At 40.0% G+C, this 83,433-nt stretch carries 83 protein-coding genes and 1 pseudogene (1 of these 84 running past the window's edge); 75 read left to right on the top strand and 9 right to left on the bottom strand.

Features of this window, described 5'->3' with window-relative positions; all coding sequences use genetic code 11:
* Nucleotides 1-256 precede the first annotated feature (256 nt).
* The 17 genes from TSYNT_RS03140 (at nt 257) to TSYNT_RS03060 (ending at nt 17,926) form a co-directional block, all read left to right on the top strand.
* Nucleotides 257-445: a ferredoxin gene (locus TSYNT_RS03140; RefSeq protein ID WP_059031674.1), complete on the top strand. Its 189-nt coding sequence runs from the start codon at nt 257-259 to the stop codon at nt 443-445.
* Nucleotides 446-617: 172 nt separating this feature from the next.
* Entirely contained in the window at nt 618-1,259 is a 642-nt protein-coding gene (locus TSYNT_RS03135) for a bifunctional 2-keto-4-hydroxyglutarate aldolase/2-keto-3-deoxy-6-phosphogluconate aldolase (protein ID WP_059031673.1), read from the top strand.
* A gap of 26 nt (nt 1,260-1,285) precedes the next feature.
* Nucleotides 1,286-2,311, top strand: coding sequence for a sugar kinase (locus TSYNT_RS03130; protein ID WP_059031672.1), 1,026 nt, complete (start codon nt 1,286-1,288; stop codon nt 2,309-2,311).
* 356 nt (nt 2,312-2,667) lie between these two features.
* Nucleotides 2,668-3,672, top strand: coding sequence for a LacI family DNA-binding transcriptional regulator (locus TSYNT_RS03125; protein ID WP_083497624.1), 1,005 nt, complete (start codon nt 2,668-2,670; stop codon nt 3,670-3,672).
* Between the two features lie 80 nt (nt 3,673-3,752).
* On the top strand, nt 3,753-4,955 hold the full coding sequence (locus tag TSYNT_RS03120) for an ABC transporter substrate-binding protein (protein WP_059031671.1): 1,203 nt from the start codon (nt 3,753-3,755) through the stop codon (nt 4,953-4,955).
* A 76-nt stretch (nt 4,956-5,031) separates the two neighbouring features.
* A complete protein-coding gene (locus TSYNT_RS03115) occupies nt 5,032-5,904 on the top strand; it encodes a branched-chain amino acid ABC transporter permease (protein WP_059031670.1) in 873 nt (290 codons plus the stop codon).
* Nucleotides 5,905-5,915: 11 nt separating this feature from the next.
* Nucleotides 5,916-6,773 carry a branched-chain amino acid ABC transporter permease gene (locus TSYNT_RS03110; RefSeq protein WP_059031669.1) on the top strand — a complete coding sequence of 286 codons (858 nt, stop codon included), beginning with the start codon at nt 5,916-5,918 and terminating at the stop codon, nt 6,771-6,773.
* Entirely contained in the window at nt 6,763-7,533 is a 771-nt protein-coding gene (locus tag TSYNT_RS03105; protein ID WP_059031668.1) for an ABC transporter ATP-binding protein, read from the top strand. Before TSYNT_RS03110 ends, TSYNT_RS03105 begins: the two co-directional genes overlap by 11 nt.
* The gene (locus tag TSYNT_RS03100) at nt 7,527-8,225 is read left to right on the top strand and encodes an ABC transporter ATP-binding protein (protein WP_059031667.1); all 699 of its coding nucleotides are present in this window, start codon (nt 7,527-7,529) and stop codon (nt 8,223-8,225) included. Before TSYNT_RS03105 ends, TSYNT_RS03100 begins: the two co-directional genes overlap by 7 nt.
* 25 nt (nt 8,226-8,250) lie before the next feature.
* A complete protein-coding gene (gene ilvD, locus TSYNT_RS03095; RefSeq protein ID WP_059031666.1) occupies nt 8,251-9,906 on the top strand; it encodes a dihydroxy-acid dehydratase in 1,656 nt (551 codons plus the stop codon).
* 12 nt (nt 9,907-9,918) lie between these two features.
* Nucleotides 9,919-11,277 (top strand): oxidoreductase, encoded by a 1,359-nt coding sequence (locus TSYNT_RS03090; RefSeq protein WP_059031665.1) that lies wholly within the window; start codon nt 9,919-9,921, stop codon nt 11,275-11,277.
* Between the two features lie 13 nt (nt 11,278-11,290).
* A complete protein-coding gene (locus tag TSYNT_RS03085) occupies nt 11,291-12,319 on the top strand; it encodes a zinc-dependent alcohol dehydrogenase (protein WP_059031664.1) in 1,029 nt (342 codons plus the stop codon).
* A 23-nt stretch (nt 12,320-12,342) separates the two neighbouring features.
* On the top strand, nt 12,343-13,110 hold the full coding sequence (locus TSYNT_RS03080; RefSeq protein WP_059031663.1) for a 3-ketoacyl-ACP reductase: 768 nt from the start codon (nt 12,343-12,345) through the stop codon (nt 13,108-13,110).
* Between the two features lie 32 nt (nt 13,111-13,142).
* Complete coding sequence (locus TSYNT_RS03075; RefSeq protein ID WP_059031662.1) at nt 13,143-15,104, top strand: FAD-dependent oxidoreductase; 1,962 nt, start codon at nt 13,143-13,145, stop codon at nt 15,102-15,104.
* 20 nt (nt 15,105-15,124) lie between these two features.
* Nucleotides 15,125-16,450, top strand: a complete 1,326-nt coding sequence (locus tag TSYNT_RS03070) for a hypothetical protein (protein WP_059031661.1) — start codon at nt 15,125-15,127, stop codon at nt 16,448-16,450.
* A gap of 18 nt (nt 16,451-16,468) precedes the next feature.
* Nucleotides 16,469-16,840 (top strand): cupin domain-containing protein, encoded by a 372-nt coding sequence (locus TSYNT_RS03065; RefSeq protein ID WP_059031660.1) that lies wholly within the window; start codon nt 16,469-16,471, stop codon nt 16,838-16,840.
* A 72-nt stretch (nt 16,841-16,912) separates the two neighbouring features.
* Nucleotides 16,913-17,926 (top strand): alpha-hydroxy-acid oxidizing protein, encoded by a 1,014-nt coding sequence (locus tag TSYNT_RS03060; protein WP_059031659.1) that lies wholly within the window; start codon nt 16,913-16,915, stop codon nt 17,924-17,926.
* A 64-nt stretch (nt 17,927-17,990) separates the two neighbouring features.
* Here the strand turns inward: TSYNT_RS03060 and TSYNT_RS03055 are convergent, their stop codons facing one another.
* Together TSYNT_RS03055 and TSYNT_RS03050 are read right to left on the bottom strand one after the other, a co-directional pair.
* Complete coding sequence (locus TSYNT_RS03055; RefSeq protein WP_059031658.1) at nt 17,991-18,716, bottom strand: pseudouridine synthase; 726 nt, start codon at nt 18,714-18,716, stop codon at nt 17,991-17,993.
* A gap of 10 nt (nt 18,717-18,726) precedes the next feature.
* On the bottom strand, nt 18,727-19,902 hold the full coding sequence (locus TSYNT_RS03050) for a polysaccharide deacetylase family protein (RefSeq protein WP_059031657.1): 1,176 nt from the start codon (nt 19,900-19,902) through the stop codon (nt 18,727-18,729).
* Nucleotides 19,903-20,044: 142 nt separating this feature from the next.
* On the opposite strand from TSYNT_RS03050, the gene TSYNT_RS03045 reads away from it, so the two are divergent.
* From TSYNT_RS03045 to TSYNT_RS11825, 22 genes and pseudogenes are all read left to right on the top strand, one after another.
* Nucleotides 20,045-20,728, top strand: a complete 684-nt coding sequence (locus tag TSYNT_RS03045; protein ID WP_059031656.1) for a nitrilase-related carbon-nitrogen hydrolase — start codon at nt 20,045-20,047, stop codon at nt 20,726-20,728.
* Between the two features lie 22 nt (nt 20,729-20,750).
* On the top strand, nt 20,751-22,091 hold the full coding sequence (locus tag TSYNT_RS03040) for an ATP-binding protein (protein WP_059031655.1): 1,341 nt from the start codon (nt 20,751-20,753) through the stop codon (nt 22,089-22,091).
* Between the two features lie 96 nt (nt 22,092-22,187).
* Nucleotides 22,188-23,876: an efflux RND transporter periplasmic adaptor subunit gene (locus TSYNT_RS03035; RefSeq protein ID WP_059031654.1), complete on the top strand. Its 1,689-nt coding sequence runs from the start codon at nt 22,188-22,190 to the stop codon at nt 23,874-23,876.
* A gap of 7 nt (nt 23,877-23,883) precedes the next feature.
* On the top strand, nt 23,884-24,564 hold the full coding sequence (locus TSYNT_RS03030; RefSeq protein ID WP_174221077.1) for an ABC transporter ATP-binding protein: 681 nt from the start codon (nt 23,884-23,886) through the stop codon (nt 24,562-24,564).
* Nucleotides 24,565-25,746: an ABC transporter permease gene (locus tag TSYNT_RS03025; protein ID WP_059031652.1), complete on the top strand. Its 1,182-nt coding sequence runs from the start codon at nt 24,565-24,567 to the stop codon at nt 25,744-25,746.
* A 26-nt stretch (nt 25,747-25,772) separates the two neighbouring features.
* A complete protein-coding gene (locus TSYNT_RS03020; protein ID WP_059031651.1) occupies nt 25,773-26,435 on the top strand; it encodes a response regulator transcription factor in 663 nt (220 codons plus the stop codon).
* Nucleotides 26,432-27,841 (top strand): sensor histidine kinase, encoded by a 1,410-nt coding sequence (locus tag TSYNT_RS03015; protein WP_059031650.1) that lies wholly within the window; start codon nt 26,432-26,434, stop codon nt 27,839-27,841. The genes TSYNT_RS03020 and TSYNT_RS03015 overlap by 4 nt, the downstream gene beginning before the upstream one ends.
* Before the next feature lie 361 nt (nt 27,842-28,202).
* Nucleotides 28,203-29,048 (top strand): diaminopimelate epimerase, encoded by an 846-nt coding sequence (gene dapF, locus TSYNT_RS03010; protein WP_059031649.1) that lies wholly within the window; start codon nt 28,203-28,205, stop codon nt 29,046-29,048.
* 28 nt (nt 29,049-29,076) lie between these two features.
* A complete protein-coding gene (locus TSYNT_RS03005) occupies nt 29,077-30,237 on the top strand; it encodes an LL-diaminopimelate aminotransferase (protein WP_083497623.1) in 1,161 nt (386 codons plus the stop codon).
* 38 nt (nt 30,238-30,275) lie between these two features.
* Nucleotides 30,276-30,581: pseudogene (locus tag TSYNT_RS12105) on the top strand (ABC transporter ATP-binding protein C-terminal domain-containing protein); the annotation flags it as partial.
* A 59-nt stretch (nt 30,582-30,640) separates the two neighbouring features.
* The gene (locus TSYNT_RS02995; RefSeq protein WP_059031648.1) at nt 30,641-31,633 is read left to right on the top strand and encodes a D-cysteine desulfhydrase family protein; all 993 of its coding nucleotides are present in this window, start codon (nt 30,641-30,643) and stop codon (nt 31,631-31,633) included.
* A 71-nt stretch (nt 31,634-31,704) separates the two neighbouring features.
* Nucleotides 31,705-33,075 (top strand): aspartate aminotransferase family protein, encoded by a 1,371-nt coding sequence (locus tag TSYNT_RS02990; protein WP_083497620.1) that lies wholly within the window; start codon nt 31,705-31,707, stop codon nt 33,073-33,075.
* A 134-nt stretch (nt 33,076-33,209) separates the two neighbouring features.
* Nucleotides 33,210-33,446: a hypothetical protein gene (locus tag TSYNT_RS02985; protein ID WP_162780983.1), complete on the top strand. Its 237-nt coding sequence runs from the start codon at nt 33,210-33,212 to the stop codon at nt 33,444-33,446.
* 144 nt (nt 33,447-33,590) lie between these two features.
* Entirely contained in the window at nt 33,591-35,147 is a 1,557-nt protein-coding gene (locus TSYNT_RS02980; protein WP_059031707.1) for an ABC transporter substrate-binding protein, read from the top strand.
* Between the two features lie 30 nt (nt 35,148-35,177).
* Nucleotides 35,178-36,149: an ABC transporter permease gene (locus tag TSYNT_RS02975; RefSeq protein ID WP_059031645.1), complete on the top strand. Its 972-nt coding sequence runs from the start codon at nt 35,178-35,180 to the stop codon at nt 36,147-36,149.
* A gap of 2 nt (nt 36,150-36,151) precedes the next feature.
* A complete protein-coding gene (locus TSYNT_RS02970) occupies nt 36,152-37,027 on the top strand; it encodes an ABC transporter permease (protein ID WP_059031644.1) in 876 nt (291 codons plus the stop codon).
* Nucleotides 37,028-37,051: 24 nt separating this feature from the next.
* Complete coding sequence (locus TSYNT_RS02965) at nt 37,052-38,062, top strand: ABC transporter ATP-binding protein (protein WP_059031643.1); 1,011 nt, start codon at nt 37,052-37,054, stop codon at nt 38,060-38,062.
* Entirely contained in the window at nt 38,055-39,023 is a 969-nt protein-coding gene (locus tag TSYNT_RS02960) for an ABC transporter ATP-binding protein (protein ID WP_059031642.1), read from the top strand. The genes TSYNT_RS02965 and TSYNT_RS02960 overlap by 8 nt, the downstream gene beginning before the upstream one ends.
* Nucleotides 39,024-39,065: 42 nt before the next feature.
* Nucleotides 39,066-40,325 (top strand): M20 family metallopeptidase, encoded by a 1,260-nt coding sequence (locus TSYNT_RS02955; protein WP_059031641.1) that lies wholly within the window; start codon nt 39,066-39,068, stop codon nt 40,323-40,325.
* A 110-nt stretch (nt 40,326-40,435) separates the two neighbouring features.
* Nucleotides 40,436-41,263: an SDH family Clp fold serine proteinase gene (locus TSYNT_RS02950; protein WP_059031640.1), complete on the top strand. Its 828-nt coding sequence runs from the start codon at nt 40,436-40,438 to the stop codon at nt 41,261-41,263.
* A gap of 23 nt (nt 41,264-41,286) precedes the next feature.
* Nucleotides 41,287-41,688 (top strand): methylglyoxal synthase, encoded by a 402-nt coding sequence (mgsA, locus tag TSYNT_RS02945; protein WP_059031639.1) that lies wholly within the window; start codon nt 41,287-41,289, stop codon nt 41,686-41,688.
* Complete coding sequence (locus tag TSYNT_RS11825) at nt 41,685-41,837, top strand: hypothetical protein (protein ID WP_162780982.1); 153 nt, start codon at nt 41,685-41,687, stop codon at nt 41,835-41,837. The genes mgsA and TSYNT_RS11825 overlap by 4 nt, the downstream gene beginning before the upstream one ends.
* A gap of 86 nt (nt 41,838-41,923) precedes the next feature.
* Here TSYNT_RS11825 and TSYNT_RS02940 read toward each other — a convergent pair whose 3' ends face one another.
* The 7 genes from TSYNT_RS02940 to TSYNT_RS02910 form a co-directional block, all read right to left on the bottom strand.
* On the bottom strand, nt 41,924-43,180 hold the full coding sequence (locus TSYNT_RS02940) for an IS110 family RNA-guided transposase (RefSeq protein WP_162780981.1): 1,257 nt from the start codon (nt 43,178-43,180) through the stop codon (nt 41,924-41,926).
* A gap of 417 nt (nt 43,181-43,597) precedes the next feature.
* Nucleotides 43,598-46,189 (bottom strand): ATP-dependent chaperone ClpB, encoded by a 2,592-nt coding sequence (clpB, locus tag TSYNT_RS02935; RefSeq protein ID WP_059031637.1) that lies wholly within the window; start codon nt 46,187-46,189, stop codon nt 43,598-43,600.
* Between the two features lie 93 nt (nt 46,190-46,282).
* Complete coding sequence (locus tag TSYNT_RS02930) at nt 46,283-46,885, bottom strand: competence protein ComK (RefSeq protein WP_059031636.1); 603 nt, start codon at nt 46,883-46,885, stop codon at nt 46,283-46,285.
* Between the two features lie 86 nt (nt 46,886-46,971).
* The gene (locus TSYNT_RS02925; protein WP_059031635.1) at nt 46,972-47,502 is read right to left on the bottom strand and encodes a peptidoglycan recognition protein family protein; all 531 of its coding nucleotides are present in this window, start codon (nt 47,500-47,502) and stop codon (nt 46,972-46,974) included.
* Between the two features lie 19 nt (nt 47,503-47,521).
* Nucleotides 47,522-47,668, bottom strand: a complete 147-nt coding sequence (locus TSYNT_RS02920; RefSeq protein ID WP_083497619.1) for a YvrJ family protein — start codon at nt 47,666-47,668, stop codon at nt 47,522-47,524.
* Between the two features lie 74 nt (nt 47,669-47,742).
* Entirely contained in the window at nt 47,743-47,958 is a 216-nt protein-coding gene (locus TSYNT_RS02915; RefSeq protein ID WP_059031634.1) for a DUF2922 domain-containing protein, read from the bottom strand.
* 34 nt (nt 47,959-47,992) lie between these two features.
* Entirely contained in the window at nt 47,993-48,223 is a 231-nt protein-coding gene (locus tag TSYNT_RS02910; RefSeq protein WP_059031633.1) for a DUF1659 domain-containing protein, read from the bottom strand.
* 357 nt (nt 48,224-48,580) lie between these two features.
* Between TSYNT_RS02910 and TSYNT_RS02905 the strand changes: the two genes are divergently transcribed.
* The 36 genes from TSYNT_RS02905 to TSYNT_RS02730 form a co-directional block, all read left to right on the top strand.
* Nucleotides 48,581-49,363: a tyrosine-protein phosphatase gene (locus TSYNT_RS02905; RefSeq protein ID WP_059031632.1), complete on the top strand. Its 783-nt coding sequence runs from the start codon at nt 48,581-48,583 to the stop codon at nt 49,361-49,363.
* 19 nt (nt 49,364-49,382) lie between these two features.
* A complete protein-coding gene (locus tag TSYNT_RS02900; RefSeq protein ID WP_059031631.1) occupies nt 49,383-50,492 on the top strand; it encodes an S-layer homology domain-containing protein in 1,110 nt (369 codons plus the stop codon).
* Between the two features lie 26 nt (nt 50,493-50,518).
* Complete coding sequence (locus tag TSYNT_RS02895) at nt 50,519-52,579, top strand: S-layer homology domain-containing protein (protein ID WP_059031630.1); 2,061 nt, start codon at nt 50,519-50,521, stop codon at nt 52,577-52,579.
* A gap of 58 nt (nt 52,580-52,637) precedes the next feature.
* The gene (locus TSYNT_RS02890; RefSeq protein ID WP_059031629.1) at nt 52,638-53,147 is read left to right on the top strand and encodes a hypothetical protein; all 510 of its coding nucleotides are present in this window, start codon (nt 52,638-52,640) and stop codon (nt 53,145-53,147) included.
* Nucleotides 53,148-53,161: 14 nt separating this feature from the next.
* Entirely contained in the window at nt 53,162-53,887 is a 726-nt protein-coding gene (locus TSYNT_RS02885) for a YveK family protein (RefSeq protein WP_083497617.1), read from the top strand.
* The gene (locus TSYNT_RS02880; protein ID WP_114272586.1) at nt 53,884-54,618 is read left to right on the top strand and encodes a CpsD/CapB family tyrosine-protein kinase; all 735 of its coding nucleotides are present in this window, start codon (nt 53,884-53,886) and stop codon (nt 54,616-54,618) included. Before TSYNT_RS02885 ends, TSYNT_RS02880 begins: the two co-directional genes overlap by 4 nt.
* Nucleotides 54,619-54,651: 33 nt before the next feature.
* Nucleotides 54,652-56,523: a polysaccharide biosynthesis protein gene (locus TSYNT_RS02875; RefSeq protein WP_174221070.1), complete on the top strand. Its 1,872-nt coding sequence runs from the start codon at nt 54,652-54,654 to the stop codon at nt 56,521-56,523.
* Nucleotides 56,524-56,714: 191 nt separating this feature from the next.
* Nucleotides 56,715-57,314 carry a sugar transferase gene (locus TSYNT_RS02870; protein WP_059031628.1) on the top strand — a complete coding sequence of 200 codons (600 nt, stop codon included), beginning with the start codon at nt 56,715-56,717 and terminating at the stop codon, nt 57,312-57,314.
* A gap of 35 nt (nt 57,315-57,349) precedes the next feature.
* Nucleotides 57,350-58,249 carry a methionyl-tRNA formyltransferase gene (locus tag TSYNT_RS02865; RefSeq protein ID WP_059031627.1) on the top strand — a complete coding sequence of 300 codons (900 nt, stop codon included), beginning with the start codon at nt 57,350-57,352 and terminating at the stop codon, nt 58,247-58,249.
* A 13-nt stretch (nt 58,250-58,262) separates the two neighbouring features.
* Complete coding sequence (locus TSYNT_RS02860; RefSeq protein WP_059031626.1) at nt 58,263-58,913, top strand: PIG-L deacetylase family protein; 651 nt, start codon at nt 58,263-58,265, stop codon at nt 58,911-58,913.
* Nucleotides 58,914-58,976: 63 nt separating this feature from the next.
* Complete coding sequence (locus TSYNT_RS02855; protein WP_059031625.1) at nt 58,977-59,999, top strand: 3-oxoacyl-ACP synthase III family protein; 1,023 nt, start codon at nt 58,977-58,979, stop codon at nt 59,997-59,999.
* Nucleotides 60,000-60,023: 24 nt separating this feature from the next.
* Nucleotides 60,024-60,254 carry an acyl carrier protein gene (locus tag TSYNT_RS02850; protein WP_059031624.1) on the top strand — a complete coding sequence of 77 codons (231 nt, stop codon included), beginning with the start codon at nt 60,024-60,026 and terminating at the stop codon, nt 60,252-60,254.
* A 3-nt stretch (nt 60,255-60,257) separates the two neighbouring features.
* Complete coding sequence (locus tag TSYNT_RS02845; protein ID WP_059031623.1) at nt 60,258-61,316, top strand: 3-oxoacyl-ACP synthase III family protein; 1,059 nt, start codon at nt 60,258-60,260, stop codon at nt 61,314-61,316.
* A 2-nt stretch (nt 61,317-61,318) separates the two neighbouring features.
* Nucleotides 61,319-62,086: an SDR family NAD(P)-dependent oxidoreductase gene (locus TSYNT_RS02840; protein ID WP_059031622.1), complete on the top strand. Its 768-nt coding sequence runs from the start codon at nt 61,319-61,321 to the stop codon at nt 62,084-62,086.
* 39 nt (nt 62,087-62,125) lie between these two features.
* Entirely contained in the window at nt 62,126-62,758 is a 633-nt protein-coding gene (locus TSYNT_RS02835) for an acetyltransferase (protein ID WP_059031621.1), read from the top strand.
* A 17-nt stretch (nt 62,759-62,775) separates the two neighbouring features.
* Nucleotides 62,776-63,159: a holo-ACP synthase gene (locus TSYNT_RS02830; protein ID WP_059031620.1), complete on the top strand. Its 384-nt coding sequence runs from the start codon at nt 62,776-62,778 to the stop codon at nt 63,157-63,159.
* A gap of 157 nt (nt 63,160-63,316) precedes the next feature.
* Complete coding sequence (locus TSYNT_RS02825) at nt 63,317-64,489, top strand: LegC family aminotransferase (protein WP_059031619.1); 1,173 nt, start codon at nt 63,317-63,319, stop codon at nt 64,487-64,489.
* Nucleotides 64,490-64,522: 33 nt separating this feature from the next.
* Nucleotides 64,523-65,743, top strand: a complete 1,221-nt coding sequence (locus TSYNT_RS02820; RefSeq protein ID WP_059031618.1) for a glycosyltransferase family 4 protein — start codon at nt 64,523-64,525, stop codon at nt 65,741-65,743.
* 21 nt (nt 65,744-65,764) lie between these two features.
* The gene (locus TSYNT_RS02815) at nt 65,765-66,955 is read left to right on the top strand and encodes a DegT/DnrJ/EryC1/StrS family aminotransferase (protein WP_059031617.1); all 1,191 of its coding nucleotides are present in this window, start codon (nt 65,765-65,767) and stop codon (nt 66,953-66,955) included.
* On the top strand, nt 66,956-67,531 hold the full coding sequence (locus TSYNT_RS02810) for an acyltransferase (protein ID WP_059031616.1): 576 nt from the start codon (nt 66,956-66,958) through the stop codon (nt 67,529-67,531).
* A 5-nt stretch (nt 67,532-67,536) separates the two neighbouring features.
* Nucleotides 67,537-68,865 (top strand): nucleotide sugar dehydrogenase, encoded by a 1,329-nt coding sequence (locus TSYNT_RS02805; protein WP_059031615.1) that lies wholly within the window; start codon nt 67,537-67,539, stop codon nt 68,863-68,865.
* An 11-nt stretch (nt 68,866-68,876) separates the two neighbouring features.
* Nucleotides 68,877-69,938, top strand: coding sequence for a non-hydrolyzing UDP-N-acetylglucosamine 2-epimerase (gene wecB / locus TSYNT_RS02800; RefSeq protein ID WP_059031614.1), 1,062 nt, complete (start codon nt 68,877-68,879; stop codon nt 69,936-69,938).
* Between the two features lie 12 nt (nt 69,939-69,950).
* Nucleotides 69,951-70,643, top strand: coding sequence for a hypothetical protein (locus TSYNT_RS02795; protein WP_059031613.1), 693 nt, complete (start codon nt 69,951-69,953; stop codon nt 70,641-70,643).
* Nucleotides 70,644-70,647: 4 nt separating this feature from the next.
* Nucleotides 70,648-71,436 carry a polysaccharide deacetylase family protein gene (locus tag TSYNT_RS02790; RefSeq protein WP_083497616.1) on the top strand — a complete coding sequence of 263 codons (789 nt, stop codon included), beginning with the start codon at nt 70,648-70,650 and terminating at the stop codon, nt 71,434-71,436.
* Between the two features lie 27 nt (nt 71,437-71,463).
* Nucleotides 71,464-72,453, top strand: coding sequence for a Gfo/Idh/MocA family protein (locus tag TSYNT_RS02785; protein ID WP_083497615.1), 990 nt, complete (start codon nt 71,464-71,466; stop codon nt 72,451-72,453).
* Between the two features lie 8 nt (nt 72,454-72,461).
* Nucleotides 72,462-73,565 (top strand): glycosyltransferase family 4 protein, encoded by a 1,104-nt coding sequence (locus TSYNT_RS02780; RefSeq protein WP_059031612.1) that lies wholly within the window; start codon nt 72,462-72,464, stop codon nt 73,563-73,565.
* 790 nt (nt 73,566-74,355) lie between these two features.
* A complete protein-coding gene (locus TSYNT_RS02775) occupies nt 74,356-75,276 on the top strand; it encodes a hypothetical protein (protein WP_162780980.1) in 921 nt (306 codons plus the stop codon).
* A 59-nt stretch (nt 75,277-75,335) separates the two neighbouring features.
* Entirely contained in the window at nt 75,336-76,247 is a 912-nt protein-coding gene (locus tag TSYNT_RS02770) for a glycosyltransferase (protein ID WP_059031610.1), read from the top strand.
* A gap of 12 nt (nt 76,248-76,259) precedes the next feature.
* The gene (gene rfbA / locus TSYNT_RS02765; RefSeq protein WP_059031609.1) at nt 76,260-77,138 is read left to right on the top strand and encodes a glucose-1-phosphate thymidylyltransferase RfbA; all 879 of its coding nucleotides are present in this window, start codon (nt 76,260-76,262) and stop codon (nt 77,136-77,138) included.
* 27 nt (nt 77,139-77,165) lie between these two features.
* Nucleotides 77,166-77,717, top strand: coding sequence for a dTDP-4-dehydrorhamnose 3,5-epimerase (gene rfbC, locus TSYNT_RS02760; RefSeq protein ID WP_059031608.1), 552 nt, complete (start codon nt 77,166-77,168; stop codon nt 77,715-77,717).
* Nucleotides 77,718-77,734: 17 nt separating this feature from the next.
* Complete coding sequence (gene rfbB / locus TSYNT_RS02755) at nt 77,735-78,757, top strand: dTDP-glucose 4,6-dehydratase (protein WP_059031607.1); 1,023 nt, start codon at nt 77,735-77,737, stop codon at nt 78,755-78,757.
* A 12-nt stretch (nt 78,758-78,769) separates the two neighbouring features.
* On the top strand, nt 78,770-79,612 hold the full coding sequence (rfbD, locus tag TSYNT_RS02750; protein WP_059031606.1) for a dTDP-4-dehydrorhamnose reductase: 843 nt from the start codon (nt 78,770-78,772) through the stop codon (nt 79,610-79,612).
* A 43-nt stretch (nt 79,613-79,655) separates the two neighbouring features.
* On the top strand, nt 79,656-80,927 hold the full coding sequence (locus tag TSYNT_RS02745) for an HD domain-containing protein (RefSeq protein WP_059031605.1): 1,272 nt from the start codon (nt 79,656-79,658) through the stop codon (nt 80,925-80,927).
* A gap of 1 nt (nt 80,928) precedes the next feature.
* The gene (locus TSYNT_RS02740) at nt 80,929-81,474 is read left to right on the top strand and encodes a YwgA family protein (protein ID WP_059031604.1); all 546 of its coding nucleotides are present in this window, start codon (nt 80,929-80,931) and stop codon (nt 81,472-81,474) included.
* Nucleotides 81,475-81,507: 33 nt separating this feature from the next.
* Nucleotides 81,508-83,049 (top strand): murein biosynthesis integral membrane protein MurJ, encoded by a 1,542-nt coding sequence (gene murJ / locus TSYNT_RS02735; protein ID WP_059031603.1) that lies wholly within the window; start codon nt 81,508-81,510, stop codon nt 83,047-83,049.
* Nucleotides 83,046-83,433, top strand: partial view of a glucose-6-phosphate isomerase gene (locus tag TSYNT_RS02730; protein WP_059031602.1) — the 5' portion only. Its footprint extends 917 nt past the window's final position; only the first 388 of its 1,305 coding nucleotides appear in the window; its start codon is at nt 83,046-83,048; its stop codon lies beyond the right edge, outside the window. Before murJ ends, TSYNT_RS02730 begins: the two co-directional genes overlap by 4 nt.

The raw sequence follows: 83,433 nt of genomic DNA, 5'->3' as shown, positions 1-83,433 counted from the left end.
TAGCAGCAATAGTATCCTCTTTTTTTATTTTGTTTTTTAAAAAACCTATATTTTCCAGAGCAAATCTTGGTTTTTGATATTTTTTGATGAAACCAGGATAAAAAAGGCTAGTTTTTCAGTGGTCTCGAACCGTCCCTCTGTGCTGTTTGTGCTGTGTTCTGCTGTTTTATCACCTCATTTATATAAAAATGTATTTGCATTAACTGTGATTTGTGATAGAATAAACAAAGAAAATATTGCAGAGGAGGTCTTTCCATTGAAACTAACTGTTGATCAAGATCTTTGCATTGGTTGTGGATTATGTATTGATACCTGCCCATCGGTGTTTGATTGGAATGATGATGGAAAAGCACAGGTAATAGTAGACGAAGTGCCTGAAGATGTAGAAGACGATGCAAGAGAAGCTATGGAAAACTGTGCAGCGGAAGCAATAAAAGAGGAATAAGATTCTCTAAATTAAAAAACAAAAGGGATTCTGACACTGAAAGATTATAGTGTCGGAGTCCCTTTTTCTTTTTTAAATTTTATTTTTATAGAAAGAAGGATTTTGACTTTTTATGTAGAATACATAATATAATGAAACAGTATACCGAATCATGAAACAAGGAGGATCTTTTATGAAAAAATTAGATGTTATAAAACGCATTATTGACTGCGGCGTTGTTGCCGTAGTAAGAGCCGAGTCTCCGGACCAGGCGCTAAAAATTGCCGAAGCGGTAAAGGCCGGCGGAGTAGAGTCTATTGAAATTACCATGACTGTGCCCGGCGCCATGGATGTAATCCGTGAGCTTGCCAAGGCATATCCAAACAAGGAAATCTTGATAGGAGCAGGGACTGTCTTGGATACAGAGACAGCAAGATCAGCTATGTTAGCAGGCGCTGAATTTATAGTAAGTCCCTATTTTAACCCCGATGTAGTAAAGATGTGCAACAGGTATCAAGTGGTATCTATGCCTGGTGCCATGTCAGTGAAAGAAGTGGTAGAAGTTATGGAATCAGGCGCGGACTTTGTAAAATTCTTCCCCGGCAATGCATTTGGCCCTTCTATGATTAAAGCTCTGTTAGGCCCCTTGCCTTACGCTCCATTTATCCCAACAGGCGGCGTAAGTCTAGAAAACGCAGGCGAATGGATTAAAGCAGGCTGCCAGGCTGTTGGTGTCGGCGGAGAACTTACTAAAGGCGCCAAAAAAGGCGACTACGCAGAAGTTGAAGATACAGCCCGCAAGTTTGTAGAAGCCGTAAAGGCTGCAAGAAAATAACTAAAATATTTTAGGAGGGTATTCAAATGGCTAATAAAGTTGTAACTTTTGGCGAAATAATGCTGCGACTCACACCGCCTAACTATCTGAGATTTGTTCAAGCTGATTCCTTTGATGTAACTTACGGAGGTGGTGAAGCTAATGTTGCCACATCCCTTGCAAACTACGGAGAAGACGCTTATTTTGTGACAAAAGTTCCGGACAATCCCATCGGCCAGGCTGCTATAAATCATCTCAGAAGGTATGGAGTGCATACTGACTATATAGTAAAGGGCGGAGAACGCCTTGGGATTTATTTCAACGAGATAGGCGCATCCCAGCGGCCATCTCTTGTGGTCTACGACCGCAGCCATTCTTCCATATCTGAAGCAAAGGCCGGAGATTTTGACTGGGAGAAAATTCTCGATGGCGCAAAATGGTTTCACTTTACAGGGATAACCCCCGCTCTCGGAGATGACGTAGCAGCGGCATGTTTGGAGGCAGTAAAAACCGCAAACAAAATGGGAATTACCGTCAGCTGCGACCTAAACTATAGAAAGAAACTATGGTCAAGAGAGAAAGCGCGCATAGTCATGTCTGAACTTATGCAGTATGTAGATATTTCCATAGGCAATGAAGAAGATGCTGCCGATGTCTTCGGAATCCAGGCAGCTGAATCTGATATTACCAAAGGACAGCTGAGTATGGAAGGTTATAAAGATGTGGCGCAGAAGCTTATGGAGAAATTCTCACTGAAAGGTGTAGCAATAACCCTGAGAGAAAGCTACTCCGCATCAGACAACGGTTGGTCCGCTCTTTATTACGACGGAAAAGAACTTTATGCTTCAAGAAAATACAAAGTGCACATAGTTGACAGAGTGGGCGGAGGCGATTCTTTCGGCGGCGGCTTGATTTATGCTTTACTTAATGGCTACAATCCCCAGGATGCAGTAGAATTTGCCGTAGCGGCTTCTTGCTTGAAACACACCATCGTAGGGGATTTCAATCACGTGACAGTAAAGGAAGTTGAAAACCTGGCAAAGGGAGACGCCTCAGGAAGGGTTCAAAGATAACGACAGACGACACTAAAATAACATTAAAGGAATGCTGCTTTAAAAATATAGCATTCCTTTTTTTATACCAAAAATTTTTTTGCTCATTTTAAAAAAACAAGCAGGAATTTCTAATAACATGTCGAAATATGTACATAAATACAAACGTTTTCATAAGATAATTCATTTACAGCAAAATTCTTGAACTCTATTAATCCCTTGATATATAAGTAAATACTCGAATTCATCTACTTCGAACACAATGCCTAAGCTTCAGAATCCTGGATATTATTGGCTACAATTTGGAAACGTTTTCAATCCTATAAAAGCAAATATTTGCTGTAAATTGATTACAGGTCTTAAGAAAGGGAGTTCAGATGGTAACAATAAAAGAAGTTGCAAAAAAAGCGGGAGTTTCACCCAGCACTGTTTCTAGAGTTCTAAACGGCAGCGACGTGGTTGCTGAAGATACAAAAGAAAAGGTAATGGCAGCGGTAAAAAGTTTAAATTACCGCCCGAACTTTCTTGCTCAAGGCCTCAAGGACGGAAAAACAAAAACCATAGGGCTTATTATACCAAACATAAGAAACCCGATATATCCTGTTATAGCAAGAGGCGTGGAAGATGTGGCAAGAAAATACGGATATACAGTAATATTGTGTAATACCGACGAAGATACAGAAATCGAAAAAGAATCCATACAAAAACTTCGCAAAAGATGGGTGGACGGTCTTATAATCGCTCCTGCGGCAAAAAAGGTCGAGCACTTAGAAGAGCTGGAGCAAGAAGGCTTTCCTATGGTAGTTATAGTCAGAAAACTTGACATAAAAGCCAACATGATAGTAATAGACAATTTTCAAGCGGCATATGATGCAGTTTCGTTCCTTATAAAGACCGGCCACAGGCGAATCGCCATTGTAAAAGGAAACCAGCAGCTGGCTCTTTACCGGGACAGGTTTAGCGGATACAAACAGGCACTGCTTGATGCAGGCATACCTATTGAATACGAACTTATAACAGGCGATGACTCTGATAGTATTCAATGGAGTCTTGACGGCTATAATGCAGTAAACAGCTTACTTAATAGAAACATTGAGTTTGATGCGGTATTTGCAACTACTGACCTTAGGGCAATTGGGGCTATAAGAGCTATAAAAGACCACAATCTCAGAGTTCCTGACGACATTTCGGTTATCGGCTTTGATAACTTAGAATTCAGTTCTCTGATAGACCCGCCCCTTTCCACCGTATCTCAACCTTTCTACGATATAGGAGCCAGAGCGGCAAGCAAGGTGCTTCAGCTCTGCAGCAAAGACAATCCCTCAGGTGCAATGGTGGAGATTATGCCTTCAGAACTTATAATACGCAAATCCACAAGATAAACAATTTATGCTTATTAGTCAGCCATCTTGAAGGGGCTGATTGATAATAAAAAATAAATTTTTAGGAGGAAAAAGAGAAAATGAAAAAAATAGTAGCACTTTTGTTGGCAGTTTTATTGCTCTTTAGTGTGACTGCCTGCGGTGGCGGCTCAAAAACCGAAGCTCCGTCGGGAACAACCGGCGAAAACGGAACTTCGGAAACTGAAGAAGCCAAAGGCGACATTGTCATAGGCTGTCTGCAAGACATTACAGGGGTAACTTCTACTCTCGGAAAAATGGTGGAGGAAGGAGCAAAATGGGCAGCTGACGAAATTAATGCCAATGGCGGCGTAAACGGACGCCAAATAAAAGTAGTAACATATGACACCAAAGCTGATGTCCAGGAAGCTATCAATGCATTTAAACGTATGTGCACTACCGATAAAGTCTCTGCCGTAATCGGACCTCCGGTTGCAAATATCGGCATAGCCATAGCGCCAATATCTGAACAGTACAACATTCCGGTGCTTCATTTTGCAATTGATGACAGGGCGACAATAAAAGACGACGGCACACCTTACAAAAACATGTTCTTGTTCCAGCCTTCTGCAAAGCAGCAGGCAGCTATCATGGCACAGTTTGCAGTAAAAGAAAAAGGCTTAAAGAAAATAGGTATCATCTACAATCAGTCAAATGCTTATTCAGTATCACTGGTTGAACCCTTTAAGAAAGTTGCAGTTGAAAACGGAGGACAAATCGTTGGCGAAGTAACTTACCAGCCAAACGACAAAGACTTTAAAACCATGCTGAATAAACTGGTATCCGCAGGTGCTGAAGCGATATATGCACCAAACTATACTCAGGAACTTATACTGATTGTTCAGCAGGCTCGCGCAATAGGATTTAACGGCCCGCTAATCTGCGGCCTTGACGCTTGCCCGCCCTTCCCGAAGCTTTGCGGACCAGAAGCAGATGGAGTTATCTATATTAACAACATTACTGAGACCGAACCTCAAATTCAAGATATTATCACAGCTTACAAGGAAAAAACCGGCAATGATGCAACAAACAAATTCTTCTTAGGATATGATGTTATGAAAATCATTGCCTCTACAATCGAAAAAGTCGGAGACGATCCTGCAGCAATCAGGGATGCGATTGAGAACCTTACAAATTATGAAGGCTTAACCGGAACCATAACAATTGATCCGGCAACTCATCAGCCAAAGGGTCTTGAAATGGTTATGCATGAAATCAAAAACCAAGCTCCTGTTATGCTCAAACGCTATTCGGCATCTGAATAATTATAAAGCTTTAAAATGAAACTTCAATACCCCCCTGCTTTATAGGGGGGTATTGAGCAATCGGGAGGAAAGATCCATGTCCTTACAGATTATAATCAACGGACTGGCGCTGGGATCGGTTTATGCAATTATCGCTACGGGATTTTCACTTATATTCAATATCTTAAAGTTTTCCAACTTTTCCCATGGCGCCCTAATGACCCTCAGCGCCTTCATCGGCTACTTTTTTGCTGTAACAGTGAACTCTTCACTGCTGCTGGTGGTAGCAATTTCAATGCTGGCAGGCGGCTTAGTATCCTGCCTTGGCGAACTCGTTGCCTTTCGTAAAATAACGCTTAGCAATACTTCGCCGATTTATTTCTTCGTATCTTCTATAACACTGGGCACCTTATATGAAGGTATTGTAACAATTTGGGTAGGTCCTAACTTCTACAATTACCCCAGATTTTTTGAAACAACTGTTGTAAAACTAGGCTCTATAGTTATATCGAAATCAGATTTAATAATGTTTATTTCATCTTGTGCAGCTTTAGCGCTTCTAATGCTTTTTATCCAAAAGACAAAATTCGGGCGCGCTCTCCGCTCCGTCTCTTTTGACAGGGAAACAGCAGGTCTGATGGGTATAGATGTGATAAGAATTATACAACTTGCTTTTTTCCTTTCAGGTGCTCTAGCCGGCCTTGCAGGTGTGTTTTTGGGAATTAACTATACCCTGTATCCTCAGCTTGGAAATTTAGTTGTAAAAGGATTTATAGCATCGGTTATCGGCGGACTGGGCAGCGTCTTTGGAGCAGTTGCAGGCGCCCTGCTTTTAGGGCTTACTGAAACCCTCCTTATAAACTTCGCAGGTTCAGGATATGCTCCGGTATTTTCATTCTTGATAATGTTGGTATTCCTACTCGTAAGGCCCCAGGGCATTGCCGGATCCAACGTGCAGGAAAAGGCTTAGGAGGTGGATATATGGAATTTTATCTTTCAGTAATGACTTTCACATTAATATCTGTTATAGCTGTTACAGGCGTTTATGTTCTAACAGGCCTTACCGGCATGTTTTCCTTGGGCCAAGCGGCATTTATGGCGATTGGCGCCTATATTTCCGGTGTTCTTGTGGTAAAAGTAGGACTTCCTTTTGCGCTGGCGGCAATAATAGCAATTGCGCTTAGTGTCCTTGTGGGATATATTGTGGGGCTGCCTACCGTTCGCCTTCGCCGCGACTATATATCTCTTGTCACGTTAGGCTTTGGCGAAGCCATAACAGCACTTTTGAATCAAATGCAGTCTATAACCGGTGGAGCCTTAGGATTTTCCGGAATTCCTCAAAAGACCACATTTACTCTGGCAGTGGCCTCTGCAGCAGTATGCATCGCCCTTGTAGCCTATTTTAAAGCATCAAAATATGGTAGACAGTGCATAGCCGCAAAAAGCGACGAACTTGCCGCAAAAGCCATGGGTATAGATGTGGCGAGAATAAAGATGATAGCATTTTTGTTTTCCGTTGCAGTTACCGCTTATGCCGGTGTTTTGTATGCTTTTTATACAACATATGTAGATCCCGGAATTTTCGGGTGGAAGAAAAGCGCCGAATGGGTCATCATGGTATTTTTTGGAGGAGTCAACAGTCTTACCGGCTCCATAATCGGCACAGCAATTCTTACAGCCCTGCCTGAAATGCTCAGGTTTGCGGCAGAATACAGAACTGTGTTCTATTCTATCTTAGTGCTGCTCATAATCAACTTTAAGCCTGCAGGCCTGTTCGGCGAGTACGAACTTTCATTAAAAAGCCTTGGAATAGGGAGGGAGAAGAAAAATGCTGCTTGAGGTACAAAATATCAGCAAAAGTTTTGGCGGAGTTAAAGCTATCCAAGACTTCTCCCTAACTGCGGATAAAGGAGATATCGTAGGAATAATCGGTCCCAATGGCGCAGGCAAGACAACCACCTTTAATGTCATATCCGGCATTTACCGGGCAGATCAAGGCAAAGTTTTTTTAGATGGAAAAGATATAACGAATATGGAGCAGCACCAGATAACAAGAGAAGGTATTTCTCGGACATTTCAGAACATCCGGCTTTTTAAAGGGCTAAATGTTATGGAAAATGTGATGTGTGCCTTTGATCCAAGAGCCAATTACTCGATTTTTGATGGCTTGCTGCCTACTCCCAGGCGCTTTGCCGAAGAAAAGCGCGGCCGCAAAATCTGCGAGCATAATCTTGAGGTAGTAGGACTTAAAAAATATGCCAATGAAAAACCGGAAAGCCTGCCATATGGCTTGCAAAGGCGCCTGGAAATCGCTCGCGCTCTTACCTGCCAGCCGAAAGTCCTGCTTTTAGACGAACCGGCAGCCGGCCTTAACCCTACAGAAGTCAAAGAGCTGACCGAACTTATTGGCAGACTGTGCTCTGAGCTGGGTTTTGCGGTTTTACTCATTGAGCACAGATTGGAACTTGTTATGGGGATTTCCCATAAAATCTATGTTTTAAACTTTGGCAAGACCATTGCGGTAGGCACGCCGGATGAAGTCAGATCAAATCCGGAAGTTATTGAGGCGTATCTGGGAGAGGAGGATGCGGAATGCTAAAAGTCGAAAACTTAAGCGCAAGTTACGGATACATTGAAGCATTAAAAGATGTTACCGTTGAAGCGCAGCAGGGGCAGATAGTAAGCATCATAGGATCCAACGGAGCAGGAAAGACTACCCTTTTGCGCTGCATCAGCGGTCAGTTAAAGCCTGTTTCCGGAAAAATAATGTTTTTAGGCGAGCCTCTTCCTTCTGTGCCTCATAAAGTAGTAAAAAAAGGTGTTGTCCATGTTCCTGAAGGACGCCGAGTTTTTTCAGGGCTTACCGTAGAAGAAAACTTACTGGTAGGAGGCTACTTGCTCAGCGGAAAAGAGCTTCAGGAAAACTTAAGAAAGAACTATGAACTTTTTCCTATCTTAAAAGACCGAAAAAACCAATTCGCCGGCACACTTTCCGGCGGTGAGCAGCAAATGCTGGCAATTGCCCGAGGTCTTATGTCAAATCCAAAGCTGATACTTCTTGATGAGCCGTCCCTCGGACTTGCGCCTCTTGTGGTAAATCAAGTTTATAATCTCATCGAGCAAATTCGCGAAAGCGGAGTTACAGTCCTACTAGTTGAACAAAATGCACGAAAAGCGTTGAATATATGCGATAGAGCCTATGTTATAGAAAACGGGAGGATAAAACTTACAGGCACTGGCTGCGAACTGCTAAATTCTGAGGAGGTTAAAAAGGCATATCTTGGAGGTTAACGCAAAATTTTGGAGGTAATGATGAATGATTCGTAAATGGAACAGAGAATCCCTGGATCACCGAAATGCACTGCTTTTTGCTATGGGCGTATCCGAGGAAGATGTAAGACGGCCGATAATCGGCATCATCAATGCATGGAATGAAATGAATCCGGGGCATTACCCCTTCAAGGAGATAGTGCCTGAAATTAAAAAAGAAATTTATGCGGCAGGCGGCTTAGGACTTGAGCTTCCCATAAGCGGAATATGTGACGGCATTTGTTCAAACACACCGGGAGACCGATACACCCTTCCTGCAAGGGACCTTGTTTCATCGGAAGTTGAAACAGTTGCAGAAGTGAATATGCTGGAAGGGATGATACTCCTAGGAAGCTGCGACAAAGTGGTGCCGGGTATGATTATGGGTGCGCTTAGGGTGAATATCCCTACAGTTATGTTCACCGGCGGTTTTATGGAGCCCGGTTGTTATAACGGAAAGATGATAACTCTTACACATACCAAGCAGGCTTATGCGGCATATGTGGCAGGAGATATTGAAGAAAAAGACTATAGAGAAATAGTAAAAAACGCATGCCCCACTCCGGGCGTTTGCCCCTTTATGGGAACTGCCAATACCATGTGCGCTACTGCTGAAATCTTAGGCCTTTCTCCCCACGGCAATGCCAGCGTGAAATCTCAGACAGAGGAATGGCGCGCAATGGGGCTTGCCGCTGCCCACAGAATCGTAGAACTTGTAAAAGATGAAATAAGGCCTCTTGATATCATAAAACAGGAAAACTTTGAAAATGTGGTAAGATACATGATGGCAACAGGAGGGTCTACCAATTCAATCCTCCATATACCTGCCATGGCGCGACAGGCCCATATAGATATAACTCCTGAGCTTTTTGATAAGATAAGCCGCAAGGTTCCTGTTATCAGCGCTATTTATCCAAATCATCCCACCTACACTATGGCAGATTTTTCTGCTGCCGGAGGACTTGGCGCCGTTCTTGCAGAGCTTGCGGAAAGCGGTTTGATAAATACCGATGCAAAGGGCATGTTCGGCACTATAGCCGATAAGATAAAGCTTTCGAAAAATCTAAATAAGGATGTAATAAAATCTGTCAAAAGCCCAATATATGAGCAGGGCGGCCTTGCAGTGCTTTCCGGCAATATAGCAACTGAAAGCGCTATCGTGAAGTTTTCAGCAGTAGATAAAGCCGCATGGGAATTTACCGGTCCTGCTAAGGTATATAATTCCCAGGATGAAGCCTGGGAGGCGATTTTAAAAGATGAAATTGTTCCGGGAAATGTAGTAATCATACGCTACGAAGGGCCAAAGGGATCGCCGGGAATGCCTCATATGGAGACATTTATGGCAGCAGTGCTGGGAAAGGGTCTTGGTACCAAGATAGCCCTTGTAACTGACGGCAGATTTTCAGGAGCGACAGGCGGCCTTGCCATAGGCCATGTGTCTCCAGAAGCCTATGACGGCGGGAATATTGCGCTAATACATGATGGCGACATCATTCATATAGACATAACAAAGCGAATTTTGACAGCCGAAATAACCGATGAGGAATTCACAAAAAGAAAGAGTCTTTGGAAGCCTGTTCAAAAACCTGCCTCAGGTTGGCTGAAGCTTTACAGAGAAAACACTACATCGGCCCATAAAGGCGCAACGATGTTTTGGGATTAGAGGAGGAATACTATGGCATCTTTTGAAAGATTTAATTTCAAGACAATAGATGACTTAAAAAGAAAGATTGAAGAACTCGAAGTTAATATAAAACTTAGCGAAGACCTGTCGCCCCTGGCAAAACCCGTTAAAGTCGGGCATCTTACTGCGCCAAACTCTATTGCAATATTACCTATGGAAGGCTGTGACAGCAATAGAGACGGCAGCCCATCGGATTTGGTAAGGCGGCGGTACAGGCGCTTTGCCTCTGGAGGGGCGGGACTTATCTGGTTCGAAGCCTGTGCGGTAGTCCATGAAGGCAGAGCGAATCCCCTTCAGATGTTTCTTACAAAAGATAATGTTAAAGAATTTGCCGAACTTGTAAAAGAAACCGATAGAGCAGCAGCAGAAGGAAATGGCGCAGGCCACAGACCGGTCAAAATTCTCCAACTTACCCATTCGGGAAGATACTCAAGACCTGATGATCTTCCGGCGCCTATGATCCCTCAGCACGATCCTATGCTGGACCCTACGGTAGGCCTATCGCCTGATGCGCCGGTTCTATCTGATGAGTACTTTGACAATCTTACCCAAAAATATGTAGAATCCGCCCTCCTTGCAAAAGAGGCAGGATTTGACGGTGTTGATATAAAATCCTGCCACAGATACTTACTATCGGAACTTGCCGCAAGCCATATGCGAGAGGGCAAATACGGAGGCTCCTTCGAAAACCGCACCCGATTTATCCTAAACACAATAAAAGCCGTTCGAGAAAAGGTTGGCGATGATTTTATAGTGGCTTCCAGGTTCAATGTATTTGACGCCCATCCTTATCCTTATGGTTTTGGCGTAGACAGGGAAAATTACATGAAACCTGACTTGACAGAGCCTTTAAAATTGGTTCGAAAGATGATCGAAAGCGGTGTAAATCTTTTAGGAAGCTCAGCAGGGAACCCTTACTACAAAGCAGTTTATGTAACAAGGCCCTTTGATACCCCTGTCATAGGAGGAGAAATGCCGGAAGAGCATCCCCTTGAAAGCGTTGCCCGGTTATTTGAGCTTACCCGCCAAGTGCAAAGAGAGGCAAAAGATATTCCGGTTATCGGCAGCGGCTATACTTGGCTTCGCTGGTTTTTACCCTATGCAGGCGCCGCAAATCTTCTAGAGGGAGCCTGCGGTATGATGGGGTTAGGGCGCCAAGCTATTGCGTATCCTGATGCGCCGAGGGATATCCTTACAAAAGGCAGGATGGAGCCTAATAAGTGCTGTATTACCTGCAGCAAATGCACCCAGATAATGCGGGACCATGGCCGCACCGGTTGCGTTATGCGCGACAGCCAGGTTTATTTGCCGCTATATAATGAGGCAAGAAAAAACGCCTCAAAAAAATAGAGAGGGATGCACTATGGAGCAACTAATAAATAAGATCGGAAGAGTAGTAGAACCCGGCAAGGTTGATTTTATAACACGCAGCGTCGAAGAGCCTAAAGGAGACAAGGTGCTGATAAAAATCGTCTCAAGCGCTATTTGCGGCAGCGACCTGCATATATTTAAAGGCAAACACCCTACTGTGCCGCTGCCTGTTACTATAGGGCACGAGTTTTCAGGAGATGTAATAGCCGTAGGGGAAGATGTGGAAAATATTAAAGTTGGAGACAAAGTAACAGTAGAACCTGTAGTTGTATGTGGAAAGTGCGCTGCCTGCAGAACGGGAAATTACGGCTACTGCGAAAACCTCAGCTTTACCTACCGCATGGGAGACGGAGCCATGGCAAACTATATTACGGTTCGGGAACCCTTCGTCTACAAATTGCCTCCAAATCTTTCCTATGACGAAGGAGCATTGATAGAGCCATTATCCGTTGCAGTTCACGCAGTGCGCAGGGCGGATATAAAGCTGGGCGAAAAGGTGCTTGTAATCGGTGCCGGAGCCATAGGATTGATGGTTGCGGCCCTTTGCAGGAAAAACGGAGCTACCGGCGTGACAGTTGCCGATCTTTCCAAAAGCCGTTTGGAAATGGCTCTAAAACTTGGAGCGACAAATGTCATAAATTCAGGCAGGGAAGATGTATTAGAGGCCGTGAAGGATTTAACATCGGGAATCGGGATAGATAAGGCCTTTGAATGTGTAGGTCTTGAAACAACATTTAATCAAGCCCTTATGTCTCTTAGGAAAAACGGTCTTGCAACAGTTGTCGGCATATTTGAAAACCCAAACATAACCATTCCTGCATCCCGCTTCATAACTCACGAAATAAAAGTCCAGGGGTCTCAAGGCTATTGCTGGGATTTCCCGGTAGCTCTTGAAATGTCGCAGCAAATTGACCTTAAAAGCCTCATAACACATAAATTCAAGTTGGAAGACTTACAGCAGGCCCTTGAAACAGCACTGGACAGAAACTCAAATTCAATAAAGATTGTTTTAAATCCATAAATTTATTCAAAAGGAGTATGCGTATGGCAAAAACAGCGATTGTTACAGGCGGAGGCCGTGGAATAGGTTTTGCAATAGCCCATCAGCTGGGCAAAGACGGATATGATGTTGTGATACTGGGCAGAAGCCCCAAAGAGGCATATAAGTCAAATCTTGACATTCTTTTAGCGGAAGGCATTAACTATCTTTATATTCAAGGCGGAATTGACAGCCCCCAAGACAGGCAAAGATGTGTAGAGGAAACCGTTTCAAAATTTGGAAGGATAGATGTGTTGGTAAACAATGCCGGCGTGGCTCCTGCTGTGCGCCGAGATCTTCTTGAGATGACTGAAGAAAGCTTTGACAGGGTTGTGGGAATAAATACAAAGGGCACTATGTTTATGACACAGCTTGTGGCAAAACAGATGATAAAGCAAGACATAGTAGAATCCAAAAGAGGCATAATTGTAAATATATCTTCCTGCTCTGCGACGGTTTCTTCTACAAATAGAGGAGAATACTGCATTTCTAAAGCGGGAGTTTCAATGCTTACAAAACTATATGCCGATCGACTGGCAGATGAGGCTGTATTTGTATATGAAGTAAGGCCCGGCGTTATAGCTACGGAAATGACTGCTCAGGCAAAAGAAAAATACGATAAGCTTATTGAACAGGGACTTTTTCCGATTAAACGCTGGGGCTTGCCGGAAGATGTGGCACAGGCGGTTTCGGCCTTTTGCTCCGGCAAGTTTTTATACACAACCGGCAGCTATATTGATGTGGATGGCGGATTTCATATCCAGAGGCTGTAAAAAAGTAAAGCGTGAAAAAGCGAGGGAATGTTATGAAGGAATCGTCTATTAGGGCAAACGGCCATGGTATCAGAATTTATTCGCTTAATACAGCGGTGGTCGGCACAGGGGCTGCAGGTCTTAATGCGGCAGACAGGCTGTTTTCTTTGGGCCAGACCGATATTGCGATAATTACAGAAAACTTAAAAGCAGGCACATCGCGCAATACAGGTTCTGACAAACAAACCTATTACAAGCTGACCCTTGCAGGCAGTGAGCCGGATTCGGTATATGACCTTGCAAAAACCCTATTTAACGGCCAATGCGTAGATGGAGATATAGCCCTTTGTGAGGCAGCGCTTTCCGCAAGGTGCTTTTTGAAACTGGCGGAGCTGGGGGTTCCTTTTCCTCACAACAGATATGGGGAATATATCGGCTACAAAACAGATCATGACCCAAAGAGGCGAGCCACATCAGCAGGTCCTTATACCTCAAAATATATGACAGAGTGCCTTGAAAAGGCAGTAAAGCAAAAAAATATCAGGATTTTTGACAAGATGCAAGTAATTAAAATCCTTACTGACAAAAATAAGTTGTTAGGCCTTTTATGCCTGGACCTTCAGAACCTTCACGACCCCGATAAAAGATACGTGCTTTTTAATTGTAAAAATGTTATTTATGCCACAGGAGGTCCTGCCGGCATGTATGCAGATGCGGTTTATCCCTTCAGCCAAAAAGGAGCATCAGGCATTGCCTTTGAAGCAGGCATCATGGGGAAAAACCTTACGGAGTGGCAGTATGGCATATCATCAGTAAAGCCCAGGTGGAATGTATCAGGCACTTATATGCAGGCACTGCCGCGATTTATCTCACAAGATAAAAATGGCGGCGATGAAAGAGAATTTTTGCTTGACTTTTTTGCAGATAAAGCAGACATGCTATCAAAGGTGTTTCTAAAAGGCTATCAATGGCCTTTTGATGTAAGGAAGGTAGAAGACGGTTCATCTATTATAGATATTTTAGTGTATATAGAAACTTGCATTAAAGGGCGAAGGGTTTTTCTCGACTTTAGGCAAAATCCGGCAGGAGCCGATATAGATTTTAGCACTCTTTCGCCGGAGGCAAGGGATTACTTGGAAAAGGCCGGAGCAGCCTTCGGAAAACCTATAGACAGACTTCTTCATATGAACGAACCCGCTGTAGAGTTTTACAGGGGAAAAGGCGTAGACCTTGCAAAAGAGCCTTTAGAAGTTGCCGTATGCGCTCAGCACAATAACGGCGGGCTTTCGATTGATAATTGGTGGCAGACGAATATCGAAGGGTTTTTTGCAGTGGGAGAGGTTAGTGCAAGCCACGGAGTATATAGGCCGGGAGGCACAGCGCTAAATGCCGGCCAGGTAGGTTCAACCAGGGCGGCTCAGTATATTGCAGCAAATCGGAAAGGCGATGCGCCGTATATAGAGGAATTTATAAAGAAAGCATTGCCGGCTATTGCAGACTCTATCGGCTTGGGCGGTAAGCTTCTTTCAAACAGCGATACCGTAAATGAAATTTGGAATAGGGCTGCAAAACGGATGAGCCGATTTGGAGGAATTATACGCAGCATGGAGGAAATTGTTCAAGCTGCGGCAGAAACAAAAAACGAACTTAAGAGTTTCAAGGAGATTGTAAAGATTTCTTCTTATAGAGAGCTTCCAAGGGCCTATCGCCTTTATGATATGCTTTTGAGCCAGTATGTTTACTTGAGAGCCATGGAAGATTATATAAAATACGGTGGGAAAAGCCGAGGCTCAGCTCTTTATACCGACAAAGACGGTATAAAGCCTTATGAAAGCCTCCCTGATGTCTTTAGATTTACTCTAGACGACGGCACTATCGGAGATATGGTTCAGGAAGGAATATACAAAAATGGAGAATGTGAATTTAACTGGCGAAAAGTTCGACCCCTTCCAAAGGATGAAGACTTTTTTGAAAATGTCTGGAGAAGCTATAGGGAAAATGGCAATATATATTAAAGCCTGTTTGGAGTGATAAAATGTATGCACTAAAATACCGTCTGCCGCTGCATCTCATAGTTTTTACAGAACCCCGCTACTTTCCAAATGATGTGGAAAGGCAGAAAATGATTTCAAGCGTCACCAATAATATAAGTGGAATTCTTCACGAAACCGATCCGGGACTTATAGTGGAAAATATAAGCATTACTAGCGGTTCTGAGTTGGAAAATTTTTTAAATCAGAAACACAAGGGATTCGGGCTTTTTGTGCCGGCAAGCGGCGCTGTTCAACCATGGATGATAAAGGCTGCTGAAAGTTTCGAGGGCATCGGCATATTGGCGGCTTATGAACCGGGACTGCTGGATCAAGAAACTGCCTATCGGCTTCTTGAAGCAAATGCAGCGCCGGCTGCGGCAGATGTCTACAGCGTTATAAAGCGGCAGGGAAAACCTGTGGCACTGTCTCTTGAGATATCCGATATACTTGATTTATTGCAGATAATACAGACTGCAGATCGGATGAAAAAAGCTGTCATCCTTCTTGCAGGGGTTACAGAAGATTGGGTTATAAGCAGCTGCCGATCCTTTGAGAAGATAAAAGAAAAAACCGGCATGGATTTTATAGGCGTTACCTTAGAGGAATTATATAGGATTTATGAATCTATTACAGATGAAGATGCAAAACAAATTTCGAATAAATGGATAGAAAACGCAAAAGAAATCATTGAGCCTAAAAAACAAGACATCCTTGCAGCTTCCAGACTTGCAGTAGCGATTTATCAGCTGGTGCGCAAATACAACGGCGATGGCATAGCCATAGCATGTTTTACACTTTTAAGGGATCTTGGCACCACAAGCTGTATTGCTTTAAGTATGTTAAACGACAGCAGGGATTTCATCGGCGCTTGCGAAGGGGATATGGATTCTGCGGTAACGCTTTTTATGATGAAAGCCCTTACGGACAAACCATCCTGGATGGCAAATCCGATGCTTGAAAAAAATGATGTCTTAAGACTTTCTCACTGTACTTCGCCTCTTCTTTTAGAAGGCAAGCCCCTTCCTTATATCTTGAGAAATCACCATGAAAGCGGTATCGGCGTAAGTCCTGAGGCACTCATAGAAGAAGGAGTTCCCGTAACCATAACCCGCATAGGAAATAATCTAAGCTCCCTTTCTGTAAGCACAGGTATAACTCTTGATACACCTCCTACCCCTATCTGCCGAACTCAGCTTCGAATAAAGCCGGACTCCATGAGCAGTTTCATCGACAATCTTCTTGGGTGTCATCAGATTGTAACCTTTGGAAACTGGGAAAGGCAACTGACAGAGGTAGGAAAACTATTAGGCTTGAAAGTTTTAAAATAGATATGGGAGGCGGCTGCTGTGAAGATAAACAATATCTTTGATATTACAGGCACAAAGTTTCCGGCAGGAAGGCTTACTCGGGTAATGGTAGGTCCCGGAGCTCCGATAGAGGCGGAAGGCTTTGTAATGGGTTATGTGACGATTTTCCCTCAAGGTTCTGTTCCCCTTCACCTGCATCATCAAGAAGAAGTATATGTTATATTAAGGGGAAATGGCAAAATACACGTAAATGATGAAACCGCTGATATAAAAGCCGGAGACTATATCTACATTGACTCCGATTCTACCCATCTTCTGGAAAATACCTCAAACGAAGACATGATAATGCTGTTTTGCTATTCTCCAAAAGGAATAGTTGAACACTGGCAAGAAGAACTTGAAGGAAAATAGCCTCCTTATGTCGAAGTAAAATAAGTTGACATATGCATAATATTAATCACACATAAATTGGGGGCAATAAAAGTGAATCTTAAAGAAATAAGACAAGCGGCTCGAGAAAAGATGAAAGGCTACTGTAGGGTATGTAAAACTTGCGATGGGATAGCATGCGCCGGCGAAGTGCCCGGGATGGGCGGAATAGGCACAGGTTCAGCTTTTACGGCAAATGTTAAGGCTCTTGCCGATGTAAAACTTAATCTTAGGACGATACACGATGCGAAGGATCCTGATATTTCTACAAACATCTTAGGTATAGACCTTTCAATGCCGATTTTATCAGCGCCTATAACCGGCTCTGAATACAATATGGGCGGAGCTGTGCCGGAGGCGGAGTACATTCGTATGGTAATATCAGGGAGTAAGAATGCCGGAACTGTTGGCATGTGCGGCGACGGAGGAAATCCCGTATTTTACACATCCGGAATCGAAGCGATTCAAGAAGCCGAAGGCCATGGGATTCCGATTATAAAGCCTAGAGAAAACCCAAAAATAATCGAAATGGCAAAACAGGCCGAAAAAATAAAGGCACCTGCGGTAGGCATGGATATTGACGGAGCAGGACTTGTAACCATGGCTTTAATGGGCCAGCCGGTAAGCCCTAAAAACGTAGATGAATTAAAAGAAATCATTTCATCGGTTTCTCTGCCATTTATAGTAAAGGGCATCATGACAACAGATGAAGCAGAACTTGCCAAAGAAGCAGGCGCTGCTGCAATAGTTGTATCAAACCACGGCGGGCGGATACTGGACAGCACCCCCGGCACAGCCCAAGTCCTTCCTGATATAGCCCGAAAGTTGAAAGGTAAGATTACGATTCTTGCAGATGGAGGAGTGCGCTCAGGCACCGATGTATTAAAATACCTTGCCCTTGGCGCTGATGCAGTGCTTGTAGGAAGACCTGTCATCATCGGTGCTTTTGGCGGCGCCGCCGAAGGTGTGCAGTTGGTGCTGGAAACCATGGCAAATGAGCTAAAGCAAGCCATGATTCTTACAGGCTGTAAAGACATAAAAAGTATAAATTCATCAATTCTATTTTAGAAGGAACAAAAATCTCCGGCAGTAAGCTAAAATGCTTTTACCGGAGATTTTTACGCTCTTATCCTTAAATTTCCTTAAGCGAATCTATTTCTTCCTTCGTAAGTTTTCGCCACATTCCGGGCTCCAATTCCTCATCAAGGTTCAGTGGCCCTAAAGACAGTCGCTTTAGGTATAAAACCTCTTTGCCCCGGGTTTTCATCATGCGCTTTATTTGGTGAAATTTACCCTCATATATAGTTACATAGGCCTCGGAGATACTACCTGATTTTAAAATATCAAGTTTTGCCGGAAGAGCGGTAAAATCTTCAAGCTCTATGCCGTCTGCAAAAGCCTTAACATCTTCTTCATCTAAAGCTCCCCGAACCTTCACATAATATGTTTTCGCCACATGATGCTTTGGCGACAGCAGCCGATGAGCTAACTTGCCGTCGTCTGTAAGAAATATAAGGCCCTCTGCATCTTTATCCAGTCTTCCTACGGGAAACAACTTCCTATGAAAGTACTCTCCTTCCAGCAAGTCAATGACTGTTGTTTCGTATTCGTCCCGAGTGGACGATACTACGTCATAGGGCTTGTTCATCATAATGTATATATTCTCCTCAAAGAGTACCGGTTCACCTGATACCGTTATTTCGTCTGCCTGGGGATCTACTAAATCCCCTGCATCGCCTGCAACCTTACCGTTTATCAAAACCTCTCCTGCCTTTATTAACTTTTTAACATCTTTTCTGCTGCCATAGCCGCTGGCGGCAAGGATTTTATCGATACGCGCAAGTTTTTGGTTTTTCATACTTCACACCTCATTTTATTTCTACCGTTTTATCGTTTTGATGCCAGATAACCTGATGACCCATTTTTTCTGCAAGCTCCCTTACAGGCACCATAACCTGTCCCCTTGAAAGATAAGTCGGAAGCAGGAACCATACATCTTCCCTTGTGGTGATGCGTCTTGCCACCTTATTTGTATTATTATCCCATAAAATATCCCATTTAAGCACGTCTTTGAAAAAATTAAGCGGCGCAACCAGTTTGCCGTCCGCGTAAGTCGGAGCTGCATCTAAAGGAACCGGTTGTTTTCCCAGATATGCGGTGACAGAATCTATACAAAGTACAATGGAACCGTTATAGTATTCAGGAAGGGCTTCGGATGTATCGTTAATTAAAGTCTTGAATTTATCCAAACCGATTCCCGGCGGAACTATTATTCTATTTAAAGTCATAGGAGAAGAATCCTGATATATAAAGCCGGAAGTAACGGTGAACCCCAGCTTATACCCCTCAACTACCGCGGAAGTAACTATTTTGTCATCATATTGTCCATATGGATAAGCTATACTCAAAACCTTTGGAGCGCCTGCCTTGTCAAAAAAACCCTTCATGTCTTCAAAATCTTTAGTGATTTCACCCAGGCTCATTTCTACAAAGGCTGATTTTTTATCCAGCAGGTAGTGAGCGTTAAATGTGTGGCTTCCAAATTCAATAAATCCGCTTTCTGACATTTCCTTTATTTCATCAAGGGAAAGCTTTGGTATGCTTGCTGTCCCTGAAGATGGAGTTTCTATCGCGCCCCCGATAAGAAAAATAACTGCGTGAAGGCCGTATTTCCTCAAGATAGGGTAAGCATATGTATAATTAGACTCATATCCGTCGTCGAATGTAATTAAAACAGTGCGTTCAGGCAGCTGTTTATTAAAGTAGAGAAAGTTTTCTATATCGGTTAAACTAGCCGTATAATAACCGTGGTCGTAAAGATACCTCATCTGTTCTTCAAATTCTGAAACAGAAATCGTAGCTTCGCTTTTTGTTACTGCTGCTTCTTCATCGGGAACTATATGATGATAGCAGAGCACAGCCGCAGAATTTTTCCCATCATCTGTGGCGGCAAGGGCAGAAAAAGGAAAACCTAAAGCGAAAATAGAAAAAGAAAGCAAAACGAGCAGCGGCTTTTTCAATAATGATAGTCTAAAACAGTGCATGGCAAGTACTCCTTTCAAGATAAGGCATATACTATCAGTATCCTATCACATTGCTCCTTCTTAGTAAATAAGGCAAAATTTGTGATATAATCGAAATAAAGATTTTTAGCCGATTTTTTTTTTTAAAAGGAAGCTGGTGCAAATGGAAGACATTGAGCTTAAAATATCATTGCTGCAAACAGAACCGACATTTAAAGATATAAATCTTGCGGCAGGCAAAATACAAAACCTTGCGGCAAAAGCCGTAAGTCAGAAAAAAAGGCCTAATATTCTTGTGGTGCCAAGAATTTTTTCGACTCAGCACATAAATACAAGCTTTGACCCGACAGTAGAATTATTAAAAAACACCGCTGCAAGGTGCCGAACCACTGTAATTTCCTTTGATATTTTCAACAAGGTTTATGCTGCAGACCCTAATGGGAATATCATCGCAAGTTGTACAAAGTCTTGCGAAGCAAAGGATGAAACGATGGTGTTTAGCGTAGACGGGGTGTGCTGCGGCATTGCTCCGATTTCTAATCTGAAATTTCCCGAGGCAATAAAGCAATCAGCTGCTCTAGGCGCGAAAGTGCTTTTTGTTTTAGGCGCATGGCCCAAGTCCAAGGAAATTTACTGGAAGCTTTTAAATATTGTAAGGGCTATCGAAAATCAGTTCTTTATAGTAGCTCTAAATCAATTTGAGAAACAAACAGCTTTTATAGTGGTAGATCCCTGGGGCAGGGTAGTTGCAGAAAATAAGGGCAGCGGTGTTTTCACGACCGTGATAAATATAGGTCAGATAGATGCGGCAAAGTCCCAAAGCATCTTATACACAGAAACTAATTAAGATATGTTGGAAGGAGATAGCAATGAACAAAATTCAACAACAAATATTTGATATTCAAACAACAGCCCAATCCCTTACGGTTTACCGCAGCATTCTAGATGATGATATCATCAGAAAATATCTTGATATGCTTGAAAGCATATTCAATGAAGAAGCGGCAATTATAACGGTTTCAAAATCCCACGAATTTATTTCAAGCCTTCTTAGAGAAACTGCGGCATACAATGAGCCGCTGGTGGGAAATCTCTGGCAAAATCACATTTTAAACCTTATACTTCTGGATGAGAATCCTTTCAGCCTGCGGTGCGAACGGCAAGATTTAAATGATGTGGAAGAGCCATTAAGAAGACTTGTTGAAAAAGATATGGCACATCTTCAGATACTTCACGACTTCGATTTTTCGCCTATTGAAGCATATATAAAAGAAAAAGCAGGGCAAGATTTTACTATTATGTGTTCCGTGAAGGGCGCCTCCACCCTTCCCTACCCTGAAACCTACTATGGCAAAAGACAGGAAATTAAGATACTGCTTAACAGCTCGCCTATTTGGGATGCAAACATAAATGTGCTGGCAAAATTCTACAATAATATGGGATGTGGAGATTTTGCAAAGTATCGGGCATTTAAATGGGTAGGCACAGGAGAAAAAGGAAGGCTTGTAGGAATTCCGGAGCCTGACCCCATCAGAATTTGCGACCTAATAGGATATGAAGAACAAAAGAATGAAGTCCTGCGCAACACCCGCCAATTTGTAAAAGGTTTGGGAGCAAACAATATGCTGCTTTATGGTGACAGAGGAACCGGCAAATCATCTACCATAAAGGCATTGGTGCATGAATTCGGAGAGGAAGGCCTGAGAATGGTAGAAGTTACAAAAGACCAGCTGAGGGACCTCCCCTATATAGTGTCAATCCTTAAAAAACGGCCTTACCGCTTTATTATATTTGTAGATGATTTATCTTTTGAAGAACACGAAACCGAATACAAATATCTAAAAGCAATACTTGAAGGAAGCCTGGAACCCTCTCCGGAAAACGTCCTTATATACGCCACATCCAATCGCCGCCATTTGGTAAGAGAATATCACAGCGATAGGGCAGAAGATGAGCTAAAATCTCAGGATACCCTTCAAGAAAAACTTTCTCTTTCTGACCGCTTCGGTATAACCGTAGTCTATCTCTCCCCTGACAAAGAAAAATACTTGGAAATTGTGGAAGGCATAGCAAAAAGCAAGGGTGTTGACATAGAACCTAACAAACTAAGGGAGCTTGCGCTAAAATGGGAACTTTGGCACAACAGCCGCTCCGGAAGAACCGCCAGGCAGTTCATAGAAGACTTACTTGGAAAAATGGGTTCAGTGTAGATTTTCACAAAATCCCATAATTTAATCGTATTTTATCCGTTTTCATTAAATAGAATTAACTCAACCTTAAAGAATTGAGCAGGGGAGGAAAAGCGGTTGTCAAAGAAAGTTATAAAAATAGCAATAATTTGTGTTGTGGTTGCTGCATTAATTTTTGCGGGATATTTATGGAAACAGAAAAGCAGCTCAAAGGGGACTGCGGCAGCCCAAAAATTATCTACAGCCAAGGTAACAAAGGGGAATCTGGAAGTTGTACTTAAGGATTCCGGCACCCTTGAGCCTATGGAGCAGGAAACAATTAATTTAAAAGTAGACGGCACAGTTAAAAAAGTTTACTTCAATGAAGGAGATGTGGTTAAAGAAGGCGATTTGCTTTATGAATTGTCTAATGAAGACCTTGCAATCAGCCTTCAAAAAGCAGAGCTCTCTCTTAAGCAGCAGCAGATAGATCTTCAAGACGCCTTAAAGCAAAAAGAAAAGGCTGTGATTTATGCTCCGGCTGACGGAGTCGTAAAATCAGTCGATATTAAAGTCGGCGATTCGGTAAATGCAAACACAGTTGTGGCTACTATACAAAATCAGGACAAATGTCAGGTTAAAGTTCCATTTCTTTCTTCGCAAACAAGTAAAATGAAGATAGGACAAAAAGCTGAAATTATGTTTATAGATCCTATATACACCATTGACGGTGTTGTTACAAAAATAGACACCGTCGGGACGCGCACATCTTATGGGAGCATTTATTACTATGTGACCATAACAGTCGATGGCAACTATTATGTAGAAGGATCAGATACCAGCGTTGAGGGCTATGTAATAACAGACAGCGGTAAAGAGGAAGGTATGGAACAAGCACTGATAGAGCCTTTGGATGCAGTGGAAGTAAAATCCGAAATATCATCTAAAGTCAATAACGTTTATATTGAAGAAGGCCAAATTGTCACAAAGGGCCAAAAATTATTCTCCCTTGATTTGGAAGATATAAATGCAAATATTGAAAAGCAGCAGCTAAGCCTTCAGCAGGCACAGCTAGACCTTCAGTCGAAAAGATCCGAGCTGGAAAATCTTCTGGTATATGCTCCGATAGATGGAACCATCATAGAGCAAAACGTTCGGGAAGGCGACCTTATAAGACCGTCTACTTCTTCAAGTTCAAGCAGCGAACCGGCTGCGGTAATTGTAAATTATTCAAAGATGCAGGTTGTGCTTCCTGTAGACGAGCTGGACATAAATAACATAACCGTAGGCATGCCGGTAAATATCACGGCAGAGGCGGTACCTGATAAGGTATTTAAAGGTCAGGTTGAAAAGATCGCAGAACAAGGCACAAGCCAGAACAATGTTTCTACATTTGATGTTACGATAACCACTGATAAAGTAAACGAGCTAAAAGCCGGTATGACAGTGGATGTTGAGATGATCATTGCAAACAAGCAAGATGTGCTTATGCTTCCCATAACTGCCATCCAATACCGAAATAACAAGACCTATGTGATGCTTGCATCCGCTGAAGGCGATACTTCATCTTCTGCCGACAAGACTGCAAACTCCAAAAATGTCAATAAGACATCAAATGCTACTTCGACCGCAAATAATATGGTGGAAGTAAAAACAGGAATCAGCAATGATGAATACGTAGAAATCGTCAGTGGTTTAAATGAAGGCGATACAGTGCTCTTATCTAATGCCGCCAGCACTTCTACTACAAACAGTCAGCGACAAAACGAAATGATGCCGATGAGTCCTGCGCCAACCGAAGGCCCTGCGCCCAGTGGTCGGGGGTAGTTAAATGCTGATACAACTTGAGGATATCTATAAGATATATAAACTGGGAGACACTGAAGTGCATGCATTAGATGGCATAACACTTGGGATAGAACAAGGCGAATTTATAGCAATAGTGGGGCCGTCAGGCTCGGGAAAATCTACATTAATGAACATTCTCGGATGCCTGGACACTCCCACCGAAGGCAGTTATCTTTTTGAGGGCAAGGATATGTCAAAGCTCAGCGACGACCAGCTTGCAATTATACGGAACAAGCACATAGGTTTTGTATTTCAAAGCTTCAACCTGCTGCCTAAGCTGGATGCAGTGGAGAACGTAGAAGTGCCCCTGACTTATGCAGGCAAAAAAGGCCCTGCAAGAAGGGAGCGGGCTGTCAAAATGCTGGAAATTGTGGGCTTGGGCGATAGAATACATCATAAGCCCAAGGAACTTTCCGGAGGCCAGCAGCAAAGAGTCGCCATAGCAAGAGCCTTATCTACAGATCCTCCCGTAATCCTTGCAGACGAGCCTACAGGCAACTTGGACACAAAGTCCGGCACTGAGATTATGCAGATACTAAAGGAACTTAACAAAAGCGGAAAAACCGTCATCCTTATAACCCACGACATAAACATCGCAAAGCAGGCTCAAAGAAATGTCCATATTCAGGACGGCAAAATAATAGAAGATGTAAAGGTGGCAGGTTAAATGGATATACTGCAGACCATAAAAATAGCAATGCGGGGCATTCTTGACAACAAGCTGCGTTCATTTTTGACAATGCTGGGCATAATCATAGGCGTAACTTCGGTAATTGCGCTGGTATCTATAGGCCAAGGCGCCACCTCCCAAGTAACTGAGCAGATTCAAAGCCTGGGTTCCAATTTACTTACTGTAAATATAACGGGCAGAGGAGCAAATACCACTTTAAGTTATGAAGAAGCGATGGAATTTGGAGAAAGTCCTTATATCAGCGCAGTAGCACCGATTATGAACGGCAGCGCAACCGTAAAGCACGGCAATAAAAATACTACCGCCCAGATTCAGGGTACAAATGAAGAGTTTTTGGGCATACGAAACTACAAACTGGCAGAAGGCAGATTTATAACATCCGCCGATGTTTACATGCGCCAGAAGATTGCTATCTTGGGCCCGGGGATAGCTGAGGATATTTTCGGCCTGGTAAGCCCTGTAGGACAAGAAATAAAGATTAACGGACAGATTTTTAAAGTAGTAGGCATCCTTGAATCCTCCAGCTCCATGATGGGCTCCAATGATGAAGACATATACATCCCTGTTACTACAGCTGAAAGGCTCCTGCAAAACCGAGGCGTAAGGACAATATATATGCAGGCAGCGTCAGAAGATACCGTAGACCTTGCCACTCAAGAAATATCTGTAAAACTTTCCAGGATATTTAAGACAGATACCAATAGTGATTTCCAAGCTTATCGGATTTTCAGCCAGACTGAAATGCTGGATACGCTAAACGAAACCACTTCAACGCTTACCATGATGTTGGGCGGCATTGCGGCGATATCACTGCTGGTTGGCGGCATAGGTATTATGAACATAATGCTGGTGTCTGTAACTGAGCGCACAAGAGAAATAGGAATAAGAAAAGCTCTTGGCGCTAGAAAGCGGGACATATTGAGCCAATTTCTCATAGAATCCTTAGTGCTCAGCGGCATCGGCGGAGTAATAGGCATAATCGTCGGAATTTTAATGAGCCGAGGTATAGCGCAAGTTATAGGAATAACGGCAAAAACCACGTATTCGGTGACGGCCATTGCCTTTGGCTTTTCGATGCTGGTGGGTATCTTCTTTGGACTTTATCCTGCCAATAAGGCAAGCAGCTTAAAGCCGATTGAAGCCCTGCGCTATGAATAAATCCGGCTGGGAGAGGTGAAAAATTTATGTCTTACCGCATATATTTAGTGGAAGACGACAAAAACTTAAATTTAGTGCTCACTTCATATCTTGAAAAGGAAGGTTGGCAGGTTTCTTCATTCCTAACCGGCAGCGAGGCTGAGGATGCCATAAAGGATCCTCCTGATTTATGGATACTGGATATAATGCTGCCTGATATAGACGGTTATCATCTCCTTCAGGAAATAAAAAAGGCTTCCCCTGCCACCCCCATCATCTTCATTTCTGCAAGAGATGCGGATATCGACAGAGTGGTAGGCCTTGAGCTGGGCAGCGATGATTATCTGGCAAAGCCTTTTCTCCCCAGAGAGCTCGTTATAAGGTGCAGGAATTTGCTGGAGCGGATTTACAGCCCCGGCCTTCAGATTTACAATGTTCCCCCTTATACAATAAATGAGGCAAGCAGAACCGTCAAAACAAACGATGAGACAGTAGATCTGACATCAAAGGAGTTCGACATAACACTGTATTTTATAAAAAACCAGGGAATAGCCCTATCCAGGGAGCAGATACTTGCGGCAGTATGGGGCACTGACTACTTCGGCTCAGACAGAGTGGTAGATGATTTAATAAGGCGGCTTCGGAAAAAACTTCCCTACCTTAATATAGAGACAATTTACGGATACGGTTATAGGCTGGTGAAGTCATGAAAAATCTTCCCCTTTCCCTGCAAATTTGGCTTGTATTTGCGATAATCACCCTTTGCATAACTCTCCTTCTGTGTATTTTGCTTCCTGCAACCCTTAGGGAATTTTTCACCAATGAAGTCTACGCAACTATTGAAAGCGCGCAGGGCATGGTCCTTGAGCGCTTTTCCGACGAGACGACAAAGGAAGAGTGGGAGTCCAGCAGAATACTAAACCGGCCGCCTCAAGACGATATACGTACGGTCAATCATTTTATAGTACTGAAGGAAAACTATACCATAATGTCTCCGGGAATATCAAATCCTATAGAACCTTCCGAGATTCCGGAAGGCGCTGTAAAGCATCTTCTGATACTTCCGCCAAGAGAAATACTGGAACAAATAATTAATGAAGCCAAAAGCCAAACCGAGGAAAGCTGCCAATACAGCGGCCAGATAAACAATAGAAGAATATTTTATGTAATCACAAGAGGCAAACTCATGGGCCGGGATGTTTATCTTGTATCATATATGTGGGATACTTATAGAGAAGATCTTGTGAAAACCCTTTTTAAGAAACTTGCAGCTATAATGGGTTTTGCGTTCATCCTAAGCTGGCTGCCGTCACTGGCACTGGCAAGGTATCTTACGAAACCATTGGTTATCTTGGAAAAACGTGTGGAAAGGCTAGCAAATCGAGACTGGCAGGAACCGATAAAACTTGAGCGAAAGGACGAGATAGGCCGTTTAGGGAATTCTGTTGAAAAACTCCGACAGCAGCTGATTTTCCAAGATGAAGCCCAGCAGTCTTTGCTGCAGAATATATCCCATGAGCTTAAGACTCCCGTTATGGTGATTCAAAGCTATATACAGGCCATAAAAGACGGTATATTTCCAAAGGGCGACCTTAACCGAACACTAGAGGTTATCGAGGAGGAAGCCAACAGACTTCAAAAACTTATTCAAAACCTGCTGTACCTTACAAAGCTTGACTATCTTACCACACATAAGCAGACACTAGAAACCTTCCAGCTGGATGAACTTATAAAAGAAGTAGTTGAAAGGCTCCGCTGGCACCGAAAGGCCTTGGATTGGTCGATAAAACTTACCCCCGTCAAAACAAAAGCTGACAAAGAGCAGTGGCGCGTTGCCCTGGAAAATCTTCTTGACAACCAAATTCGCCACGCCAAAAGCAGAATCGACATAGAGCTGGAGCCTAAAGGCGAAAATTCCTTCCTTCTTCATATTTACAACGATGGTCCCAATATCGAACCTGAAATCATGGATGCCCTTTTTCAAAAATACAACAAAGGTTCGAGAGGCAGAACAGGTTTGGGACTTGCCATAGTTCAGCGTATAATAACCCTTCACGGCGGCAATATATATGCCAAAAACGAAGAAGAAGGAGTCTCGTTTTATATTGAAATGTAAAGAGGATAAAATCCTCTTTTTCTTTTACCTGAAAAATTTTTTAAGAAATACTCCAAGGTTCTTGAGTAAGTTACTATAAAAGAATATAATTATGCGTGGTAAGTGAGATGATTTTATAATTTCTTTCATAAAAAACAAAATTAGTTCGTATATCTGAACCATAGTTCGGTTTTTCGGAAATCCCGGCAAAGTAAGATTTACTGCCGGATATGTTAATAAATTTAATAAACATATTCCGAAAAACCGAACTTTTATTTTTATAGCAATCCAGGAAAGACCCCAGATTTAAGCAAATTTTGACAATCAAAGGATTGGCATTATTATTGCTGTAAATTATTATATTTAGAAGGAGGGCTACATTTTGAATTTTACAAAAATGCATGGATTAGGCAATGACTTTATAGTTGTAAAAGGCCTGGAGGAAGATATACAGACAATAATCAAAAACGCCAAAAAAATTTGCGACAGACATTTTGGAGTCGGTGCAGATGGCATACTACTGGTGCTGCCATCAGATGCGGCAGATATAAAAATGAGGATCATAAACAGTGATGGCAGCGAAGCTCCTATGTGCGGAAATGGTGTTAGATGTTTTGCAAGTTTTGTCTATAAAAAAGGAATTGTAGCCAAAAAAAATATGACGGTTGAAACTATAGCCGGTATACAAAGGCCGGAAATAATTATGAAAGATGATATTGTTACTGCTATTAAAGTTGATATAGGAACTTATAGTTTTCTAAATCAAGACATTCCGGTAGAAGGAGAGCCAGATAAAGAGGCAAAGAATCTTGAGATTAAAATAGATGAAAATTTATTTGAAGCAACAGGCGTTGATATGGGCAATCCCCACTGCGTAATATTTACGGATGATGTTGAAAAGGTTCCATTGGAAAAATGGGGCCCGAAGATAGAAAACTATCCGCTTTTTCCGCTAAAGACGAATGTAGAGTTTGTTCAGGTAATTTCAAAAGACCATTTGAAAATGCGTGTATGGGAAAGAGGATGCGGCATTACCATGGCTTGCGGCACAGGGGCATGCGCAGTTGCTGCTGCCGCCTTTGAAAAAGGTTTTACGGGAAAACAAGTAAAAGTTACTTTGCCCGGAGGTGACTTATTTATCGAACTTACAGATGATAAAAGAGTGTATATGACGGGACCTGCCCAGGAGGTTTTCGAGGGACACTTAGAGCTTGAAAAAATTTGCTAAATGACATAATAAAATGGGAGGAATAAAGATGAAGATATCAGAAAGAATTAAAAAAGTTCCACCATATATCTCGGCTGAGATTGATAAAAAAGTTGCGGATTTGACAAAAAAAGGAATTGATGTGATAACTTTAGCAATTGGCGATCCGGATATACCTACTCCTGAAAATATAATAAAGGTTATGGAAAGAGAAATTCATAATCCTGCCTACCATCGTTATCCCGCCTATGAAGGCTCTTATGAGTTTCGGTGTGCCGTAGCACGCTATTATTCTAAAAGATTTGAAGTAGAACTTGACCCTGATACTGAGGTAATGGCTCTTATCGGTTCAAAAGAAGGTATAGTAAATACTGCTTATGCCTTTATAGATGAAGATGACTATGCTCTAATTCCGGATCCCGCATATCCGGTATACAAAACAGCCACGCTTTTTGCCGGCGGCATTCCATATACGATGCCATTGCTTAAAGAAAATAAATTTTTGCCTGATTTTACTAAAGTCGATAAAGATATTGCCGAAAAAGCTACAATAATGTTTTTATGCTATCCAAATAATCCAACATCGGCAGTAGCCAACAAAGAATTTTTTGAAGAAGCTATAGAATTTGCCAAGAAATACGACATTGTCATATGCCATGACAGCGCATATGCAGATATAATCTACGAAGATTATAAAGCGCCAAGCATTCTTTCTGCAAAAGGAGCAAAAGAAACAGCTATCGAGCTGGGCTCTTTATCAAAGCCTTACAGAATGACAGGCTGGAGAATCGGGTATGCCGTAGGAAACAAAGACATAATCAAAGCATTGGGAAGAATAAAGACTAATGTAGATTCCGGGCAGTTTACAGCGATCCAAAGCGCCGCAGTTGAGGCACTCTCAGGACCTCAAGACAGCGTGGAGGAATTCCGACGCATACTTACAAAAAGAAGGAACTTTGTATTCGAAGCTTTAAAAGATATGGGCTTTGACGTTGAATTACCCCAGGGAACCTTTTATATTTGGGCGAGCGTGCCTAAAGGGTATATTTCTGCCTCATTCGCAGAGTATTTAGTAGATAAGGCTGCCGTAGTAGTGATTCCGGGTAATGCTTATGGAGAATATGGGGAGGGATTTTTCAGGATTTCCCTTACTACACCGGATGACAGAATAGATGAAGCATTATCCAGAATGAGAAAGCTTAAGTTTTAATATCTGTCTAACTGCCCAGGTGAAGGGATGTGATATAAGGGAACAATTCAAATATTTTATCAACAGGACTTAGAAACGAACCAAAAATTCTCCTTTTAGACGAACCTTCCCTAGGCCTTTCGCCTCTTTACACAAGCGAGGTTTTTAAGACAATACTGCAGGTTAAAGAACAAGGAACGACTATCCTTTTAGCTGAACAAAACGCTAAAAAGGCTTTGGAAATAGCAGATTATGCATATGTATTAGAGACAGGAAGAATAGTGCTTTCCGGCACCGGAAAGGAACTTTTATCAAACCCTGCAGTACAAGAAGCGTATTTGGGTGTAAAGCATAAAGCTATATAATTTAGAAAGAACTACTATTATAAAGAACTACTATTATATAAAAGGAGAAGATGAAATATATGACAGGCTTAAACTTACCTCGGGTTAAACTTTGCCAATTGCCTACGGATTTAGATTTAGCATCTAATCTTTCGAAAAAACTGGGAGACGTGAATATTTATTTTAAAAGAGACGACAACACCGGTCTTGCTATAGGGGGAAACAAAGGCCGCAAGCTGGAATTTTTGTTGGCCGATGCCCTAAAAAAAGAGGCTGATGTAATAATAACCACAGGCAGCATTCAGTCCAACCATACCCGAATGACTTGTGCCGCCTGCAGAAAACTTGGCCTTGATGTAATTTTAATGCTAAAAGGCAAAAAACCTGCTCAATTCCAAGGCAACTTACTCTTAGAAAAGCTGATGAATGCCGATATGCGGTTTTTTGATGTGTCAAGTTATAATGAAATAGGCATAGAGGCTGATAAGCTAATGGATGAGTTGAGAGCTAAGGGCAAAAATCCTTATTTTATTCCTGTTGGCGGCTCTATCGGCCTTGGAGCATGCGGATATGTGGATTGCGCCTTAGAACTTTTTAGTCAGGCCGACAGCCAAAACTTAAGAATAGATTATATAGTAAATGCGGTGGGATCCGGAGGAACATCGGCGGGACTTGAAGTAGGAGTGCGCCTTGCGAAAAGGGATGCTAAAGTTGTTGGCATAAGCGTTGACTCAGAAAAAAGCGTGTTTAAGCAAGACATTTCAAGAATTGCCCAAGACTCTATATCCTTATTGGGAGCCGACCTGGAAATTTTGCCTGACGAGATAATCGTCTTTGACGAATATATAGGTGAAAGCGGATACGGAAAGCCCAGCCGGCAAGGGGTAGAGGCAATAAAATTCACAGCTGAAACTGAAGGAATAATATTAGATCCGGTATATTCAGGCAAGGCTATGGCCGGCCTTATAGATTTGGTTAAAAAAGGATTTTTTGAAAAAGGGTCAAATATTATTTTTATTCACACCGGCGGAACTCCTGCCTTATTTGATATGCTGGTAGAAAACAGCGACTAATAAAAACATATTTTGACATGCCATGCCAACTCATATATAATTTCAATAGAATAAAAAAAGAGGTGTGGCGCATGTTGTACAAAATCGAAGATGTGGAGAAACTATCGCGAAATGATATACGAAAACTATACTCAGAATATGTAAATCCGGGCCTTGCATCGATGCTCAGCCTTATAAATTTCGATAAAAACTTTGTCAAAGCTGAAGGATGCTATGTTTATGACAGTGACGGCAACAAATATATAGATTTTTTAGGAGCCTATGGCGCATTGAACTTAGGGCATAATCCTGCTGAAATATACGAAGCGCTTGGAAAAGTAAAGGAAAGGCCGAATCTTCTTCAAGCTTCCTTAAGCACTTTTGCGGCGGTTTTGGGCCACAATCTTGCTCAAGTTGTTCCTAAAGGTTTAAAACACAGCTTTTTCTGCAACAGCGGTGCGGAAGCTGTTGAAGGCGCACTGAAAGCCGCAAGGGCTGCAAGCGGTAAAACCGGCATCATATCCTGCGAAGGGTCTTTTCACGGCAAGACCTATGGAGCGCTTTCCGCAACAGGCAGAAAGAAATATCAGGAGCCCTTTTTACCGTTGGTTCCCGGTTTTCAAACAGTGCCATACGGTGATGCGAATGCCCTGGAAGAAAAACTAAAGCAAAAAGACATAGCAGCATTTATAGTAGAGCCTATACAGGGAGAAGGCGGAATTATCGTGCCTCCCGAAGGTTATTTGAAGGATGTAAGGGCGCTTTGCGACAAATACGGCGTGCTTCTGATAGCTGATGAAATCCAGACAGGCTTTGGCAGGACGGGGACCATGTTTGCCTGTGAAAGAGAAGGGGTTTCGCCTGATATTATGACAGTTGCAAAATCATTGGGAGGCGGAGTAGTTCCTATAGGAGCCTTTATTACCACAGAGGAAGTATGGGAAAAGGCCTTTGGCGGTATGGAAAAATGCCTCCTGCATACATCGACTTTTGGCGGCAATACCATGGCCTGCGCTGCAGGAATAGCATCTATCAACGCAATAATCGAGAAAAACCTGCCTGAGCACGCAAAAGAAGTGGGAGAATATATGCTGGAGGGACTTAAAACCCTAAAAGACCGCTACGGCATAATAAAGGATGTAAGAGGAAGAGGGCTGATGGCAGGTATTGAATTTGAAACACCCGAGAAAGGGATTTTAAGTAAGCTTACAGGAGGCGCTGTCAACAGATTCTACAAAGAGTATACAGGTTCCATGGTGGCCGGAGAGCTTCTTAACACCCACCGCATAATTACAGCATACACTTTAAACAATCCTAATGTCATAAGGCTTGAACCGCCTCTTATCATCGAAAAAGAAGACATCGACTACATGCTGAACTCCCTTGAAGACATATTTTCAAAAAATAGCGGCCTCTTTAAACTTACATTAAGCACCGTAAAAAGAGTCATTCGAAAAAAATAGATAAGAACTGCCTCCAGAATATGGAGGCTTTTGCATTTTGGAATCGTTTTCACATTTCGATATTTGCAGTAAAGTACCATTATGTTATAATAAGGAGACTGAAACCTATCGATTTATATAAGATCAATTGCTTTATGAAGTTAATGCTACTACATAATAGTTTGGATAAAAAAGGTGCATTTATTGCAGCTTCCATGGTGCCGGCATGTACCACTAAAGCATTTCACGATGTAATCACCGGGCCTGTAGAATGGTTTGCAATCAAACTTGTCAGGAGTTTCCAAGAAGAAGCTGTAAATTCTGCAATGAATGAGAATAGAAAATATCTTAAAGATTTTCAATTTTGCAAGGAGGTGGTGAAGCGGCGGTAGGGGATTTTAAGATTTCACGATTTCAAAAGAGAGATATTAGGTAAAAGCTTTTTGACTATGTAAAATTAGGAGGGGAAAAATTTGAAAGCTCATAATCTAAAAAGAATAATCTGCATACTAATTGCTCTATTTATTTGCATTACAATGGTTGCCGGCTGCGGCACAGGCACAAAAGAGTCAAAACCTGAAACAAGTGAAGCGACAGGCGGAGCAGCTGATGAGAAAGATGGCGGCACTTTAACCATAGCTCTTTCTGCGACTCCTAAAAACCTTGATCCCGTAGACTATACAGGAGTTTATGAAGGTAACGTAATAATAAATGTATGTGATACTTTAGTAAAATATGATAAATCCCTGCAGAATATAATACCGGCCATTGCCACTGAATGGTCTGTGTCGGATGACATGAAAACATATACGTTTAAATTAAGAGATGATGTTTACTTCCAAAAAGGCAAATACCAAGACGGCAGAAAAATGACGGCAGAAGATGTCAAATACAGCCTGGAGCGCTCGGCAAAGGAATCTGCGATGAACAGGCTAAGTATGTTAGACCATGTGGATGTAGTGTCTGACACTGAAATCAAAGCAGTTCTAAAGGCTCCTAATGCGGCATTTTTAACAGCGCTGACTGATGCCGGAAATACCATTGTGCCGAAAGAAGAAGTGGAAGGCTGGGGAGACCAGTTCGGACTTCATCTTGTAGGAACAGGTCCCTTCAAGCTTGTAGACTTTATAAAAGATGACAGCGTAGTTTTAGAGAGAAATGAAAAGTATTGGGGACAAAAACCCCATCTTGACGGTGTAGTATTCAAGTTCATAAGCGATATCAACATGATGGCAAACGCTCTTAGAACCGGAGAAATAGATGTAGCCACAGATCTTGTAGGCGAAAGCATCAATGTCATAAAACAGAGCGATGATTTGGTCCTGGAAGAAGTACCGGGTCTCGTGGTTTCCTATGTTTACATGAATATGATGCAGGGACCCACAGCAGACAGAAAAGTCAGGGAAGCCATAATAAGCGCTGTTGATATTGACGAAATGGTAAAAGGCATATATACATGGGGCGAAGCCCAGAGAGGTTACCTGCCGCTGCCTCCCGGATCATGGGGATACGATCCTTCCTTAGAATCCTTGATACCGGCCTACAATCCTGAAAAGGCAAAACAGCTTCTTACAGAGGCAGGCTATCCCAATGGTTTTGAAACCGAGATTCATGTAGGCAATAAACCTGCAAGAATGAAAATGAGTACAATCATGCAGAACTACTTAAAGCAAAACTTAAATATCGATATGAAGATTCAGGTATCTGAGTGGGGTACATTCAGCGATATCGCATCAAAGGGCAAGGCACCCCTTTACGGCATGTCTTGGACATGGTATCCGGATCCTTACTTCTTCCTGAACCAGATGTTCCACAGCAGCCAGATAGGCTCTTTAGGCAACGGTCAGGGCTTTAACAATCCTGAAGTTGACAAACTCCTAGACGATGCTGTTACAACAACAGTGGATATAAACGAGCGGGCGGCTCTTTACAAAAAAGCCCTAAAATTAATAGTTGAAGAACTTCCTCAAATAGATTATGCCCATGAAAAAGTCATTTATGGTCTTAACAAGAACGTGCAGGGCTTTGTAGTTTCACCTGACAACCAGATAAATCTTGTAACGAGCGAAATTAACGTTTGGAAGCAAAAATAAGCAATAGTTTTTCGGTGGGAGGTACAAGAATTGCTTAAATACATTTTAAAACGATTGGTAGAAATCCTGCCCACCCTTTTCGTCGTAGCTTTAATCACATTTTTTGTCACAAGGATAATTCCGGGGGACCCGGCATCGGTGATGCTGGGTCCTCAAGCTAGTGTGGAAGCTGTAGAGAAGATGAGGGTGAAGCTGGGTTTAAATGAAAGCATTCCCAAACAATTTTTGATATATATGAACGATATTTTGCACGGAAATTTTGGCACATCTTTTTACTACAATGAGCCTGTAACGCTGCTTATTTTGGAAAGGTTCCCGAATACGGTTATACTGGCTGCGGCAAGTATGATACTTGCGCTGCTGGTGGGCATCCCTATTGGCGTTATTTCCGCCACAAAGCAGTATTCTATTTTTGATTATGTAACGATGGTACTTGCGCTTATTGGCGTTTCAATGCCTATATTTTGGCTCGGCCTTATGATGGTTCTTACTTTCAGTGTCAACCTGGGATGGCTGCCTTCTACAGGAATGGGAAGCATGAGCAAGGGGATAATGGACGTTATAAAGCACTTGATACTGCCCTCAGTGTGTCTTGCCACGATTCCGGCGGCTATGTTTGCCAGGATAACCCGCTCCAGCATGCTAGATATAATCAGGCAGGACTATATTAAGACAGCTAGGGCAAAGGGCCTTCGTGAATCCGTAGTAATATGGAAGCATGCCTTTAAAAACGCCCTGCCTCCTATAATCACCGTTGTCGGTATAGAGCTTGCATCGCTTTTGTCCGGAGCCATTCTTACAGAGACAATATTCAGCTGGCCCGGCATGGGGAAAATGGTAGTAGATGCCATTGAAAAGCGGGACTACGGTCTTGTACAGGGGAGCGTGCTTTTTATAGCGCTGATTTATGTTATCACAAATCTTATCGTAGACATCCTCTATGCAGTAGTAAACCCCAGAATCCGCTATACCAAAACTTCAGAACACGGGGGTGGCGCTTAGATATGGAAATGATTGATGAAAATAAGCTGATGCAGCTGGAACGCAAAGCCAACAGCCCTTGGGCCAGGCTCAAGCGCAACAAGACCGCCGTTATAGGAATGGTCATAGTTATTGCAGCTGTGTGCATGGCTATATTTGCTCCGCTGCTTGCGCCTTATGATCCCAATGCCATGGATATTAGTAAAACATTTTTAAAACCCGGAACCCCCGGCCATATCCTTGGAACCGACGAGTTTGGCAGAGACCTGCTCAGCAGAATAATATATGGCTCGAGAATATCAATTCTGGTTGCTGCCGGTGCGACTTTGGTAGGCGGCACCATTGGAATAATATTAGGAATAATTGCAGGCTATAAGGAAGGAATATTGGATACCGTAATCATGAGATTTATGGACGGCATGTTCGCATTCCCCTTCGTTCTCCTTTCCATCGTTTTGATGACTGTCCTAGGCCAAGGCCTGGAAAACGTTATTATCGCAATAGGTATTGCGAATGTTCCCGGATATGCCAGAATAGCAAGAGGACAAGTGCTTGTGGTAAAAGGTGAGGAATACTGCCAGGCGGTAAAATCCTTGGGAGCCTCGGACTTTCACCTGATTTTCAACCACATAATTCCTAACATTTTGTCACCGGTCATCGTCTATGCCACGATGAACCTGGCAGGTTCCATCATTTCAGAAGCAACCTTAAGTTTTTTAGGACTGGGAATTCAGCCGCCTACGGCTTCTTGGGGCAATATATTAAGGTCAGGCAGGGACTACCTGCTTACATCTCCCCACATAGCCACATATTCCGGCCTTGCCATATTACTTGCAGTTCTTGGATTTAATCTGTTTGGAGACGGTATCAGAGATGCCTTTGATCCAAAGATGAAATAAACTTTCAACTAGGTGGTGATTTATATGACGCAGCAATTATTAGAAGCCGAAGATTTAAAAGTATATTTTTATACACCCACCGGAATTGTAAAGTCAGTCAATGGCGTTAGCTTTAGCGTAGATCGGGGCAAGACCCTGGGAATCGTAGGGGAATCCGGTTCAGGCAAAAGCGTTACCGTTTCCACTATAATGAAGCTTGTTCCAGCTCCCGGAAAAATTATTTCCGGAAAAATTATCTTCAAGGACAAGGACTTACTTAAGCTTAACGAACGGGAAATGCTTAAAATCCGCGGAAATGAAATTTCCATGATTTTTCAGGACCCAATGACGGCTTTAAATCCGGTATTTACTATTGGCGAGCAAATAATGGAGAGTATTATACTCCACCAAAAATTAGATAAAAAGGCAGCACAAAAAAAGGCCGCCGAAACATTAGAACTTGTAGGCGTGCCTGATGCGGAGCTTAGGCTTAAAAGCTATCCCCATGAATTTTCCGGCGGGATGCGGCAAAGAGCCATGATAGCAATGGCTATAGCTTGCAACCCCAGCCTGCTCATTGCTGATGAGCCTACCACCGCCCTGGATGTGACAGTTCAGGCTCAGGTTCTTGAGCTGTTAAAAGATTTGCAAAAACGGCTTGATATGTCTATCATATTAATAACTCACAATCTGGGTGTGGTATGGGAGATATGTCATGATGTTATGGTAATGTATGCAGGAAATGCTGTTGAGCATACAGACACCAAGACCCTTTACGAAAATCCGCTGCACCCCTACACATGGGGCCTTCTGGATTCTATGCCGAAACTTAGCTACAGCAAAGAAACGCCGCTAAACGCTATAGAAGGAAGCCCTCCTGACCTTCGTCTTGTGGGCAAGGGCTGCAGTTTTGCACCCCGCTGCCCTTACAGACAGCAAATATGCTTTGATGAAACTCCGGTGCTAAAAGAAATCGAAAAAGGCCACAAAGTCAGCTGCCATTTTCAAGATGAAAGCCACCGCCTTTCCCGAAGGAGTGTTGTGCGCAATGGATGACAACATCATACTCGAAGTAAAAGATTTAAAAAAATACTATCCTGTCGAAACAGGTATTTTTGGAGCAGCGCCCGTTTATTTAAAGGCTGTGGACGGCGTATCTTTTAATGTAGAAAAAGGAAAGACTCTCGGCATAATCGGCGAATCCGGATGCGGCAAATCCACTGTGGCAAAGCTTTTAATGAATTTGGAAAGGCCTACGGCAGGCTCCATAAAATTTAAAGGGCGGGATACTGCAAACTTTAACGAATCTGAAATGAAAAAGCTTCGCAAAAACATGCAGATGGTATTTCAAGATCCCTATTCCTCCCTGGATCCAAAAAAAACCGCAGGCTATATTATCCAGGAGCCTTTAATAATTCACAATGTGGGAACAAGGGCTCAGCAGGAACAGCGGGTTAAGGAACTTTTAAAGATGGTAGGTCTTGACTACTACCATGCCAACCGCTATCCCCATGAATTTTCCGGCGGCCAAAGGCAGAGGATAAACATAGCCAGAGCCATTGCTCTCAATCCTGAAATAGTTATATGCGACGAGCCTGTATCAGCACTGGATGTATCTATTCAAGCCCAGGTTATAAATCTTTTAAAACGGCTTCAGGAAGAGCTGGGTCTTGCATATATTTTCATATCTCACGATTTAAGTGTGGTAAAATACTTAAGTGACAAACTTGCAATTATGTACTTAGGAAAAATCGTAGAAACAGGCAAATCTGACGATATTTACAAAAATCCGATGCACCCCTATACAAAGGCGCTATTTTCCGCGATACCGCCGGAAAGTCCTTTGGAGGAAAAAGAAAAAATGATTTTGGAAGGCGATGTGCCAAGCCCGTTAAAACCGCCATCCGGGTGCAAATTCCACACCAGATGCCCCTATGCTATGGAAAAATGTTCCAAAGAAGAACCATCTCTAAAGCAAATTGGAGACGGCCAGCAAGTTTCCTGCCACTTGTATTAGTGAAAAGAAAGCAAATTTCAATTACCAAAGGAGAATATTTCAATGGACATTTCGCAGATAAAGACAGACTTATGGAAACAGATTGATGCTCGAGAAGACGAACTTATAAAGCTGTGCTCGGATTTGATTTCAATAAACAGCGAAAATCCCCCGGGACATATGGAAGAGATTACAAATTTTATCACTTCTTATCTGGAAAAGAATAATATAGAATTTAAAATTGTAAAGCCCTCACCGGAAACCCCCAACATCATTGCAGAAATCGGAAAAAAAGAGGGCAGAACCCTTCTTCTTAACGGCCACTCTGACGTAGTGCCGGTGGGAGACCTTGATAAATGGGATTTCGACCCGTTTTCCGGAAAAGTTGCGGACGGGAAGATACTGGGAAGAGGAGCCTCAGACATGAAAGCGGGATTGGGCGGCCTGCTGTTTGCGATGACTCTTATTAAAGAAAACAATATCGACCTTAAAGGCAGCGCGGTCCTTACCGTAGTTCCCGACGAAGAAGTAAGCGGCAAGATGGGGACAAAGTGGCTTCTTGATAATGATGTAGTAACCGGCGATGCCTGTATTGTGGCAGAACCCTCCGGCTACAATAACATCGAGATAGGTCAGAAAGGGAGCGTATGGGTGACACTAAAAGCCAAAGGCAAGTCGGCCCATGGAAGCCTTGCACCGTATGCAGGCGATAACGCCATAGAAAAAATAATTAAAATCTGTGATGAACTAAAAACACTTCGCCAAGTAGAGGCCGACTACCCCCCTGAAATCGCCGATGTAATAGCAGAATCCAAGGCTATAGCAAGAGAAGAACTTAAGATTGCCGGAGTTGAAAACATAATAGACCATATTACCGTAAACTTAGGCAAGATTTCCGGAGGAATAAAGGCAAATATGGTCCCCGATTATGCAGAAGCCCAGGTAGACTTAAGACTACCCGTGGGAATAAAAGCCTCTATAGTAGAAGACAAAATAAAAGAAGCGATAGAAAAACATTCACTTTCCGGCATAACCTATGAATGCGACTGGAAAGCCGAAGCCAACTACACAGATGCAAGAAGCGAAATAGTGGAGATTGTAGCCCAAAACGCCGAAAAAATATTAGGCACAAAGGTTACCCGCACATATCAGTGGGCGTCCAGCGATGCTAGGTACTACAGACTAAAAGGCATACCCACCCTGCAGTTTGGCCCTGCAAACACAGAAGGCATTCATTCTTACAACGAGACAGTAGATGTAAAAGATGTGATAAATGCGGCTAAGGTTTATGTAGGAAGCATAATAGATTATTTGAACCTATGAAAAGCGAAAAGCCTAAAATATGTTTGAATATTTATTTTGCTCAGCACCTTTATATCTGTTATAATTAAAGCAAGAATATTTCCAAGACAGAAAAGAAAGGGGCTGAAAATATGTTTTTAGATATACTGATGTTGTTTTTTATAATTTCAGCGCTGCAGCCTATGCTGACCCAAGCAGCACTGAGAATGTCCCGCCAAAGGCTTATAGCGCGCCTTGAGGAGAAAAATAAGTCAAGGGTTATTACTCTTATCCACAGACAAGAAACCATGAGTATTCTGGGTTTCCCCGTAATGCGCTACATCGACATAAATGATTCCGAAAGGGTAATCCGAGCTATTCAGGCAACTGATGATAATACCCCGATAGATATGATTTTACACACTCCCGGCGGAGTAGCACTGGCGGCCCTTCAGATAGCCAGAGCCTTAAAGCTTCACAAGGGAAAGGTTACAGTATATGTGCCGCACTATGCGATGTCAGGAGGAACTCTTATCGCTCTTGCGGCAGACGAAATAGTGATGGGTAAAAATGCTATGTTAGGACCGGTGGATCCTCAATTGGGGCAGTATCCGGCACCTTCTATTGTAAGCGTGCTGAAACAAAAACCAATAGCAAATATAAGCGATGAAACAATTATAATGGCAGATGTTGCACGAAAGGCAATAAACCAGCTGAGAAACAGCATTATCAACCTGCTTCCGGACGAGCACCCTATGGACGAAAAAGAAAGTCTTGCAGATATTTTGACACAGGGTATTTGGACTCACGATTTTCCTATTAATGTAGATGTGGCAAAGGGCTTAGGATTAAATGTCAGCACAGATATGTCGCAAGAAGTATTTGAGCTAATGAACCTATTCCCGCAGCCGACCCAGTACACGCCTTCAGTTGAATATGGTTCAACCGAACGCAGATCACAACCCAGACGGCCGCACTGAATACAAAAAACGGAGGTTTGCAAATGAATATAGCTCTTATAGCACATGATGCAAAAAAAGAGAGAATGATCGAGTTTGCAATAGCTTATCAAGACATTCTAAAAGACCACATTCTTTTTGCAACCGGAACCACAGGCAAGAAGATAATGGAAGCCACGGGATTACAAGTAAACCGCGTCCAGTCAGGGCCGTTAGGCGGAGATCAGCAGATAGGCGGCATGGTAGCAAGTGAAAAGATTGACATGGTAATCTTTTTAAGAGACCCCTTAACCGCTCAGCCCCACGAACCTGATATAAATGCACTTATGAGAGTATGCGATGTTCACAACGTGCCCCTCGCAACAAACATTGCCACCGCAGAAATTCTTATAAAAGGCCTCATGAGAGGAGATCTGGACTGGAGGAAAGTGGTTAACCCCACATGAGAAGAGGACAAGAGAGGGAGAAGGAGAAGAAGAGAAAGGAGAACACAGAGGAGCGAGAGAAGAACACAGGGGGACGGTTCGAGACCACTGAGAACAAACACAGAGACCAGCTAACTAAAGTCAAGTCATTTTTTAAAAATAAATTCTAAGAAAAATAGGTATAACAAAGAAGCCTTTAAAAATAACAAACATTTTTACAAAGGCAAGGAAAAATATTCGCATTTAACATCATAATTTAAGCAGCTTTTGAACGGTAAAGCTTAATTTGTTCTTCAGGAGTAATCATAACAAACGGATGCTTGTTTTTAAGAACCGAAAATATTATTCTAACCAGCTTATTCATTACTGCGCCTAAAGCTTGTTTTTTAGGTTTAGACTTGATCTTCTTTTGGTAATAGTCATAGATAACCGGATTAACGCATCTTGCTTTGGAATCTTTTCTAACGGATATAGTGGCCGCAATATAAAGAGCCTTGCGTATATAGGCAGAGCCCCTCTTGGTAAATTTATTTTTAGTTCCAACAAAATTTCCTGATTGTTTGACACTTGGATCAATGCCGCAATAAGCCACCAATTGTTTAGCGTTATTAAACCGGCTGATATCGCCAACCTCGCTTACAATAACAGATGACAGCCTTTTACCAAAGCCCGGAATACTGCTGATTAAAGAAACCTCAGGTATGGTAATTGCAAGCCTTTGAATCATCTCATCTAGCTCTGTAAGCTTATCGTTTAAATACTTTAAGTTTTGAGCGTAAATACAGATGACATCATACAGAGCACTTAAAGTTATTCCGGTTTCTTTAGCATCTTTTGCGCATTGAATAAGCAACTGGTACTTATCTAGAGCATATTTTAAAGACCTTCTGGAGCAAGAACGAATTAAGCTTGCAACATCCTCCTTAGGCGAGCTTAAAAGCGCATCCGGAGAAGAATATCTTGCAAGCAGTTCAACACAAGTCTTGGAAGAAATGTTAAAAATCCTTGTAAAGCCCGGCAAAACTTGATCAACAGCAGCTGTTAACTGATTTAGCATACTTATCCTTTGTTCCGACAATGAAAAGTAAGCCCTGGACAATACCTTAAGATTTGCTATAGAATCATCAAAGGGGCGATGCTGCTGTAAATCACAAACGAAATAAAGCCTGGCCAATTCTTCTGCATCTGCTTTATCATTTTTTACTTTTCGAATCGAAGAATTTTTGATAGAATGAGATTGAAGTGGATTAACTAAAAATACTTCAAACTCATTCTTACCAAATAAGTGGACTAGGCGTGTAGAATAGTGTCCGGTGGATTCCAAGACGATTACTGGCCTATTTTTAAAAGCCTTCTCCACCTTTTTTAATTTTTCTAAGACAAAATCCAATCCCTCTTTTGTGTTAAATGCTTTAAATGGCTCCAAATATTTTTTGCCATCAGGAGAAAGAACACAGTAGTAGCAAAAATCTTTAGCTACATCGACACCAACTACAGGGTTAACATTATTCATAAAAACCAACCCCCAAACAAATATTGTAGAAGGATCATCCATTTCGCTGCCAAAGTTTACAGCCTTGCACGTTAAGCGGGAATAAGCAAATCCCAACCAGCCAAAACGTATATACTTTTTGAAATGGATTAATAGTCTTTGTGCCGGGTATAGAAAAAATCTTCCCTGGGACGGTTGCATTAATATCCTTCAAAAACATTATACTATACTAGAAAGCTAATATTCGGGTTTTGCTGCATTAAAAAATGGATAACCCTTCTATCTCATATTACAAGGGACGGTTCTTTTGTGTTGTCAGACAACACAAAAGAACCGTCCCTCTGTGTTTGTGGTTAGCTGGTCTCTGTGTTCTGGTTAGCTGGTCTCTGTGTTCTGGTTAGCTGGTCTCTGTGTTCTGTGTGTTCTGCTGTGTGTGTATTATACCTTTACGCCAAGGTTTAAGATCTCGTCTACATTTACAACTTCTCCGGGTTTTACTCCGGCGATTATCTTGCGGCTAAGCGGTGTCTCAATTTCTTGCTGAATCAGTCTCTTTAGAGGCCGTGCGCCATACAGCGGATCGAAGCCTTTCTTGGCCAGGTATTTTATGGTCTTATCTGACCAGGTAAGTTCGATGCCTGCCGTTTCTTTTACTCGTTTTGCAAAATTGCTGAGCAAAAGTTCTGCTATCTTTTCTACATGCTCCGGTTCTAGCGGATGGAACACTATTATCTCATCAACACGGTTTATGAATTCAGGCTTGAAGTAGAGTCTCAAGAGACCCATAACCTTTTCTTTTATTTCTGCAAAGTTCTTGTTACCGGAAGCCTGGAATTCGAGGATTTCCTGACTGCCGATGTTAGATGTCATTATAAGCACTGTGTTTCTAAAATCAACTGTCCGGCCTTTACCGTCAGTAAGCCTTCCGTCGTCGAGGATTTGCAGCAGCACGTTGAACACGTCGCTGTGGGCTTTTTCTATTTCATCAAAAAGTATTACTGAATACGGATGGGTGCGAACTGCTTCGGTAAGCTGTCCGCCTTCCTCGTAGCCTACATATCCCGGAGGAGCGCCGATAAGCCTTGAGACTGAGTGCTTTTCCATATACTCGGACATATCGATTCTGATAATATTTCGCTCATCATCGAACAAGGCTTCTGCCAGTGCTTTTGCAAGTTCGGTCTTGCCTACGCCTGTGGGGCCTAAGAATATGAAGCTTCCTATAGGCCGTCTCGGATCCTTTATACCGGCTCTTGCACGGATAATAGCATCTGCAACAGCTTTAACAGCCTCATCCTGCCCTACAACCCTGCGGTGCAGAATTTCTTCCAGATGCAGAAGTTTCTCCTTTTCACCCTGCAGAAGTTTATCCACGGGAATCCCCGTCCACTGGCTTACAACTCTTGCTATTTCTTCTTCATCTACTTCTTCTTTCAAAAGGCCTCCGCCTTTTTCTCTTCTTTGCTTTATAGCTTCTTCTTCGGCTCTAAGCTGTCTTTCCAGTTCGTTTAATTTGCCGAATTTCAGTTCTGCTACTTTATTTAAATCATACTCTCGCTCGGCTTTCTCGATTTCCAGTTTCACTTTCTCGATTTCTGATTTTATCTTGTGAATTCTTTCGATTTCTTCTTTTTCTTTTTGCCAGATTTCGGTTAATCTGTCAAACTCTTTCTGAAGTTCCTGCATCTCTTCCTGTATTTTTTCAAGTCTCTTTAAAGATGCCTCGTCTTTTTCCTTTTTAAGAGCCGCTTCTTCTATTTGAAGTTGGATGATTTTCCTCTTTATTTCGTCAAGCTCCACCGGCATGCTGTCTATTTCTGTGCGCAGTCTTGCGGCGGCTTCATCTATCAAGTCTATGGCTTTATCCGGCAGGAACCTGTCGGTTATATATCTGTCAGAAAGCACTGCGGCAGCCACTATGGCGCTGTCTTTTATTCTAACGCCATGATATACCTCGTATCTTTCTTTAAGGCCGCGGAGTATTGATATGGTCTCTTCCACAGAGGGAGGATTAACCATAACAGGCTGGAACCTGCGCTCTAATGCTGCGTCTTTTTCGATATACTTTCTATATTCGTCGATAGTGGTTGCACCGATAACTCTCAGTTCGCCTCGAGCTAGCAGCGGCTTTAAGATATTTCCTGCATCCAGGGCACCTTCGGCAGCTCCTGCCCCAACCACTGTGTGCAGCTCATCTATAAACAGTATTATCTGACCGTTTGAATCCTGGACTTCTTTTAATACCGCCTTTAGTCTTTCTTCAAATTCTCCTCTGTATTTTGCGCCTGCAATAAGGGAGCCCATATCCAGTGCGATTATCTTTTTGTCTTTAAGGCCTTCCGGCACGTCGCCTGCCACAATTCGCCGGGCAAGCCCTTCTACAATAGCGGTCTTACCTACACCGGCTTCGCCTATGAGAACAGGATTGTTCTTGGTGCGCCGGGACAGTATTTCGATAACCCGTCTTATTTCGTCGTCTCTTCCTATAACCGGATCCAGTTTGCCTTCCCGAGCAAGCTGTGTAAGGTCTCTACCGTATTTTTCCAGGGCATTGTAAGTAGCCTCCGGATTTTCACTTGTAACCTGCTGACCGCCCCGAACCTTTTTCAAGCCCGAAAGTATATTTACCCTGTCAAGTCCTGCCTTTCGAAGGGCGTCTTTTACATCAGCATCTCCTTCTTCCAGCAGCGCTAGCAGCAAGTGCTCCACGCTTACATACTCGTCTTTCATATTCTGCGCTTCTTTTTCTGCCCGCACGAACACTCTTGCAAGATTAGTGCTCATGGTCAGCGGGCCGTCGTAGCCGTGAACCACCGGTATTTTCTTTATAAGGTCCTCGGCAAGTGATTTTACTTGATTTATATTGGCGCCGGCTTTTTCTATAATCTTAGGGACAATTCCGTCTTTCTGAAATACAAGGGCATAAAGCAAATGCTTTGAGTTTAGCTCTTGGTGATGATGCTCTACTGCAAGATTTTGAGCATCCATTATAGCCTCTTGCGACTTTTGGGTGTATTTACTAAGATCCATAATAACCGCCACCGTCCTTTCTTCTAAATATTACTACAATCATTCTACTACAAAGGTCAGAGAAAGTCAATAATTTTCTCTGACCAAGTCTTTTCACCGAAAAGGTGGAATTCCTGCAAAAGTTTCGTTTAAAAATTCCTCTACTGCATTTCTTGTTTCAGTGCATATACACTCATAAATAATTTCGGCCGGCCTTTCCTTAGACGTCATCACACTGTCGCGCTCTGGAATATCGCGTTTTAAAAAAATTCTTTCCACAATTCTGGCGTTCTTTAGGTATTCTTTCATTGTTTCACAGGTAATCGGTACTTTGAGTTTTACGCCATTGTAAAAGCTTACTATACATTTTCTGTTTTTTGCTTCATTTACCTCTTTAATTTGGAAAAAATTCAGATACCCCAGTGCTCCATCGTTTTTACCCAGGGGTTTTTCCCTAAATTTTACCGGTATCAGCAGTGTTTTTGGCGTTAGAGGAATTGGAACCTGAAGTTTTTTGTTTAATACTTTACCACAATTTTTTCTTGCTGCCACAAGGTCTACGTTACGGCAGTGGGCAAGGGTTTTTAAAACTGTTTTGCAGGTCTTTCTGATTACTATTTTTTCACCATCTCCGGCAATAAATATTGTAACGTTTCCTCTGTCATAAATCGGCAGCAATGCTGCAACCTTACGTTGTATAATGTCCTTTGCATCCAATTAGCTCCCTCCATTATGAAAGTCTTTTGTTCGAAAAATTTTGTAAAAGGAAACAAATCCATTATATGTGAACTTCGGCTCAAATGTCAAGTCAAAATACCATAATTTCCGGGGCCCAGCCAAAATCTATCGCCGGGACACCTAGTTGCAGCCCCTTTTACATCCTTATGCCGAAGGATGCAAGACTCGGGAATCTGATATATTTTTATAAGGTGGGCCAGCAGCGCCCGAAGAGAGGATATCTGTGCTGATGTAGGCGCCTTGTGCCCCTTCCTGCCATCTGGATTGTCCACGGAATCAAAATTGCCGGTAAGGGCTATGCCGATAGACTTAAAGTTCATACCTAGGGCTGTACAGTGAGCTCCACGCACAAAATCCGGCCTGCCTTTTTCCACATCGCCTGCTGCCCTTATCAGGTAGTGATACCCAATACTTACCATAACTCCGGCCTGCGTCTTTTTAAAACCCCTTTTTACATACTCTTTTACTAAGCCGGCAGGGGATGATACCTCTACCCCAAAACCTCTTGCCCTGTGATATCCGTCTATTGTAAGGGCAGATGAGTCAAAACCTGCTGTGTGATGTATAACTATGAATCTTGGATAAATTCTTTCCAAATCAAAACACTTCCTTTCTCTAATTTTTCATACCCTCGATTACTTTAGCAAGCTCATATATGCTCAAGGTAAGGCTTTCGATCTTAGCTTCCACTCTAACCAAAAGGTATATGGAAATCGCAATGGGGAAACCCACATTTGCCACTTGAGCTACTATTTCATCCATAAAAATCCTCCTTCCTGTAAAGGCCTATAAAGGTGTGGCCGGATACTGTTTCGTACCCGGCCAAAGTCTTAAAATTAACCTATAAGGTCAATAACTTCTTTTTGGATGAGGCGGGCCCCTACCGCTTCAACCAAGTCGCCGCCGGTAGTCTCAAAGATGTTTTTCTCCAAGATACTGTCCATCAGTGACTGAACCTGGTCGGCCGTAAGGTCGTCTTTAGGATCCTGCATTGACATTCTGGCATTTTTGCCTGCTTGGTTCTTGAAAATAAGTTCCAGGCTTTTATCCATGTTTATACCTCCCTTCTAAATTTTTTTAATCTTTCTACTCAGTAACTTCTGTAAGTTCGCTTTCCACAGTTCTGCGGATTGCGTGCACCGGATGTTCTTGGATGTCTGCAAGTTGGCTTGCGATGCTCATCACATCCTCGTCAGCGGCGCCGGTCTTTAGATTGTTGAAAGACCTGTTTTTGAAAATAAACTTGCCGTTTTCGTCTTTGCCTGTGGTTACAACGATGCGAAGACTTGAATTAAGTGGTGTTGAAATAACCGCCATGTCTGTCACCTCCTTTTGCCATCGCCCTGGGGCGTGTTTGTGACTTAATTATACGGGCTAAAGAGAAAAAAGGAAAAAGCCCACCTAGCTCAGGTTGGCAGCCCACCTGGCCCAGGTCGTCTAAAAATAGAGCAAAATACAGCCCACCTAGCCCAGGTCGTCTAAATTTCCTACTTTTTCTCGGCCCACCTGGCCTCAGTCCATCAGAATTAGACAAAATTTTTCTGCTTTTTTTCTCCGGATAGCAGGAAATTTTAAATTAAGGTCGAATAAACAATATATGGGATTAAGCCGGGTAAACTAATATGATGTGGAAAAAGGAAATAGGGCCTTTACTTCAATAAGGAGGCAGCAGTGTTGATAGATATCCATAGTCATATCTTACCGGGGATCGATGACGGTTCACCGGACCTTGAAACATCAATTAAAATGGCAGAAATCGCTGTATCAGAAGGAATTACCGATATGATAGCGACTCCCCATTTTATAGCAAGCGATAAGGAAACAGATAAGGCCGCAATCATTGAAAAGGTAGAAGAATTAAACGAAAATCTAAAGCAGCGATCAATTAACCTTAAGATATATCCTGGAGAAGAAATTTTCCTGACACCGGAAATTCCGCGGTTTTATGATGAGGGGCGCCTTCTTACGCTGTGCGGAACCGGCAAGTACATATTGGTCGAGCTGCCCATGATGACAATTCCTTTATATGCGCCGGATGTAATTCACAGCTTGAGGCTTCGAGGTCTTAATGTAATCCTTGCTCATCCGGAAAGAAATCGCGAAATTGCAAAAAATCCTGAAAAGCTAAAGGAATTTTTAAAGTTGGGGACACTTACTCAGATCAACTCCATAAGCCTTCTGGGGGCTCTTGGAAGAGATGCAAAACACGCGGCAGAGAAGATAATAAATTCCGGAATGGCTCATTTTGTTGCTACTGACTGCCACACAACCCGCTCAAGATCGCCCAGAATAAAAGATGCGTTAAAATTTTTAAAAGGGCAGGCGGCAGAGCTGTTGCTAGTAGAAAACCCCACTAAGATTTTGAAGGGAAGGGATATGGATTCTGCATCAGAGGCATATGATGGCAAGGAAATGGGTTTTTTCACAAAACTCGGTTTATTCATCAACAATATCTAACAGAAAAAGGAGGTACAGTGTGTTTAAATTAAAAACCGTCTTAGTTTTAGCGTTGGCAGCGCTACTTGTGCTGTCTTCATTTACACCGGCGCTTGCTACAATTGACACAAGCCTTATAGACAAAGGACTTGAGAAGTTTAACGAGCTTAGCCCTTCTACCCAAAAGGAAGCTATAGATCTCCTCAAGACCTATTTTAAAAGCAGCGGGACACTGGAAGTTTTAAAACAAGATCTGCCCTCGGCTCTTAAGATAGTTTTAGGAGACGATTATGAAGCCCAGCTCGAGGATAAGGGCCTTAGTGTAAGCCGGCTGAAATCCCAAGTAGATGAACTAAAATCCTGGAGCTATGAAGACAGGATGGCCATTATAGATAAAATACAAAGTGGCGACAGTGAAGGTATAGCAGACCTTGTAGAAAAATATAAAAATATTGAGGCACCTTCAGATCCGTCAGGAGGCTCCGGCACAGCAGGTTCTTCCACATCATCACCTGCATCCGAGAAAGAGCAAGAAACCGATACCGGTCAAGAGCCGACACCGGCGGCAGCGTTTACAGATATTACAAACCACTGGGCCAAAACTCAGATACAGTACATAGCAGAAAAAGGCATTATACAGGGTAAAGCAAGTGGTATTTTTGCTCCTGAAGACAGCGTCACAAGAGCGGAATTTACTGCCATGATGGTAAGGCTTCTCCAGCCGGAAGTTTCCGAAGAAACAGTTATTCCGTTCTTGGATGTAGCAGAAACCGACTGGTTCTACGAAACGGTGAAGACCGCATATGCAGCAAATCTTGCAAAAGGAAAGGGGGACTTGTTCGATCCTGAGGGCAAGATAACCAGAGAAGAAATGACAGTGCTTGTTGCAAGAGCGGCGGCATTAAAGGGCAAATCCGTTTCCATTGACACAGCGGAGATAGACCAGCTTCTACTGCCTTTTAAAGACAAAGAAGAAATTTCAGATTGGGCTAAAACTGAAACGGCTGTTGCACTAAAACTCGGTTTGGTCCGCGGCACAACCGCAGAACTTTTCCAACCTAAAGCAAACGCTACCAGAGCCGAAGCAGCTGTGATAATCTACAACCTATATGGAGTTTTAAACGGGGAAAGCGATACTATGACAGAATAAAAAATTGAAGGGGGTAAGACAATTACATGTTAAAAAAGACATTAGTAGTTTTTTTGGCAGCACTCTTGGCACTGATGCCTCTGGCCTATGCAAATGGACAGACAGAGGACAATGTGGACAAAGTGCTAAGTTATATCAACGACAAGATTCGACCTTTAGGACGAGGTACAGCAGTTAATCTATTAGAAATAGCGAAAACCAAAAGTAGTTCAGCGGTTGAGACATTTTTTAGCAAGTTGGATAGTGACTTAAAAGGCCGTCTTAGCAACAAAGGAATTTCACAAACCACAATAGAAAACGCGGTGGGTGCCGTAGAAGGCGATGGGTTTTATAGCGCCACAACGAGTTACATAAATAATTATTTGTTTGGAAACGATACTAACGTATATAATTCATATAAAACTACAATACAGGCAGAATTCGACAAGGTGTTTAAAGACCCAGGCGCACCCTTGGAAGACTTTGATGACAGTGTTGTGTCAGACTTTGACGGATGGGGAAGCTTCTTATCCAAACTTAAAAACTTGGAAATTGACTTGCGAGGCGATGCTGTTGAGTTTAAATACTATGAAGCTACGAACACGTTAAGTGTAAATGAGAAAACTGCAGGCGCTTTGAAAACAAAATTGAATAAATTTCTTAGCGATAATGATTTAAATATTCTCAGCAACGATGAAGTTTTGTCCCTTATAAACGCAGCAAATGCAGTGCTGGCTGATCTTTCATCAAGTGAAACTGCAACTTTAAAAAGTGCGCTTGGAGGCTTAGGATATACTGTTACCACTATTCCAAAACCCAGCGATGGAGGTAACGGCGGAGGCGGAACCGGCGGCGGAGGCACAGGCGGCGGAGGCGGAACTACTCCGGAAAAACCGGCAGTAGTTACTCCGAAAGATACGACGCAGCCTATATCTGTAAATATTCCCTCTGATGCGGTAAGCATTACTGTAAGCGACGGCAAGGCGGTTGTAAGCCTTAGCACCAGCACGGTAAATACGGTCTTAAAGCTTATTGATGAAGCTGCAAAGACTGCCGAAGATGAAGACAGGCCTTTAGTGATAACTATAGACCTGAGCTCCAGTAGAAAGATTACCGAGGATACTCAGATAAATATACCTGCAAGTATTGTTGAAAAAGCCGGGGAAGTAGATGCTAATATACTTGTTATTCTACCGGAAGTAAGTATCGAGATACCGGCAGCAGCAGTCGACATGGGCGATACAGAAAATCTAGAAATAGTTATACAGCAGATTAAAACCGGAAAAGCCCTTTCAGGCATAACACTTCCTGCCGGAATGACAGCTGTTGGCGATGCCGCGGACATAGTCATAAAAACAGACGGCACAAACGCGAAAATTACGGGCAAAATCACGATTTATTTCAACCTTAAGGGTATTACTGCAAATGCCGATAAACTCGGAATTTACTATGTAAACGGCGACAAGAAGACTATTGAATTTGTCGGCGGCAAAGTAGATAAAGAAAAAGACACTATAAGAGCTTCTGTATCCCACTTTAGCACATATGCCCTTATAGAATACAATAAGACCTTTGCAGATATAAAATACCACTGGGCAAAGGGTTATGTAGAATCTATGGCGGCAAAGCAAATAGTAAATGGCAAAGCAGAAAATATTTTTGCACCGGATGATGATATGACCAGAGCTGAGTTTGCTAAGATTATCGTAAATGCCATGGAACTTGATCTTAACAAATACAGCGGAAGCTTTGAAGATGTGAAAGCCGGCGACTGGTTTGCAGACTATGTGCAGACAGCTTTTGATAATAAACTCATTGAAGGCAAAGTAGCCGGAAAGGTCTTCGATCCAAACGGCAAGATAACAAGAGAAGAAATGATGACGATTATAGGAAGGGCAATAGGCAAGGAAGGCGCAGCGGATGCTGATACTATCCTTAAGTCTTTCAAAGACGGCGACAAGGTGTCTTCTTACGCAAAAGAATATGTATCTCTTCTGATTGAAGAAAAATTAGTAAACGGTTATCCCGACGGTACTTTAAAACCTGCAAACAGCATAACTCGCGCTGAAGCAGCCAAGATAGTTTACGGTTTCTATAACTACTATTAAAAAGGAGTACTCAAAGGGGTGCTGTGAAAGCGGAGCGCCCCTTTGAAAATTAAAAGCCATGAAGGGAAAATTTTTAAAATATGGGCTTATAGTTCTTGTAGTGATTTTGATAATTTTGGCCTCATCATATTATATTTTTGTAAACAAGTTCTATGACATGACAGAAAAATTGATACTTGAGAATGTAAAGGCGCCTGAGGCTGAAAATCCACCTTCTCAAAGCCCTCAAAACCCTCAAAGTCCGGCAGAAGAGCCTTCCGCAACCGGAGGGGAATCCCCTGCCGAAAAACCTGCGGCACCTTCACAAAGTGTGCCGGAAAAGAAAGCAGGTTCTTCCGATAAGGATCTAAGCACTCAAGTGACCTTTGACGATAAGCGCAGGATTATGCAGCTTGTGTCAAGCAAACTTACAGGTGATGACATCAGTTATCTTACTGGTCTTTTAAAAGGCGGCCTTACTCCGGAAGAAAAAAGGCTTGCGGTAGACCTTGCCTTAAAAAGGTTTACGCCGGAAGAAATAAAGGAAATACAAAATCTTTACTATAGATATCAAAAATATGCCTACTAGGGTGTGAAAGTTGCATGGAAGAAAACGGATTTATCCAAGAAGTAGAAGATGATGAGATCTCGCTAAAAGAAGTATTCGAGATTATAAAGAAAAGATTTAAAGCAATCGCGGCAATTACTGTAATATGTGTGCTTATAGCATCTATTGTGACCTTTTTTGTCTTAAAACCCGAGTATGAGTCAAATGTTACTCTTATGGTGGGCAAACCGATTCATAAAGTAGCAGTAAATCCTGATGAAGCAATAACTTATCAGGAAATCCAGACAAACCGCCTTCTGGTTTCAACTTATGGCGAGATTGCGAAAAGCCGGACGGTTTTGGAACAGGTCATAAAGAATCTAAACCTTGATGTAACAACAGATGTTTTGAAAGAAAAGATTAATGTAAGCCTTGTTAAGGATACGGAAATCATTCAGATAAGCGTTACAGACCAAGATCCTAAAATGGCGGCAACTATTGCCAATGAACTTGCCTCGGCGTTTTCAGACCAAGTTGTAAAGATAATGAATGTGGAGAATATACAGGTTATCGATAAGGCCATACCGCCTACAAATCCGGTAAAGCCGAAGCCAAAGCTGAATATTGCCATATCTCTTGTCTTAGGGCTGATGATAGGTGCTTTCACGGCTTTTGTGATGGAGTTTTTCGACACTTCTATAAAAAGTCCGGAAGATGTGGCGAAATATCTTGGTTTGCCGGTAATAGGCAATATACCATATGTCGAAGGGGAAAATGAATGAAACAGATACAGCAGCAATTAAATTCAAACGGGTTAATGGTAATGGATGACCCGAAATCCCTGGTATCCGAAGCCTTCCGCCTGCTGAGGACAAATCTGCAGTTTATGGGGGTAGACAAGCCCTTAAAGCGTATAGTGGTAACCAGCAGCAATCCCGGTGAGGGCAAAAGTTTTACTATAGCAAATCTTGCTATGTCCATAGCCGCTACAGGCAGCAGGGTCCTTCTTATAGATGCGGATTTAAGGAAGCCTAGGATTCATAAGATATTTCTTTTGGAAAATTACAGAGGGCTTTCAAGTATACTGGCAGGAGATATTTCAGCGGATTTTGTGCCTCAAGAAGCAGGAATAGAAAATCTGCATATTATAACCAGCGGGCCGGTGCCTCCAAATCCGGCGGAGCTTTTAGGTTCTTCTAAGATGAAACAATTTTTGAATAAGGTAAGCTCGATGTACGATATAGTACTTCTTGATTCACCTCCGGTAAACAGTGTTGCCGACACTTCCATATTATCTACAAGTGTGGACGGTGTGATACTGGTAGTGGAAGCAGGGTCAACACCGAGAGAAGCTGCTATACTTGCAAAACAGCAGCTGGAGAAGGTTAAAGCCCATATATTAGGTGTTGTGCTCAATAAGGTAAAACAGACAGGCAGCGGCTACTACTATTATTACTATTATTACGGGGAAAGCGGAGGACACGAAAAGAAAAGAAAAAAGCGGAGAAGTTAGTGAATTAGGGCATTTGCAATGGGGGCAAGTAATATGAGATTTAAAAGGGGTAAATTAAAGATATTGATGTTTTTGCTAGATGCCTTTTTGATAAATTTTGCATGTTTTATGGCACTGGCCCTTCGTTTTGACGGTTATGTGCCTTCTCAATACATACCTTACCTTTTAAAGACTATGCCGCTTGCAACAATAGCCGGTTTAGCCTGTTTCTATAAGTTTGACCTGTATGACAGGCTGTGGAGGTTTGCCAGCGTAAATGAGATGTTTTCGGTGGTCTGGGCATCAACGGCAACTTCGCTGCTGCTCCTTGCTCTAACCTATATGCTTCAGCTGCACTACCCTCGAAGCGTATATGTGCTGCTTTGGCTGCTGCTGACGGCTTTTACTGGAGGATATAGGTTTTTGATGAGGGTGGCATTGGGAAAAAGGCATCAATCTTTAAACTTTGTAAAAAACGGCAAAGATGACATGACAAATGTAATGATAATAGGGGCAGGAGATGCAAGTTCGGTAGTTGTAGAGGAGTTTTCGAGACACCCTTCTTTGAAAAGGCGGCCGGTGGCGCTGATAGATGATGATAAGAATAAATTGGGTATGAAGATTCGGGGCGTGCCGGTGGTGGGGACAAGAGAGTGTATTCCGGAAGTTGTGCTGGAAAAAAACGTCCGGGAGATAATTATTGCGATTCCGTCTGCAGACAGGAGAGATATCCGGGATATAGTTGAGATATGCAATAAAACCAAGTGCAAACTCAAGATACTTCCCGGCATATATGAGCTGATAGACGATAAGGTCGCGGTAAAACGGATTCGGGACGTGAAGATAGAAGACCTTTTGGGCAGGGAGCCGGTAAAAGTAGATCTTTTTGAGATATCAAGCTACCTGCAAAATAAGACGGTGATGGTAACGGGCGGCGGCGGTTCTATCGGTTCAGAGCTCTGCCGGCAAGTGGCAAGGTTCAAACCGAAGGAACTTTTGATATATGACATAAGTGAGAATAGTGTATATGATCTGGAGTATGATTTAAAAACGGTTTTTCCCAAGCTGAGATATACGCCGATTATAGGGTCGGTAAGAGATGAAAAAAAGCTTGAAGATGTTTTTAATAAATATAGGCCGGATATAGTGTTTCATGCGGCGGCGCACAAACATGTGCCCTTGATGGAGCAAAACCCGCTGGAGGCTGTAAAGAACAATGTGTTTGGTACTTTGAATCTGGTACGGGCAGCCGACAAGTACAAGACACAAAAGTTCATCCTTATATCCACCGATAAAGCGGTAAATCCTACCAGCGTCATGGGGGCCACAAAGCGCATCGCTGAAATTATCATCCAGATTGCTTCACAAAACAGCTCGACTGTGTTTTCGGCAGTAAGGTTCGGAAATGTTTTAGGAAGCCGAGGAAGCGTAGTTCCGCTGTTTAAAAAGCAGATAGAGTCGGGGGGGCCGGTAACGGTGACCCATCCTGAAGTTATAAGGTACTTTATGACAATACCTGAAGCTGTTCAGCTTGTAATACAGGCAGGGGCCTTTGCAAAAGGCGGTGAGATATTTATCCTGGATATGGGCGATCCGGTAAAAATAGATGATCTTGCAAAAGATATGATTCGCCTTTCCGGGCTTGAGCCCAACCAGGATATAGAAATAAAATACACAGGCCTTCGCCCCGGAGAAAAACTTTTCGAAGAACTTCTCCTAAGCGAAGAAGGCCTTACCGCCACCAAAAATAACAGAATATTTGTAGCAAGACCTACACACATAGACAAGGCAGCCTTTGCAGAAGAACTGGAACAGCTGAAAAACATCCTTATAGAAGAAAGAGAAAAAGATTTTGTGGAAATTATAAGGAGCATAGTACCGACATTTAAAACATTAACACAAGAAGAGAAAAGTATTTCTCAATGATTTATTTGTAAAGGACATTATTTACGGACAGAGTGCTTGAATGTACAAGCACAACTTATAAAATCGTGAACGGATAAGCACCTTCCGGAATACACTCTCTTGTTCCCACATATGCCCCACTGAAAGCCCAAAAGCAAAAGGAACAGGAAAACAGCAGTGGCCCAGAAAGTTTTTAGGGAGGTTTTATTAAGATGTATCGAAAATACATAAAAAGATTACTAGATTACATACTTGCGGTAGTTTTACTTGTAGCCCTATCTCCCATCATGCTCCTTGCCGCTATTGCTATCAAACTGGAAGATCCCAAGGGCCTGGTGCTGTTTAAACAAGAGAGAGTCGGAAAGAATGGCAGGATATTTAAGATTTATAAGTTTAGGACGATGAAAGTTGATAATAAAGCAGAAAAAAATTTCGATTCGAGCAAAGATGCTGAGAGAATAACTTTTATAGGGAAAATCTTAAGAAGGACAAAAATCGATGAATTACCGCAATTATTCAATGTTGTAAAAGGCGATATGGCGTTAGTGGGTCCGAGGCCAACAATTAAAATCCAAGTTGATAACTACACTTCTCGCGAGATGCGAAGACTCAAAGTTCGGCCCGGTATGACAGGGCTTGCCCAAGTCAATGGCAATGTAGCGTTGCCATGGGATAAACGAATTGAATACGATGTTTTTTACGTGGATAATTATTCGGTAATTCTTGATATAAAAATTCTCCTTAAAACTATTGCAATAATTTTGTTTGGTGAAAAACATTTTAAAAAAGAAATAACTAAAGCCTCAACTTAAATTGGTTTTAGAGATGATAAGGAGCATATAGACATATGAAATCTGTACTTATTGGTTCTGTCGGTTCAAGTAAAATCGCATTAGAAACAATGATTGAATTAGGTTTTCCGGTAGATATGGTATTTTCGCTTGGCGAGGAGTATTCAAAAAATGTTTCAGGGTATGAGCCTATACACAAAATAGCAAAACAGCATGGATTGCCTTATATGACGTTTAAAAAAATAAACGATGAAAGCTGTGTTTCCGCTATCAGACAAATTCAGCCTGATTATATATTTGTTATAGGACTTTCCCAGTTGGTGGGAAATGAAATAATGCAGTGTGCAAAGAAGGGCGTAGTAGGATTTCATCCGACACCGCTTCCAAAATTCAGAGGCAGGGCTGCAATTCCATGGCAAATTTTATTAGGGGTAAAGAATTCAAAGGTATCCTTGTTTTTTATCGACGAAGGCACTGATTCCGGACGAATTATCGGTCAGATGGAGTATCTTATAGAAGATGATGATTATGCCGACGATGTGGGCAGAAAATGCGGGGTAGCGCTGCAAGAACTTTTAAAAGTGTCCTTACCGAAATTTCTAGATGACACTATAGAAGCCATACCTCAGGATGAGAGCCTGGCCACTTATTTATTAAAAAGAACTCCGGAAGATGGCTGCATAAATTGGCAGGATTCCGCTAAAAACATTCAGCGCTTAATTCGCGCAGTATCATATCCGTATCCCGGAGCCTTTTCGATGTATGACGGCAAAACGAAGGTGATTTTTTGGAAAGCTGATAAATTAGAGAACAATAAATATATCGGAATCCCGGGCCAAATTGCCGAAATCAGTGAAAACTACATAGACATAGTATGCTTAGACGGTTTACTCCGCGTATATGAGTATTCGCCAGAAGATCAAGTACATTTCAGAGTAGGACATAAGTTCAAATAAGGTGGTTTAAAAGATGCGCATAATAGTCTTTGCACCCCACAACGATGATGAAGTTTTAGGAGTGGGAGGAACAATTGCTAAATACTCAGCCTCAGGGCATGAAGTTTTTATATGTGAAGTGACAAAAGGAGATTCGGACGAAATGGTGAACATGATACGTTCCGAAGCTCTGAACGCACACAAAATATTGGGTGTCAAAGAAACGATTTTTTTAGATTTTCCAGTAGTGCAGCTTAGAGAAACTCCATTAAAGGACATTAATTTTGAATTACTAAAAGTTGTTGAGCATATAAAACCAAATATAGCTTTTATACCACATAAAGGAGACATGCACATTGACCATGCTGTGGTTTCGAACAGTGCGATGGTTGCATTAAGACCAATCAACAGCGTAAATGTAAATGCGATTTATGCATACGAAACCCTTTCCGAAACCGAATGGAATATTCCCACAGTCGATAATGCCTTTATTCCAAATGTATGGAGCAATATTACAGGTTTTATAGATAAGAAAAAACAAGCGATGAATTGCTATAAGTCTCAAATAAAAGAGCCACCCCATCCTCGTTCAAATGAAATAATAGAAGCACTGGCAAAGCTTAGGGGATCAACGATTGGTGTAGCATATGCAGAAAGTTTTATGTTAGTGAGAGAGACATTGTAAAGACAAATTAAGGCTGTGGAGAAGAAATTTTTGAAATGAGTTTTTTGTATTAGGGGGCTAATAATGAGGAACAGAGCTTACATTAAAGATATAGCATCATACCTTCCCGCACAAAAACTGACTAATGATGAACTTATAAAAGATTATCCTGATTGGGATGTAGAAAAAATTTATAATAAAACAGGCATATCAACCAGAGCAATTGCGGGAAAGAATGAATGCGCATCTGATTTAGCTGTTGCGGCGGCTGAAAAACTATTTGAAAAAGGTATATGCAAAAGAGAAGAAGTAGAATTTCTAATACTTTGCACGCAAAGTCCAGATTATTATTTGCCGACAACAGCTTGCATTGTGCAGGACCGCCTAAAGCTGCCAACTACTTGCGGAGCTTTTGACATTAACCTAGGGTGTTCCGGATATGTATATGGGCTTTCAATTGTCAAAGGAATGATAGAATCAGGGATTGTTAGTAATGTACTTCTGATTACTTCTGAAACATATTCCAAATACTTACATCCCAGTGACAGGAGTGTAAGAACGATTTTCGGCGATGGAGCGGCAGCAACATTTATATCTTCTATCGAAAGCGAAGAAGAGCTAATCGGGCCGTTTGTTTTCGGAACCGACGGCAGCGGTGCCGACCTGTTAATTGTACCGGCAGGCGGGCTTAGAATGCCGGTATCACAAGAGACGGGAATAGAGCAAACTTTTGATGATGGAGCAATAAGGTCACCGCAAAATCTTTTTATGGATGGTGCGGAGATATTTAACTTTACCTTAAAATCCGTGCCTTCTGCAGTGAAAGAGTTGCTCAAAAAAAGCAAGATGACAATCGATGATATCGATATGTATATATTCCACCAAGCTAATGCATTTATGCTGGAAACTCTGCGCAAAAAGATAAAAATACCTAAAGAAAAATTTTGCGTAAACAACGAAGAGTATGGCAATACAGTTTCATCTACTATACCCATGGCTATTGAATTAGAGTTAGAAAAAAACAGCATAAAAAAGGGCGATAAATTAATGTTGGTAGGGTTTGGAGTAGGACTTTCTTGGGCAGGTACAATAATAAGATATGTTTAATTAAAATTAATTGGAGGAATATAAATGGAATTTAAGGAATTTTTAGCGGAACTTGCAGATTTATTAGAGGTAGATGCAGAAGATTTAAACGATGATTACGAATTAGATAGTGAAAATTTTGATTCAGTCGCTGTAGTATCTACCATAGCTTTAATCGATGAATATTTCGATGTAACAGTTAACGGAAAGTCGCTGTCACAAGCTAAAACAGTGGGAGAAGTAATAGATTTAATAAAAAAAGCAAAAGAGGATTAAGATATGATACAAACACTGGCATCGAATGTTAATATTAAGGGAATAGTCTGTACTGTACCAAAAAATATCGTTAAGAATGAAGATTTTGAAAAATATTTTCCCAAAGAAGATATAAATAAAATAACTGAAATGACAGGTGTTAAGGAAAGACGTATCACAAATAGCGATACTTGCACATCGGATTTATGTACGGCAGCTGCTGCAAAATTGATAGAAGAGCTGGATTGGCCGGCAGATACAATAGACGGTATTATCTTTATTTCTCAGACGCCGGACTATAGGCTCCCTGCCACAAGCTGTGTTGTGCAAGATAAACTGGGATTATCTACGGAATGCATGGCATTTGACGTAAATCTAGGATGTTCCGGTTATGTTTATGGATTATGGATGGCTGCCAATTTTATCGCAACAGGAGCTTTGAAGCGGATTTTGCTGCTTGTAGGTGATACCATAAGCAAAGCTATTTCTCCTAATGATCGCTCAACATCTATGCTTTTTGGCGATGCTGCCTCGGCAACCGCACTAGAGATGGACGAAACATCTTCAACAATAAGCTTTGTTTTAAAAACAGACGGTAAAGGCAGCGACAATTTAATTATTCCGGCAGGAGGCTACAGGAATCCGGCAACACAAGAAAATCTTGTAAGAATTGTTCAACCCGATGGGAGTATACGAAGCCTAAATGATCTATACATGGATGGCGGAGAAATTTTTAATTTTACAATAAAGAGAGTGCCGCCGCTGGTAAAAGAGCTGTTAAGTATAAATAACTTAGATGTTAAAGATATTGATTACTTTGTTTTTCATCAGGCAAATGAATTTATTTTAAAACATTTAGCAAAAAAATTAAAGCTTAGTCAAGAACAAACGCCTATCAGCATTGATAGATTTGGGAATACAAGCTCTGCTTCAATACCTCTTACAATAACAAGTGAACTGCAAGATGTGCTAAGCTCCAATAAGAAAAAGCTTGCAATGATAGGTTTTGGAGTAGGTTATTCGTGGGGAGGCGCCTTAATGAATGCAGGCCCTCTTGCGAGCTTACGATTATTGGAGGTGTAGCAGTGGTTTTTAACCCTATGTCCTTGGAAGGTAAAAGAATATTAGTAACCGGTGCTTCATCGGGAATAGGCAGAGAAACGGCGATTATTTTAAGCAAACTTGGAGCAGAAGTCGTGTTGTTAGCCAGAAATAGAGAAAGACTTGAAGAAACTTGCAGAGAGCTGGAAGGCAGTGGCCATAGTATTTATGAATATGATCTGGAACAATTAGATGGGATACCGGAATTATTAAAAACTATCGCAGCTGAGCAAGGACGGCTTTCCGGGGTATTTCATGCTGCGGGGATAGAAGCAACAATTCCCCTAAATATAATTAAAGAGAAGAAAATTGAACCTGTTTTTAAAACCAGTGCGTTTGCGGCTTTAATGATTGCCAAGGGCTTGAGCCATAAAGATGTTAAACAAGAAACTTCAAGCTTGGTAGTTATGTCATCAGCAGCCGGATTAACAGGGAATAATGGAATATCGCTTTATTCTGCCAGCAAGGCTGCCGTTGACGGTGCTGTAAGAGCATTGGCTGTAGAACTTGCCCCAAAAAATATCAGGGTAAACTCAATAGCTGCCGGATTGGTCAAAACAAAAATGTATGAAGATCTGGTTAATCGCGCACCCGGCGAAGCAATTAAAAGAAAAATGGAAAGATATCCGCTTGGATTTGGACTTCCGGAAGATGTGGCAATGGCAGCAGCGTTTTTATTATCAGATGCTTCAAAGTGGATAACAGGAACTACTATGGTGGTTGATGGAGGATTTACTATTAGCAAAGAATAAAATACGCATTACTAATTATATATATAATGGAGAATCATTATGAAGAAAATTTTAATTGTAGGTGCGGGCGGTTTTGGTCGAGAAGTCTATAACTGGATTAAAGATTCGCGGGAAAAGTATCCAGACTGGCAAGTTATGGGATTTTTAGATGATAATTTGTCAGCACTAAGGGAGTACAATTATGAAGTTGATGTAGTATCAACGATATCGGAGTATCAACCTCAAGATGATGAGTATCTGGTTATGGCTATAGGAACTCCTCGAATTAAGTACAAACTTGCAAATGTGCTCAGGGATAAAGGTGCAAAGTTTGAAACCTTTATCCACAGAACGAGTATTATAGGAAAAAATGTAAAGATTGGCCTAGGCAGTGTTTTATGTCCAAATTCTATTATAACCTGTGATGCAAATATAGGAGAGTTTGTTACAATTAATTGCGGATCAGGCACAGGCCACGATGCTTCAGTGGGCGACTACTCAACTCTCAGTGGCAAAGTAGATGTTACTGGTTTTGCAAAGGTAGGTAAGAGAGTGAGCATTGGCAGTAGTGCTTGCGTTTTACCGGGCGTTATTATAGGAGATGATTCGGTTATTGGCGCAGGCAGTGTAGTGGTTCGAAATGTAAGGGAAGGCTCTACTGTTTTTGGGAATCCAGCAAAATACATAAAGTAAATTTCGGGTGAAAAGGTATGCTAATTGGCGCCGATATCCTTGATCTTGAAAGAATAAAAATCATAGAACGTAAAAAAAGTATTCTCTGCAGACTTTTTACCCCTTTAGAATTAGAATCAACAGTTAAACTCAATTATAGGGAAAAAATAATTACCTTGGGTAGTATGTTGGCAGCAAAAGAAGCAGTGGCAAAAGCTTTGGGGACAGGATTTACTGATACTATCGGCACCCAAGATATTCAAATAATAATAAATGAAAATGGTGAGAGAAAAATAGAATTTTTAAATACAGCCAAGAGTTTTGCAGATGAATTAGGTGTTACAGAAGCACATCTAACAATAGATACTGAAAACAAATTAGTTGTTGCTTTAGTTGCTTTAGAAAGAGGATTTTTTATATAAAATCCTTGATATAGGGCTCTGCAAAGATTTAATTGACATTCTAAGCGAAGCAAAGACAGAAGAAAGCTCATTTTTCCCTGAATATAGAAAATAAAATTAACGTTTACTAAAATGTGGATTTAATTTAGTATCAAAAAGCAGTTTGGAGTGGTAAACCATGGATCATAACCCAATACCCCTATCGGTTCCTAACCTTTCTTTAGACATCATGGAGAATATAAAAGAAACCATAGAAACAGGCTGGGTGTCAACGGGCGGTAGATTTATAACTGAATTTGAAGAAAAGACAGCAAGATATGTAGGTGTAAAAAGAGCGGTATCATGTCAAAGCGGTACAGCAGGGCTTCATCTTGCACTGAAGGTGCTTGGCATAGAGCCGGAAGATGAGGTAATAGTTCCTACGGTTACATTTATAGCAGCGGTAAATCCGGTGAAATACATGGGTGCAGAACCTATATTCATGGATTGTGATGATACATTAGATATGGATATGGATAAGCTTGAAGAATTTCTGGAAAATGAATGTGATTTTATAGACGGAAAGGTAATCAATAAAAAGACAAAAAGACAAATAAAAGCAATAACAATAGTCCATGTATTCGGCAATCCTGCAAATATGGAAAAACTTATAAGGATAAAGGAAAAATACAACTTAAAAGTTATAGAAGACTCTACAGAAGCCTTAGGCTCATATTATCTGGAAGGAAAATATAAAGGCAAGTACTGCGGTACTATCGGTGATATAGGGGTATATTCCTTTAATGCCAACAAGATAATAACAACCGGCGGCGGCGGGATGGTAGTTTCAAATAATCAAGAATTGCTTGACAAAGTAGCGTATTTAGCAGTCCAAGCAAAAACAGATCCGCTATATTTTGTTCACGACGAAGTCGGATACAACTACCGTATGACCAATATCCAGGCAGCCTTTGGAACAGACCAGATAGATAAATTAGAAAGCTTTATAGAAACAAAGATTAGAAACTACAACCTATATAAAAAAGGCATAGAAAATATAGAAGGTTTAACGCTTCTTCCTTTCAGGGAAGATACCAGATCAAACCACTGGTTTTATTCTGTAATAGTTGATAAAGACAAATACGGAATAGATAGAGACGAACTTCTCAGAAAACTAAACAATGACAGTATCCAAACAAGACCTCTGTGGAGCCTAATACATAAACAAAAACCCTACCTCAACAATCAAAGCTATAAAATAGAAAAAGCAGAGTTTTATGAAAAGAACCTCATAAACATACCCTGCAGCAGCAATTTGAGTGAGGAAGAAGTTGGGGTAGTGGTGGAGAAACTGCAAATGTATAAGAAATAATATGATTTAATTACTACATCAAGGAGACACAGAATGAAAAATATCTGGATATTAAATCACTATGCAAAACCTTCTGGCGGAAGGCATTACAAATTTGCTGAAAACCTAATTAAGCGCGGCTATAATGTTAAAATTTTTTGTGCAAGTACTGTTCACAATTCAAATCAGAACATGATAACCGATTCAAGAAAGTATTTGTATGAACTACATAATGATGTACCTTTTATTATTATCCGAGCCCGAAATTATAAGGGAAACGGAGCAGAAAGAATAAAAAATATGATAGACTATACTGCCGGTTTAATGTCAGTTTCAAAAAAATTTGATACCGAAAAACCGGATGTAATATACGCATCTTCTCCGCATCCCCTAACTTGGCTTGCGGGATATAAACTTTCAAAGCGTTATGGCGCCAAGTTTATAGTCGAAACTAGAGATTTATGGCCGGAAACTTTCGTAGCTATGGGCAAGATGAGTAAGAATAGTATTCCGGCAAAGATACTTTACAAAATAGAGAAATTTATTTATCAAAAGGCAGATAAACTTATCTTTACTTTTCCGGGCGGAAAAGATTACGTTGAAAGCATAGGCTTAGATTCCTCTAAGGTCAGATATATAAATAACGGAGTTGATTTAGAAGAATTCAATCAGAATAAAACAAGATATGTTTTAGAAGATGAAGATTTAGGCGATGACAGCACATTTAAAGTTTTATTTACAGGTGCTATCGGCGAGGCAAATGCCATATATAGAATAGTTGATGCTGCAAAGATATTTATAGATAAAGGAATTGAAGATATTAAATTTTATATTTTTGGCGATGGCCCGGAAAAAGAAAAACTTCAAAATCGTGTTCAAGAGGACAAAGTTACAAATGTTATCTTTAAGGGTAGGGTAGATAAAAGATATGTGCCCTCCATTCTCTCAAGGGCAGATCTGAACATATTTTGTTTAGAATACTTACCGAATTTATTTAAGTATGGATTAAGTCCAAATAAAATGTTTGAGTACTTCGCTTCCGGGCATCCCATAGTTTCAAATGTTGAGTGCGGATATGACATGTTAGAAAAATACAAGTGCGGGATTACAGTAAAAGGCGGGTCAGCAGAAGCCTTAGCAGAAGGAATTCTCAAGTTTTATAATATGCCGAAAGAAGAATATGATACTTACTGTAATAATGCATTGAAGGCGGCTCGTGATTTTGATTTTAAAATTTTAACCGATAAACTAGAAGAAGTTATTCTAGAAGATTAAACAAAAGAAGGTGCGGTATATTTGCAAATACAATTAATCAATCTTAAAAGGCAGTATGAATCTATAAAAGAAGAAGTAGACAAAGAAGTATTAGATGTTTTATCTGCAGGTCAATATATAATGGGCAAAAATGTTAAAGAATTTGAAAGAGAAGTTAGTGAATACATAGGAACAAAACACAGCGTATCTGTGGGAAATGGAACAGATGCCCTTATCATAGCTTTAAAAGCTTTGGGAATTGGTAAAGGAGATGAAGTAATCACAACTCCATTTACTTTTTTTGCAACAGCTGAAAGCATATCTTTTGTAGGGGCAACTCCGGTTTTTGTAGATGTGGATATTAATACGTTTAATATTGACCCTGCAAAGATAGAGGAAAAGATAACCGATAAGACAAAAGCCATAATGCCTGTACATATCTTTGGACAGCCATGCGACATGGATGCGATAAATGAAATAGCTAAAAAACATAACCTGAAAGTTATAGAAGATGCTTGTCAAGCTATCGGTTCGGAATATAAGGGCAAAAAGGCAGGAAGTTTATCAGACATAGCTTGTTTCTCGTTTTTCCCCACAAAGAATTTAGGATGTGCCGGTGACGGAGGCATGATAGTTACAAATGATTATAACCTTGCAACGGTATGCAGGGCTTTAAGAGCTCATGGAAGCGGGGCCGATGGACAAAAAGCCTTTAATATAATCAATAATATTAAGGAAGATGCTGTAGAAGATAACGGAACTGACAATACAGTATACAATCCTTTGAAGTATTATAACTATCTAATTGGCCAAAACTCAAGGCTTGATGAGCTCCAAGCTGCAATACTCAGGGTAAAATTAAGAAACCTTGATATTTGGAATGATGCAAGAAGAAAACATGCCCGGTTTTATAACGAACAATTAAAAGATACTAATCTTGCAGCGCCTTTTGAAGCAGATAATGTAAAACATGTATATCATCTGTATATTCTTCAGTCGGATGATCGTTCGAAAATGGTAAATTACCTGAAAGAAAACGGAATAGCCACAGGCGTGTATTATCCGATACCGCTGCATCTTCAAAAAGCGTATAAAGATTTAGGATATAAAGAAGGAGATCTTCCCAATGCGGAATATCTTTCCCATAGAACCTTTGCAATACCAATGTTTGCAGAACTTACAGATGAAGAAAAAGAATATATAGTAGATACTATAAAGAAATTTGGTGACTAAATGAATAAGGATTATTTTGTTCATGAATCCTCATATATAGATGAACCGTGCGAGATAGGAAGAGGCACTAAGATTTGGCATTTTTCACATGTAATGCAAAATGCCAAAATAGGCGAGAACTGCAACATAGGACAGAATGTGGTTATATCACCTAATGTTGTGATAGGTAATAACGTAAAGATACAAAATAATGTATCAGTCTATACCGGCGTTATATGTGAAGACGATGTGTTCTTAGGTCCTTCTTGCGTTTTTACCAATGTAATAAACCCGCGGGCATTTATAGAAAGAAAAAACGAATATAAAAAAACTATAGTAAAAAAAGGTGCTTCGATAGGTGCCAATGCCACTATAGTTTGCGGACATAATATAGGCTCATATGCTTTTGTCGGCGCAGGCGCCGTAGTTACAAAAGATGTTCCTGACTATGCACTTGTAATAGGAACACCTGCAAAAGTAGTAGGATATGTTTGTAAATGCGGAAATAAGTTGGAAAAAATCAACAACATATATAAATGCAGCATCTGCAGTAAAGAATATATATTTGCAAACGAAAATTTAATACCAAGGGAGTAAAAAATATGGGTAAGGAAGAAATAAAAGATAATCTATTACAGAAAATAAAAGACAAAACAGCACAAGTTGCTGTTATAGGATTAGGATATGTAGGCTTGCCTTTAGCAGTAGAAAAAGCTAAGGCAGGATATAAAACAGTGGGTTTTGATGTACAGGAATCAAAGGTTAAAATGGTAAATGAAGGACACAACTATATAGGCGATGTTGTAGATACAGAACTGACGGATTTAGTCAATAAGGGCCTACTATCAGCTACTACTGATTTTTCAATAGTGAAAGATGCGGATTTTATAGCCATATGTGTACCAACTCCACTAGATGAGTACCAGCAGCCGGATATCAGCTATGTAAAAAACTCTGCTATAAATATATCCAAATACCTAAAAAAAGGTTCGATTGTCGTACTGGAAAGCACTACATATCCAGGTACTACAGAGGAACTGCTATTACCGATACTTGAGGAAGGCTCAGGATTAAAATGCGGAGAAGATTTCTTTTTAGCCTATTCGCCGGAACGGGTAGATCCCGGCAATAAACTTTATAAAACAAAGAACACTCCAAAGGTGGTCGGGGGAGTAGGAGAAGATTCTACGGAAATTGCTGCAGCAATGTACAGTTCGGTTTTAGAAGGCTGCGTACATAAAGTATCATCGCCAAAGGTAGCAGAAATGGAAAAGCTGCTTGAGAATACTTATAGAAATATAAATATTGCACTGGCTAATGAGATGACAATAATATGCGAAAAAATGGGTATTAGTGTATGGGAAGTAATAGATGCTGCAAAAACCAAACCTTACGGATTTCAAGCTTTCTATCCCGGCCCCGGAATAGGAGGACACTGCATACCGCTTGATCCGTATTATTTAGCGTGGAAGGCAAGGGAATTTGATTACCATACCAAACTCATAGAAACATCTGGAATAATAAATGACAGTATGCCTGATTATGTAGTCGAACGGGCATCAAAGATATTAAACCGTTTCAAGAAACCATTAAACGGTTCGAATATATTGATACTTGGTGTAGCATACAAGCAAGATATAGATGATATAAGACAAAGTCCGGCATTAAAAGTTATAGAAGGATTCGAAAAAAAAGGCTCAGTAGTAAATTACTACGATCCTTATGTTGCAAGTTACGACTATAAAGGGAAAAAGAGAACAAGTGTAGAAAAACTTAGTAAGCAGGAACTGCAAAATGCGGATTTGGTAGTAATAACTACAGCCCATACAAATATAGACTATGATTTTGTGCAGTCTAATTCAAAATTTATATTCGATACTAAAAATGCAATGAAAGATGTCTTAAAAAGAGAAAATATTGAGTTGTTGTAGGAGCATTCATTATGAAAATACTGTCTATAGTAGGTGCAAGGCCTCAATTTGTTAAAGAAGCAATTATTCAAAGTGAAATAAATAAATTTGATGACATTAAGGAAGTTGTTGTTCATACAGGCCAGCATTACGATGACAACATGTCAGGTGTTTTCTTTGATGTGCTTGATATGAGAAAACCGGATTATAATCTGGGGATTAGCGCATCAAAGCATGGCGAAATGACAGGTAAAATGATAATCCGGTTGGAAGAAATAATGTTACAAGAAAAACCTGATGTTGTTTTACTGTATGGAGATACAAATTCTACATTGGCAGGAGCAATTGCCGCTTCTAAGCTTAAGATTGATATTGCTCATGTAGAAGCAGGTTTAAGACAAGAACCAAAGGATATGCCTGAAGAAATAAACAGAATGTTAACTGATAGAATATCACAATATTTATTTGTCCCCAGTAATTTAGGAGTAGAGAATTTAAAAGGAGAAGGAATAACAGAAGGCGTATTTTTTACAGGCGATGTCATGTATGATATATTTCTAAAAATGAAACCAAGTTTTGATTACGTGCTGATGGAGAAATTACATTTAAAAGAAAATCAATTTATTATAATGACGTTGCACAGAGATTTTAACGTAGATATCCCCGAGAAATTAGAAAAAATATTAAAGGAAGTTAATAGGATTTCTAAAGAAATAAAAGTAGTAATGCCTATTCATCCTCGTACTCAAAAAAGAATTAATGAGTTTGGGTTGAGCCACCTAATAACAGATATTACAGTAATAGAGCCGATCGATTACTTACAACTGATGGGGCTTACTCAAAATTGTTATAAAGTGATAACAGATAGCGGCGGATATCAAAAAGAAGCATATTTCTCCGGTAAACAGGCAGTAGTAATCATGCCGGATACTGGTTGGCGTGAGCTTACGGATTTGGGATTAAATACTTTATCCGATGAAAATAATATATATCAAAATGTGATGAAAGCTAAAAAAGCAGAATACATTAAGGATATATATGGCGACGGCAAAGCAGCGGAGAAGATAGTTTCGATATTACGTATTTATAAATGAGGGATAATTTGTATGAAAAGTAAATTAGCTCATATGTTTTCTATATTGAAGGAAATGTACTCATTACCTACACTTTCATTAAGAATTTTTAGTGAAAATAAAGATATATATGATTATTTCACAAAGCCACATCCAAGATACAAAATAATACAAAATAAAAAGTGGGGAGTGGCTATTCAAGAGATACCGACCTCTTTTGAGGAATATTTAAAAGGAAAGAAAAAGCAGGTAGTAAGGACAAACAGGACTAAATGTTTAAAACAGGGCTATTATTTTAAAATATTTCCTTCCAGCGATTTTTTTACAGAAATAATAGATATAAACTCATCATCAAACGTGCGTCAAGGTAGACCTATAAGCAAATCTTATACTGACGAAAATGAAGTAAAAAAGTGGATTTCAGATAAACCGAGTTTGTATGGGGTTTTTGACAAAAATGATACTTTAAAAGCCTATGCATATGTGCCAATAATAGGAGACGTATGTGTTATTTCAAGATTACTGGGGCATGAAGAGGCATTAGAAGACGGAGTTATGTATTTACTAATAAGCGAGGTAGTACATGATTTTGTCGAAAAAAAGAAATTACTTGGATATCCTAAATATATTATGTATGATACGTTTTTTGGTGCAAAACCAGGATTGAAGTACTTTAAGGAAAGATTAGGATTTGAACCAGCTAAGGTAAAATGGAGGTTGGAATAGCTCCATGAAAAAAGTTTTTCAAAGAATATATTCAGATTTATTTTTACCCTCAAGGTTAGAAGAATATAAAAACTTACTGATTGAAGCGTTAGAAAATGGATATAGAATAGTTTCTATTGAACAGTTCTATGATGTAATAGTAAATAAAAATATAGAGAATCAGAATTACTTAGTTTTAAGACATGATATTGATACAGATGCTTCTACTGCTAAACTGATGTTTGAAGTTGAAAAGCAATTAAATGTTAATGCATCCTATTATTTTAGGTTATCTACAATAAATATTCCACTGATGAAAGAAATTCATCAATTTGGCAGTGAAGTCAGCTATCACTATGAAGAAGTAGCATCATATGCAAAACAATATAAAATAAAAAATCCTAATCAAATATATGATAATCTTACAAAAATCCAAAGTTTATTCAGCAAAAACCTAGAAGCTTTAAGGAATGCTACGGGAATTCCAATGGAGATTGTTGCTTCGCATGGTGATTTTGTAAATAGATATTTAAAGATTACAAATTGCGTAATATTAAGGGAGGCAGAATTTAGAGACAAGAATAATATAAAACTTGAAGTTTATGATGACAGTATGATGAAATATGTAACTAGCAGGCATTCTGATTGTGGTTATCCTGTATTTTGGAAACCAAATTCGCCAAAGGAAGCTATAAAAAATCATAGTCCTGTAATATATATTCTTACTCATCCGAGACATTGGAAAGCTAACATAAAGGAAAATATAAAGGATGATTACATTAGACTAATTGAAGGCATAAAATATAGAAATTAATTCTTAGAAATAAAAGCGAGGGTTAATATGTCAAAACTAAAGTTTGGAATCATAGGTTGCGGCAGAATATCTGCAAAACATGTCGATGCCATAATAAATAACAAAGATGAGGCAGAGCTTGTAGCTGTCTATGACATAGTAAAAGAGCTTGCCATAGATAGAAAGAATCAATATGAATCTAAGATAAAGAATTCAAATGTAAAGGTGTATGCAAATTATGATGAATTCTTGAATGATAAAAATATAGATGTTGTTACTATAGCTTCAATAAGTGGTTATCATGCAAATCAAGCTGTTGACTCTCTAAATCGTGATAAACATGTATTGATAGAAAAACCTATGGCACTGAGTATAGAGGACGCAGATAGAATAATTAGATTAGGTAAGGAAAAGAATAAAAAAGTATGCGTATCTCATCAAAACAGATTTATTCCGGCAGTCCAAAGATTAAGGCAGGCTGTAGAGGAAGGAAGGTTTGGGAAACTGATACATGGTTCTGCCCGCACCCTCTGGGCAAGAGATGATAACTATTATAGGCAAGCATCATGGAGAGGGACAAAAGAATTAGATGGCGGCACCTTAATAAACCAATGTATACATAACATAGATTTACTGCAGTGGATGATGGGTGGAGAAGTTGAGCGAATATCTTCTGAAACTGATACGTTTATAAGAGATATTGAGACAGAAGATTTCGGAGCTATGCTTATCAGGTTTAAAAATAAAGCCATAGGAGTTGTAGAAGGCAGTGTATGCGTATATCCGAAAAACCTTGAAGAAACCTTGAGCATATTTGGAGAAAAAGGAACAGTGGTTATAAAAAACGGACGTATAGAAACATGGAATTTTGCAGACGAAAAAGATTACGATAGTGCCGAATTAGATGAAACCAACTTAGGCCATACGCCCCTTTACAAAGACTTTATAGATGCTATAAATAACAACAGAGAGCCTTTGGTAAATGGTGAAGAAGGAAAGAAAGCCGTGGAGATAATATTGAGGGCTTATGAGAGGTAAGTGAATCAATGACTAAGGTATTGCACATATGTTCTTATTATGTTGGTACTAACTTATACCAGAAATTATTTGATTCATTGGAAAAACTCAAATTAGAACAAGATGTATATGTTTTTGTGGAAAATAAGTATGAAGCAAAAGGAGAATTTCCATCTAATATTCACATATCAAAATGCTATAATGAAATTGACAGATTGTTTTTTCATCTAAAACATGCTAAAGTTTTAAATGATATAAAAAACAAGATGGAGATCAGTAAATATGATATCATTCATGCTCATTCTCTATTTTCAAATGGTTACATAGCCTATAAGATAAAGAAAGAGTACAATATACCTTATATAGTTGCAGTAAGGAACACAGATGTAAATTTATTTTTTGGTAAAATGATACATTTAAGGGTTCTTGGCATCAATATATTGAAAAATGCTGAAAAAATAATATTTATCTCTACGCCATATAAAAAATATACTATAGATAAATTTATTCCTGAGAAATATAAAAAAGAAATAGAAGAAAAATCTGTAGTAATACCTAATGGTATAGATAAATTTTGGCTTGATAATAAATTTCAAGATAGAATTAAACCTCAAGACAATAAATTAAAACTTATTTATGCAGGTACTGTCAGCGAAAACAAAAACATAATTACAACAGCAAAAGCCTGCAAGCTTCTATCAGATCAAGGATATGAAGTAACTTATAAGATTATTGGAAAGATAACCGATAAAAAGTACTGTAATTTTATAGATAAGCATCCATTTATCAAATACATACCGCATTGCCAGAAAGAGGAATTAATAGACCACTATAGAAGTTCAGATGTATTTGTAATGCCTTCTAAACATGAAACCTTTGGCTTGGTGTATGCAGAAGCTATGTCTCAAGGCCTCCCAATTATTTATACAAGAGGACAGGGCTTTGATGGACAATTTAAAGAAGGAGAAGTCGGCTATTCAGTTCAATATAATTCTGCCGAGGAGATTTCAGACAGAGTTAAAGATATCTTAAATAATTATGAAACCATTTCAAAAAATTGCATAGAAAAAGTCGATAAATTTGATTGGGATAAGATAGCAAAAGAGTATTTAAGTATTTATGGAAAATATTAGCAGTCATTTGTAAGTAAGACAGATGTGTTACATAAGCTTAAAAAGCCCTACAAGTTTTTCGTGCCAAAAATGCAGTAAAAATGTATGGTGATTTTTAAAATCGATGAAAGATATATAAAAATATTATCAATTAATACATGGATCATGTATCTTTAATGATTGATTGCCATTTGGAGCCATCCTTTCTATTCTAAGATGTAGGAAGAATAATTAAAAATTTAGTAGCCAAAAAATTTGCAAAAGGTATGATACTTCCCAAAATAAGTCAGATAACGGTTTACAATTTACTTTTGATCTTTTTAAAGAAATAGCAAAGGAATCGGGCATTCGCCATATCTCCTAACTGACTTGGAGGAAATTTTGCGTTTATCAAAAAACACTTCAAACCTTTAGATATAAGATAAACGAGGACAAGGGAGCGAATTTTAAATATATGAATGTTAATATATCTAGAAGCACTATAAGTAATATATATATAAAGATGCTTATTCTTTATTATATATTCTTTTCAGGTTTATCTGGTAAGAATCCTTATTTTACATACATCATTTTAACTTTTCAAGTAATTTATTTCTTTTTGAATTTTAAAAGCTTGACAAGTAACATGAAGCTACTATCTTACATAACATTTTATGTAACATTTATTTTTATTATAAATTTGTTCGGTAAAGATATGAGGTATATAAGATTATCATTAAGTTATTATGGCTACTTTTTGATGTTCATGTTAAGCTTATGTAATATCCTAATCTGGCTAAAAGAAAACACTATTCAAGATAATATAAAATTTTTGAAAACTATTAGTATATTGCTAAATCTGCTTGCAATATATTGTATTATAGAATATATTATAAAATTTAATCCTATTTTTAGCTATTTTATGGATGATTCAATTGCCATGTTGTATACTACAAAAAATAATAGTTGGATTTATAGAGTTACGGGTAGTGCGACAAATAGCATAGTTATGGGTAATTTGATGTTATTTAGTTTTATGTTAAATTTATACTTTTTAAATAAGAGAAATTTAATATTAATACTCTTGAATTTAGCAACAATAATTTTTACGTTTACTAAAAGTGTTTATTTATCTTTGCTGCTCGGAGTTATATTTTATATTTTAAAAAATTTAAAATTAAATAATAAAAATATCATATCCTTTTTTTTAATAGCAATTATAATTTTGGGATTATCAATCTTTACACAATTACCTGAGGCTATTCAATTAACAGATACCTATAGAATTATTGAATTTAGATTTAATAATTTATTTGATCAAATATCTTACATGCAACGGATTAGTACTATTAATTTTATTTTAGAGAAAATATCATCTGACAGCATTATAAGATTATTTTTTGGACATGGCCCAGGAAGCATAAAGTACTTAATAAAAGATCAAACACAAAATTTTGTTGTAGACTTACCAGTAATTGATAATCAATATTTTACATTTTTGTATGAATATGGAATAAATTTTTTTATTATTGCTGTAACTACTTTGATATATTTTATTGCCACAAATAAATTAAAAAGGATAAATGATAAAAGAATTAGCAAACTACACTCTGCTTTAATAACAGTTCTTTTTATGTATTTAATTACAATAGGATTTTATGATGGATTTTATTGGCATATAACTAACTTTTTTTTATCTTTTATAATAGCATATTTGATATATCTGTATAGATTAATACAAAACGGACTTTGAATTAAGAATTGCCAAGATGTCCAATATATAAAATCACTTCTATATGGAGGGAAGCATAATTGAAAACAACATTTGTTATATTGCATTTTTTGAGTTATGAGGATACATGCGAATGCATAGATTCAATATTGAATTGTAAATTTGATACAGATCATGAAATACTTGTAATAGATAACGGATCAAAAAACGGTTCTGGTGAGAAAATAAAAGCCAAATATAATTATTGTCCAAATATAGAAGTATTGATTCTAAATAAAAATCTTGGTTTTGCTAAAGGAAATAATGTTGGGTTTGACTATGCAAAAAATAAATTAAATAGTAATTTTATAATACTTCTAAATAATGACATAATTATTAAGCAAAAAGATTTTATACATAACCTTTACCACAAATATGATGAACAAAAGTTCCATGTATTAGGACCAAATATAATTTCTCTAAAAGACGGTCTTCATCAAAATCCACAAAAAATAACTCCAATTACAAAGAAAGAGGTACAAAGATTAATATTTAAATATTCAATATACCAGATACTAAATAGATTAAATATCGAAACTCCAATACTTAACTTATATAGATCATTAAAATATTTTTTGAGCACAGACGATACCGAGAAAAATAGAAAAAACCTGTGGCTCACGGAGCTTGAAGATGTTCAACTACACGGAAGTTGCCTAATTTTTTCACCTGATTATATAAGCAAATATAAAGGAATTTACAGTAAGACGTTTTTGTACATGGAAGAAGATATATTATTTTATATAGCAAGAAAAGAAAATATAAGGATGCTCTATACACCTGAATTAGAAGTATTTCATAAAGAGGATTCTTCAACTGATAAATTATGCAGGAGTGAAAGAGATAAAAGATTTTTTATCTATAAACATACTAAAAACTCTGCCAGAGAGTTGACAAAAATTATGAAGGATGAAGATTTATATAAGAAAGACATTATAGATAACTATTATTAATGAGGTGTTTTTATGAAAGGCATAATCTTAGCCGGCGGTTCAGGTACCCGCCTTTATCCGCTTACTATGGTGACAAGTAAGCAACTTTTACCTGTATATGATAAACCTATGGTCTATTATCCACTGTCCACGTTAATGCTTGCCGGGATAAAGGACATCCTTATAATCTCCACACCTTTTGACTTACCTAAGTATAAAGAACTTCTTGGAGACGGAAGTCAATTTGGTGTTAGTTTTTCATATGAAGAACAGCCATCTCCGGATGGGCTTGCACAAGCATTTATCATAGGTGAAAAGTTTATTGGAACAGATGACTGTGCATTAGTATTAGGAGATAATATATTTTACGGAAATAACTTTGGAAGATTATTAAGGGAAGCAGTTCAAAATAAAGGCAGAGCTACAGTGTTCGGATACTATGTGGATGATCCTGAAAGATTTGGAGTAGTAGAATTTGATGATAGCGGAAAGGTTATTTCAATAGAAGAAAAACCAAAAGAACCAAAATCTAATTATGCAGTTACAGGTTTGTACTTTTATGATAATAGGGTGGTAGATTACGCGAAAACATTAAAACCCAGTGCAAGAGGGGAACTGGAAATTACCGATTTAAACAGAATTTACCTTGAACAGGAGGAGCTGGATGTCAAGCTTTTGGGAAGGGGATTTGCATGGCTTGATACAGGGACTGTAGATACGCTGGCAGATGCGACTAATTTTGTAAGGATAGTTGAAAAGAGACAAGGCATAAAAATTTCGGCACCTGAAGAAATTGCATTTATAAATAAGTGGATAAATAAAGATACTCTCCTAGAATCTGCTGAAAAATATGGAAAGTCGCCTTATGGCGAGCACTTAAGAAGAGTGGCCGAAGGTAAGATTAAGTATTGATTACATACCGGATCGGAGTGAATTGATATGAAAGTGATAAATACAGCCATTGAGGGGATATATATAATTGAGCCTCAAGTGTTTGAAGATCCAAGGGGCTGGTTTATGGAAACCTACTCAAAAGAAAAACTTGCAAAACAGGGTATAGACATAGATTTCATCCAAGATAATCATTCTTTTTCTGCAAACAGAGGAACAATAAGAGGTTTACATTTTCAAATAAATCCAAAAGCCCAGGCCAAACTTGTAAGGTGCACAAGAGGAAGAATTCTAGATGTTGCGGTAGATATTAGAAAAGGTTCTCCTACTTACAAGAAATGGGTGTCTGTGGAGCTTTCGGAGGAAAACAAAAAACAGCTTTTCATTCCTAAAGGCTTTGCACATGGCTTTGCGACTCTTACCGATAATGTTGAAATACAGTATAAGGTTGACGAATACTATTCGCCTGAGAATGACCGAAGTATAAGATTTGACGATCCTGAAATAAATGTTGATTGGGGAATCGAAAATCCTATTCTTTCAGAAAAAGATATGAAGGCGCCTTTATTAAAGGACAGTGACAACAACTTTGTATATTAATACAGGGGGTAATTACAATCAATATATTAGTAACCGGCGGAGCCGGATTTATAGGTAGTAATTTTATTTTTTATATGCTAAAAAACCATCCAAATTATAAAATTGTATGTTTGGATCTGCTGACATATGCAGGAAACCTTGAAACATTAGAAAGCATTATGGATAATCCGAACTTTAAATTTGTAAAGGGTGATATTACCGACAGAGAACTTGTTTTTGAGCTTTTTGAAAAAGAAAAATTTGACGCAGTTGTGAACTTTGCAGCAGAGTCTCATGTAGATAGATCAATTGAAAATCCGGAGATATTCCTTAAAACGAATATACTAGGTACACAGGTACTGATGGATGCCTGCAGGGCTTTTGATACCAAAAGATTTCATCAAGTTTCGACAGATGAAGTTTACGGAGATTTGCCTCTGGAGAGGTTAGATTTATTCTTTACAGAAGATATGCCTATAAAGGCATCGTCACCTTACTCGGCCTCTAAAGCCGCTGCTGATTTATTAGTTTTAGCCTATTGCAGGACTTATAACCTGCCGGCTACCATATCAAGATGCTCCAATAATTACGGACCGTATCAATTTCCCGAAAAGCTGATTCCGCTTGTTATACTAAGAGCCTTAGACAACAAAACCATTCCTGTATACGGAACGGGTGAAAACGTGAGAGATTGGCTGTATGTAGAAGATCATTGTCGCGCCATTGACTTAATTTTACACGATGGTACTATAGGAGAGGTATATAATATAGGCGGTCATAACGAAAAAACAAATCTTGAAGTCGTAAAAACCATATTGAAGGAACTTAAAAAGCCTGAATCACTTATAACGTTTGTGAAAGACAGAGCAGGGCATGACTTGAGATATGCCATTGATCCGAGTAAAATACATAAGGAATTAGGCTGGCTGCCAACAACTAATTTTGATGATGGAATTAAAAGGACAGTCCAGTGGTATCTTGCAAATAAGAACTGGTGGGAAAAAATAATTAACGGTGAGTATAGAAATTACTATGAAAGAATGTATGCCGAAAAAGAATAAAGGTGATTTGCTTTGAAAATTTTAGTAACCGGCTGCAGCGGTCAACTTGGCTATGATGTGGTAAGAAGATTAAAAGGCCTTAAAATAGATTGCCTTGGCGCATCAAGAAAAGACTTTGATTTAACAAATGAATCAGATACAAAAAACTTTATTAAAAACCATAAACCTGATGCAGTAGTCCACTGTGCGGCTTATACAGCTGTTGACAAAGCCGAGGATGAACGTGATATCTGTTATAGGACTAATGTTTTGGGAACAAGATATATTGCGCAAGCCTGCAAAGATATTGATGCTAAAATCCTATATATTAGCACTGATTACGTCTTCGACGGCAAAGGAGATAAGCCATTCGAAGTTACAGATATACCGAATCCGATAAACTATTATGGGAAAACAAAATATGAAGGTGAGCTTGAAGTTCAAAAATATGTTGATAAAGCGTTTATTGTAAGAATATCATGGGTTTTTGGCGAAAATGGAAACAACTTCGTAAAAACGATGCTGAGATTAAGTAGAGAAAGAAGAGAATTAAGTGTAGTTTCAGATCAAATAGGCTCGCCGACATATACATTTGATCTTGCGAAACTGATTTCAGATATGATAACTACAGAAAAGTATGGTATATATCATGCTACAAACGAAGGATATTGCAGTTGGCATGAATTTGCATCTGCTATATTTGACATGGCAGATATCAATATAAAATTAAATCCTATCAGGACAGAAGATTATCCTACAAAAGCCTTAAGACCTAAAAATTCCAGATTATCAAAGAAAAGTTTGGATTTAAACGGATTTCAAAGGCTGCCTCATTGGAAAAATGCATTGGAAGAATACATAAAAATAACATTATAAATAAGAAAGCAGCAAATTCGCTAAATTATCTTAGGAGGTTTTAATGTATTACATAAGGGACCCAATCCATGGATTTATAGAGATTAATGAGTGGGAAAAAACTATAATAAATCAGCCGGAGTTTCAGAGACTTAGACGCATAAAACAATTGTCATTATCTAATATGGTGTATCCGGCTACAAATCATACAAGGTTTGAACATTCACTGGGTGTTATGCATGTGGCAACACAAATGTTTGACAATATAGTAAAAAACGAGATGGATTTTTTAAAGAATAAGTTAAACTATACAGAATCAGGGCTGGAAAGAGAAAGAATTTTAATAAGGCTTGCCGGCCTTTTGCATGACATAGGCCACCCACCTTTTTCACATGCAGCTGAAGAATTGATGCCCTTAAAACCTGATTCAGTAAAAGATCATTATGAACATGAAGATTATTCTACTGCTATAATAAAAAATAAATTTAGAAGATACATAGACGAATCTAAATTTAATGACCTAAAAATTACCGCCGATGAAGTTTGCGATTTACTGACAAAAGGACCTACATCATCTGAGAGAGCATTTTGGAGACATTTAATTAGTGGTCAATTAGATGCAGATAGAGCAGATTATTTGTTAAGAGATTCTTATCATGCAGGTGTGAACTATGGTAGATATGATTTAAAGAGAATATTAAGAACTTTAACGGTTATAAATGAACCTGAAACAGATAATTTTTCCATAGGAATTAATAAAAGCGGCTGGCACGCAGCGGAAGGATTAATCATTGCACGATATCAGATGTTTACACAAGTTTATTTCCATCATACTAGAAGAGCTTATGATAATCATATTTCCGAAGCGATAAAAACTTTACTAGAATCTGAAACCAAGAGAAGTACATTTCTACCGCCGACTGAAAAGAATCTAGATGAATATTTGGATTGGGACGATTGGAAAGTAGGAGGCTTAATAAAAGAAGGGAAAGCGGGTCTACATGGAGAAATAATACTTAACAGGCAACACTATCGACGCGTATACGAAACAAAAGAAGTTCCCAGTGTTGGGGATCTTAAAGAATTCGAAGCTATATCCGGAGAGTTCAAAGACAGAATCGGTTTTATAGATACGGCAGAAAAATCATGGTATAAAGTTGGCGATGAAGATATACTTATATCCGAAGAAAAAAGTGATTCAAAGTACGCACCTCTTTCTCAATACTCAAGCATAGTAAGAAATCTTGTTCCGAATAAGCAAATTAGAATATATGTTCCATATGAAAATAGAGAAAAAATTAAGGAGCAAATTGAAAAATACAGGGAGGAAATATAACATGATAAACGAATTTAGAATTCCATGGGAAAAATATGGCATAATAGCATACTTAGCAAAAGCTATGGATGGTCACGATGCTCAATTTGGAAAAACTTCCCTGCAAAAAATTATTTATATTTTACAGGAAGTATATCAAGTTAATGTAGGTTATAAATTTATACTTTATAACTATGGTCCGTATTCGGCAGATTTGGCAACTGACCTTGAGTATATTGCAGCTTTAAATGGTGTCGATGTGTCTTGGGTGAATACCGGCGGATATAGGATAAAACCTGACTCAGACGCAGATACCTTTATAGAGAAAAGCAAAGATTTTCTAGATAAACATAAAAATGATATAGATAAAGCCATTGAAACTTTTGGAAATTTAAGTGCCAAGGAATTGGAATTAAGGGCTACTATTATTTATTTTGTAAATGATTGCGGCATAAGAGAAGATTCAGAAGTCACAGATAAAATACATAAGTTAAAACCTTATTTTAAAGAAGACAAAATACGATCAACAATAGAGGAATTAAAGAGTTTAGGTGTTATTCGGCTTTGATGCTAACAGAATTGACTTACCGGAGCTAACCAAATGAAAAAAACAGCACTGCTTTTAATGATAATAACAGTAGTTTCAAAGATAGTCGGGTTTGGTAGGGAGATAACCCTATCATATTTTTATGGGGCATCTAATATAAGTGATGCCTTCTTGATATCTCTTACTATTCCCGGTGTGATATTTTCTTTTATCGGGACAGGTATATCTACAGGATATATCCCGCTTTACAGTAAAATAGAGGAAAAGTACGGGGAAAAGGAAGGAGAAAGATATACCAATAATCTTGTAAATATCCTTCTTGTGATATGTACGGGTATTGTAATCTTTGGGCTTTTGTTTACAAAGCCTTTGGTGAAGGTATTTGCATCCGGATTTGAAGGAGAGACCTTAGAACTTGCGGTAAGGTTTACAAGGATAGGGCTTGTTGGGATATATTTTACAGGTATCATAAATGTATACAGTGGGTATTTGAGGATAAAGGGAAACTATGCCGTTCCGGCATGTGTAGGTTTTCCTATGAACTGTATTTTAATACTTTTTATGGTATTAAGCTCTAGGACTAATATTATGGTGCTTGCTGTAGGAAGTGTTATAGCTACTGCATCTCAGCTGGTGCTTTTGGTGCCTTTTATCCGAAAGACAGGCTACAGGTATCAGTTTGTATTCGATCCAAAGGATGAATACATAAGGAATATGGTATATATTGCACTGCCGGTAATAATAGGGGTGTCGGTAGATCAGATAAATGTATTAGTTGACAAGACCTTAGCGTCCGGTATTGCAGTAGGGGGAATATCCGCATTAAACTACGCGAATAAACTTAATGGATTTGTACAGGGAATGTTCGTTACAACCATATCCACTGTTATGTATCCTATGATATCTAAGATGGCGGCTCAGGGAAATTTTAAAGGGCTTAAAAGCTCTGTGTCTGAAGCCATAAACTTAATAAATCTTTTAGTTGTGCCGGTTACCTTTGGAGCCATGATATTTGCAGAGCCGGTGGTTCGGCTTTTGTTTGGAAGAGGAGCTTTCGACTCAGAGGCAATATCTATGACGTCAGGGGCTCTGTTTTATTATTCCATAGGGATGATGGGTTTTGGACTTCGAGAGATTTTGTCCCGGGCCTTTTATTCCATGCAGGACACCATGACACCCATGAAAAACTCTGTTCTTGCCGTATCTATGAACATCGTCCTAAATCTTATACTTTCAAGGTTTATGGGCATAAAGGGGCTTGCCTTGGCCACCAGTATATCTGCGCTATTTTGCACAGCTCTTTTGCTTATAAGTTTGAGAAAAAAGATAGGGCCTTTTGGAATGAAGGATACAATAACATCCTTTGGAAAAATCCTGATAGCTTCCATAGGAATGGGTATTGCGGCATATGCCTCATATAATTTCCTTTTATCGCGTATAGGCGCTAATTTATCCCTAATAATTTCCATATTCATAGGTGCTTTTTTCTACTTTGCAGTGGTATACTTTATGAAGATAAAAGAAGTGGATGAGCTGATAATCGCAGCTAAAAAGAAACTAAATCTGCTCAAAAACATTCAGGAGGAATACGTGTGAAAAAGATTACCTTAGATTATTCCAATGCACTAAACTTTATAAGGCAGGAAGAAATTGATTTAATGCAGGAAAAAGTAAGCCTGTGCCACAGAATGCTCCATGAAAAGACAGGAGCCGGCAGGGATTTCTTAGGCTGGGTAGACTTACCTGAAAACTACGATAAAGAAGAATTTGAAAGAGTAAAGGCGGCTGCAGACAGGATAAAGCAGCAGTCAGATGTTTTAGTGGTTATAGGGATAGGCGGGTCCTATCTTGGAGCAAGAGCCGCCCTTGAGATGCTGAACCCTCCGTTTTCTAATGAATTTTCAGGAAGGACGAAGGTTTACTTTGCGGGACACAACATGAGCTCCTCTTATTTAAAAGGTCTTTTGGATGTTATAGAGG

This window comes from Tepidanaerobacter syntrophicus (assembly GCF_001485475.2).
Taxonomy (GTDB): Bacteria; Bacillota; Thermosediminibacteria; order Thermosediminibacterales; family Tepidanaerobacteraceae; genus Tepidanaerobacter; species Tepidanaerobacter syntrophicus.
The sequence above is the reverse complement of the archived record's forward strand: the minus strand, read 5'-3'. Positions and strand labels throughout refer to the sequence as shown.

What these genes read in the sequence shown, in the direction of transcription:
- TSYNT_RS03055 (WP_059031658.1), bottom strand. Translation starts at nt 18,716, where the DNA reads ATGAAAAACCAAAAACTTGCGCGTATCGATAAAATCCTTGCCGCCAGC.
- TSYNT_RS03005 (WP_083497623.1), top strand. Translation starts at nt 29,077, where the DNA reads ATGAAGATATCAGAAAGAATTAAAAAAGTTCCACCATATATCTCGGCT.
- mgsA (WP_059031639.1), top strand. Translation starts at nt 41,287, where the DNA reads ATGAATATAGCTCTTATAGCACATGATGCAAAAAAAGAGAGAATGATC.
- TSYNT_RS03105 (WP_059031668.1), top strand. Translation starts at nt 6,763, where the DNA reads ATGCTGCTTGAGGTACAAAATATCAGCAAAAGTTTTGGCGGAGTTAAA.
- TSYNT_RS02895 (WP_059031630.1), top strand. Translation starts at nt 50,519, where the DNA reads ATGTTAAAAAAGACATTAGTAGTTTTTTTGGCAGCACTCTTGGCACTG.
- TSYNT_RS03110 (WP_059031669.1), top strand. Translation starts at nt 5,916, where the DNA reads ATGGAATTTTATCTTTCAGTAATGACTTTCACATTAATATCTGTTATA.
- TSYNT_RS02940 (WP_162780981.1), bottom strand. Translation starts at nt 43,180, where the DNA reads ATGAATAATGTTAACCCTGTAGTTGGTGTCGATGTAGCTAAAGATTTT.
- TSYNT_RS02875 (WP_174221070.1), top strand. Translation starts at nt 54,652, where the DNA reads ATGAGATTTAAAAGGGGTAAATTAAAGATATTGATGTTTTTGCTAGAT.
- TSYNT_RS02860 (WP_059031626.1), top strand. Translation starts at nt 58,263, where the DNA reads ATGCGCATAATAGTCTTTGCACCCCACAACGATGATGAAGTTTTAGGA.
- TSYNT_RS02795 (WP_059031613.1), top strand. Translation starts at nt 69,951, where the DNA reads ATGAAAAGTAAATTAGCTCATATGTTTTCTATATTGAAGGAAATGTAC.
- TSYNT_RS02845 (WP_059031623.1), top strand. Translation starts at nt 60,258, where the DNA reads ATGATACAAACACTGGCATCGAATGTTAATATTAAGGGAATAGTCTGT.
- TSYNT_RS02865 (WP_059031627.1), top strand. Translation starts at nt 57,350, where the DNA reads ATGAAATCTGTACTTATTGGTTCTGTCGGTTCAAGTAAAATCGCATTA.
- TSYNT_RS03100 (WP_059031667.1), top strand. Translation starts at nt 7,527, where the DNA reads ATGCTAAAAGTCGAAAACTTAAGCGCAAGTTACGGATACATTGAAGCA.
- TSYNT_RS03125 (WP_083497624.1), top strand. Translation starts at nt 2,668, where the DNA reads ATGGTAACAATAAAAGAAGTTGCAAAAAAAGCGGGAGTTTCACCCAGC.
- TSYNT_RS02950 (WP_059031640.1), top strand. Translation starts at nt 40,436, where the DNA reads ATGTTTTTAGATATACTGATGTTGTTTTTTATAATTTCAGCGCTGCAG.
- TSYNT_RS02805 (WP_059031615.1), top strand. Translation starts at nt 67,537, where the DNA reads ATGGGTAAGGAAGAAATAAAAGATAATCTATTACAGAAAATAAAAGAC.
- TSYNT_RS03090 (WP_059031665.1), top strand. Translation starts at nt 9,919, where the DNA reads ATGGCATCTTTTGAAAGATTTAATTTCAAGACAATAGATGACTTAAAA.
- TSYNT_RS02970 (WP_059031644.1), top strand. Translation starts at nt 36,152, where the DNA reads ATGGAAATGATTGATGAAAATAAGCTGATGCAGCTGGAACGCAAAGCC.
- TSYNT_RS02835 (WP_059031621.1), top strand. Translation starts at nt 62,126, where the DNA reads ATGAAGAAAATTTTAATTGTAGGTGCGGGCGGTTTTGGTCGAGAAGTC.
- TSYNT_RS11825 (WP_162780982.1), top strand. Translation starts at nt 41,685, where the DNA reads ATGAGAAGAGGACAAGAGAGGGAGAAGGAGAAGAAGAGAAAGGAGAAC.
- clpB (WP_059031637.1), bottom strand. Translation starts at nt 46,189, where the DNA reads ATGGATCTTAGTAAATACACCCAAAAGTCGCAAGAGGCTATAATGGAT.
- ilvD (WP_059031666.1), top strand. Translation starts at nt 8,251, where the DNA reads ATGATTCGTAAATGGAACAGAGAATCCCTGGATCACCGAAATGCACTG.
- TSYNT_RS03085 (WP_059031664.1), top strand. Translation starts at nt 11,291, where the DNA reads ATGGAGCAACTAATAAATAAGATCGGAAGAGTAGTAGAACCCGGCAAG.
- TSYNT_RS03045 (WP_059031656.1), top strand. Translation starts at nt 20,045, where the DNA reads ATGGAAGACATTGAGCTTAAAATATCATTGCTGCAAACAGAACCGACA.
- TSYNT_RS02780 (WP_059031612.1), top strand. Translation starts at nt 72,462, where the DNA reads ATGACTAAGGTATTGCACATATGTTCTTATTATGTTGGTACTAACTTA.
- TSYNT_RS02850 (WP_059031624.1), top strand. Translation starts at nt 60,024, where the DNA reads ATGGAATTTAAGGAATTTTTAGCGGAACTTGCAGATTTATTAGAGGTA.
- TSYNT_RS03040 (WP_059031655.1), top strand. Translation starts at nt 20,751, where the DNA reads ATGAACAAAATTCAACAACAAATATTTGATATTCAAACAACAGCCCAA.
- rfbA (WP_059031609.1), top strand. Translation starts at nt 76,260, where the DNA reads ATGAAAGGCATAATCTTAGCCGGCGGTTCAGGTACCCGCCTTTATCCG.
- TSYNT_RS02885 (WP_083497617.1), top strand. Translation starts at nt 53,162, where the DNA reads ATGGAAGAAAACGGATTTATCCAAGAAGTAGAAGATGATGAGATCTCG.
- TSYNT_RS03015 (WP_059031650.1), top strand. Translation starts at nt 26,432, where the DNA reads ATGAAAAATCTTCCCCTTTCCCTGCAAATTTGGCTTGTATTTGCGATA.
- TSYNT_RS02825 (WP_059031619.1), top strand. Translation starts at nt 63,317, where the DNA reads ATGGATCATAACCCAATACCCCTATCGGTTCCTAACCTTTCTTTAGAC.
- TSYNT_RS03115 (WP_059031670.1), top strand. Translation starts at nt 5,032, where the DNA reads ATGTCCTTACAGATTATAATCAACGGACTGGCGCTGGGATCGGTTTAT.
- TSYNT_RS03130 (WP_059031672.1), top strand. Translation starts at nt 1,286, where the DNA reads ATGGCTAATAAAGTTGTAACTTTTGGCGAAATAATGCTGCGACTCACA.
- TSYNT_RS02985 (WP_162780983.1), top strand. Translation starts at nt 33,210, where the DNA reads ATGAAGTTAATGCTACTACATAATAGTTTGGATAAAAAAGGTGCATTT.
- TSYNT_RS02995 (WP_059031648.1), top strand. Translation starts at nt 30,641, where the DNA reads ATGACAGGCTTAAACTTACCTCGGGTTAAACTTTGCCAATTGCCTACG.
- TSYNT_RS02785 (WP_083497615.1), top strand. Translation starts at nt 71,464, where the DNA reads ATGTCAAAACTAAAGTTTGGAATCATAGGTTGCGGCAGAATATCTGCA.
- TSYNT_RS03120 (WP_059031671.1), top strand. Translation starts at nt 3,753, where the DNA reads ATGAAAAAAATAGTAGCACTTTTGTTGGCAGTTTTATTGCTCTTTAGT.
- TSYNT_RS02920 (WP_083497619.1), bottom strand. Translation starts at nt 47,668, where the DNA reads ATGGATGAAATAGTAGCTCAAGTGGCAAATGTGGGTTTCCCCATTGCG.
- TSYNT_RS02980 (WP_059031707.1), top strand. Translation starts at nt 33,591, where the DNA reads ATGGTTGCCGGCTGCGGCACAGGCACAAAAGAGTCAAAACCTGAAACA.
- TSYNT_RS02910 (WP_059031633.1), bottom strand. Translation starts at nt 48,223, where the DNA reads ATGGCGGTTATTTCAACACCACTTAATTCAAGTCTTCGCATCGTTGTA.
- TSYNT_RS02830 (WP_059031620.1), top strand. Translation starts at nt 62,776, where the DNA reads ATGCTAATTGGCGCCGATATCCTTGATCTTGAAAGAATAAAAATCATA.
- wecB (WP_059031614.1), top strand. Translation starts at nt 68,877, where the DNA reads ATGAAAATACTGTCTATAGTAGGTGCAAGGCCTCAATTTGTTAAAGAA.
- TSYNT_RS02855 (WP_059031625.1), top strand. Translation starts at nt 58,977, where the DNA reads ATGAGGAACAGAGCTTACATTAAAGATATAGCATCATACCTTCCCGCA.
- TSYNT_RS03070 (WP_059031661.1), top strand. Translation starts at nt 15,125, where the DNA reads ATGTATGCACTAAAATACCGTCTGCCGCTGCATCTCATAGTTTTTACA.
- TSYNT_RS02955 (WP_059031641.1), top strand. Translation starts at nt 39,066, where the DNA reads ATGGACATTTCGCAGATAAAGACAGACTTATGGAAACAGATTGATGCT.
- TSYNT_RS02790 (WP_083497616.1), top strand. Translation starts at nt 70,648, where the DNA reads ATGAAAAAAGTTTTTCAAAGAATATATTCAGATTTATTTTTACCCTCA.
- TSYNT_RS02810 (WP_059031616.1), top strand. Translation starts at nt 66,956, where the DNA reads ATGAATAAGGATTATTTTGTTCATGAATCCTCATATATAGATGAACCG.
- TSYNT_RS02740 (WP_059031604.1), top strand. Translation starts at nt 80,929, where the DNA reads ATGATAAACGAATTTAGAATTCCATGGGAAAAATATGGCATAATAGCA.
- TSYNT_RS03135 (WP_059031673.1), top strand. Translation starts at nt 618, where the DNA reads ATGAAAAAATTAGATGTTATAAAACGCATTATTGACTGCGGCGTTGTT.
- TSYNT_RS03020 (WP_059031651.1), top strand. Translation starts at nt 25,773, where the DNA reads ATGTCTTACCGCATATATTTAGTGGAAGACGACAAAAACTTAAATTTA.
- TSYNT_RS02915 (WP_059031634.1), bottom strand. Translation starts at nt 47,958, where the DNA reads ATGGATAAAAGCCTGGAACTTATTTTCAAGAACCAAGCAGGCAAAAAT.
- TSYNT_RS02890 (WP_059031629.1), top strand. Translation starts at nt 52,638, where the DNA reads ATGAAGGGAAAATTTTTAAAATATGGGCTTATAGTTCTTGTAGTGATT.
- TSYNT_RS03025 (WP_059031652.1), top strand. Translation starts at nt 24,565, where the DNA reads ATGGATATACTGCAGACCATAAAAATAGCAATGCGGGGCATTCTTGAC.
- TSYNT_RS02745 (WP_059031605.1), top strand. Translation starts at nt 79,656, where the DNA reads ATGTATTACATAAGGGACCCAATCCATGGATTTATAGAGATTAATGAG.
- TSYNT_RS03050 (WP_059031657.1), bottom strand. Translation starts at nt 19,902, where the DNA reads ATGCACTGTTTTAGACTATCATTATTGAAAAAGCCGCTGCTCGTTTTG.
- TSYNT_RS02990 (WP_083497620.1), top strand. Translation starts at nt 31,705, where the DNA reads ATGTTGTACAAAATCGAAGATGTGGAGAAACTATCGCGAAATGATATA.
- TSYNT_RS03080 (WP_059031663.1), top strand. Translation starts at nt 12,343, where the DNA reads ATGGCAAAAACAGCGATTGTTACAGGCGGAGGCCGTGGAATAGGTTTT.
- rfbC (WP_059031608.1), top strand. Translation starts at nt 77,166, where the DNA reads ATGAAAGTGATAAATACAGCCATTGAGGGGATATATATAATTGAGCCT.
- TSYNT_RS02965 (WP_059031643.1), top strand. Translation starts at nt 37,052, where the DNA reads ATGACGCAGCAATTATTAGAAGCCGAAGATTTAAAAGTATATTTTTAT.
- murJ (WP_059031603.1), top strand. Translation starts at nt 81,508, where the DNA reads ATGAAAAAAACAGCACTGCTTTTAATGATAATAACAGTAGTTTCAAAG.
- TSYNT_RS02820 (WP_059031618.1), top strand. Translation starts at nt 64,523, where the DNA reads ATGAAAAATATCTGGATATTAAATCACTATGCAAAACCTTCTGGCGGA.
- TSYNT_RS02960 (WP_059031642.1), top strand. Translation starts at nt 38,055, where the DNA reads ATGGATGACAACATCATACTCGAAGTAAAAGATTTAAAAAAATACTAT.
- TSYNT_RS02880 (WP_114272586.1), top strand. Translation starts at nt 53,884, where the DNA reads ATGAAACAGATACAGCAGCAATTAAATTCAAACGGGTTAATGGTAATG.
- TSYNT_RS02870 (WP_059031628.1), top strand. Translation starts at nt 56,715, where the DNA reads ATGTATCGAAAATACATAAAAAGATTACTAGATTACATACTTGCGGTA.
- TSYNT_RS03075 (WP_059031662.1), top strand. Translation starts at nt 13,143, where the DNA reads ATGAAGGAATCGTCTATTAGGGCAAACGGCCATGGTATCAGAATTTAT.